Below are 115,343 nucleotides of genomic sequence, written 5' to 3'. Positions count from 1 at the left end.
TACAGGTGCCCAGTCATAGATAAACTTGGCGTGGGAAGTCGCGTTTCGTACACACATATGCGAACGCGGTGTCGTTCCCAACGACGGACTATATTCAATCTGCGTCTTGCGGGGAGCATTGACCGGTACTCCATGGATATAGGCCCCATCTGTGAAACGGCTGGCATAAGGCGCATAACCTCCCGTTTCTTTCGAACCGTCTTTTAAAAATACCATCTTTACTTTCTTTTCCTGTAAAACAAACATACCTAACGGAGTTTCCTGTGCATATGGCGGCAGATGACGTCCCGTAGTGGAAGGATTCATACTGCGAACCACCCATTGACCTTTTCCGCTACGTTCGAGAGAAGTGATGTTCTGATTGTGGCGGTCTATGAAAATAGCTTTGTTAAAAACAACCGTATCTCCGATTACTTTGACATACTTTTTAGGAATCATCCATTCATCTCCGGTAAACACCGGTTCTGCTTTAATGAATTTTTCTCCATTTTCGATGAAACGGGTCAGTTCTCCATCCTGCCCGTAACGTTCGGGTACCAATGTGTCAGTCAGCAAATAAAGTGGAACGGATTGATAACGTTCTATACCGAGTGTATCTGCCACTCGTCCATAAGCATTTCTTTTGAAACTTCTCACCAGTGGCGCTTCTCCATTCCTGTTTTTGTAATTCTGGAGAATTGCCCACGTGGAAGGCTGTAACTGTATATTTTCGAGCAAGGCCAGCTGTTCTTTGATTTTATCCCATTGAAACTGCCGGGTAGTGTCTTTATAAGGATAGATATCATCCAATGTATATTGGTCGTACAACAAATCTTTAGTGATTTGTATCTGCTCTGCTGTGAGTTTTTTATCAACTGGTTTAACTTCGGGTTGAACTATTGTATCTTGCAACAGCGAGTCTGTTTGTTGTCCGTGTACAGGAGGAATCTCTCCTGAACGCGAAGTGCAGGAGTAGAAAACGCAAGAGGCGATGATGAGGCCGGATGCTATTCTATTCATATTATTTATACAGTGCATTTGATGGTTCGTTTACGAATATACGTCATTATAAGGAATAATCCTTTTGTTTTGTTTAAAAAGTGGGAGACAAATATACTTTTTTGCCATACAATGCAAGTTGTCAGTCATTTTGTCAGTCAAATTCTGACAAAGAATCATTTATTTACTTTGGCACGCTTTTCGCAATAACTTTAGCGTTCCGCCTGAAAAATGGCGGATAACATCTACTATTAAATGTATAACTAAAATATAACAAGTAACTATGAACATTAAACCATTAGCAGACAGAGTGCTTATCCTCCCTGCACCTGCAGAAGAAAAAACAATTGGTGGTATCATTATCCCTGATACAGCAAAAGAAAAACCTTTGAAGGGTGAAGTTGTGGCAGTAGGTCACGGTACGAAAGACGAAGAAATGGTATTGAAAGTAGGCGATACAGTTCTTTATGGTAAATATGCCGGAACAGAACTTGACGTTGAAGGTACTAAATATCTGATCATGCGTCAGAGCGATGTTCTCGCTGTTTTGGGTTAATTAATAATAGTAAATAAATCTTTAAATAGTAAATAAAGAAATGGCAAAAGAAATATTATTCAATATCGATGCCCGTGACCAATTGAAAAAAGGTGTCGATGCTTTGGCAAATGCAGTAAAAGTAACTCTGGGCCCGAAAGGACGTAACGTTATCATCGAGAAGAAATTCGGTGCTCCGCACATCACAAAAGATGGTGTGACAGTGGCAAAGGAAATCGAATTGTCAGATGCTTACCAGAATACTGGTGCACAGTTAGTAAAAGAAGTTGCTTCTAAAACAGGTGACGATGCCGGTGACGGTACAACTACTGCAACTGTTCTTGCACAGGCTATCGTAGCTGAAGGTTTGAAAAACGTAACTGCCGGTGCTAGCCCGATGGATATCAAACGTGGTATCGACAAAGCCGTTGCCAAAGTGGTAGAATCAATCAAGGATCAGGCTGAAACTGTAGGTGACAACTATGACAAGATCGAACAGGTTGCCACTGTATCTGCAAATAACGACCCGGTAATCGGTAAATTGATTGCTGACGCTATGCGTAAGGTTTCTAAAGACGGTGTGATCACTATCGAAGAAGCAAAAGGAACAGATACTACTATCGGTGTAGTAGAAGGTATGCAGTTCGACCGTGGCTATTTGTCAGCTTACTTCGTGACAAATACGGAAAAGATGGAATGTGAGATGGAGAAACCTTACATCCTGATCTATGACAAGAAGATTTCTAACCTGAAAGATTTCTTGCCTATCCTCGAACCGGCTGTACAGACAGGTCGTCCGCTGTTGGTCATTGCAGAAGATGTAGATAGCGAAGCGTTGACTACATTGGTAGTAAACCGTCTGCGTTCTCAATTGAAGATTTGTGCTGTGAAAGCTCCGGGCTTCGGTGACCGTCGTAAAGAAATGCTGGAAGATATCGCTATCCTGACAGGTGGTGTTGTTATCAGCGAAGAAAAAGGTTTGAAACTGGAACAGGCTACCATCGAAATGTTGGGTACTGCTGACAAAGTTACAGTTACTAAAGACTATACAACTGTTGTAAACGGTGCAGGTAACAAAGACAGCATCAAGGAACGTTGCGAACAGATCAAAGCACAGATTGTAGCAACTAAGTCTGACTATGACCGTGAGAAATTGCAGGAACGTCTGGCTAAATTGTCAGGTGGTGTGGCTGTTCTCTATGTAGGTGCTGCTTCTGAAGTAGAAATGAAAGAAAAGAAAGACCGCGTGGACGATGCTTTGCGTGCAACTCGTGCTGCTATCGAAGAAGGTATCATCCCGGGTGGTGGCGTAGCTTATATTCGTGCAATCGACACTATCGAAAATATGAAGGGTGACAATGCTGACGAAACAACCGGTGTTGAAATCATCAAGCGTGCTATCGAAGAGCCACTTCGTCAGATCGTTGCTAACGCTGGTAAAGAAGGTGCGGTAGTTGTTCAGAAAGTACGTGAAGGCAAAGGTGATTTTGGTTACAATGCTCGTCTGGATATTTACGAAAACTTACACGCTGCCGGTGTAGTAGACCCTGCTAAGGTTGCTCGTGTAGCTTTGGAAAATGCAGCTTCTATCGCTGGTATGTTCCTGACTACTGAATGTGTAATCGTAGAAAAGAAGGAAGATAAGCCAGAAATGCCGATGGGTGCTCCCGGAATGGGAGGCATGGGCGGAATGATGTAATTCCGGCTTTCGCTTAGAAATATATAATTAAGGATAAGAACCACTTTTCCTGATAGGGGAGGTGGTTCTTTTTTTTGGTATTCCTGCAACATCTCTGCCTTCAATTTGTTCGATTGTTGAAATACTCCTATATTTATTGTCTAATTTATTAATAAATCGTGAGATATTGAAAGTAGTAACATTTATGAAGCAAGTAGCCCGTGGGCTACAGATGGGGGAAACTTTGGTACTGCTCATGTATACCGTAGCAGTCTCAATGCCATCATTGCTTATTGTGGGAAAGAGGATTTCACCTTTGATGAGGTGAATCCGGAGTGGTTAAAAGGGTTTGAAGTACATCTTCGTAGTCGTGGTTGTAGCTGGAATACCGTCTCCACTTATTTGCGCACGTTTCGTGCAGTTTATAACCGTGCCGTTGATCTTCGTAAGGCACCTTATATTCCTCACCTGTTCCGTTCTGTTTATACAGGCACTCGTGCCGATCATAAACGTGCGTTGGGTGATGAGGATATAAAGAGGGTATTTGTCAAGTTGTCACAGACTTTACCTTGTTCGCAGTCGCTGCGTAAGGCACAGGAATTCTTTATCCTAATGTTTTTATTGCGTGGTTTGCCATTTGTCGATCTCGCCTATTTGCGTAAAAGTGATTTACGTGATAATGTGATTACGTATCGCAGGCGTAAGACAGGACGCACCTTGTCTGTGACACTGACCGCGGAAGCGATGGTTTTGGTAAAGAGGTATATGAATCGTGACAGTTCTTCTCCTTATCTGTTTTCTTTGTTGAAAAGCCGTGAAGGTACTCGGGAAGCTTATCGTGAATACCAGTTGGCATTGCGCACATTCAATCGTCAGTTGATGTTGTTGGGCGAATTGTTGGGACTGGGTGATAGGTTGAGTTCCTATACTGCACGCCACACCTGGGCTACGACAGCTTATTATTGTGAGATTCATCCGGGTATTATTTCCGAAGCGATGGGGCACTCTTCTATCACTGTGACTGAAACGTATTTGAAGCCTTTCAGGAATAAGAAAATTGATGAAGCTAATAAGCAGGTAGTTGATTTTGTTAAGCGGTCTATTTGTGGATTAACCGCTTGATAAATAGTCTGTTACTTTATAGGTAACGGGAGTAATACCGATGCAAATATGAGCATATTTCTTAAAACAACCAAACGAAATCGCACATTTTTTCTAATAAAGCACTCAAAAGGAGAACACAAGCATATAAAACACGTGGATTCTTTGTATTAGGGCTTGTTAACCTCTAAATTTTGCACAAGATTTCCCTCCCCTCTACCGTTTCCTTGAGGTAGGGGTTAAAAAGTTTCATTGCATATTATATCCTTTTCTAGTATTGACTACTCTCAAAGAGCAGGCACAGAGGTTCTTCCGTTACCTATAAAGTAACGGGCATGCTATTATTGAAACTTAGTGTTTAATAATATATTATTAATGTAATTTTTAAGTAGTTATGAAAAGAAAATTTGTAAAAGTGATGTTCTTCGGGGCGTTGGCACTTTCTACTGTCACCTATGTAGGCTGTAAAGACTATGATGATGACATCGACAATCTGCAGACACAGATTGACGCAAACAAAGCTAGCATTGCCGAGTTACAGAATTTTGTGAAAGAAGGTAAATGGGTAACCGCTGTAGAACCAATTACTGATGGATTTAAAATAACTTTTAATGATGGTAAGAGTTATTCTATCGTAAGTGGTGCTGCAGGGGCAAGTGGTACAAAGATTGAGATTGATCCTACTACAAAGAATTGGATTATTGATGGGGAGGACACTGGTATTTGTTCTGAAGGACAGAAAGGTGATAAAGGAGATCAGGGCGACAAAGGTGACCAAGGAGATAAGGGTGACCAAGGTGACAAAGGAGAACAAGGAGATAAAGGGGAAGATGGAAAATCGCCACGTATATCTGCTGATGGCTTTTGGGAAGTTTGGGATGCAGAATCTGGAGAATATAAAAAGACAGAATATGAAGCAGCTTCTCACATCTATGTGACAGCTGATCCTGAAAATCCATTGGTTTGGATATTGAATGTTCTCAATAACGAAACTAAAGAATGGGAAAAGGTTTCTATGCCGAAAGCTGCTCGTATCACTAGTATACGTGCACTTGGCGAAAAAGATGGAAAGGTAGATTTGGGTTCTACTCAAGCTATAGCTACTTTACTCTATGGAGTCGTTGAAGAAGAAAAAGGAGTTACTTTTAATGAAATAACATATCCGAAGGGTACATTCCTTTCTGCCAGAGGTAGTGTAATTTATGCTATGATTAATCCGGTAAATCTGGAACTTAAAGATATACAATCTTATGAAATCGGCTTGACTGATTCTAAAGGTAATACAAATTTTGTTGTATCGGCTATTGATGCGAATATGAGTGAGACTGCTCTGACTCGTGCTGAAAGTACAGCAAATAAAGGCCTTTATAATTTGACAATAAAGTTTGCAGAAGGAGTGGATCCGGATAATTTGAAAGATGATATTGCTTATGCACTAACAACAAAAGATGCATGGGGCAATGAAATCATTTCTCAATATGATGTGAAAGTTACGACAGACGAAACGGAGAAAAAGATTGATAATAAAGAACTGACGAAGCCTTTCAAAACTGTTTATTATTTAGATGAATTGGTTGGTGAACAATTAAATGACGTAGTCGATTATAACTATAGCATCAAAGATGAAGATCTTAAAAAACTCGATGCTACATTCGATAAAGATAATAAAACAATTATCGCTAATAAGGAGGGATCATTGACTGTTATTATCAATTATCTTACTACTGCAGGAAAGAAATACGAGGAAGCTAATGGTGCTAGGTTGGATTTAACATTTGAATATAAGTCAGAAGAAGCTCAAATTGCAGATATGACTTGGGTTGTAAATGGTGATAACCTTACAGCAACTTCAGAGATTGTAGGTCCTTCAGTAGATATCATAAAGGAAAAGATCGCTCGTATTGGCTGGAAAATTGCTTATACTGACGGTAAAGTCGAAATCAATGGACAGAAAAACTTGGAATATGTAGACGACGATGAAAGTATTACTTTAGCTTTGGAAGGCTTGGATAAAGATGGAAATAAAACAGAAGAGGCTGATAAGATCGTTAAATATGTGATTAAAGCTACATTTAAGCCTACTAAGATTGCTGCAGTTTCTCATACCGCGACTGTTAAATTCATTAATAATGCCCCTGATGAAGGTTTGAATAACGATGTTTTGTATGAGACATCTTTCACTATTATGATAGATCAGCAAGATAGCAAATTGTTCAAATTTGAACGTGCAGAGTCTTACTTTAGCAATGATAATGCAACGGCTTATGGTAAAGCTGAAGATGGGGAAATTTCTTATGATCTTTATACTTTGTATAAGAATACAACAGCTCTTGCAAATGGTAAGCAGTATATAACATTTACTGAGGAAAGACCTTCCAAAGTCGAGAACAATCAAGAAAAGTATGCTCCTGCATGGTTGGATAAAGTTGATGAACCGACAGCAAATTCTGTTATTGCAGTTGAAACTTTTGGCAATTGGGGTGGTGCTTATGATAGTCGTTATATTACTGCATCTTATGCTCCGTTCGGTAACCCTCTATTGAATGCTATTAAGGATAGATTCAACTTAACAGTGAAATCTGAAATATTTGAAGGAATTTTCGAGTATATAGGAGAAGAGGGCACTAAGGATAAACCATTTGAAGTAGATGGAGGACATTCACAGGATTTGTTAGCGGAAAATTTCAAGAAAGAAGATGCTTACGGAAAGGAATATCTGTTTGACGATTCTAGAATTAAATCTGTAACACTTAAACTTGCAAATCAGAATGCAAAAGATTACTTGAAGTTAAGTACTACGGACTTTATTTCAGCTGAAGAGGGAATAGTTGTAATCTCTAAGAAAGATTCTGCAACTCCGATTGTTAATCCTCCTGTATGTGAAATCAATGTTGAGATTACTGACGAATGGGGTAAGACAACGATTGAGACGATCTTTGTGAAAGTAATTAAGTAAGACTATAAATAATACTTATATGTAAGGTCTTAACCTTTCAAAAAGATATATTATATACAAAAAGGTAGATAGAAAGTTGTGTTTGTGAAAGTACAACTTTCTAATAAACCTACCTTACCAAAAGGGATACCTCCCTTATTTCCCACAGGTATCCCTTTTTTTTGTCTCATTACATCTTCTTATTTGCACTAGAACCAATTTACTAGTCCCTTATTTCCCTATAGATTAAGGAGATGTTTTGAGAGTATAGAAAGCCCGGGCTTGCGAAAGTCCGGGCTTTTTGCACTCTTTTGTCTTTGGAACATCTTAGCCGTTTCCTTTGTTTGTTCATGCGAGGTATTTCCATTGATGGGATAATACTCGTATATTTATCGTCTAAATTATTAATAAATTATGAGATGTTGAAAGTACTAGCATTTATGAAGCAGGTAGCCACTGGGTTACAGATGGAGGGAAACTTTGGGACTGCACATGTTTATCGTAGTAGTCTGAATGCCATCATTGCTTATCGTGGGAAAAAAGATTTTGTTTTTAGTGAAGTGACTTCGGAGTGGTTGAAAGGGTTCGAAGTATATCTTCGCAGTCGTGGATGTAGTTGGAACACTGTTTCCACCTATTTACGGACCTTTCGTGCGGTTTACAATCGTGCGGTCGATCTTCAGAAGGCTCCTTATGTTCCTCATTTGTTTCGTTCGGTTTATACCGGGACGCGAGCTGACCATAAACGTGCGTTGGGTGATGAGGACATGAAGAAGGTATTTACTAAATTATCTCGTACATCGGGTGTACCATTAGCGGTATATCAGGCGCAGGAGCTATTCATCCTGATGTTTTCGCTTCGTGGTATGCCGTTTGTCGATCTTGCTTATTTGCGTAAGAGTGATTTGCGCGATAATGTAATAACGTATCGCAGGCGTAAAACAGGGCGGCCATTGTCGGTGACATTGACTCCGGAAGCAATGGCTTTGGTAAAGAAATACATGAATCGTGATTCTTCTTCTCCTTATTTATTTCCGTTGTTGAGAAGTCGTGAAGGGACCAAAGAGGCTTATCGCGAATATCAGCTTGCATTACGTAGCTTTAACCAGCAGCTGATGTTATTGGGTGAATTGCTCGGATTGGGAGATAAACTTAGTTCGTACACCGCCCGTCATACCTGGGCTACGACGGCTTATTATTGTGAAATTCATCCGGGTATTATTTCTGAAGCGATGGGACATTCGTCTATCACCGTCACTGAAACCTATCTGAAACCTTTCAGGAATAAGAAAATTGATGAAGCAAATAAGCAAGTTCTTGATTTTGTGAAGCGTTCAGTGACAGGTGTAAGTGCTTGAAAATTATTCCGTTACTCTGTAGGTAACGGGAATGAATATCGGTGCAAATATGAGCATATTTCTTAAAACAACCAAACGAAATCACACATTTTTTCTAATAAAGCATTCAAAAGTAGAACTAGAACAAATAAAACACACGGATTCTTTGTATTAGGGCTTTGTTAACTTCTAAATTTTGCAAAAGATTTCCTTCCCCTCTACTGCCTTTCAGAAGCAGGGGTAAAAAAGTTTCATCACATTTAGTATCATTTTTCAGTATTGACTACTCCAGAAGAGCAGGCACAAAGGTTTCTCTGTTACCTACAGAGTAACGGGTTGTGCTATTATTGAAACTTAGTGTTTAATAATATATTATTAATGTAATTTTTAAGTAGTTATGAAAAGAAAATTTGTAAAAGTGATGTTCTTCGGGGCGTTGGCACTTGCAGTTAGCACAGCAGTGACAAGTTGTAAGGACTACGATGATGATGTTAAAAATTTGCAGGAGCAAATTGATAAGATTACATCTACAAGTCCGGTCAGCTCGGAAGAATTGAAAGCGGCTGTTGATAAAGCTAAAAGTGAATTGACAGAACTGTTGAACAAGAAAGCTGATATTACAGCTTTGGAAAAAGAAATTCAAGATTTGAAAGATGCCTTAGCTAAAGGGGGAGATGAAGCTTTATTGGCAGATCTTGCAAAACAGTTGGCAGACAAGACTAATTTGTTAACATGGGAGAATCTTAAGACTGATGAAACCATTGCTAAATTAAAAACGGATATTGATGCTTTAAATAAAGTATCATCAACTTTGGATGCTTTGGTAAAAGCAGAGCAAAAATATAAAGAATCAGGTGATTTAAGTGGATTTGACAACACAAGCTTCGATGCATTAATCAATAATAGCATTAAAGAGGCAATAGAGAAAGAGGGTGATATTGCTGCATATGTTCAAGGTGTAGTACAGAAAGCTACTTTAGCTGATTTTAAAGCTATCAATAATGAAGTTTCTACTTTGACAGGTGGTGTTTGGAAATCCATGGAAGCATTTATTACAGATTGCTATACTCTTTTATATGATAAAGAAGATGGTATTCTGGCTAGATTGACAGAACTGGAAAAGTTGCAAGAAGCTGTAGATGCCTTCATTAAAGAGAATGATAATTACGAGAAGTATGCTGATATTCTAAACCAAATTGAAGCATCCAGACAGGCTTTGACTGCGTTGAGTCTTCCTGCAGGTAGTAAAAATCTAACAGAAGCAATTGAGGCTATAATAAAAGCACAATTAAAAGAAGAAGATTCGTCACTTGCTAGCTTAAAGAAAGAACTTCAAGATGAGATCAATGCTATCAAGAAGATGGTGCAAAGCGTATCATTTGTTCCTAAGACATCCGATAGAATAGTAAACTTTACTACGTTGTATGCTAAATCAAAAGCGGCAGATGCCAATTATGGAACAATTACTCTTGATGGTGCTTCTACTCAAGAAGTTATGTTCCGTATTTCTCCTGCTGATGCTGCTGAATCATTTGTAGACAATTATGATGTGACTTTTAGTGCAGATAGAGAAATGACGAGAGCTGTGCAGGTAGATCAGTTTGTGGTAGTTGATAAGCCAGTTGTAGATGGTGGCTTAGTAACTTATACAATTAAGTCTAATGCTACAAAGAGCTTTGCTGTGTGTATGCACGTAGTTACTAAAGAAGATAAAGTAGAAACATTAGGTAAAACAGATATTACTTCTGATTATTTCGCAGCTATTGTTGGAAAGAAGTATTTGGTAGATGCATATTATAAAGCAAATTCTGGTACTGATGTAGATATGGAACTTCCTTATGATGTTAAAGATGGCAAGGCAGAATATAACGATAAAGGTCGTGTTGTATTGTCTGTATCTAATAGTGCAGATGGAACTACTCCGTCAGAGGTTGAATTGTCTGAATATCCGGGCTTTGATCCAAAATCTTTGACTACAACATTTAGTGTAGTTAATGACACTTACTTCAAGGTTAGTGGTACTGCTGTAATGCTGAATGCCTATGAGACTCCAAGTTATATTGGCCAAGTTACAGATGTTAATGCGAAAGTGACTGCTGCAGGCTTCTATACTCCTGCTGCTGATAAGAAGATTGGTACAGTGACTGTTACTAAGACAACTAAAAAAGCTACTATTGATTATGGTAAGATTGAACCTGCAACTTGGAGTAATGACGCACAAACTGTTGCAGCTTCGAAATTCCCATTGAATAAGATTTATGATGCTGAAGACGTGAAGTTGACTCTTACTGAATTCCAAGCTTTGACAGGTGAAGTAGTGAAAGAAGCAAATGATAAAGTTTATTTTGCTATTTCTACAGATCCTTCTTCTAAAAATGAATTAACAGCTGTCATTGCAGCACAAACTCCTGCCGGTGTTTATCCTATTAAGGCTAAATTTACTTCTGATGGTAGAGAAATTATAGTTACTGCTACTATTACAGTACAAAACCCTGAAATTGCAGAGTTGGCAGTAGATAAATATCTTTGGGGTGGAACAGCAACAGCTGGTAAAGTTGGATTTACTCCAACACTGGATCAGGAAGAAAAACCATCTTCTATTACTTTGAGCTATGACTTATCTAAGCTGTTTACTAACTATTCTGCTGTGCAGGTAGCTGTTACTGGTGTTACAGGTGCTACTTTGAAAATTGATGTTCCTAATTGGGATAAGATTAAAGGTATTAGCTATAGTGAACCGACATTGACATTTAAGAAGGATGAATATACAGGTAAGACTACAGATGGAAAAGATGCGAAAGTACAAATCGTTGCTACAGTGTCTTTAGCGGGTACGACTACACCTCTTCAGAAATTAACAGCTGATGTAAATATCAATGATATTAGTGGTTCTTGGGTTGCTGGTAAGAAAGCAGTAGAACTGAACAGCAAGGCTGGTGTTTATCCTTTGGCCGATGGATTTAGTTGGAATGATATGAGAGGTAAAGCTATGTGGAAAGATGGTAGTCAGGTAGATGACCAAGTTGAGTTTGGCACAGCTACTCCACTCGCTATTTATGGTCTGACTGCTCCTTCATTCAAATTTGTAGATGCTAAAGGCAAAGATACAACTTGTCCATACTTAACAGTTGGTAATGATGGTAAGTTGTCATTTACAACTACTGGTAAAGGATATAATTTCCAAACTGATTATACCGCTTACGTAATGATTGTTGCTAGCTCACAATGGGGTACAATTACTAATTATGCAAATAATAATGTAATAACAGTAACTATACCTGCTAATGTGAAGTAAAACAGATAAAACCCTTCTTCACCTTGTGTGAAGAATACGCCGAGAAGAAACAGAGTGAAGGATTTGGCTTGTGAAAGTCAATCCTTCCAATTCTGTTCTTCTTATAGAAAGGGATACCTCCCTTATTTCCCACAGGTATCCCTTTTTTTATTTCATAACATCTCCTTATTTGCACTAGAACCAATTTGCTAGTCCCTTATTTCCCTATAGATTAAGGAGATGTTTTGAGAGTATAGAGAGCCCGGGCTTGTGAAAGTCCGGGTCTTCTCATTATTAATTTATTTATCGGATTGAATACGATGAAAGTCTTTATCATACAGTCCTACAAGTAAGTTTTGTCCTTTATCATTCACTTTCAGTCCGCCATACATGGCTTTTTGATAAAGAGTATCTTGTCCCTCTTCAAAGAAGAAAGATTCGGCACCGAGGAAGAGCCTGTGATGTACTATTTTATATTTGATGACCAGTTCACCGCTGTTTACCGGTTCTAAAGTGTTTTGCAGTCGCACTATTTCTCCTACCTGATTACTGTCAGTTCGAAGTACGGCATAACCGCGTGTGGCAGTTTGTTCGTCTACCAGAGCTGATGAGGCTTCCTGGTAGTTAAGTCTCATATAGTCTCCTTGCATGAGAGAGCGGGGATCGACAGGAACTAACTGTAACAAAACCAACTGTCCGTCTTTCAATATCTGCTCTTTCTTATAAACCGACCAGTTGAAATACCCTAGTAACAGTATCAGGTTTACGATAATCAATATTCGGCTATATTTTTTCATGTCTTGTTCTTTTTTGAGTGAAGAAATACCAGGCTGCAATACATGCAATTCCGATGAAGAAAAGCGTAATGGATTTGGTGAGCAGGCTCAAATTCAAATCATAATAGTATTTGGAAACGGCATAGATAAAGAGAAGAAGTGCAGCGGCACACTCTGCTCTATAACCATAATGAAAACATATTAAAATCAGTAACAAACTGCCGGATAAATAAGGAGCAAATACAGTAGGCAGACAGATGATAATACAAAGAACGTAGATACCAATCTGATTCACCGGATTGTCGACTTTCATGACTTGCATGATTTGTTGAATTATGATAAGAAGTCCTACCCATATACAAACGGACGATATGCCCGATACGAGCCAGCTATTTGTTTCCGATACCAGATAATTGATTGATAATCCTCCCAGTGAGACGATACTGGATATAAATAAACCGGCATGAAACGGTCTGTATTTAAAAAAGTAATTCCCCCTCTCTATCCACTCAAACAGCTTTACTTCGAAGATATTGATAAATAGAAATGCTCCAAGGATAGGGATTACTGCTATTTGCAGGGGATAAAACGAAGAAAAGACATAGGCAATTTCTCCAAATAAAGATATATTAAACAGAATGACTGAAAGAAAGGGGAGAATGAATCCTCTTGATAAAAAGAAAGTGAGTATACTGATTATTATAAGTATAAAGAAGAGGGCATGAATATTAGCACTCATGCCAAAGCCTGTCAATACGCATCCTGCTATATATAAAGTGATGTTCATTGCATCCAGAAAAGGCCGGATAACGACGCGGCTGATTATTAACGTAGTAATGATTAACAAAGTTCCTATAACCAGACTGGAAATCTCGGATTGAATGATTCTGGCAAGTGCCAGAAATCCCAGAAAGAAAATAGCCGTCAGGATTCCCCCGATAATGGATACGACTTGAATAGTGAGGTTATGCTTTTGTGCCATACCATTGCTTTTTTAGATGAAGAATGATGTAAATGAGTAAAGTTGTTCCGGTGATGACAATGATTCCTCCATAGAAAAATATCTGAACATGCCTAAGATCACTTTTAGATATGAATGTAGTCAATAAAATCATTAATGTGGCAAAAGGAATGATAGCCAGATAGAACAGACTCTTTTCTCTCCATCCGTACCAAAGTCCCGCTGCGAATAGAAGGACAGTAGTTATGAGAGGAACAGATAATATGGTATAATCATCACAGATGGCCGCCATTAACAGAAAGCTGGTGTGTAGAATGGTAGCCAACGAAAGAAGACTGACAAACCAACGATTGTTTCTGTTCAAATGACCTTTTGCACTCATCCATTCCGTAATAATAGTTGCCACGGCACATATCCAGGTTACTGCATTGCCCAATAGAGTTATTTCCCAAGAGCCATAGCCGGCAATTTGTATATTATACAGCCATATCGTAGTACAGAGTAATCCGATGAACGTCAGCCATAACGGAGCGAAGCGGATAGCAATCGCCCAGAGAATGGTGAAAAGAGTCCATCCCAGAAAGAGATCGTAAGCATCGGCCCCTGTTTGGTAAATTTGTCCGAAGACAGCGAAAAGCGTACCTATCAGAAATGTAGCTCCGGTGAGGTGAATTTGTTTGACGAGCTTACTCCAACGGGTAAATGTAGCGAGCAGGACAGAGACTACTAATAATACTTCTACCATTCCTAATTTGGCAAATTTAGGTAGTTCATCCCAGTTATAGGCAAAAAAGAAGACGATGCCTGCCACTGTAAAGCCAACGCCCACTGCCAATAAAAAAATAGAAAGGAATTGATTCCACTGTTTTTTATCTGCATGTAGAGCTTGTCGGGATAAAGGCGAAAGGTCGGGCTTTTCCATGTGTTTTTACTTTTTGATAATTGCAAACATAAGAAAATAAAATGATTTCCACTTCAAGATAGACTATAAAATAGACTATAAAAAGGTATGACTTACCTTATTGCGATTAGCAATAATAGTAAGTCATACTTTGGGAGAGGTATTGAAGATCCTAAAAAGAGAATAACTTAAAATACCTCCCGTATATGCTTAAAGTTAGAATTGATAGTATCAATAACTTCTTGTGAGCGACCGTTGATTAACAACTTGTACATTGACTGTGCAAAACCCACCATTTGTCCGAATTCGATTTTCGGAGGCATGGCCAGTGCATTCGGATCAGTCATGATATTGACAAGTACCGGACCATCCAGTTCGAATGCATTAAGTAAGGTAGTCAATACTTCTTCCGGATCGCTGACATTAAAGCCTGCCATTCCCATTGCTTCAGCCACTTGGGCAAAGTCCGGATTCAGCATATTTGTCTGCCAGTCCGGCAGTCCGTCCACTTCCATTTCCAACTTCACCATTCCTAGTGAGCGGTTGTTGAATACGATGATTTTGATCGGCAACTTATATTGGACAACAGTTTCCAAATCTCCTAGAGTCATAGACAGTCCGCCGTCTCCGCAAAGTGCCACTACCTGACGATCCGGATAAGCTAGTGCGGCGCCGATGGCTTGCGGCAAAGCATTTGCCATAGAACCGTGATTGAAAGAACCCAGCATGTGGCGTTTGCCTGTTGCTTGCAGATAACGCGCTCCCCACACACAAGTCATTCCCGTATCTACTGTGAACACAGCATCATCCGAACTTAGTTTGTCTATTTCGGACATCACATATTCGGGATGAATCTTATTTACATCACCTTTATCTTCCGTGTAAGCAGCCAGATCCTTCTTTACTCCTTCATATCTTTTGAGTTGTTTCAACAGGAACGAATCATCCGTCTTCGGATTCAGCATACGCAATAAACTTTGGATGCTAAGTTTAACATCACCGCAAAGTCCGATATCCACCTTTGCACGGCGTCCCAGACGTTCGGGCTTTATGTCAATCTGTGCTATCTTGATGTCATCCGGCAAGAAAGCGGAATATGGAAAGTCAGTGCCGAGCATGAGAAGCACTTCGGCTTCATGCATACTGTAATAGCCCGACGGCATTCCCAGCAATCCGGTCATACCCACTTCATACGGATTTTCATATTGCACCTCCATCTTTCCTTTGAAAGTATATACAACCGGAGCGTTCAGCTTCTCGGAAAGCGCAATCACTTCCTCGTGAGCTCCCCGGCAACCGATGCCGCAGAAAAGAGTGATGCGTGTATGTTTGTTTAACAACTCGGCTAATTGAGCCAGATCTTCTTCCGACGGACAAACTTCCGGTGGGGCAGGATAGTTGATAACCGACGAGTCGACAGCAACGGCAGAAGCCTTTGCCAAGTCACCCGGAAGCCCGATAACGGACACCCCTTTGCGGGTGACAGCCGTTTGTATGGCCGACTGGAGCATACGTGGAAATTGCTTGGGAGTAGTGGCTACTTCATTATAATAACTGCAATCGTTAAAAAGTTTGATGGTATTCGTCTCCTGAAAATATTCCGTGCCGAATTCACCGGTAGGAATTGTAGAGGCGATGGCGATTACCGGTGCGCCGGATCGGTGTGCGTCATACAAGCCGTTAATCAGATGAACATGCCCCGGTCCGCTACTTCCCGCACAGCATCCCGGACGACCGGTCAGTTGTGCTTCTGCAGCAGCGGCATATGCTCCTGTTTCTTCGTGGCGCACATGTATCCATTTTACTTGATCGTTTTTTCTGACTGCTTCGTTTACTTCATTCAGACTGTCGCCTGTTACGGCGTAGATGCGTTCAACTCCGGATTTTACCAGAGTATCTATCAGTTGTTCTGCTATTTTTTTTGCCATAGCTGTAATTGGTTTAGGATTGATTTTTATGTAATAACAGATGGCTGCAAAGAAAAGTTCTAATTTAACATATACTAATAACACCTTTGTGTCGGGACACATCACCGCTTTTATGTTAAAATTAATTCTGTAACAATCTTTTAGTAAAGACGCATAAACAATTGCAGTATCCTTTTGTTATCTTTATAGGCGAAATCTTAACCTAATGTATTAAACCTCTTAATTACTCTAGAAAAATGAACAGAAATGAAATCGGTGTGAATGCCGGTAAGGTTTGGCAACTGCTTAGTAATAATGAGAAGTGGAGCTATGGACTTTTGAAGAGAAAATCCGGGCTGAAAGATAAAGAGCTGGGTGCCGCTTTGGGCTGGTTGTCAAGAGAGAGCAAAATAGAGTTCGATCAGTGCGATGAAGAACTTTATGTATATCTCTGTGTGAATGTTTATATTGGCTAAAAGAGTTTGACACTTTAACGAGAACAGAAGAATCTCCGGAGGAATGACAGCATAATCAGCACTTCGGAGATTCTCGTTTTTTATCCTTTTTCTGCTTTATGTATCTTCCTTTCAATGGATTTCCGGAAATAATTCTGTTACTTTGCATCACGAATTAAAATGTAAGAAACAATGAGAAGTTTTGCCTCCGACAATAATTCCGGTGTGCATCCGTTGGTAATGGAAGCATTGAACCGGGCCAATATAGACCATTCTTTAGGATATGGCGATGATAAATGGACAGAAGAAGCCGTAGCGAAGATAAAGGATACCTTTACGCCCAACTGTGTCCCCTTGTTTGTATTTAACGGAACAGGTAGCAACGTGGTAGCATTGCAGTTGATGACCCGTCCGTATCATTCCATCTTTTGTGCGGAAACGGCTCATATCTATGTAGATGAATGCGGCTCTCCCGTGAAAATGACAGGTTGTCAGATTCGCCCGATCGCCACTCCTGACGGTAAACTTACCCCGGAATTGATGCAACCTTATCTGCATGGTTTCGGCGACCAGCACCATTCACAACCCAGAGCCCTCTACATCTCCCAATGTACCGAACTTGGCACCATTTATACTCCCGAAGAATTGAAACGTCTGACAGACTTTGCCCATCTGAATGGCATGTATGTACACATGGACGGAGCCAGAATAGCCAACGCCTGTGCTGCTTTGAATCTTACCTTAAAAGAACTGACAGTAGATTGCGGAGTCGATATTCTTAGTTTCGGCGGAACGAAGAACGGACTGATGATGGGAGAGTGCGTGATTGTATTTAATAAAGACTTGCAATCGGAAGCCCGCTTCATCCGTAAGCAATCCGCCCAATTAGCGTCGAAGATGCGTTACCTCTCTTGCCAGTTTACAGCATATCTCACAGATAACCTCTGGCTGAAGAATGCCAGTCATGCCAATGCAATGGCTGCTAAACTCTATGCTGAATTGAAGAAACTGCCCGAAGTAACTTTCACTCAAAAAGCCGAAAGTAACCAGTTATTCCTCACCATGCCCCGCCCGGTTATCGACCGGATGCTGGAGTCTTATTTCTTTTATTTCTGGAACGAAGAGAAGAATGAAATCCGTCTGGTAACTTCTTTTGATACCACAGAGGAGGATGTAGGCGAGTTTATAAGACTTTTAAAACGTTAAAAAGGAAATCCGGAACAACAAAAGCGCCTGAAACTCTGTTGTAATAAGAAGTTTGAAACTAACTTTGTCCGCAAAGTTTTCTACTTCTTATGATTATGAATACTAGACAGAACAGGCTAATCATATTCGCGATTTTGTTATTGACACAAACCCCATTGGGCGCGCAGCTGCATTCTACTAAAATTGAACTGCCGGAGGATTCTATACCTGTAACCATTGAAGATTCTGTTCCGGCGAAGCGCAGCTTCTTTAAGAAGTTTCTTGATTACTTCAATGATGCCAATAAGGAAAAAAAGAATAAAAAGTTTGATTTCAGTGTGATAGGCGGTCCTCACTATTCCAGTGATACCAAGTTCGGACTCGGACTGGTGGCAGCCGGATTATATCGCACCGATCGGATCGATTCGCTTCTTCCTCCCTCCAATGTTTCTCTTTACGGAGATGTGTCGACGGTTGGCTTCTATTTGTTGGGAGTCCGTGGAAACCATCTGTTCCCGCAAGATAAATACCGGTTGAATTACAATCTGTATTTCTATTCTTTCCCCAGCCTGTATTGGGGACGGGGATATGACAATGGAGCCAACTCTGATAATGAAAGCGACTATAAACGTTTTCAAGCACAGGTGAAAGTTGATTTTATGTTCCGGCTGGCAAAGAACTTCTACATCGGACCGATGGCCGTATTTGATTATATCGACGGGCGGGACTTTGATAAACCGGAACTATGGGAAGGAATGGCTGCACGGACTACCAATACCAGCCTGGGGCTTTCCCTCCTTTACGATTCACGTGATTTCCTGACAAATGCATATCATGGCTATTACTTGCGGATAGACCAACGGTTCAGTCCGGCTTTTCTCGGCAATAAATATGCGTTTAGCAGCACAGAACTCACTACCAGCTATTATCAACCGGTATGGAAGGGCGGAGTATTGGCGGGGCAATTCCACACATTGCTTACTTATGGAGATACCCCCTGGGGCTTGATGGCAACGCTGGGAAGTTCCTACTCGATGCGTGGATATTACGAAGGACGCTATCGGGACAAGTGTGCTATGGATGCACAGATAGAACTCCGTCAACACGTTTGGAAGCGGAATGGAGTGGCAGTATGGGCAGGAGCGGGAACGATTTTTCCGCGACTCTCCGAGTTCACCCCGAAACATATTCTGCCTAATTATGGTTTCGGTTATCGTTGGGAGTTTAAGAAGAGAGTAAATGTACGTTTGGATTTAGGGTTTGGCAAACACCAGACCGGATTTATTTTTAACATCAATGAAGCTTTTTAAGAATATAAAGAATTGGTTGGAGAATCAGGAACATCTGTTTTATCTGTTCCTGTTTATCTTGATAGTACCTAATATGGTACTCTGTTTTACAGAACCTTTACCATTTATGGCAAAAGTCGCCAATGTGTTGTTACCTTTCGGTTGCTATTACCTGTTGATGACTTTGTCGAGGAATTGCGGCAAGATGCTTTGGATTTTATTCCTGTTTCTGTTCTTCGGAGCCTTTCAGATCGTGCTGCTCTATTTGTTCGGCCAGTCCATTATCGCTGTCGATATGTTTCTGAATCTGGTTACCACCAATTCGAGTGAAGCCTTGGAACTGCTTGATAACCTCACACCTGCCATTATTGCCGTAATCATACTCTACGTGCCCGCTTTGATATTGGGAACCATTTCAATTGTACGCAAGCGGAAACTCACGGCAGAATTTATCCGCAGAGAACGGAAGAAAGCCTCCATAGTCTTTGGAATCTCTCTCCTTAGTCTTGTCGGAGCCTATATGCAAGACCCGGGATATGAGTTGAAGTCTGATTTATACCCGCTGAATGTATGCTACAACGTAGGTCTTGCCTTCCAGCGAACCGCTTTGACGCAGGATTATCACCGTACATCCAAGGACTTTACTTTTCATGCCCGCCCTACGCATCCGGAAGAAAAACGGGAAGTATACGTAATGGTTGTAGGAGAAACCTCCCGTGCCCTGAACTGGCAACTGTATGGTTACGAACGTGAAACAAACCCGCTTTTATCCCGGCAACCGGGTCTGATTGCTTTCCCGAAAGTACTGACAGAGTCGAATACGACACATAAAAGTGTCCCCATGCTGATGTCGGACGCTACTGCTTGCAACTACGACTCTATCTACCATCAGAAAGGAATCATCACTGCTTTCAAAGAGGCAGGTTTCCGGACGGCTTTTTTCTCCAACCAACGTTACAACCATTCGTTTATTGACTTCTTCGGAATGGAAGCCGATACATATGATTTTATAAAAGAAGATTCTGTCAGTTCTTCCTACAATCCTTCTGACGACGAACTTCTGAAATTGGTGGAGGAGGAACTGGCGAAAGGTGCGACGAAACAATTCATCGTACTTCACACTTACGGTTCCCACTTTAACTATCGTGAACGTTATCCGTCAGAAGATGCTTTCTTTACACCCGATTATCCGGTTGATGCGGAAAGGAAATACCGGGATAATCTGATAAATGCCTACGATAACTCTATCCGTTATACAGACCGTTTCTTGTCACGGCTTATCCGCATACTGGAAAATCAGCAGACAGATGCCGCCATGCTCTACACTTCCGATCATGGAGAGGACATTTTCGACGATTCCCGTCATCTGTTCCTTCACGCTTCTCCTGTACCTTCTTATTATCAGCTTCACGTTCCGTTCCTTATCTGGATGTCTGGCAACTACCGTGAAAGCTATCCCGAACACTGGAGTACCGCCATTGGTAATAAGGATAAGAATATTTCCTCCAGCAGTTCTTTCTTCCCGACCATGCTGTCTTTAGGTGGAATAGAAACCCCTTACCGGGATGATTCGCAGGCTGTAACAGCTTCGCACTACGTCCTAAAACCGAGAGTTTATCTGAACGATCACAATGAACCCCGTCCGTTGGATGATTTGGGCATGAAGAAGCAAGACTTCCAGATGCTGGAAAAGAAGGATATTAAGTATTAGGTATAATACTTAATACTTGATACTTAATACTTATTTATTTTAATTTTTGCATCCAAAAGCGGGATTGGCGTGTTATTTGCCTTATGATGTATGAACGATTAAATTCATAAAACATGGCCTATATAGATTATTACAAGATTCTTGGAGTAGACAAAAGTGCTTCGCAGAATGATATCAAAAAGGCTTTTCGTAAGTTGGCCCGGAAATATCATCCTGACTTGAATCCTAATGACCCGAGTGCAAAGGATAAGTTTCAGGAAATCAATGAAGCCAATGAGGTACTAAGTGATCCGGAGAAACGTAAAAAGTATGACGAGTACGGAGAACATTGGAAGCATGCCGATGAATTCGAAGCACAGAAACGTGCACAGCAACAAGCCGGAGGCTTTGGCGGTGCAGGAGGTTTCGGCGGATTCGGTGGTGCGGGGCAGGGTTTCTCCGACGGTAACGGAACCTATTGGTATAGTTCCGATGGAGAGGGATTCTCCGGTGGCAATGCCAGTGGATTTTCCGATTTCTTCGAATCCATGTTCGGACATCGGGGAGGAAGAGGACAAGGCTCTGCGGGATTCCGCGGACAGGACTTTAATGCCGAACTTCATCTTTCCCTTCGTGATGCTGCTCAAACGCATAAGCAGATATTGACCGTAAATGGTAAACAGGTACGTATCACTATCCCTGCCGGTGTAGCCGACGGACAGGTTATTAAACTGAAAGGCTACGGAGCCGAGGGTGTCAACGGAGGACCTGCGGGCGACTTGTACATTACGTTCGTGATAGCTGAAGATCCGGTGTTCAAACGCTTGGGCGACGATCTGTACGTAGATGTGGAAGTAGACCTTTACTCTGCCGTATTGGGAGGCGAGAAAGTAGTCGACACGCTGGACGGTAAAGTGAAACTGAAGATAAAACCGGAAACGCAGAACGGTACGAAAGTCCGTCTGAAAGGTAAAGGATTTCCGGTTTATAAGAAGGAAGGACAATTCGGTGACTTGATTGTGACCTATTCTGTCAAGATTCCTACGAACTTGACCGACAAACAAAAAGAGTTGTTCCGTCAATTACAGAGTATGAACTAAAATGAATGAGTACTATGCAGACCGAATTAATAATTGTCAGTGAATACTGTCACAAATGTCATATTGAGCCTTCATTCATCGAAATGTTGGAAGAGGGCGGTTTGATTAACGTGCATACCGAAGGCGGCGAACATTATCTGCTTTTGTCGGAACTCCCGAACGTGGAACGTTATAGCAGAATGTACTACGACTTATCCATCAATATGGAAGGTATCGATGCCATTCATCATTTGTTGGAAAGGATGGAAGATATGAGGCACGAAATGAGTTCGCTTCGCAAACAACTTTTGCTGTATCGGGAACGGGAAATAGAAGATATGGACTGGTAAAAAAACAGAGCCTCTGTTTGATTCGAACAGAGGTTCTATTTATAGTAAACGGAGGCTCTGATTCATTCAATCAAAGCCTCCATTTTTTCAGGACGTTTATACCGTTATTTTATAATACAATATACGTACAAATCTCTTCCAGATAGCGTGCGTCGATAGTGTCGAAGCTATCCAATGTATCACTGTCGATATCCAGCACCCCGACAACTTTGCCCTGCTTGAGGATCGGTACTACTATTTCCGATTTCGAGTCCAAACTACAGGCTATGTGTCCGGGAAACTGTTCTACATCAGGAACAATCAGTGTGCGGGCTTCTTTCCAGGCAGTTCCGCAAACTCCTCTGCCAAAGCGGATGCGAGTGCAGGCAATGGGGCCTTGAAACGGACCCAGTACGAGTTCTTCCCCTTTCACAAGGTAAAAGCCTACCCAGAAGAAACCGAAAGTCTGCTTTAAGGCTGCTGCCATATTGGCAAGATTGGCAATGAGATCCGCTTCCGTACTTACCAAAGAATGCAGTTGTGGAAGTAACTCCCGGTACTTTTCTTCCTTGCTTCCTGTGTGGATGATTAAATTTTCTGCCATCTCTTTACTATTTGATTTGGTTCAGGATGCTTGGATCTTTTATTTTATCGTCTTCTGCAAAGAAGATAATCTTAGTCAGTATCTCGGCAGTCTTCGGATCTTCATCTACGAAAGGCAGGAACAGGCGTCCGCGATTCTGTGAATGTACCGGAAGAACGGCTATCTGTGCACCACCTTCCTGATGGATCACACCGCTGCCCAGATGAATATTGTACTTACCCAGTTTGCCTTCGATGTGAGCAAAACTTCCTTTTATTGTCACGTTCTTGAAATGGAACAACGGTATCGTCAGTTCCACCAGTACGCTGCGCATCTCGATGGTAGAGTGGCTGGTTTCCGGGTCAACGCTTCCGGCATGGGCTACGCTCACTGCCAGATCTACATCTCTCATTACTTCGGAGAAGATGACAGGAGGAATCTCCGAGATTTTCATCAACTTGTAGTCTTTGCGGCTATGGAAGCAGACATATTCCAATGTCGGAGCTTCGATGTCGGCAGGGGAGAACCAGTCTGCCATGGCATAGATGGTGGCGATGATATTCTCTTTGTAATATATCTTTTGGAGACCATCCTCATAATCGGCTACCCAACGGCGTCCTTTCAGTACGGCAACCGTTTTCTGTGGTTGAATCTGATTTCCGGCATAACGGCGGGATTGAGTGGCTTCTACTTCTTCCGGAGTCGGAACGTAAAGTTCGCGGAACACCTGTTTGAAAGGTTGGCGGATTGATTTATCAAACAGGAATTTTTGGTAAGCATGCCAGTCTCCGCTTGTATACAGGTCTGTGGGGTGTGCGATGCGTAACTCGTCTTTCGGTTTTAACGGGAGGCAAACGGCATTCACTGTAACCAGCAATCCATCGGTGTAGAAGCCTGTCTGTCCGTTGCAGATGAAGACGAGATGTTTCAATAATGGCCAGATGACAGGATTCTGCATCAGCTTGCGCAATTCGTTTTCTTCAAAACGGGTGCAGTCTTCCATCGCCTGTTCCAGCATGATGCGCGAACGGGTGTACTGGTCTTTCAGCTTTTTGTGCACCGCTTTCAGTTCTTCTATATACGGATGCTTTTTCAGTTTGGCAGGCATGCTGTTGAGTTCTTTGCCGTCTTTGATTTGCTTAATCTCCGATTTGCCTTCCTCGTTGATTTGTACATACACTTCTACGCCGTCTATCTTTTGGGGAGACAGGTAGGGAAGAAGTTCTTTAATCAGTTCGGTTTCCATGCTCCAGGTCAGGCGGGTGACGTCTCCGTAACCAGAGTTGCGTGCCAGGTTTTGCAGGGCGATGTTTACCGCTTTCTTTTCGCTTTCCTGCCTTTGAGCACCGAATTCCTTGCTCTCTTTCAGGAATTTTTGCAGGTATTGATAACGAACCAGCAGTTCTTTATCCGGCTTCCGTCCCAATGGGATGAGGCCGTAGCTCATCAATAAGTCTTTGTTGCGCTTGGCTATTATTTCTTTCTTTATATCTGCCGCCTTCACTGCACCGTTGGTAGCATCGGCAAACTTACGGGCACGGGTATGGCTGTTGCTGCATGAAATATATTTAGCGGCATTGTAGACCACCTCGAAGCGTTGCTTGCCAATTGTCTTAAATGCATCTTTGAACCAGTCGATGTCAAAAGCACCTTCCTGCAGGTCATCCACGTCGATGGGGGTGTAGCGGGCGATAATCGCTTTCTTCTTGTCGTCACACGTTTCATTGGTGTGGGCGTGGAAATAATAGGCTGCACTTGTCAGTCCTTTCCAGCCTATTGCCTTTTCGGTCAGTTCAATCCATTGCGGGGCGAACATGGCGGCTTCTACCAGTCGCTCGTCGCTGATTTCGGCCTGCTTCGCCAGTTTCTTCAGCTTCTCGCTGGTGTCCGTAGGCAGGGGATGGCAAGCATGAAGCAAGCTGCTCAATACACCCCGTTTGGTGCTGCCCCAGTTGTAACTGTCACGTATGAAAGTATCTTTGCCGAATGCTTGCAGAATACGGATAAATGTTTCGGCTCCATAGACGTAGCTTAGTTCTTCTGCAAGGGAGGTGACTTGTGTCTCGGAGTCTCCGCGTTTTAATTCGATTTCAAGAATCCGGTCTACCACCTTTTGGGCGAGGGAACGGAAGAGGGAGAAGTCGATGTTTTTGATATCGGCGTATCTTTCTTTTTCCTTGTTGAAACGAACATTGTCGTTCAATACCATGGTGATTGCTTTAATCTGGCTGGGAGAGCTGATGCGTCCTATCATTTCACGGTATACTTCCTCTGTCGGGATGATTCCCAGCATCCAGGCACGGGCAAAGTCCGTGGCATGAAGATAAGAGTCCGTTTCCTCCAGTTCGGGGGTATGCTCCATGTAGTTGGTGAGCTTATAAAGCTGATAGCGCACCGTGAAGTAACGGATAAATAAATCATCACTCATGGGCTTTTGAGGCATTTCGAGCCAGAAGTTCACGAATTTGTTGTTATGTATTGGATAAACGACTTGTTTTTCTCCGTATTCCAGTTTGTCCTGGAGCCATGCATGCTTACTGGTGTACTGGCGGAAAATGTTTTTGGTATTCAGCAAAGGCAACAGTTGGAGTAGCATATTGACAGCCAGTCGTTGATAGACGGCTTCATCTTTGTACTCGTATGCCAGTGCTTCGATGATATCACTCATCTGTTCATAGTACGGCATCTTGCGGAGGTCTTTCTGCAATCCGCGGTAAGTGATGCCGGCATACATACGGTTGACAAGCGGCTCAAAAGTATTACTTGACTTCTGGGCTGCCTTGATGTCTTCTTCATCCTCTTCATCGTAGTCGTCCTTGTCTTTGGGAGCACCTGTCGATGCAAGCATGAAACTCATCATCAGCAATTTGTCATAGCTTCCTATTTCTTCTTCGTAGAAGGCTTTCCACAATTCCGGGAATCCGAGTCCGCTCAATCCTCCGTAGTTGCTCCAGTTTATCAGGACACTGTTACCTATCAGGCGTGCTTCTCCGTACCCATTCTTGAATTCTTCATTCTTGTAGGTTTCGATGTATTTGCTTAGTTTCTTGAAAACGAGTTTGGCCCTTCCGAAGCAAATGAATTCGAATGCTTTTTTAACGTTGAATCCTTTGTCCTGGGTAATTTCCGGCAGATTGACTTCAAGAGACGGATCGTACAGACCAAAACCGTTATCTTTGGTATAATGTTGTGTGACGCTCTCTTCTGTTCCATTGCCAATCAGAGATTCTATCAATACTTTTTCTTTTGCGTTCGGCTTCTGAATCTCTTTGACTGTCGGAATCAATTCCTGATAGATATCTTGCAGGAATTCTACGTTGTGTATGGTCTTCATCATGTCCAATCCTGCCAGGCGGCGTTCGGCAACCTTGTCTGTTAGCAAGCGGCGGATGCTGCCGGCTAGCTGTTCTTTGGGCTGTTTCATCAGCAGATTGATGGCATGGATACGCATTTCACTATATTTGAAGCGCAGCAACTCTTCTACTTTCTGGTTCTGTTCGGGCGATAAGGTCATCTCGGACAATGCTTTATATGCTTCTTCACGCACATCTTGCGAACGGTCGCCCAATGATTGCAGTACATATTCTTCCTGTAGCGGACTGGTCGGTGGAGCTAATACGACACCGATATAGCCTGCCCGCATATAAGTATCCAGAGAGGGCAGATAGCTGCAAAGGTCGTCTTTCAATGCAGAGTTATTGGTCATCCAGGTGATATATGCCATCTTGAGAACGATTTCCGAACGGGTGAGCTCTGCGCTTTCCCAAGGGAACACATAAGGAGAATAAATCTCTTTGGCGGAGATGGACTGATAGACTTGCTTCAGATATTCATAATGGCGGACCGCCTCTTCTTTGCTATCAAAATAGTCGTGGAGTGACGGGACATCTTTGTGTCCTCCGTACCGGCTAAGATAGAGACCGGACAGATACAACGGTAAGATAGCCGCTACCACCGACGGTTCCTTATGCCATCTTTCGAAGGCATTTTTGCTGATTCGGTGGTTCATGCCGGAATATTGTGTACAGCGCAAGAAATAAAGTAACGTCTGTACCTGATATTTAGCACCTTTCTTGATAATTTCCGGCACAAGCGTCTGAATCTCTTCCGTATTATAGAATCCGATGCTCCATAAAGCCAGATAGAGTTCGACTGTATCTTTGCTTTGAAGAGCAGCGTGTGCCTGTTTCCGGTCGTTCAGAAAACGATGGATCAGTTCTACATATTTATTGGTGATACGTTCGCTGCTGTCTTGTTCTCCAATCCCCGTACTGACTGCAATACCGCGTTTCACGGAAGCAAATCGTTCCAGACCGTTGTCGCAGATGACCGAAAAAAGATGGAGATAACTTTCGGGACATCCTTCGTCCATCGTTTCCACGATAGCTTGACGGAGCCCTTCCTGTAATTTGGCTGCCAGAAGTAACTTTCCTTCCAGTTCCAGTAAGGGGCGGTATCCGCTCATTGCAATAGCCTGAAAATGTCCCTGATTGAGGCGGTTGGCGTTATTTTCGCTGGTTAGCACGCTGTTGAGATGCTTAATGACAGTCTGGTTGCCTTCTGCTATTTGGGCGGCCATCCAGTTCTGGCAGTTCATCGAATCCTTGTATGCTTCTATTTCTTCCGGAGTGTTTCCTCCGTTCAGTACGGCTTGATCCGTAAATCCGGTGGCGCGCAGTTTCAGAAACTGGGTCAATGCATCTATAACGTGGCCGATATGCAGAAGAGGATTTGCCGACCGTTGCGACCGGCGCGAGTATCCGTGAGTGTACGGACACCGTGCTTTGAGCTCCAGATAGGTGTGGAATAGGTGGGCGTACTCGTCTCCCAATAGATAGCGGAGTAGCTTGTTCAACTTACCGTCGAAAAGATTGGCAACGCTTTTAATCTTTTCTTCTTGGATAATATAGATGATGCAAGGCTCTAATTTATCGCTGTATGCACCATATCGGGTATCCATGTTGAAGTATTGCATGAATACATCCAACAGTGTCATTGTCTCTTTGTCTAAACTGGTTCTCTTTTTTGTTAACCTTTCAAGGTATGGAGCAATCCGTTTATTTAATGCGTCATTATAAATCAGTCTCATGATTCTTTTCGTTTTCAATGTGTTTTATAGGATAATGATTACCACAATCTTCCCGACAGCATGGCGAGCCGGATGAAGGTCAGGGTCGATTCTTCTTTAAGTTGGATGGGAGAGGATAAGTCCCCGGCTTCCGCATCATCCATGAAGATACGAAAAATCCCGTCCTCGTAGGATTGCAGGGCATTGGTGATCGCTTCGACTTCTACAGCTGGTTTGCCGTTATAATTTACTGCAAACCCTACTTTGCCGGAAGCTGTTTTATTTTCCACTTCTTCCTGTGTGAGGTATTTCAGCACTTCGCTCTGTTGCAAGCGTTCATTGTATTCGCAGACTTGCCAACTGACGATGGCTTCGATCAACCCCTGTACATTGACAGGCGGAACAGGAAAATCGATAGGAATCTTTTCGATACTGCACTTTCGTTTTCCTAACTGTTTGACTTGGATATATACTCTCATATTCTCTTTATTGGGTGATCTGAATACTTGATGTAATGGCATTCAGATCGGTTTCAGCTTCTTCGTCATAGACAAGCATGACAATGGCAAAAGATCGTTTCTTGCTCTCTTGAAAATAATGCAACACTATTTGTTTTACATCCTCTCCCGGTTCATCAGGAGCCCCGATGTGCAGGGGATTCGTGATCTTTGTCATAGGGAGTCCGTTGATGTTGACATTGCTTAGTTGGTAATCTTCTGACGGTTCCCCTTGTGTATTTCGCGGGAGAGTGAGTGATAACTCTTTCATGTGTTCAAACTCCTTCTGCGTGTCGTAGGTGAGGGCGGTAATCGTTAATTGATTCCCTCCGTTGACCAGCATGAGTAATGGAGGTTCCGCACTGTCAATTATTCCTTTTGCTCCTGTTATTTTTGTCCAGTTGGTAGGATACTGGCAACTGAATTTGGTAGCTGCATCATAATAAGACAGCCACGTATCGTCATTGCCGACAGGCGTATATGCCGTAACTTTCCTGCTGGAAAGATTGTCTGTAGAATTCACAGCGGGATGGTTGCTGTTCTCGTTTTCCTCTTCCAGTTCACCATTCAGATAGGCTTCCACAATGCCGCTTTCCCATTCATTGCGTATTTCCGAGTAAAGAGGAGGAACGTTTTTGCAAAGAATCATAAAACTGAACAGGAATATACAGAATATACCAAGCTCCCCGATGATGGAGACAGTCCGCTGTGCATCGGGCTTCTCGAACTTGTAGCCGACCACGTATATAATTCCCAGAACAAACCCGCTTAACAACCCGCCAATATGGGCGGCATTATCAATGCCGGCTTTCATCCCGTAAACCAGATTATACCCCACAAAAATGAGGATGCTGGTTAACAATGCCTTTCGTTGTTCTTTGGCGATGCGATGAAAGAGGAGGAACGCAAGGAATATACCGTAAAGTCCGAAGATAGATCCGGAAGCTCCGGCGCTGATTGTCTCACCGTGCATATACAGGCTGAATGCAGCCGAACATAATCCGGTTAGCAGGTATGAAACGAACATACGGCGTCCTCCTATCAGTTCTTCCAACAGAAGTCCTACATACATGAAAGCATACATGTTCATCAGGAGATGGAAAGCTCCGATATGTATGAAGTTGCAAGTCACTGTGCGCCACCAGTCACCAGTGAGAGTTAGCGGTCCGAAGTCGGCTCCCCATTTCAGTAGTGACAGAGTGGAAGGGGACATAATACCCACTCCGGAAGCAATCATCACAATGAATACAAGAATGTTGATGTCTATCAGGATGGGGGTCGCTATGAATCCTTTGCGGGGAATGAAGAAAGACAGGAAGGAGTTTTTTTTCTTTTCTTCTTCTATATAAGCTTTTTCTTCTTCCGTGAGCGGTCGGTTGAACTCTTCTTCGAAATCTTCTGCTCTCCGGCTTAACTCTTCCAGAGTGAGTGAAGTCCTTATTTCTTCCATCGCCTCCCGTAATTTCTGTATATTTTTTCTGTTCTTTCCATAATCAACAAATTGTACGGAAGAAGACTGGCTGCGAACGGATACTTCTCCGTCACTTTCCTTTTCTATAGTAAAGGTTATTACCTCTCCGTGAGAGTACATATTGAACGGGACTTCAAACCGGACTCCTTCCGGAGTCACTTCTCTGATATTCCACTCAAGTTTTTGAGAAGCTTCGAGAGCCAATATAAGGATTTCCGTGTTGGATAAACCAGGCAGATGTAGTTTGTCATTATATGAAGGTTTGAGTGCCATATTTCTATCTTTATCTAGAGTCATCAATTAAAAAATAACTTATCTCACTGACAAATGTATAGAATAATAATGGAAAATAATAGAATATGACAAATAAAAAAAGCATCCATTTCGTAAGAAAGGATGCTTTTATGAGATTTAGTCGATTATTTGTTACTTTTTGTAGAAAGCCAAATCTTCTTTGTCGAAGTTTTCGATGAAGTTTGCGTGCTTTTCCACTTCCGCTTCTGCATAGTTCAAATATACGTGTGCAGATTTGGAGAACAGTTCGGAAGCTTTGCTGGCATCTTGAATCAACAGGTGACACATGATAATGTCAGCAGCCATTTCCATCAATTTGCGGGCAGTGAAGTCAAGTAATTCCTGATCTTGTGCTTCTTTTACAGCGTTGGTGCTTGCTTCAAATTTGTCAGCCATCTTCTTCAGGCGAGACATCAGCGGTTCCATTTCCGGTGAACAAGGAATGGCCTCAAACTCGCGGATAGTAGCGATATAAGAACCATTAGTCACGTAACGGATAGCGGCTACAGTCTGCAACTGGGTAGTTCCTTCGTAGATGCTGGTGATACGCGCGTCGCGATAGATGCGTTGGCAAGCATATTCCATCATGAATCCTGAACCACCGTGAATCTGGATGCAGTCGTAAGCGTTCTGGTTAGCATATTCAGAGTTCATCCCCTTGGCCAGCGGAGTAAAGCTGTCTGCCAGTTTGGCGTATTTCTTCTGTTCCTGACGTTCTTCCGGAGTCAGTTTGCGTTCGCGGGCGATGTCATCCAGAGCTTTGTAGATGTCTACATAGCGGGCTGTTTGATACAGCAAAGCACGTCCGGCGTCCAATTTACCTTTCATGATAGCCAGCATGTCATATACTGCCGGGAACTCGATGATCGCTTTGCCGAACTGCTTACGGTCTTTGGCATAAGCCAATCCTTCATTGTAAGCTGCCTGACTCAATCCTACGGACTGTGCGGCAATACCCAGACGGGCACCGTTCATCAAAGCCATTACATATTTAATCAAACCGAGTTTGCGGTCACCGCAAAGTTCAGCTTTTGCATTCTTGTATACCAATTCGCAAGTAGGGGAACCATGAATACCGAGTTTATTTTCGATACGGCGCACATTTACACCCCCTTGGCGTTTGTCATAGATGAACATAGACAAGCCACGACCGTCTCTTGTTCCTTCTTCCGAACGTGCCAGTACGAGGTGGATATCAGCGTCACCGTTTGTAATGAAACGTTTCACACCGTTCAGCAACCAGCATCCGTCTTTTTCGTTGTAAGTAGCTTTCAGCATAACAGATTGAAGGTCGGAACCTGCATCCGGTTCTGTCAAGTCCATGGACATTGTTTCGCCTTGGCATACACGAGGGATGAAGCGGCTGTGTTGGTCTGCATTACCGAATTCGTACAGCGTTTCGATACAGTCCTGCAAAGACCAGATATTTCCGAAACCGGCGTCGGCGGCAGCCACGATTTCCGCGCACATGGTGTACGGAGTGATCGGGAAATTCAAACCACCGAATTTGCGTGGCATGGTCATGCCGTTTAGTCCGGCTTTCACCATAGCATCCAGATTCTGTTTGGTTCCGGAAGCATATTCTACGCGACCGTTGGCACAGTGAGGACCTTCTTCGTCTACACCTTCTGCGTTAGCGGCAATGATTTCTCCTGTGATTTCTCCGGTAATCTCCAATACTTTGTCGTAAGAGTCTACAGCATCTTCGAAGTCCAGCGGAGCATAGTCGAATTCATCTTTATCTCTGTAATTGCGTTCTTTGAGTTCGCAAATACGTTTCATCATCGGATTGTTCAAGTGATACTTGAGTTCCGGTATGTCTGTATAATAATTAGCCATCTTTCCTTACTTGCTATTTTGTTTATAATACTTAATCATCTTCGGCACAACTTCTTCAATACTTCCGTTGATTACGTAATCGGCAATCGTATTGATCGGAGCGTCCGGATCGTTGTTGATGGAGATGATGATACCACTTTCCTGCATACCGGCGATATGCTGAATTTGTCCGGAGATACCGCAAGCGATGTAGAGTTTCGGACGAACGGTGACACCTGTTTGTCCGATCTGGCGATCATGGTCTGCGAAACCTGCGTCAACAGCTGCACGGCTGGCACCTACTTCTGCGTGAAGTTCTTTAGCGAGGTCGAACAGCAGGTCGAAGTTTTCTTTCGAACCTACACCGTAACCACCGGCTACGATAATCGGGGAACCTTTCAGGTTGTTCTTGGCCTTTTCTACGTGGCGTTCGATCACTTTCACTACGTAGTCTGTGTCAGCTACATATTTTTTCACGTCGTGACGGATCACTTCCCCCTGATAAGTCGGAGAGAGGATTTCTTTCTTCATCACACCTTCGCGAACGGTTGCCATCTGCGGACGGTGTTCCGGGTTCACAATCGTAGCAACGATGTTACCGCCGAATGCCGGACGGATTTGGTACAACAGGTTCTTATAAGTCTTACCTTCTTTTTTGTCTTCGTGGTCACCGATTTCAAGTGAAGTACAGTCGGCAGTCAATCCGCTGGTCAGGGCAGAAGAAACGCGCGGACCGAGGTCACGACCGATAACGGTAGCACCCATCAAACAGATTTGCGGTTGCTCTTCTTTGAAGAGGTTCACCAGGATAGCTGTGTGGGGAAGTGATGTATAAGGGTAAAGTCCTTCACCGTCGAAAACGTGAAGTTTATCTACTCCATAAGGAAGGATTTGTTTTTCAATATCTTTGAGGCCGCTGCCGGCAACTACAGCTTCGAGCTGACAGTTCAACTGGTTGGCTAACGAACGACCTTTGGTCAGAAGTTCGAGGCTAACGTCTGCAACGTTACCTTCTTCTATTTCGCAATATACAAATAAGTTATTCATGATTATCCGATGGTGTGGTTAGCTAATAGTTCAACAATCAGGTCTTCCACGTCACGGTCGCTGCCGCTGATGGTTTTGCTCTCTTTAGCCTGGAACACGATGTTCTGGATGGCTTTCACTTTGGTCGGCGAACCGGACAGACCGCATTGCGCAAGGTCACCGTTTACGTCGGCTACACTCCATTCTGGCAGATTCAGATAATCACGCTTGTCATACAAATCGGTATAATCAAGGTTGCCTTGCTGCTTTTCGGTTACAGTCTTGGCATGTTTGTATTTTTGAACCAATTTTGCATTGCGCGGACGGCAGGGAGCTGCAGAACCGTTTACGGTAATCACGATGGGCAGCGGACCTTCTACAGTTTCTACGCCACCGTCGATGTGACGTTTCACTTTGATTTTACCATCGCCCACTTCCAGAATTTCTTCTGCGTATGTGATCTGCGTCAATCCCAGTTTCTCTGCTACCTGCGGACCTACTTGCGCCGTATCACCGTCGATAGCCTGACGACCGCCGATAATAATGTCGCAATCACCGATTTTGCGGATGGCAGTAGCCAGTGCGTAAGACGTAGCCAGTGTGTCTGCACCAGCGAAAGCACGGTCGGTCAGCAAGTAACCGTTATCTGCACCACGGAAAAGTCCTTCACGAATAATGTCGGCTGCCCGTCCCGGTCCCATTGTCAGGATAGTTACGGTAGAGCCTGGATGAGCATCTTTCAGTCGAAGAGCTTGCTCGAGGGCATTCAGGTCTTCGGGGTTGAAGATAGCGGGAAGTGCCGCGCGGTTAATTGTCCCGTCGGCTTTCATGGCATCTTTCCCGACGTTACGTGTGTCGGGAACTTGTTTTGCCAATACAACAATTTTCAAACTCATGCTATAAATTTTAGTATTAGTATTTCTACAAGTTAGCAGCCAGTAGTCAAGTAGTAATCTCTTGCTATCTAAACTATCCGGTTAACTATCAGCTTGCAAATTTACTCAAACACTTGGTTCTGACAAGAAATCCGAGTAAAAAATGCACAGGTTTAAGATTTTTGAGCAAAAGAGGAAGGTTTTTATAGATTTCATTCAGGGTTGGCAAGGTGTTTATGGGCAGTCTGCCGGATTGTCCGGCAGACTGTTGATGAATTCCGGATTATTTGATAAGTTCGTAATAATGTGCGTTCGTGAAATTATCATTCTTGAAAATAGCTTTTTGCATAATTCCTACTTTCGTGAATCCCACTTTCTCTAATACACGCATGGATGGGGAGTTATGCTCAAATACGACTGCGAATACACGTACTTTATCAGTGTGTTCGAAATAATAGTTGATGGCTTCTTTCAAAGCATCAGTTACGATTCCCTGATTCCAGAAAGGTTCTCCAATCCAGTAGCCTGCTTCTGCACTAAAACGTTCTACATCCGTAGCGGGTACAAAACCGATACTTCCGACTGCTTCTCCATTTACTTCAATGCAGAAATCATGAATATTTTCTTTTGCTTGTATCATAGCGAGAAAAACTTTAGCATCTTCCTGACTATAAGGATAGGGGAGACCGTCACGGCAGTTATCCCAAATATTCTTGTTATTGAGATATTTGGCTAATGATGCTGCATCTTCGGTTTGCCAGGTACGGAGAGTATAGTTTTTCTTCTGCACGATAATTCCTGTTTTCTGTACCATATCATCTATTATTTTATCCCAATTTCAGCTAACCCCATCGGTTCACCGTCATGTATCATCCGTGTTGCTTTCAACTGAATATAGCGAGCCTTGACCGGAGTAAAGTAAACCGATTGCAAAATCGGATTGCTCTTTATATTGGAAAATTCATCTTTGGCTACTACCTGATTGACCGCATTGCTGTCCATGCCTACAGAGATTTCATAAGCCGCGATCAACCCTTTATTATATTCACTTTGGTCGGGGAGATAGTGGAATGAGGTAATCGTGCGTTCTTCTCCCAAGTCAATCAATAGTGTATTTCCATTGATGAAACAGGTGGTCTGGTCGTTCTTATCCATACCTTTCTGTGCTTCCTCCACGTCTACTCCAACAAGAGTGAACGGGTAGCTTTTCAGTTCTGTAGCTTTTGCTGTGTATGTATCCGAAGTCTCTCCTGCATAATATCCTTCAATGTTATTAATACAGAGACAAGCCCGTGAATCTGTGAAGCGGATACGAATCTTATCCGTAGTGATTGTTTCGAAACGAAGGAGCCGTTTATATCCGATAGTGGTAGTCTCCTCATTGAGCTTTACAGGGATCCATTCGCCTGCCTGGTTATATTCTACAACGAATGATTTGACACGTTGTCCGAGAGGAATATATTCCTGCAACATCATACGGTTGATCTTCTCTGCTTGAGGTAAATCGAATTCGATAGTGGCTGAAATGACATCGTCATTGGTAGCCCAATAAGTATCATAATCACCGTCGGTCACAGCTTTGGCGGAGAATGTTCTTCCGCGTTCGTCCGATGCTTTGGGAGAGAGGCCGGCCAGCAGATTGTGTGCCAGTTGTTTTTGTACATTCTGGTGGAAGTTTACGGCATTGGCAGAGTCAGTAGGATGAATCAATCCGTCACGGTCTACCGGGAAGTTTAATAATAGCGTTGCGTTATGTCCTACGCTGCGGTAATATAAATCGGTCAGTTCGTCTACTGTTTTCACACGGTCGTCTTCTTCCGGATGATAAAACCATCCCGGACGGATGGAAACATCACACTCGGCAGCTACCCATTGGTTACCGTCGGCATGACCATATTGCAGTTCACGATACTTGGGATAGCCCGGATAAACTTCTCCAGCACGGAGAAAAGACCAGTTGGTGGCTCCGGCAAATCCGTGTTCGTTGCCCACCCAACGACAGCCCGGACCTCCATCCGAAAAGATAACAGCTTGTGGCTGTAACTCATCAATCATCTTGTAAGCTCGCGGATAGTTATAATAAGTTTTGCGGTCGATCGTACGGCTGTCTTTTGCTCCGCCATACCAGCCGTCTCCACCGTTGGCACCATCAAACCAGATTTCAAATACATCACCGTAGTTGGTCAGCAATTCGTTGAGTTGTTTATAGAAGTATTCTACATATTCGGGGGAACCATAATTGGCCTGATGCCTGTCCCAGGGAGAGAGATAGACTGCGAATTTAATGCCATACTTTTTGCAGGCATCGGACAGTTCGCGAACAATATCTCCTTTTCCGTCTTTGTACGGAGTGTTGCGGATACAGTATTCTGTCAGTTGCGTGGGCCACAGGCAGAATCCATCGTGATGTTTCGCTGTCAGGATCACTCCTTTCATGCCGGATTTGACAAATGTCTGTACCCATTGTTCACAGTCCAGACGGGTAGGGTTGAATGTTTTAGGATCGGAGTCTCCATATCCCCATTCGCGGTCGTTGAATGTGTTAAGTCCGAAGTGTACAAACGCATACGTTTCCATTTTTTGCCATTCCACCTGTTTGGCTTCGGGAATGGGTAAGATAGCTTCCGGTGCTTTTACCGAATTACAGGCACTTAGTAGAAAGAGACCTGTTGCGAAGATAAGAAAGTGTTTTTTCATGGGGGTGTTTATTAGTTAATAATTGAATGTAAGAATCATCTACAATGTAATTCCAACTACAAAATAAAGTTGCTCTTCATAAGGGTTGGCTATTAGCTTTCCGAAGATGGGTAAAGAGAAGTTGGACGTTATTTTGATATCTTTTGTTGCAGATAATCCGATATTGACTACATTGAATTTGTCGGAGTACATACTTTCCCAAGGAGTGAAACCAGCTTCGATATTCATATTTACATCCTTCACGCTGAACGGGTAACTCAACTCGCAGTAACTGGACCAGGCACGTTTCCCGTTTTCCCGGTAATCGTTTCCGGCAAAGGTAGTGTACCAGCTTACTGACAATGGGAACTTTTCGCTAAGCATATAGCCGGCTCCTGCCTCGAAAGTGTGTCCGGTAGAGTGCGAACTGTAATTGAAGTATTTGAAAGGTTCTTCTTCTGTCTGGGTAAAATAGTTATTGGCGTAAAGAGTCAGGTTTTTGTATTCGTACTCTAGTGATAAATCTATTTCATTGTTCTTTTCGCGAAATTCGGTAGAGCCCCATGCGTAAACAGTCAGTCCTTTCCAGTTGAGGCCGAGTGAAGGCTGCACACTTGCATTACCGCTATCTATACCGCGCCAGATATAACTGCTTACAAAATCAGCAGTTACAAAAACTTCTTGTGCCTGTGCAAAGGCTGTACAAAACAGGATGACAATAAGTAGGATTCGTTTTTTCATTTTATCGGTTATTTCTTCTTGTTTTCGGGGGATAAAGATACACAATATATAGATAAATGATGACAGATGAGGAGAAAAAGAAAACGGCTGTATTGAGCAGCCGTTTCTTAAGTAATTGTGAATCTTGAAAGTTAGTTAGAAAGTGACGTCCATTTTCAGCACGAAAGTACGTGGGGCGGCAACTGCCATTGGGCGGTAGCTGTATTCTTTATTCAACAGGTTGTTCACCATAAACTGGAAAGCTACTTCTTTTGTGGCTTTTACTCCGAAGCGTACGTCGACAGTAGCATAGTCTGTATTATGTTTTTTCCAGTAAGTAGCCAGTGTTTCTCCTTTTGAATAACCGAAAAGGATGCCACGTACATAATCCATCAGGTCTTTCTGCTGTTTCTCGCGTTCGTCCAACATCAGATAGTCAACTGCCAGAATTTTGCTCTTCCATGCTACATTGGCACCGACATTGATACGTTTCCACTGGAAATCTACTGTAGCTTTAAAGCTGTGCTTCGGGCGATATTTAAGATACTTACCTGTGTTCGATTTCTCTTTCATCTGAAGAGGATCGGTATAAAGCCCCTCTACTGCATTACGTTCCTGATAGTCAGCATCGCGTGGCTCCGTGTATACATATCCTAAGTTATAGAACAACTTCGTATTCTTATTGAAATTATACACGCCGTTCGTTGAAATTTCTACTCCGTAAATCTGGGCTTTCGATACATTGTGGAACTGGGCTCCGATGCCGAAACCTTTGCCATCTGTCAGCATCTGGAATGCATCGCCTATGCTATTAATCATTGTGTAATTGGCATTGTTGAACAGTCCGAACTGGAATTCAACCATGTCTTTATACTGTGTATAGAATCCTGCAACATCCACAAAACCCTGGAAATTGCCGACCTTATATCCTTGCTTAATTCCTAATTCCGCATTAAATCCTTTCTCCGGTTTGATGTCCAGATTAGGATAGACGCCAACTCCACCAATATCCTTGCGCAGGTATTTTTCATTGATAGACGGATTACGGTAACCCTGTCCGAAGCTGGCACGGATAAAACTGTAATCAGCCAGCTGATAATTTAACCCTGCACGGAAGACCGGACGGAACGGAACCTTGGTTCCGAAAATTTTGGTTTCGGCTTCACGGTGATGATTATTCACCCGATAATATTCGGCACGTACACCGGCAGACACACTCAAACGATCCCAAAAGCGCTGATCGTACTGAAGGAAAGCAGCTACATTATCACTTTTGTATACCTCATCCATTACAGCGGAGTCATAGCGGATATGTTCCAGGGTTACTCCGGTAGTGATTTGTGCACCACCTTCCCATTTCTTATTGAACTGGTAGTCGAGATAGTAATCGAAGTTCTTATCAGTCTGTGTTTTGGGAGTGTTTCGTGACGGATTGATAACATTTGATAACCACGGAATCAGATCACTCGGTAACTGTCCGTTCGCAAGTCCTCCCAAGTCACTCGGCACTCCGTTGTCCATTACCCAGGAGATCAGATCGCAATAATCGGCAGTCGTCGCATTCGGGAAAATATTGCCTAATGAGGTGAACACTCCGTTCATGGCATCTTCCAGATTACCGTTGACAAGTCCGGAACCGATACCTACCAATGCAGGATAGAGTGAACTGTAATCGCCACCGGCTATATTCTGTATCGTTTTGGCATCAGTTCCCATATTTCCTAGAATATCAGTGATGGAAGTTCCTTGGGTAGGGCGTACGATATTGTCGGCGCTGTAATAGAAACGTCCTTTAATCTTATGTGACGTACCGTTTTCCGGATTCACATAGTTGATGAACGGATCGATATGGAAATTATTCTCTTCACGTCCCATGTTGGTGAAAGGAGACGGTTTGTACACTTCCGTTGGTGAACGCCAGATGAAGAAGTCGCCGTATTGATTGGAAAGGAAATCGACATTGAAACCATAGTTCAACAGTTTCATTCCCATATCGGGCTGATGATAAGTGAGGCTCCCTCCCATACGGAAACGTTTGTTGTATCCCTGTTGGCGGTATCCTTCATCAGTGAAAAGATTGATTCCTCCGCTGACATCGAAATTACCGATACGGCGGGAATGGGAGAGGTCGAATCCTTCGTAAATAGGATTCCGTATACCGCTAAGAAGACTTCCGCGCAGGATCGGTTTAACAGAATATTTATCATCTTTCCAGAAACTCTTGTCGCTCCATTGGTATTCGTCGTTTTCCGCATCACCATATACACCGATATAGGCGCTGAATCGTGTTTTCGGTGTCAGTCCCGGACGTGCGGTACGGATATTGATAATACCATTCAAAGCTGATGAGCCATATAGTACGGAAGATGCTCCTTTAATCACTTCCACCTGTTCTACGTTCTCTAAAGGAACAGTGTTCCAGTTGATTTCTCCTGTTTTCGGATTCAGTGTGCTCATTCCGTCCACAAGAATTTGGCTGCGTGCACCTACTCCGTAAGTCCATCCGCTACCTCCGCGCATAGAAGGTTGTTTGTCTACAATGTCTACACCGGGAAGTGTGCGGAGAGTGGAAGATATATCCGTGGGTGCCTGACGGGCAATATCTCCGGATTTAACAACGTCCATGGAGACAGTGACATCACTCAACTTCTGTTCAAAGCGTCCGGCACTGACTACGACTTCTTCCAGCAGCTTGGTGCTTTCTTTCATGTAAACGTCTTTGGTGACTACTTCACGCTTGTTGATAACGATGGGCATCAAGACATCATCATAGCCAACATAGCTGAATACAAGGTCAACTCCACCTTCGGGAAGTTTGATTTCATATTCTCCGTTAATGTTGGATACTACTCCCTGATTACCATGAAGTTTGTAGGTGACGGTGGCTCCGACCAATGGCTCATTGGTCTTGGCATCATATATATGTCCTTTCAGGGTTTGGGCAAAGATGCTTCCGAAACCGGTAAGGCATAACAGGATTGTTAGGATATATAATTTCTTCATTGTTTTTTGTTTTATTTATTTGGAACAATTTCCAAACCAAATTCTATTTTTTCAGGTGATAGAAAAGCGTCTGATATACCGTTCAAAAATATAGAGATGATTCCTCCCAGTGATTGCATATCTTCTGGAAGCAGACTGACTATTAGCGGACTAAGATCTGGTAGTAATTTGGCTATGGGAGTAAAACCTTCTTTGTCTAAGTAAATAAAAGTATGTCCATCTTTTGAAATAACTTGCATCGGGATTCCGGTAGTTAACCAATTGAAAATAGCTTTGAAAGAAGTGTCATTGACATTGAGCAGGAATCCAAGTGTTTCATTTTTTAGACTTTGATTGAGCGTGGTTAGCAATTCTTTCACTTTCATAGCATCCATTTGGGATATAGCTTCAATGATAGCATTGGTTATATTGACATCCATATATTGATTGCCGCTGGATATTGAGGCAATAATATTAGCTAAGTTTAATTTTAATATTAACTTACCGTCTTTTTGGAACCAATTAGCAAATCCTTTTGGAGATGGAATATAATTACGGTTAACAATGTTAGGAGTAATCATATCCTGTGTTAATGGATTTTCTAGAAATCCAAAAATGATATCCATGTCTACTCCTGTCAATGCTTCATTTGAATAAGAAGCCGTTACATTCCCGTCCGCTCCTAAAGTAATTTCTTGTAGAACTTGTGGCAAAATATAACTTAATATGTTTTGAATAGCACTACCCCATGTTTGAGTTGTGGCTCCACTTTCTGAAGCTTCTATGTCTGCATAAAAATAGCATGATGCATTTAGTACTTGTCCGTCAACATCTTGCCATGTATATTCTTCTCCCCACATGTCTCCAACTACAATCGTTTTGATGCCATTAATAACTGTGGGTAGTTTATAAGTATTTGCCCATAATTCTGCATTGCCCATTTTGATATTGGATATATTTAATGTTAACTGTCCTTTTATTACGCGTCCTTCGTATCTAAAAGAGCTTAAAGTCTCATTTCCCATACTATTTCCTGAAAAAGAATATCCTTGCCCATCTCCAGAAAGGGGGATAGACATAATTTTTACTTCTTTTTCTCCTGGTAAAATATCATATAAGTTAATAATAGCGGTTTCTCCTGTTACAGTGCTAAAGTCTACTGATTTTCCGATCATTGTTTCACCATTATAGGTAAGAATTAGATTCGGATTGGGGTTTGATAGTTTATTTGAATAATTGGCTGTTACATCTATAGGCTCTGGTCCGTAGTGATCATTATCACAAGAAGTTAAAAATGCAGACGCTACGGCAAGGCAGCTTATTAATAGGATAGATATTTTTTTCATTGTTCTTTTATATTAGATAATTAAAATGAATTATTTCTTAGCTGTGAGGTCAATACCGATTTCCATTTTATCGAAAAGGGCTGCAACTTCAATTAAATTTGTTTCCAGCAAACTACCGATGATGCTGATGAACGGCATGAGAGTTTCTTTGTTGAAATAGATATAAGTATGTTCTTTTGTTGAGTTGATGCCCATTGGTATTCCGTCTTTCATCCATGTGAGCAGAGTTGCAAAAGTATCATCATCCAATTGAAGAATATAGGTGATTATTTCATTGTTTAAAATCATATTGATGGCACTTAACGTTAATTTTAAACGTGCCGGGTCAGATTTTAGAAGTGCTTCACTGATTCCTGCGATAAGCTGATAGTCAATTTGCTTTCCGTTGTTTTGTGCTATGAGAGACACAATGGCAGGGATATTTAGTTGTACGACAAATGCTTTGTTGCCTGTTTGATTCCAGTAGGCCAATCCTTTGGGAGATGACTCATAAGTGCGTTTGTTGATCAGACTTTTGAATTCAGCGTCAGTTTTGCCCGAATTGGCAACTTCCATAATTTCATTCATGTCTACAGGGCTCGTAGTATAGCTGGCAGTGACAATTCCATTTTTCTCAAATGTAATATCCTTCAATACATAAGGAAAAATCACATCTAATATATTAGTTGCCATTTGCTGTATTTGTAAAATCACCGGCTGGAGAGATTCTCCTCCTGCTTTTGTAGTAATATTCACGTAGCTGGCTCCGCTATTACGGATGATACTTTCTCCATCTGTTGTGTGGGAGTATGCAGGAAATGTATATGTGTTTGCAATGGAGTTGGCATAAGCCATTGTTACGTTCAGTGATAGTTGCATGTTTTTCGGAGTTATTATTCCTTCATATTTCACCGTAGCTCCTCCCATTGTGATATTGGTCCCGCTGAAAGTATAATATCCTTTCTTTTCATTCTCATAAAGTTGGATGCGACTGATAGGAGTTTCCTTTTCTCCCGGGATTATATTATTCAGCGTCAGTGTTCCCGTTTCGCTATCTTCTGTCTTGAAGCTGACAGTTTTTCCAATTAATTTCTCTCCGCTGTAGGTTAGGTCTAGCGTATATGGTTTAATATACGAGCCATATTCCTGACTAATTTCTCCTGGCCAAAATAGCTTGTCATTGTAAGTTTCTTCGCATGATGTAAAGAAAAATACTGCGCAAGCTACATAAGATAGTTTTCGTAAGTTTCTCATTTTGCTTTTTGTTTTTATTGCGTATTTAATAAAACTTTGCAAAGTTCGACTAACAATTCTTTATTGTCAAGGTCTGTTTTTTTATTTTAATGTTCTATTTTTAATCGTATGCGGTGAAAGTACCTAAAATGAAAAAATAAATGTGTTCTATTTTTAATATCGATTGTTCTTCTTTTAAGAATGGCTGTAAAAAGAGAATGAAGAGGTCTCTAAAAAAGCAAATGGTTTTCCTCCTATTTTTCACAGGTGAGAAACCGTTCATTTTTTTTCTTCTCTATTTCTGACTCTTGCGGAAAGTTTAGAATGTAATATTCATCTTTACAACTTTCAATAAATACTTCCGTAAAAAAGTAAAGAGGACTCCGCTGGAATATTACAAGAAATAAATCTATGTTTGCTTAAAATAGGGTTATACATAAAAATAGGATGTTTTATACATTTTCTTTGCTTTAATTAGAACCTATATGAGGATAGCAAATAAATAGGAGCTTAAATGTCTTTTTGGATTCTCCCAAAAGACAGTGATTTGATAGTAAATCCTTGCTGTTTGTATTTGTTTGCTACCAGATTCGAAATAAATCAATATTTTTTTTCTGATGTTATAGCTATTTGTTATATTGAAAATTAACGAAGTTAGAAGTGACATAGCTTGGAAACGACTCTTATTTCAATCAACGCCTCCTTCCTCACCGATGAACGGTAGCTTGGTCGGTGAGCAAGGAGGCGTTCCTCACCGACCAAGGATACCTTGCATTTAAAGAACGGACGTTTTCATACAATGAAAAACGGTCTGTTTACCCTTTATTTATGCATAATAAGGGGCGCGATATGCATATTCTTGCATTAGATTATGCATTTTATTTTCTATTTGATTCGATTCATAGCCACTGTTGAATAATAGAATCTTAAAAATAGAACAGAACAGTTTGTTGCTGTAATACAGTCGATTCACCGATAAGAATCCCCCGTTCATTGATTTTTTTTCCTTTTTCTGCTTCTCTGTCATACATTTGTTACAGTATTGTAACACTTGCTACTCTAATCCCTTATGAATATGAACGAGGCATGTAATGTAACCACCGCACTTTCCGCTTTCTCCTCCATTTCTTTGGAAGAGATGAGTACCATCCGTTTGATGAACCGTACGGACACGAAGTATATCGTTTCGCTCTCTGCCCTGATGGACGTATTACAACGGGCAAGTAATTGTTATCGTGTGCAAGAGGTGCAGGGGGAGCGAAATATAGCTTATCACACTACCTATCTCGACACTCCCGATTACGCCATGTATCTGGCTCATCAAAACGGAAGAGTGATCCGTGAGAAGATCCGTGTAAGGACGTATGTATCTTCCGGTCTGACTTTTCTGGAAGTGAAGAATAAGAATAACAAGGGGCGGACAGATAAAAAGCGGATTCGGGTGCAAGGAGTAAACTCTTTGCGTCAGGATGGGGGAGAAGAGTTTCTTCGCAATTATGCTTGGTATGAGTTGTCCGCCTTGAAATTTCTACTGGAAAATCATTTTCATCGTATTACACTGGTGAATAAGGCAATGACAGAACGTCTGACCATCGATACTGGTGTGCATTTCCATCATCTCATAACTGGAACGGAAGCAAGATTGGAAAATCTTGCTATCATAGAACTGAAACGTGACGGGAGAACTTATTCACCCATCGGTGAAATACTGCGCGAACTGCATGTGCGGCCTTCGGGAATTAGTAAATATTGTGTGGGAACCGTACTCACAGCCGGGAACTTAAAATATAATCGGTTTAAGACCAAGTTGAGAATGGCACAGAAGATAGCAAAGAAGCAACTAATGAATATTTAATATAAAACCTGAATAATATGTTTGATGAACTAAGTGATATTACATTAATAGAAACACCATTGATGGATAGCGCAGGTTTCTTGGAATTGTTGTTGCGATTCTGCTTCAATTTACTGGTGGTATCCTGCATTATTCATCTGTTTTATTACCCTAAGAGCAAACGGCGTGATTATTACTTCACCTTTACGCTGATAAGTATCAGTATTTTCCTGATGATTTTCTTATTGGGAAGTGTCAAACTGAAAATAGGTTTTGCGCTCGGTTTATTTGCCATTTTCGGTATCATCCGTTATCGGACCGAGTCAATGCCCGTGCGTGAGATGACTTATCTTTTTGTCATCATTGCTATTTCGGTAATCAATGCCCTTGCCGTGGAAATCAGTTATGCTGAACTGGTATGTACCAACTTGCTTTTCATTGTCAGTATATGGCTTTGCGAAAGCAATCGCTGGCTGAAACATATCTCCTGTAAACTGATTCAATATGATAGAATAGAACTGATAAAACCCGAAAGGGAATTGGACTTATTACGCGATCTCCGCGAACGGACAGGACTTGACATTGTTCGTGTGGAAGTGGGACATATCGATTTTTTACGGGATACAGCCATGCTGAAAATCTATTATGAACCGCTGAAAGATGAGATAAATACGATTGATACGTTGACCCGCTTACCTAGAGAAAATGAATAAGAAAATGGAAGATAAGTCAGGCAGAGAAAGTCAGAAGAGATTCTGGGGGACAGGTAGATACCTGATTGGTTGCTTATTATTGTTGTGTATGGCAGGGAAGAGCCATGCGCAGGGAGATGACTTCGGCGTGTGGACCAGTGCGGAAGTGAAAAAAAGATATTCTCCGGTTTCGATGCTTCTCTGGAAGGTGAATTCCGTACAAGAGACGGATTGCAGACGGTGGAACGCTGGTCGGGTTCGGCAGGTGTTTCCTATAAGATGTTTCGTTGGCTGAAAGCGTCTGCAGGATATACGTTTATTCATTATTATCATCCGATGGAGGTTACTAAAAAAGGAAACTATATCCCCGAATATTGGCAGCCGAAGCATCGTGTAAACTTGTCATTGACAGGAAAGGTGGACTGGCGCCGCTTCACGTTTTCCCTTCGTGAACGGTGGCAATATACTTATCGTCCCAGTCAGTCGGTTCCCAAATTCGATGGTGATGACGGGAGTGTGAAGAATGATGAATATATCAGCGGAAAAGGAAAAAATGTGCTTCGTTCCCGCCTTCAGGTGGAATATAATATACGTAAATGTGCTTTTACTCCTTATACTTCATGCGAACTTTCACATTCGTTGAATGAGATTGGTGCTTTTGAAAAGTTGCGATGGACATTGGGGACGGAATGGAAACTAAGTAAGAAACATGCTCTCGATTTTTATTATCTGTATCAAAATAAGGCAGACGACGATGAGGCAAACGGGCATGTGATCGGTGCAGGATATTCATTTAAGTTTTAATAGATAAAACAAGAAATTATGAAAAGGATTGTGTTGTTTTGGATACCGCTTTTATTGCTGTTGTTGGTGAACTGTACGACGGAATCATTCGATTTCGGCGATCAGGAAGGAATATTGGTCGGAGGTTCGGGAGGTGGAGGAAGCAGTCAGCCCAACCCGACGATTCCCGAGGGATCGGAAGATTTATTGGGATTTACAATCACTTTTGATGAAAGTGATAAAACGGCGTATGGAAGCATGTCGGAAACGGTTACTTCCGATGATGATTTTATAGAGAACTCCCAATTCGCCTCTGTGGTGACGATTATCTATAATGGAACGACTGCTGCGGTAAGCAATGGTGTTTCAGGAGTGGAAGTGTCTTCCAATGGGGCGCATGTCGTGGTTAATTCTACAGTCAGCGGAGTAGAATATGTGTTGAGCGGGACTACTACGAATGGCTCGTTCAAGGTATATAGCGAAAAGAAATTCAAATTATCACTGGCAGGGGTGTCTATACTCAATCCGGTAGGTGCTGCCATTAATATCCAGTCTTCCAAACGTGTGTTCGTGGTATGTGCAGACGGAACAACGAATGTGTTGACAGATGGTTCTTCTTATACGGCAACTACTGATGGAGAGGATATGAAAGCCTGCCTGTTCAGTGAGGGACAGCTTATTTTTAGTGGTGGTGGTTCGCTCACAGTTACCGGAAATTATAAACATGCCATCACAAGCGATGATTATGTGCGTTTCCGTAGCGGGTGTAATATTACGGTAGCTTCGGCCAAAAAAGACGGAATCCATACTAATGAATCTGTGATTATCGGCGGCGGAATACTGAATATATCTTCTGACGGCGATGCTATTCAGTGTGAAGAGGGAGGAATTACGATGACCGGAGGATTTGCCAAACTCTCTACAACGGACAATAAAGCGCATGGGTTGAAATCTTGTCTGGATGTGGTAATCAGTGGCGGTGCTATTCAGGCACAAGTGGCGGGAGCAGCCTCCAAAGGAATATCCTGTGATGGTAACCTGACCATCTCCGGAGGAAAGCTGACTGCATTCACTTCTCAAACCGCACTTTATGAAGACAATGATTTGAGTTCGTGTGCAGGAATTAAATGTGACGGAAATATCCTGATTACAGGAGGGGAGATCGCCATACAGAGTACAGGTGGAGCCGGTAAAGGTATCAACTGTGACGGTTCGATTACCATCAATGACGGCACGGTGAAAGTGATAACTACCGGTACGCAGTGTGTGTATGGCAAGCTCGACTCGTCGGCAAAAGGAATCAAAGCGAACGGTGCGTTGACAATCAATGGAGGAACGGTGCTTGTGAAGGCTACCGGTGGGAAAGGCAGTGAAGGTATCGAGAGTAAAAGTGTGTTGACTGTCAATGAGGGTACGGTTGCCGCCCTTTGTTACGATGACTGTATGAATGCAAGCAACAGCATTGTTCTTAATGGTGGCAATATTTATTGTTATAGTTCCGGAAATGACGGCATTGATTCTAATGGTACGCTGACCATTACGGGGGGAGTGATCGTATCTTCGGGTACTACTTCTCCCGAAGACGGATTCGATTGCGATCAGAATACCTTTAAGATTACCGGGGGGATTGTTCTGGGTATTGGAGGAGGAACAAGTACACCTACATCAAGTGTATGTACGCAACGCAGTGTGATCTATGGTGGTTCGGGAAGTAACGGAGAAATACTGAATATCCAGTCAGCCGACGGAACCAATGTACTGACTTATCAGATTCCCCGTGCTTATTCTCAAATGACGGTATTGTTCAGCAGTCCGAATCTGACTTCGGGCGGTAGTTATATCATCTCAAAAGGAGGGGCGGTTTCCGGTGGTTCCGAGTTCTTCGGATTATATACGGGAGCCACTTATTCCGGTGGCACACAGGCAGCAACGTTTACCGCCAGTTCGATGGTGACACAAGTTGGCAGCACTTCCGGCGGTGGCCAGCCCGGTGGTGGAGGCGGCGGACATGGCCCTGGCGGATGGGGATGGTAAACAGCAGTTTACCGTCGAAATCCGTCCTTTGGTCGATTCTATTTGTGATAAAGTAGGTTCGGTTTTATCTTTGTTTCGATAATCAGAAGCAATAAGGCATGAAAAGACTGCGTAAACAACACATGCTGGAGCAGAGTATTTACGGAGCTATCTGGATCGTAATATTTCTTCTTCCGCTGATAGGCGGATACTTTGCCATGAGTGGAGGACTTGAGCGGGAGGAAACCCGTATGATAATCCGCGAATCATGGTTGAGTATCCTTCCTTTTTTCGTGCTTTTCCTGTTGAACAATTATGGCTTGGTTCCCTATTTCCTTTTTAAGAAAAGGTATTGGCAGTATACTGTTTCGTTGATTTTTGTAATAGGAATGATTTGTTGGCTTTCTCCGTCTCCTTCTGCCAATCATTTCCCCAAAGATTTCAAGCGAGGAGAGTTGCCTCTTCGTATGAAGGAGAACCGGAGAGATCAGATTATTAAGATGAGAGAAAAAGCGAGGAAGGAAGGGGATGTACATTGGAATGAGTCCAATCCCGAACAACATCCTAGGGGAATGGGAGCTCCAAATGGTCCCGGAGGATTTCCAAAACCGACTCCTTTTCCTTATCCTCCTTTTGTGCTCCGCTATCTTATTCATTTCATCATTGCCTTTTTGATGGTAGGATTCAATATCGCCATCAAACTTTTCTTTAAATCTTTCCGTGATGAAGAAATGCTGGAGGAGCTGGAACATCAACGCTTGCAATCGGAACTGCAATATTTGAAGTATCAGATTAATCCTCATTTTTTCATGAATACGCTTAATAATATTCATGCCTTGGTGGATATTGATACGGGGAAAGCGAAAAGTTCGATTGTGGAACTCTCTAAACTGATGCGTTATGTACTCTACGAAGCGAGTAATAAAACAATTCTGCTTTCACGTGAGGTTCAGTTTCTTAAGAATTACATTGCCCTGATGAGTTTGCGTTATACCAACAAAGTTTCTATTAAGATGGATTTTCCGGCCGAAGTGCCCGAAGTGCAGATTCCCCCTTTACTTTTTGTCTCTTTTGTGGAAAACGCCTTTAAGCATGGAGTCAGTTACCGTAGCGAGTCTTTTATTCATGTCTTGATGCAGTTGGATGAGGGCAACCGGCTTTCATTCCGTTGTTCCAACAGCAATAATGGTTCGGCTGACGAACAGCATCATGGCATCGGACTCGAAAATATCCGTAAGCGGTTGAGGCTTTTATTTGGCAATGATTATACGCTTTCCATTACCGAAGAGGAACATAAATTTGATGTCTTACTTATTATACCTTTATTAGAATGAAATGTATAGCAATAGATGATGAGCCGTTAGCATTGACGCAGTTGTCGGATTACATATCCCAAGTACCTTTTTTGTCTTTGGTAAAGTCATGTCAGGATGCGTTCGAGGCAATGAAGATATTGTCCGAAGAGGAGGTTGATCTGATTTTTGTGGATATTAATATGCCCGATTTGAACGGACTGGATTTCATACGTTCTTTGGTGAACCGTCCGTTGGTGATTTTCACTACTGCTTATTCTGAATATGCGGTAGAGGGCTTCAAACTGGATGCCGTGGATTATCTGCTGAAACCGTTTGAGTTCCAGGATTTATTGAAAGCGGCGGATAAAGCCCGCAGACAATTTGAATATCGTTTGTTGGAGCAACAGGGTGAAATAGGGAATGCTTCGCAGATAAAAGGAGATTCGTTATTCGTGAAGAGCGATTATAGAGTGGTCCGCATCGATGTGAAGAATATCCGCTATATTGAGGGGATGAGTGAGTATGTGCGTATCTTTGTGGAAGGAGAGGACAAGCCGGTAATAACGCTTGCCAGCCTCCAGAAAATGGAAGAACGGCTTCCCACGCATTTCATGCGGGTCCACCGTTCTTATATTGTCAATCTTCGCAAGATTACCGAAGTTTCCCGTCTTCGTATTATTTTTGATAAGAATACTTATATTCCTGTCAGCGATAATTATAAGGAGAAATTTACGGAATACATTGGGAAATTAAGCCTTTCTTAAATAATTATTTAATTCCCAGTTTCTTGGCAATTTCTTTAGGAAGTGCGTCTTTATGCACCAGGATATTCATTGTCTTGTAGGCAACGAATGCTTTGGATGCATACCAGATACCATTATATTTGCCTGATTTACCCCAAGAGTTTTTCACCATGAAGTATTCTTTTCCGTTCTGGTCTTTAGCGATACCGTAGATTACCATTCCGTGGTCGTCTGTTGTTTCCCAGTTGTCAAAAGCAACTTGGCGCATTTCCTGGGTAATGTCCTTTTCAGGGAAAGGTTTGGTGAATAGTTCTCTGCGTTTGTCGGCAGCAGTCAGTCCTGTCCAACGTGCCATGTCCGAACCGGACAGTTCGGATTCTTTGGCTGCATCCGGCATTACGGCGATACCGTCACGTGAGAATCCTTGTTCGCTGACATCGCTACCCCATGCAAAGGTATAGCCTTTCTTTACAGCATTGTCCATAACAGCCATCAGCTCTTCGATAGGCAGGTTGTAAGACAGGCCATTGCGCCAGTTATCCTGAATTTCGATGGCGAATTGAGAATAGAACGGATGGTGTGTATAAGAAGTCAGTGATACATAGTCGTTATAGTTCAATCCCAGTGATTCGGCAAAAGTCTTTGGAGTATATTCTTTGCCTTTGTAGGTGAACTTTTCCGGACATGCTCCCAGGTAAGTGTCATAAATGGCGCTTAGTCCGTTTTTCCATACCGGAGTCAGTTTGCTCAACTTACCTTTTGCAATCGCATTGATGTAACCGGAAGCAACAGCATCCAGTTCGTTATGTACCGGCAGCGTATCACCGTACATAATACCCGGCATCACTTCTTGCGGAACGATACCATAATTTTTGATACAGTACATTACATCATAAAAACTTCCGCCCGGTGAGAAAGAACTGTCACCATGGTAACGTACATAGTTTACTCCGCGGTCTTGCATTGTTTTGTGTACAACAAACATTTCAGACAGGTCGTACTCACCTTTACCTAAACGAAGTAGTTCTGATTCAACAAATCCGAGAGTTGAGAAACTCCAGCAAGTACTCGAACGATTTTGGTTCTTGATAGAAGTTATCGGATTTTCTTTCACTGTCGTGAAAACAAAACCTTCTTCAGGTTTTGCATCTTGTGCCATAACACTTAGGCTGAATAGGCCTAAAGCAGCAATAAGGATTGTCTTTTTCATTCCTATGAAATTAATATTAAATGTTTTGGCTACAAATATAGGAAAGTTTCACCACAGAGTACGCAGAGGACACAGAGTTTTTTTATTATACATTGTTCGTTCTGTTATTCTGCACCTGTCGAACGTGCTCTTCTCTACGTATATATCAGGAGAGTAGATGCTTCGACTACGTTCAGACTATACCTTGATAAGAATATCTGAAGATGTTTTGAGCGGAGATAATGGCAGATCGATTTATTTCTTAAGAAAAAACTCTGTGTCCTCTGCGTACTCTGTGGTGAGTCTTTATTGTATCTTGGCGCGGTAAGTTCGTTCGGAGAAAGTAATATTCAGGAACAGGGAAAAGCTATTTTCTTTCTGCATACCATTAGGTATTTTCATCCGACCTTTATATTTCAATCCGAGGGAGAGGACATTATTATTGCGTAATCCGAAGTTAAGTCCGGTGCTGACATAATATTCGGTTGCCTTTTTCTTTTGAATGACAATATAGGAATTGTTGATACCTGTTCCCAATAGGATGCTGACCGGATTGCGATAGACATTGCCCAATGTATATCTTCCACCGGCTGATAACCGGTGTTGATTCTCAAAACTGACGTTAGATTGGGAAGATTGCATCCGGCTCCAGTCCACATATTTGTAGTCGATGGTTGCCATCCATCGCAAAGTGTTGTAGGAAGCTCCTATCCCTAAGAATTGAGGAAGACATTGGCGATAGCGTTTCAGGCTTCTTTCAATATCACCCCCTCCCGAACTGCTACTAACGTATAAGTTATTATCTTGCTTAAAATCCTGCGAGTAACCATATACGGCACCGGCAACGAAAGAACGTTCGCGGTCTATAGCCCATTTATACTGTACACCAAAATCCGCATAAAAAGTATGTTTGTAGGAACTGGTTTCTTCTGTGGCAGTACCTTGCGTCTCCGTTTGTGTGATAGTCCCCGTCACATAAGAGAGATTGGTGCCGACAGAAAATCCTTTGCCGAAAAGGTAAGCCGTACTGATACCCATCTTGGAAAGCCCTCCTTCACCCTGAAAGAGAGAAGAGATGGTACCTCCATTGGTGCCTGCCACCTCTTCATCCAGCGTGATGGCATATCCTACACTGCTGACGGGAGCCATGAAAATAGCTCCATACCAGCGTGGAATAATCCGGCAGCCGATACTTAGGTTATTCAGATTTCCGGTGACGGAACGGTTGCTTGCTCCTCGTTGCGAATAAATCTGGTATGCTCCCATGATACCGGCATCGATCTGGAAGCGTTGTTCGGTCAACTCTGTGAGTGAAGCCGGATTGGCACTGTTCAGGAAATTATTTCCTCGCAATGCAATGCCTGCGCCGCCCAATCCGGCATATTGCCCGCCTTCTCCGGTTGAAAGCTCTCCCAGTCCGAACATGGAAGTAGGGGAGTTCGTTGTATTTTGTGCAATGATTATAGAGACAGGAGTATAGAATGCCAGAAGGCAAAACAAAATCTTTTTCATTGTTGATAAGTTTTGTAAAGTATGATAAGTTTGGTATTCTTTTTATTGGCAGTATGTTCCCCGTCGCCGAAGATAACGCCTTGGAGAGTGGTATAGAACAAGTTGTCCGGAAGAAATAATTGTAGTTTCTGACGGTCATATCCGGTAGTTCCCAGGTTTGTTTGCAGGAAAGAGGTGATGTCAAAGGAGTAATAAGTCTCCTCATAAGACATCTCATCGACTATCAGGTTCCCGCTTTGTACGGAACTCCCGGTGAGGTCGGTGATTACACTTTGCGTCACATTTTCATTGTTGGCGGTGTAGAGAGCCAGGCTTTTGGGCAACGGGTACATGCCGTCATAAGTTCCTTTCACCGGATATAGCTGTAACGTTGCGCTCTCGATGGTCACAAGCTCTCCTTTCTCGCAGAGATTATTTAAATGTGGGAAGTCGATGGTGACATACATGCCGGTCATTCCCTGCAAATAAGCCTGATGCTCGCTTTTTCCGGAAGAGTATTCATTACCGTCTCCACTTTGCAGGTTGACTATCGGGGTGTTTGAGCGGTCCTGTTCTATTTTGTTGTAAGTTAAGGTGCTGCTTGTGTTGAAAACCAATGTTTTTTCGTTCAGTGTTTCCGTAATCTGGTGATAGTAGACTGTGATGCACATACTGGAGTCGTTGACTTGAAATCCGCTGATACAAGCGTCATTTGCATCGGGTATGAAAGCAATTCCCTTGAAATAATCATGGAAGAAATTCTGGGATTGTACCCATCGGCCATCATTTAGCATCAAGTTGAACCATTCTTCTCCCCATGCGTCCGGCAATCGTATTTCCAGTTCCTCGCTCGGTGAGCCCGGAGTAGGACGAAAGTCGAAAGATGCCAGTGGAGTTTCGTTGTAGTAGGCAGTAGTAGTGTTGTATAGGTACCCTCTATCGTCCAGTTCTATATTCTTTGTCAGTTCATGCAGATAAATGCGTTGTTTTTTTAGTGTATCTCCCAGATAATTGCCCGAAGAATACAGGCGTATGGTGATCGAATCGAACTCATACTGGATGTTTTCATCAAAAGAATAGGAAGGTACTTCATACTCTGCATAAAAAGAGGCGGTAATTTTCCCCCATAAGTTGTCGTCACGATATCCTATCTGACAAACCGTATCTCCCGAAGTGGCTACGGAGTCGCTTAATACTGTACTAAGTAATACCGTACAGGTGTCCATCTGCGCGTTGAGAAATGAACTTTGTACCCATTTCGCTCCTATGGACGATGAATCGTCTACACAAGCAAAAAAAGAAAGAGAGATAAAGAATGAAAAAAGTTGTATGATTGACTTCATGTAGTAAAAATGAAATTGGTTTTGTAGCGGCAAAAGAAGAGGTTTTCAACAGTCCTCCAAAAAACTATCGACTAAATCTCTGTATTTGTCGACCTGAATTTTGTTGGTAGATAGAATGTCTTTATTTGTCGATAGTTTTTTTATGCGTGCCCGTTGCCGCCTACATTTGCGGTTGTAATCAACGACATATTTATGAATACGAAAATGAATAAATTACTTTGCATGATGGTGGTGCTGCTTTCATTGGCGGCATGTACGGATGATACTGAATATACGGCAGGTGTGTGGTATCGCCGTTCTGATTTTGATGGTGTGGCGCGTACGGACGCAGCTGGTTTTACGATTGGTAATGTAGGGTACCTCTGCACCGGATACCGGGGGAGTACCAAAGACCGTTTGAAAGATTGCTGGGCGTATGACATTGAGACTAATTCGTGGACACAGTGTACATCAATGCCCGATGCGGCTCCTGCCCGGAATGCGGCTACAGGTTTTGCAGTAGGTACCAAAGGATATATTGCTACCGGTTACGATGCGACGAAAAAGGATTATCTGAATGATTGCTGGCAGTATGATCCTGCCACGAATTCATGGAAGGAGATGGCTTCTATCCCGGATGGAACTGATGGAACTAATATCTATGGTAAACGGTATTATGCGCTTTCTTTCGGCATTGGTCAGTATGGGTATTTGGGTACAGGTTACAACGATAATTATCAAAAGGACTTTTGGAAGTTCGACCCGTCAGTGGGAGATAAAGGAGAGTGGACAGCCATGAGTGGATTTGGCGGGCAGAAGAGAATGGGCGGTATGGCTTTCGTCATAGATGATATCGCTTATATCTGTGGTGGTGAGAATAACGGTTCGGATGTGACGGATTTCTGGTGTTTTAATCCGGCAACGGGTACTTGGAAAGAATTGCGCGAACTTTACGATAAGAGTGATGATGATTATGACGACGATTACACTTCTATCGTCCGTTCTTATGCTTGTGCTTTCGTGATCGACGGTAAAGGATATATTGCTGTGGGGCAGACTGCAGGTGGTAGTTATCGTTCCAATTATTGGATTTACGACCCTCTTACAGACCTATGGGATGGAGAAGATTTGACAAATTTCGAAGGAAGTACACGTTCGAAAGCCGTATGCTTTTCTACCGGAAAACGAGGAATTATAGCTACGGGAGGGGCTTCTACTTATTATTACGATGATACTTGGGAGTTGAAACCTTATGAATATGAAGAGATATAAAAAAACAATAGGTATTAGTTGCTTTGTCTTGCTGCTTTTAGTGGGAATCATATATGGGTATATGCATCCGATAAATATATATCGGCTGGAAGTAACTCAAGTTGAAGGTAGTGGATACGGTTATAAAATTTATGAGAGAGGGCGTTTGATAATTGTTCAGCCTTTTATCCCGGTTGTATCCGGGAAAAGGTCTTTTCAATCAGTACAGGATGCCCAATGTATCGGAAACTTAGTGCTGGAACGGATTAAAGCCGGAAATGATTTTGCTATATCAAAGGCCGATCTGGATAACTTGGGAATTGTGTATTAATGCCATCTTGTTGGCACAGTCATGCCACCCTATTGGCACGACTGTGCCAACGCGGTGGCATGACTGTGCCAATACGATGGCACAAGATAAAGCGTTAAGTGCGAATTATTTCTTTTCTCCTTTGGGTGCTACTACATAATCTTCTTTGATAAACTCATCATACACACGCTTCGGATGGTCGAACGGTGCAATCCCATTCCTTTGTTCATTGAAGTTTTCCCGGCGGAATTGTTTCAGTTTCAGGTTATCTTCTGCATATTCCCTCAATTTCTTATGCTCATTTCCATAAAGCGAACTTTCAGTCACGTCAGAATTGAGCAGATTTTCTTTGGGAGTAATTGTTGGTAGGAGCACTTGTTCCAACAGACCACGATAGGCACCGTTATATTCGCACCATACGATATCGTTGGTTACAAATATACGATAGGAGTACTTAGACCAGGCAGTTTTGATTTCAATAGATGTAGCATAAATTTCAATGGTAGCTTCTGAACCATACGCTTGGTCACGGATCACAACGGTCGTCCGACCGCTAAGTTCTTCCTTCACGGAAGTTTGCCATTTATCAGAGTGTAAGATTTCTTCGATAATTTCCGGCAAATTTTCTTTAATCTCAAACTGTATTCTCATGGTGCTTGCCTGCGGGCAGGACTTTTTTGATTTTTTCCTCCTTAAACAATTAAGCTAGCCTAAAGTTACATAGATTAAAGCAAAAAAACAAGATTTTGTTTGAGAATTTATTCTTTTTGCCAAACTATCTGCCTTTTTCGTTTGTTTTTATAATAAATATGCACAAATCGTAAAAATAGAGTTTATGCGGAATAGGGCCCGGAAGAATTATGTCATTTATGTATTGATGTTGCTCCTGTTTGGAGGGTTGATTTATGTCGCTATTGAAGAGGGTGACCGGTTTTCGCACTATGCGATAAATGCGCATAACGTGGCACAGGGAGACCCTTTCAGCCTATTTCTTCAGTTTATACAGGACAATATTCATCATCCGCTCTCTACCTTATTGATTCAGATTATAGCTGTATTGGTGATGGTGCGTCTTTTTGGCTATTTATTTAGCCTGATCGGGCAACCGGGAGTGATTGGTGAGATTGTTGCCGGTATCGTGTTGGGACCTTCCGTGCTCGGCTTTTTCTTTCCGGATGCTTTTCATTTTCTTTTTCCGGCTCACTCGCTTACCAATCTTGAATTATTGAGTCAGGTGGGACTGATACTTTTCATGTTTGTCATCGGTATGGAGCTGGATTTCAGTGTGCTGAAAAATAAGATCAATGAAACGCTGGTGATTAGTCATGCCGGAATTTTGGTTCCTTTCTTTCTGGGTATTTTGTCTTCTTACTGGGTGTATGAAGAATATGCCGCCGACCAGACTCCATTCCTTCCATTTGCTCTGTTTATAGGTATTTCTATGAGTATCACCGCCTTTCCGGTATTAGCGCGTATCATTCAGGAACGGAATATGACTAAGACTCCTTTAGGCACGCTGACTATTGCTTCCGCGGCCAATGACGATGTGACGGCCTGGTGTCTGTTGGCAGTAGTTATCGCTATCTCCAAAGCGGGAAGTTTTGCCAGTGCACTATATTCAGTTGGACTGGCAGTTGTGTATATTGCAGTCATGTTTTTGGTCGTTCGTCCGTTTTTGAAGAAGGTAGGAGAGGTATATGCCAATCGGGAAGTTATTAATAAAACATTTGTAGCATTTATTCTGCTCATTCTTATTATTTCCTCCTGTCTGACGGAGATTGTCGGTATTCATGCCCTGTTCGGAGCTTTTATGGCAGGGGTGGTGATGCCGTCCAATTTGGGTTTCCGGAAGGTGATGATGGAAAAAGTGGAAGATATATCTTTAGTCTTCTTTTTACCTTTATTCTTTGCTTTCACCGGGTTACGTACGGAAATCGGTTTGATAAACAGTCCGGAGTTGTGGATGGTATGTCTGCTGTTGGTGACGGTTGCTGTTGCCGGCAAACTGGGTGGGTGTGCCATCGCTGCCCGTCTGGTGGGTGAATCGTGGAAGGATAGTTTGACGATAGGGACATTGATGAATACACGGGGATTGATGGAGCTTGTCGCTTTGAATATCGGTTATGAAATGGGAGTTCTTCCCCCGTCTATATTCGTAATTTTGGTCATTATGGCGTTAGTTACGACCTTTATGACTACTCCTTTGCTTCATTTGGTGGAACATATTTTCGTACGTCGCGAAGAAAAGTTATCTTTGAAGCATAAATTGATATTTTGTTTCGGACGTCCGGAATCCGGGCGTGTATTGCTTTCCATTTATAGTTTGTTATTTGGGAAGCAGTTGAGGAAAAATCATTTGATTGCGGCACACTATACGGTAGGCACGGATTTGAATCCGTTGAATGCCGAGCATTATGCCAGCGAGAGTTTTGCTTTGCTCAATCAACAGGCAGTGAAATTGAATATTCAGGTGGATAACCATTATCGGGTGACGGACAAACTTGTACAGGAAATCATTCATTTTGTCCGTAAAGAACATCCTGATATGCTGCTTTTGGGAGCCGGAAGCCATTACCGTACGGATATGCCGGGGACTCCGGGGGCTATTTTATGGTTAACGCTTTTCCGGGATAAGATTGATGATATTATGGAGCAGGTGAAGTGTCCGGTAGCTGTATTTGTCAATCGTCAGTATCGGGAAGGCGCAATGGTTAGTTTCGTACTTGGTGGAATGATTGATGCATTTCTTTTTTCGTATCTGGAGAAGATGTTGCAGAACGGGCATTCGATACGTCTTTTCCTCTTTGATACGGACGATGAGGAGTTTCGCGGATGTATTGATGATTTGCAGGCACGTTATCCGGGACAAATGATTATAGTATGGTTTGAAGGAGTTGAAGATTTAGTGACTAAAGAGAAAGACGGACTATTGATAATGAGTCATCTTTCTTATACGAAATTATCCGAGGATGAGGCTGTGATACGAGAATTGTCATCTCTGCTGGTGATCCGCCGGAATAAGAATGCGGGAGATAAAAATGAAGGACTTGAAAATTGACGAATCTACGGGATTAGTGTTGGAAGGCGGGGGAATGCGTGGAGTATTTACCTGCGGCGTACTTGATTACTTTATGGATCATGATATCCGGTTTCCCTATACGATAGGAGTGTCTGCCGGTGCGTGCAACGGATTGTCGTATGCATCGCGGCAACGGGGACGTGCCAAATACAGCAATATTGACCTGTTGGAGAAGTACAACTATATCGGTCTGAAACATTTGCTCAAAAAGCGTAATATTTTGGATTTCGATCTATTGTTCAAAGAATTTCCCGAACACATTCTTCCTTATGATTATGAAACATATTTTGCTTCACCGGAACGTTTCGTGATGGTGACTACTAATTGCATTACGGGAGAAGCCAATTATTTCGAAGAGAAAAAAGACAGTAGCAGGGTGATCGATATTGTTCGTGCATCCAGCAGTCTCCCTTTTGTGTGTCCTATCACTTATGTAGACGAGGTTCCTATGCTCGATGGAGGAATTGTAGATTCCATCCCTCTGCAAAGAGCTATTGCGGATGGCTGTAAGAGAAATGTCGTGGTACTTACCCGTAACCGGGGATATCGGAAAGATTCGAAAGACATTTGTATCCCTTCGTTTGTATACCGGAAATATCCGAAGTTGCGTGAAGCGTTAAGTCGCCGGTGCGCTGTTTATAATGAACAGCTGGAAATGGTGGAACGTATGGAAGATGAAGGGAAGATTGTCGTTATCCGTCCTTTGAAACCTGTAGCTGTAGACCGTATAGAAAAAGATGTGCAAAAGCTGACAGAGTTTTATCAGGAAGGGTACGAATGTGCGAAAGCTTTGTTTTCACTTTGACTTAGTATATTGCTTGGCAGCCTTTTCCAATTTCCGACTCATTAATTCTACCAATGTTTTGGGATAAAGAATTTCTATTCCGTCGACATATCCGAAGAATACCCGTTCTAACTCGTGGTTGATTACGACTTCAATTTCCAGTATGACGCTTCCGTCAGGTAGCCTTTCCACCAGTTGTTGACTGCGATGTATAGGCTTGGTTATGATGTAAGGTGCTTCGGCTGCCGCTACTTTGAAGCCAACTTTCTCCGCTACGCTTCCGGAGTTTTTGGTGACACCTACCAGGTCGTCGAAGAACGTATTCGGATCGAAGAATGTATTTTTGATATAGTGTTCTTGTGGCAGAACTTCCAATGATTGTATTCTGTCCAAAGCTAAATTCTGCAATATTCGTCCGTTTCCTCTGACCCCATAAACGAACCATCGGTTGCGATATTCTTTTAATAGATAAGGATAGAAAATAAAGCTGTTTGCCGAACGTGCTTTGAACGAACGATATTTGAGTTGTATCGGGTGCTCGTTGACAATCGCATGATAGATGGTGTCCAGATAATCCAGTCCTTTCAACGATTCATTCTTTTCAAAGTCAATGACAGGAGTGGTTTTCATCCGGGCAGAAGCAACATGGTCTTCCAGGCGATTGATAATCTCGCTCATTTCCGTGAAATAGGAGAAACCTTTAAATTGTCGCAGCACTTCCACTGCTTCCGACATCATTTTCAGGTCTTGTTCGTTCAGTGGGGTTTGTGTGATACTGTATTCCGGATCTTCATATTTATAGTATTTATTCTCGTACACCACAATCGGAGCATTATAGCCTAACTTCTCGCTACGCATCATCTGTATGTCCATTTGTACCGTCCGTTTGCTTATCCCTTTATCAATGCCTTCATATTCATAAAGAGCATCTGAACAGGCGTCTACCAAGTCTTCCAATGTCCAGCGTCGATACGGATTACGCAGACAGTTGTCAATCGTTTTATAACGGATTAGAGCATTTCTATTTGCTGGCATAAGTAGAAGAATAAAGATTTGCTTCAAAAGTAGAAAAATAAATTCAGGAAAACAAAAAGGTTACAGGGCTTTATTTCCATAATATTTTCCTAATTAGGTATCTATTTCTACTACTTTATCTTTTTTTTTCTCGATTAATTCGATTTTAAGTCATTATTAATTCACTTTTGTGGAATTTATTAAGGGATGCCTCTTTACTTTGCTGAAAATAGTTTTAAGGACTTAATGGTATAACATGAAAAACAAAGAAATAACATGGTAAAAAGGTTGAATTGGTTATTGGTCTATTTATTGTTTTCAATAGGGATAATGGCACAGTCCGGCGGCAGGAAACAGTATAATTCTTACAAAGGATTGGTTATGGCTGGTTATCAGGGGTGGTTCAACACCCCTGGTGACGGTTCCGGCCGTGGATGGCATCATTACAATGGTCGTGAAGGATTTCGTCCGGGATCGTGTTCCGTAGATCTTTGGCCGGAGGTATCGGAGTATAAGAAGCTCTATAAAACGGATTTTACTTTTGCGGATGGTAAGTCTGCATCCGTCTTTTCTTCTTATGACAAATCGACTGTCAATGTTCATTTCAGATGGATGAAAGAGTATGGACTGGATGGAGTGTTCATGCAGCGTTTTATCGCAGAAATCCGGAATGAAAGCGGATTGCAGCATTTTAATAAAGTATTGAACTCGGCAATGAAAGCTGCTAATAAATATGAACGGGCTATTTGTGTAATGTATGACTTGAGCGGGATGCAGCCTGGAGAAGAAAAACTGTTGCTCAAAGACATTGCGGAAATTGCGCAACGCCATTCTTTAAAAAATCATGCGAAAAACCCTTCTTATCTGTATCACAATGGCAAACCGTTGGTAACAGTATGGGGTGTGGGATTTAATGATAATCGCCGTTATGGATTGAAAGAAGCTGCACATATTATCGACGGCTTAAAATCACAGGGATTTAGTGTGATGCTTGGAGTACCTACCCAATGGCGGGAGCTGAAAGGGGATACGGAATCAGATCCCAGGTTGCATGAGCTTATCAGAAAATGCGATATTGTGATGCCTTGGTTCGTGGGACGTTACAATGAAACCACTTATCCGAAATATCAGAAGTTGGTGGAAGAAGATATCCAGTGGGCGAAAAAGAATCAGGTTGATTATGTACCGTTGGTTTTTCCGGGTTTCTCCTGGGGGAATATGAAAGGTAAAGATCATAATTCATTTATCCCCCGCAATAAAGGCTCTTTTCTTTGGAAACAGATGATGGGAGCTATCCGGGCGGGTGCCGAAATGATTTATGTAGCTATGTTTGACGAAATTGATGAGGGGACGGCTATCTTTAAATGTGCAAAGGAAGTTCCGACAGGGAAAAGTACATTCGTTCCTATCGAGGAGGGAGTGGAAAGTGACCATTATCTGAAACTGGTTGGTGAAGCCGCTAAGGTTCTGCGCAAAGAAAAGGCGATAGCTTTTAATACCAGTCTGAATCCGGCAACTCCGAATCCTTTCATCCGGCATATGTACACAGCAGACCCTTCGGCTCATGTTTGGGAAGACGGACGTCTGTACGTATATGCTTCCCATGATATTGCACCTCCGCGAGGTTGTGATTTGATGGATCGTTATCATGTGTTTTCAACCGATGATATGGTGACCTGGACGGATCATGGAGAGATATTAAGCTCCGATCAGGTGCCATGGGGACGCAAAGAAGGAGGATTTATGTGGGCTCCGGATTGTGCTTATAAAAACGGTACTTACTATTTTTATTTTCCTCATCCCAGTGAAACAGACTGGAACGACAGTTGGAAGATCGGAGTGGCTACCAGCAATAAACCGGCGGAAGGATTCAAAGTGCAGGGATATGTTGAAGGGATGGATCCGATGATTGACCCTTGTGTCTTTGTTGATGACGACGGGCAGGCGTATATTTATAATGGCGGTGGCGGCACCTGTAAAGGAGGTAAGTTGAAAGATAATATGATGGAGCTGGATGGTCCGATGCAACTCATGAAAGGACTGGAAGATTTCCATGAGGCAGCTTGGATTCACAAATATGATGGAAAGTATTATCTCTCTTATTCCGACAATCATGATGAAAACTGGAACGATGGAGTGAAGGGGGACAACCGGATGCGCTATGCGATCAGTGACTCTCCGTTGGGACCTTGGGAATCGAAAGGTATTTATATGGAACCGACTGACAGCTATACCAATCATGGATCTATTGTCAAGTTCAAAGGACAATGGTATGCCTTTTACCATAACAGTGCGTTGTCCGGACACGACTGGCTTCGTTCTATCTGTGTAGATAAACTGTATTACAATCCTGATGGTACGATAAAGTTAGTAAGGCAAACCAAATAAGTGATTGCCCCTTTTAAATTTTATTTCTGCAATTAATAAATCTGATAGTATGAAGTTGAATAAAATAGTCTGTTTAGCCGTTTTATGCAGTGTAGGTAGTCGGATGACGGCACAGGAAACGTATCCGTTCCGCAATCCGCAACTCTCTGTTGAACAGCGTGTCGACGATCTGGTTTCCCGTTTGACTTTGGAAGAAAAGGTGAAACAGATGTTGAATAGCACTCCTCCCATTGACCGTTTGGGTATTCCTGCTTATAACTGGTGGAACGAATGTCTGCATGGTATCGGTCGTACCAAATATCATGTCACCGTATTCCCACAAGCCATCGGCATGGCTGCTGCCTGGAATGATGCATTGATTAAAGAAGTTGCTTCCTCCATCGCTGACGAGGGTCGGGCTATCTATAACGATGCGCAGCGTAAAGAGGATTATAGCCAATATCACGCATTAACTTACTGGACTCCTAATATAAATATATTCCGTGATCCTCGCTGGGGACGCGGACAGGAAACCTATGGTGAAGATCCTTTTCTGACTTCTAAAATTGGAGAATCCTTTGTGTTGGGATTGCAAGGAGACAATCCCCGTTATTTAAAAGCCTCGGCTTGTGCCAAACACTATGCCGTGCATAGCGGGCCGGAGAAAAACCGTCATAGCTTCAACTCGGATGTAAGTACTTATGATTTGTGGGACACTTATCTGCCGGCTTTCCGTACATTGGTTGTTGATGCCAAGGTATCCGGCGTGATGTGTGCATACAATGCTTTTCAGGGGCAGCCTTGTTGCGGCAATGATTTGCTGATGCAATCTATTTTGCGTGATAAATGGAATTTTAAAGGATATGTCACTTCTGATTGTGGCGCTATCGATGATATATTCAATCACCATAAGACCCATCCGGACGCAGCAACGGCAGCAGCCGATGCCGTATTTCATGGAACCGACTTGGATTGTGGACAAAGTGCTTATCTGGCATTGGTCAAAGCGGTAAAAGACGGAATTATCACAGAAAAACAAATTGATGTATCTGTCAAACGTCTGTTTGAGATTCGTTTCCGCTTGGGATTGTTTGACCCGGTGGAAGAAGTGGATTATGCACGTATTCCTGTTTCTATTCTGGAATGTAGAAAACATCAGGATTTAGCCAAACAACTGGCACGTGAGTCAATGGTATTACTAAAGAACGACCAATTATTACCACTTCAAAAGAATAAACTGAAAAAGGTGGTAGTAATGGGATCGAACGCAGACTGCAGGGAATCGTTACTTGGAAACTATAATGGACAGCCTTCCCGTATGCTGACTCCTTTGCAGGCCATTCGTGAACGTTTGAATGGTTGGGCAGAAGTCATATATATAGAAGGTGTAGATCATGTAGATGCTGTTCCCGAAAATCAATTGAAAGAATACATGAGACAGTCCAAGGAAGCAGATGTCGCCATTTTTGTCGGCGGTATCAGCCCGAGACTGGAAGGTGAAGAAATGCCGGTCAGCAAAGATGGATTTGATGGCGGCGACCGTACGACAATTGCTTTACCGGCAGTTCAAACTCAAGTGATGAAAGCATTGGCTGCAGAGCATATTCCGACGGTTTTTGTGATGATGACAGGCAGCGCATTGGCTATTCCCTGGGAAGCCAAGAATGTTCCGGCTATACTGAATGCCTGGTATGGCGGACAATATGGAGGAGAAGCTATTGCTGATGTATTGTTGGGAGATTACAATCCTTCAGGAAAGCTTCCGGTCACTTTTTATGCACAGGATAGTGATTTGCCCGACTTCGAATCGTATGATATGCAGGGACGTACCTATCGCTATTTTAACGGAAAAGCTCTTTATCCTTTTGGCTATGGATTGAGCTATACGGATTTTACTTATTCTTCACTGAACCTGCCTAAAGTCTGTCACACCACAGACAAGGAAGTGCAGGTAACTGTAACGGTGAAGAATACCGGACGGTTGGAAGGTGAAGAAGTAGTTCAGCTTTATATATCCCATCCTGATAAAAAGATATTGGTTCCGTTGACCGCATTGAAAGGTTTTAAACGGGTGCACTTACGGTCTGGTGAAGCACAACGCCTGACATTTTCCCTGTCTCCGGAAGACTTGTCTTGTGTGGATGAAAATGGCATCCGGAAGGTCCTGCCGGGAACAGTAAGAATACAGGTTGGCGGTTCTTCACCTGTGCCGACGCTGGCTACTCCTTTGAAACTGGTAGAAAGTACATTGAAAATGATTGGAAATACACATATAATAGATAAATGAGATTCTGATAATATTAGAAAAACGAATATAACATGAAAAACAAAATGAAATGGATGTTGGCAATAGGATTATTGTCATGTTCGATGGCAATGGCGCAGCAACAAAGTGATATACTGTCGGTATCGGCTTCTGCCAATGCGGACAATGCTGCTTTAGCTTTTGATAAAAATGTAAAGACGATGTGGACATTACCTTCGCAGGCACTAAAGACCGAGCAATGGCTGATGTTTACCATCCAGCAACCGGGTGATGTTTGCGAACTGGATCTTCAGATGCAGGGAGTCAACAAAAATGAACTGAAAGAGGTATTGGATATCTTTGTCACTTATGACCCGATGAATCTGGGAACTCCCGTAAACTACCGGATAGAAGGCAATGACAAACAGATGAAAGTGAAATTCACTCCTAAATATGGTGCTCATGTCAAGTTGAATTTCAAGCCGGGAAAGCTGGATAAACCTTTCTCTCTAAAGGAGATTTCAGTATTGGTAGCAGAGAAGGTACTGACAGATAGTAAAGGGAAAGTGACTGACCGTCGTTATATGGATGCATCGCTTCCGGTAGAAGAACGGGTGGAAAGTCTGCTGGCAGTGATGACACCCGAAGATAAAATGGAATTGATTCGTGAAGGATGGGGGATTCCCGGTATTCCTCATTTATATGTACCGCCTATCACAAAAGTGGAAGCCGTACATGGTTTCTCGTATGGAAGCGGAGCGACTATTTTTCCGCAGGCTTTAGCAATGGGAGCCACCTGGAACCGGAAGCTGACGGAAGAAGTGGCGATGGTAATCGGAGACGAAACGGTAGCTGCCAATACAAAGCAGGCATGGTCACCGGTGCTGGACGTTGCGCAGGATGCACGTTGGGGACGTTGTGAAGAGACTTTTGGAGAAGACCCGGTATTGGTATCACAAATAGGTGGTGCATGGATCAAAGGATATCAGTCCAGAGGATTATTTACCACTCCCAAGCATTTTGGCGGACATGGTGCTCCATTGGGTGGGCGTGACTCGCATGACATCGGTTTGTCTGAACGTGAAATGCGTGAAGTTCACCTGGTGCCGTTCCGTCATGCTATCCGAAACTATGACTGTCAGTCTTTGATGATGGCTTACTCCGATTATATGGGTATTCCGGTTGCCAAGAGTATGGAACTGCTGCAACAGATTTTACGGCAGGAATGGGGCTTCAACGGATTTATTGTCAGTGACTGTGGTGCTATAGGTAATCTGACTGCCCGTAAACATTATACGGCACAAGACAAGATTGAAGCTGCTAACCAGGCATTGGCTGCCGGTATTGCAACTAATTGCGGTGATACTTATAATAATAAAGAAGTGATTCAGGCCGCCAAAGACGGCCGCATCAACATGGAAAATCTGGACAACGTATGTCGTACCATGCTTTCTACCATGTTCCGTAATGAACTCTTTGAAAAGAATCCCTGCAAACCGTTGGACTGGAAGAAGATTTATCCGGGATGGAACTCTGACAGCCATAAAGAGATGGCACGTCAGGCAGCCCGTGAATCTATCGTAATGTTGGAGAATAAAGAGAACCTTCTGCCTTTGACCAAGAACCTGCGTACAATAGCTGTACTGGGTCCCGGAGCAGACGATCTCCAACCGGGTGATTACACTCCGAAATTACTACCCGGACAGTTGAAGTCCGTATTGACAGGCATTAAAGAGGCTGTTGGTAAGCAAACGAAAGTTCTTTATGAACAGGGTTGTGACTTTACAAATCCAGATGAAACGAATATTCCCAAAGCAGTAAAAGCAGCTTCTCAATCCGATGTTGTAGTAATGGTATTGGGGGATTGTTCTACCAGCGAAGCCACCAATGATGTTCGCAAGACATGCGGCGAGAATAATGACTGGGCCACTCTGATTCTGCCGGGTAAACAACAGGAATTGCTGGAAGCGGTTTGTGCGACAGGTAAACCGGTGATTCTGATTCTTCAGGCAGGACGTCCTTATGATATTCTGAAAGCATCGGAAATGTGTAAAGCTATTCTCGTAAACTGGTTACCGGGACAGGAAGGCGGCCCGGCAATGGCAGATGTACTGTTTGGTGATTATAATCCCGGCGGTCGCTTGCCGATGACTTTTCCGCGTCACGTAGGACAACTTCCTTTATATTATAATTTCAAAACATCGGGGCGTCGTTACGAATATGTAGATATGGAATATTATCCTCTTTACCGTTTCGGATTCGGTCTTAGCTATACCTCTTTTGAATATTCGGATTTGAAGATACAGGAAAAACCGAATGGAAATGTGACGGTTCAGGCTACAGTGAAGAATACAGGAAGCTGTGCCGGTGATGAAGTAGTACAATTGTATGTGACGGATATGTATGCCAGCGTCAAGACCCGTGTTATGGAGTTAAAGGATTTCGACCGTATTTATTTGCAACCGGGAGAATCGAAAACCGTCTCTTTTGAACTGACACCATACGATATTTCATTGCTCAATGACCACATGGACAGAGTAGTGGAAAAAGGAGAATTCAAAATATGTGTCGGTGGCATGAGTCCTGACTATGTGGCCAAGAATGAGATTAAACATAGTGTGGGTTACAGCGATAAGAAAAAAGGGGTGACCGGTATGCTTAACTATACGCACGAATTCGGTGCCGACTTTATCCTTTCTATATCCAAAGTGGAAGAGAATCTGACGAAGAATCAAAAGACTGTATGGGTCAGCGTGAAAAACAATGGCACGCTGATGGATATTGGCAAGGTGGAAATGTTTGTTGACGGCAAAAAAGCAGGGGATGCCATTCATTATGAACTGGGAGCCGGAGAAGAAAAACTGATTCCGTTCAAACTGGATAAAGACAACAAGCAACCTGTTGCTTTTACTACTAAATATAAGATGGTGGTTCTGTAGAGCCATCACCTTCATCTAATTCCTGATAAAATGAAACAATTACTTTTGGTTTCGTGCTTGCTGTCACTGTCCGCTATCTTGGGATTGCCGGAAGTGAAAGCAGATGTAAGGATGCCTTTGATTTTCGGCAACCACATGGTTTTGCAGCAAGATACCCGGATTACGATTTGGGGATGGGCTGATGCCGGAGAAAACATTGAAGTACTCTTTGCCGGACAAAAAGTGAGAACCACTGCCAATGCCGACGGGACATGGCAGGTAAAATTGAAGCCGGTAAAAACGAAGAAAAAAGGAGAGACGCTGACTATTACCGGAAAAAATAAACTGGTTTATTCGGATGTACTGGTAGGTGATGTATGGGTTGCTTCCGGACAATCAAATATGGAGTGGGGGATCAAGGTCAGAAAAGAATATGCTGATGATATAGCTCATTCGGAAGATTCATTGTTACGTTTATTCTTTGTTCCTAAAAATACATCGCTACAGCCATTGTCGGAGATTGAAATTCCTCAAGGAACAGCCAGTCCCGAACGGGCTGCCAGGTGGGTGCTTTGTACTCCGGAGATGCTGGCAAAAATAAATGGGCAGGGTTTCTCTGCTACTGCCTATTACTTTGCACGTGATATGCGCGTTGCAAACGGACGTCCGTTAGGAGTGATACAGTCCGCCTGGGGTGGTACACGTGCAGAAGCTTGGACAAGCCTTTCCGGGCTAAAGCAGGAGCCAGCATTGGCTCATTATGTAGCTGCTTACGAGAAAAATGTGAAAGATAATCCGGAAATACTGGCTACTTATCCGCAAAAGCAGAAAGAGTTTGATACAGCAGTCAGAGAATGGGATCAAACAATAGGTAAAGAGTGGAATCAGGCACAGAAAGAATGGGCGGTAGCCGTACGGGCTGCACAAGCCGATGGGAAACCAGCGCCCGCCAAACCGGAACCCAGAGTACCTCGTCCACCCAATCCACGTAAACCGGACGGTGGAAATAACGGCCCGGCTAATCTGTTTAACGCCATGATTTCTCCTTTAATTCCGTTAAGTATCAAAGGTGTAATCTGGTATCAGGGTGAATTTAATTCCGGTGGCTCGGCAAAAGAATATGCGACACTTTTTTCCCGGATGATTACAGATTGGAGGGAGAAATGGGGAATAGGAGATTTTCCTTTTGTATATGTACAGCTTCCTAATTTTGAGCCTGTAGATCAGGAGCCTTCTGTTGAGGGGAACGGTTGGCGTTGGGTGCGCGAAGGTCAGTTGAAAGCACTGAGCCTGCCTAATACTGCGATGGCGGTAACGATTGATGTTGGCGACCCGTTCGATTTGCATCCGGTTGATAAATATGATGTAGGACATCGGTTAGCTCTTGTTGCCCGTAAATTGGCATATGGAGAGAAAGTTGTTGGTATGGGACCTCTTTATAAGAAAATGTCAGTGAAGGGCAATAAAATTATTTTGGAGTTTACCAATCAGGGTAAGAAGTTGATGATAGGGACTTCTCCCTATATCCCTGAAGGAGAACAGGCTCGTCCAAAGCCGACAAAGCTCACGGGATTTGGCATTGCCGGGGCCGACCGTAAATTTGTTTGGGCGGATGCCGTCATAGAAGGTAATAAGGTCATTGTATCGAGTCCTGAAGTTGCCGAACCCGTAGCTGTACGCTACGGATTTTCCAATAGCCCGCGTTGTAATCTGTATAATGAGGAAGGGTTGCCGGCATCGCCTTTTCGTACAGATCACTGGGAATGACACAAATACCGGAATAAATAAAAAGAAAAACACCATGAAGAGATCTACTCATCTATTAATTGCAAGCGTATTGGCAGGATGTATCACTTCCTGTTCATCAGGAAAGCGAATCGCCCAACATCGGATAGTAACTAATCCGATGAATCTGAACTACCGGTTTCAACCGAAAGACGAATCGCGTCGGGAAGCTGCTGATCCGGTATTGGAGTATTTTAAAGGCTATTATTATTTATTTGCGTCCAAGTCCGGTGGATATTGGCGCTCTGAAGATCTGGCCGACTGGGAATATGTTCCTTGTACGACTATCCCCACATTGGAAGATTATGCTCCTACCATTCTTCCAATAGGAGATACGCTCTATTTTACTACTTCCAGTGGGAAAACACAGATTTTCAAAAATGCCCATCCGGAAAAAGATACTTGGGAGGCTGTAGATACCAAACTGACCTACCGGCTTCACGACCCGGCTTTCTATAGTGATGAGGACGGTAAGGTGTATATGTATTGGGGGTGTTCGGATAAGGACCCGATTATGGGGGTGGAAGTAGATCCGAAAGACGGTTTTCGTGCGTTGGGTGAAGCCAAAGCACTGATCGCGCATCATGGAGACAAGTATGGCTGGGAAGTTCCCGGAAAGAATAATGAAGAACCGCGTCAGGGATGGAACGAAGGACCTTGTATGCTGAAATATGAAGGACGTTACTATTTGCAATATGCGGCTCCGGGTACTCAATATCGTATCTATGGCGATGGAATCTATGTAGGAGATACTCCTTTGGGGCCTTTTGAATATGTGGAAGACAATCCGTTCTCATTTAAACCGGGAGGCTTTATCGGTGGGGCAGGACACGGACATACTTTTCGGGATAAGTATGGAAACTACTGGCACGTAGCTTCCATGATCATTTCCGTTCGTCATATGTTTGAACGGCGGTTGGGACTTTTCCCGGTTGCTGTATCCAGTCGCAACGGTATATATGCTCACACAGTCTGGTCGGATTATCCTTTCTATATTCCTAACCGGAAAGTTGATTTTGATAAAACAGATTTGAGTATGGGATGGAATCTGCTTTCATACCGGAAACCGGTACAGGCTTCTTCGTCTCTTGCCGGCTATGAACCGGGCAATGCAAATGATGAACAGATTGAAACATGGTGGGCTGCTCAAACCGGAAAAAAGGGCGAATGGTTGCAGGTTGATTTGGAGACTCCAATGTTGGTAAATAGTATACACGTGAATTTTGCCGACCATCACTTCAAGGTTTTCGCACCACACCCTCCCGTTGTTTATCAATTTTTTATCGAAGGTTCGGCAGATGGGAAAAAATGGATGAATTTGTTTGATGAAACAGAGAATGGAAAAGATGAGCCTCATCGCCTGTTTACGTTGGATAAACCCGTGAAGGTCCGTTATTTGAGAATTTGTAACGCTAAAGAGATGGATGGGTGCTTCTCTTTATCCGGTTTCCGTGTATTTGGTAAAGGAGAAGGTGCTGCTCCTTCTAAGGTGACAGGCTTCCGGGCAATCCGGGATTCGGAGGATAAACGAATGTACCGTTTCACTTGGGATGCACAAGAAGGGGCTACCGGATACGTGTTACGGTGGGGAACACAGAAAGATAAGTTAACGCACGCAGTGACGGTATTTGACAATCAATATGAAGCCCGTTACTTTAACAGAGACTCGGAATATTATTTCTCGATAACGGCATTTAATGAGAATGGTAATTAGTGAAATGAAAGGTCGTTCTTCATGGAAAAAAGGTTCCGGGATAGCTCCGGAACTGATAGCTCCCCAACCCGGCAAATGGGAAAAAGTAAAGATTAAAATCCCTTCTGCAATCAATGTCAATGACTGGGGAAGAGGTAGCAAGGTTGGAGCAGGGACACCACGACCGTATACACCGAGTTCGGTCTATTTCCCTAGCTATCCGGAACATTGGGTATATACCCGCATGGGATGGTTGTGTCGTAACTTTCGTATTCCTGCCTCTCATGGCCTGAAACAGGAAGACCTTCCCAAAGATTTGAATAAACCGTTGATTGCTTCCTTTATATAAACCTTTGCCCATGTTCAATGCACTGAAAGCCGCACTCAAAGGCAGTGAATGGACTACATTCGAAGAAGTAAAACATCCGGTGAAACCGGAATATCCTTCTCCTGTTTATCCTGTTGCCTGTCTGATTGGACAGCCTCGTCTGGATTTAATAGATTTCATAACCAAAGCCGGTTTGGGGTTAACAGACCAGCCGAAAAAAGCAAACTTATGGATCATAGATGCCGAATCGGTGACAGCCGAAGATTTGCAGCGCATACAACCAGCTTTGAAAAAATGGAAAAAGAAAGGGGGAATGGTACTGGCATTGAGCATCGGACAGAAATTGAGTGATGACTTCTGTCACTGGTTGCCGGAGAAAGTAAAACTGACCGACCGCAGAGCTACGGCTTTAGAGATGAACAGAAATACTTCCTGGGGAAATTATTTTGAACTCCCCGATTTGTATTTTAGTGAGATGGAGGGTGACCGCTACATCTTAAAACAGGGATTATCCGGAGCATTGACCGAAAAGGGGAATATCGTATTAAAAGCCTCCCGTACAGACTGGAGCTTGTTCAATACGTCTCCCGAACATTGGAAGTGTGCGCAGGTCGTATTATGTGAAGCATTGCAGAAACCCGGGGGAGCAGCTTTAGTGACTTATCCTCTACAAGAGAATGTAAATCTGGTGTTGTCTGTGATTGACTATCGTTTACAGACGAAAGAAACGAATGTCTCCTGGAATTCCATGATGCGTGTAATGGGAATTGCAACATACGGAGCCGACTTCAATTCTCATGATGTAAAGAACAAGAAACATGGTTTGTTGATGGACGGCCCTGTAGATTAGAAAGTGGGAAAGTGATTCCGGAGCAAGTGCTACGAACAATTATAAAAGAAAATATGATAGAAAAATGGTGATAATGAACAGGTATAAAAAGATTTTGTTGGCAGGTACTTTATCTGTGATGTCTTGCTCATTGATACATGCGCAAGAGTTGTATAAGAATGAAAACGCTCCTGTGCACGAACGGGTGGCAGATTTACTTTCCCGCCTGACAGTGGAGGAAAAGATTAGTTTGCTGCGTGCTACTTCTCCCGGTATTCCTCGTTTGGGCATTGATAAATACTATCATGGCAATGAGGCATTGCATGGAGTAGTCCGTCCGGGACGTTTCACTGTATTTCCGCAAGCTATCGGACTGGCAGCTACCTGGAACCCTGAGTTACAAAAACGGGTGGCTACTGTGATTTCGGATGAGGCGCGTGCCCGTTGGAATGAACTCGATCAGGGGAGAGAGCAAAAAGAGCAGTTTAGTGATGTACTGACCTTTTGGTCACCTACGGTGAATATGGCACGTGATCCCCGTTGGGGACGTACCCCGGAAACGTATGGGGAAGATCCTTTTCTAAGCGGAGTGATGGGAACGGCTTTTGTGAAAGGCTTGCAAGGAGATGATCCGCGTTATTTGAAGATTGTTTCCACTCCCAAGCATTTTGCTGCCAATAACGAAGAACATAACCGTTTTGTCTGTAATCCGCAAATCTCGGAAAAGCAACTGCGCGAATATTATTTCCCGGCTTTCGAAATGTGTGTGAAGGAAGGAAAGGCAGCTTCTATCATGGCTGCTTACAATGCGTTGAACGATGTGCCTTGTACACTAAATGCCTGGCTGCTGAAAAAAGTGTTGCGTCAGGACTGGGGATTTCAGGGATATGTCGTTTCCGATTGTGGGGGACCTTCTTTATTGGTAAACGCCCATAAGTATGTAAAGACGAAAGAGGCGGCTGCCACTCTATCCATTCAGGCTGGATTGGATTTGGAATGTGGAGATGATGTCTATGACGAATATCTGTTGAATGCTTACAAACAATACATGGTATCGGATGCCGATATCGATTCGGCTGCCTGCCATGTGTTGACAGCGCGTATGAAACTGGGACTTTTTGATGGAACTGAACGAAATCCGTATACCAGAATCTCTCCGTCGGTGATTGGCTCGAAAGAGCATCAACAGATTGCTTTGGATGCAGCCCGGGAGTGCATTGTTTTATTGAAGAATAAGAATAATATACTTCCATTGAATGTTAATAAGGTGAAGTCAATAGCCGTGGTAGGTATCAATGCCGGTAAATGTGAGTTTGGTGATTATAGCGGTGCGCCGGTAGTAGATCCGGTTTCCATTTTGCAAGGTATAAAAGACAGGGCAAGCGATCAAGTGAAAGTAGTGTATGCACCCTGGAAATCTGCTGCCGACGGCTTGGAACTGATTCAAGGAGAAAACTTTCCGGAAGGATTGAAAGCAGAATATTTTGAAAACACTGCATTGGAGGGTACGCCTAAAGTACGTAAAGAAGGTTGGATTAATTTTGAGCCTGCCAATCAGGCGCCCGATCCTTTTCTTCCTAAATCTCCGCTTTCCGTTCGTTGGACGGGAAAATTGAGACCGACTATCTCCGGTCGTTATACTTTTAGTTTTACTTCCGACGATGGTTGTCGTTTGAGTATTGACAACCAGTTGTTGATTGACGCCTGGTCGGCTCATGCGGTATCTACAGACTCTGCTTCCATCTATCTTGAAGCGGGGAAAGATTATCAGTTAAAAGCGGAATACTATGATAACCGGGATTATGCTATCGCAAAATTACAATGGAAAGTGCCGCAGGTAGGAAAAGCGACCCGTCTCGATTTGTATGGGGAGGCCGGAAAAGCAGTCCGCGAATGTGAAACGGTCGTTGCTGTGATGGGAATCAATAAGTCAATAGAACGTGAAGGACAGGACCGGTACGATATTCAGCTTCCGGCAGACCAAAGAGAGTTCTTGCAGGAAATCTATAAAGTAAATCCGAATATAATCGTTGTATTGGTAGCAGGAAGCTCACTGGCTGTCAACTGGATGAACGAACATATTCCTGCCATCGTAAATGCCTGGTATCCGGGTGAACAGGGAGGAACAGCCGTTGCCGACGTATTATTTGGTGACTACAATCCAGCCGGGCGTTTGCCGCTCACTTATTATAAATCTCTGGATGAATTGCCTGCTTTCGATGATTACGATATAACCAAAGGGCGTACTTACAAATATTTTAAAGGAGACGTTCTTTATCCTTTTGGTTACGGACTTAGTTATTCTTCTTTCAAATACAGCGATTTGAAAGTAAAAGACGGTGCAAATACCGTCAGCGTTTCTTTCCGCTTGAAGAATACCGGCAAGAGGAAAGGGGATGAAGTGGCACAGGTTTATGTGCGGATTCCGGAAACCGGAGGTGTCGTTCCGATTAAAGAGTTGAAAGGTTTCCGGCGTATTCCTTTAAAATCAGGAGAGAGCCGTGTGGTGGAAATCGAACTCGATAAAGAGCAACTTCGTTATTGGGATGCAAGATTGGGACAATTCATCGTTCCCCAAGGTGCGTTCGACATTATGGTCGGTGCTTCCTCTAAAGATATTCGTCTGCAAACTGTCATTAATTTATAGATTGTATCATAGTTGTTGAGGCTGTGTAAAGGGTAATCGATGTATTAACTGTACCTTTTACACAGCCCGACTTTTAATTTATTGTATTATGAAAAACAAGTATTTGCGGTGTATAAACGCACTATTCTTATGCTGCCTGATGGCGGAAACAACAATGGCTGCCCGTTTCCAACAGCCACCCCTGAAAGCTACTTACAACAAACCCGCAAAAGTGTGGGAAAGCGAAGCATTGCCTATCGGTAACGGTTATATGGGCGCTATGATCTTCGGAGGTGTGGAAGTAGATGTTATTCAGACAAATGAACATACTTTGTGGTCAGGAGGTCCTGGCGAAGATCCGTCTTATAACGGAGGGCATTTGGGAACCCCGGAAACGAATAAAAGTTATCTTCATAAAACCCGTGTGCTGTTACAGCAGAAGATGAATGATTTTACTGCAAATCATTCCGCTTATATTGACGCAGACGGAAAATTGATTACCCATAATTATGAGGGGGATGGTAACGGTACGGAACTACGAAACCTCATAGATAAACTGGCGGGAACTAAAGAGCATTTCGGCTCTTTTCAAACATTGAGCAATATCATTGTAGAGGTTGTAAATCCGGCTACCTCCGAACCTGCCTATTCTGACTATACTCGGACGCTGGATATCGACAATGCCATTCATCGGGTAACTTATAAAGAGGGAGGAATAACCTTCAAACGGGAGTATTTTATGAGTTATCCGGACAATATCATGGTGATGCGTCTGACATCGGATTCGAAGAAAGGAAAGATTTCACGTATGATATCTTTGGAGTCATTGCATACCGACAAGGTCATCCGGGCTTTGAACAATACGATTACCCTGACAGGATATCCTACTCCGATGAGTGGTGACAAGCGTGTAGGAGATCATTGGAAGAATGGATTGAAATACGCCCAGCAACTATTAGTGAAACATACAGGCGGAAAGATTACGGTAGTAGACGGGAAGAAATTGAAGATAGAAGATGCCAAAGAAATCATCGTATTGATGTCGGCTGCAACGAACTATGTGCAATGCATGGACGATTCTTATCATTATTTCTCTGGAGAAGAACCGCTGGATAAAGTGAAGGCTACGCTGAAAAAGGCGACCAATAAAAAATACACCACTTTATTGGCTACCCACGAGAAAGATTACCATTCGTTGTATGACAGAATGAAACTGAATCTGGGCAATCCGCCGGGAATACCCGTTACAACTACGGACAGCCTGTTGAAGGGCATGGATGCCCATACCAACTCGGAATCCGAAAATCAATACTTGGAAATGTTGTATTTCCAATTTGGTCGTTATCTATTGATTTCTTCTTCAAGAGAAGGTTCTCTGCCTGCCAATTTGCAAGGTGTGTGGGGAGAAAGACTTTCCAATCCCCTGGAATTCCGACTATCACACCAATATCAATGTGCAGATGAATTATTGGCCTACGCAGCCTACTAATCTATCCCGTTGCCACCTGCCTATGGTAGAATATGTAAAGAGCCTCGTACCACGCGGAAAATATACGGCACAACAATATTATTGCAAGCCCGATGGCGGAAATGTACGTGGATGGGTGACGCATCATGAAAATAATATTTGGGGTAATACGGCTCCGGCCAAGAAAGACACTCCCCATCATTTTCCGGCAGGAGCTATTTGGATGTGCCAGGATATTTGGGAATATTACCAGTTTAATCTCGACAAGGACTTTTTAGAAGCGTATTATGATGTCATGCTCCAAGCGGCTCTTTTCTGGGTGGATAACCTTTGGACGGATGAGCGGGACGGTACTTTGGTGGCAAACCCCTCACATTCTCCCGAGCATGGTGAGTTTTCATTAGGTTGCTCCACCTCACAAGCTATGATAGCAGAGATGTTCGATATGATGATAAAAGCCAGCAAGGTGTTAGGTAAGGATAAAGAACCGGAGATTGCAGAAATAGAGACTGCAATGAACAAACTTTCCGGTCCGAATATAGGATTGGGCGGACAATTGATGGAGTGGAAGGACGAAGTGACGAAAGACGTTACCGGAGACGGTGGGCACAGACATACGAACCATCTTTTCTGGCTGCATCCGGGCTCGCAGATTGTGATCGGAAGGAGCGAAGAAGATGATAAATATGCAAATGCCATGAAAGTGACATTGAATACCCGTGGAGACGAGGGCACAGGCTGGAGTAAAGCGTGGAAACTAAATTTCTGGGCCCGTTTGCATGATGGTAACCGCTCTCATGCATTATTGCGGAGTGCAATGAAACTGACTGTTCCCCAAGGCCGTTTCGGTGGTGTATATACCAACCTTTTTGACGCGCATCCGCCTTTCCAGATTGATGGAAACTTTGGTTGTACAGCCGGGATTGCGGAAATGTTGATGCAGAGTCAGGGAGGATATATCGAGTTGCTTCCCGCTTTGCCCGATGTATGGAAAGACGGTGCGTTCAAAGGGATGAAAGCCAGGGGAAACTTTGAAGTGGATGTAACCTGGAAAGAAGGGAAAATCACTTCGATTGAAATACTTTCTAATGCAGGTGCAGAGTGTATGCTTAAATATCCGGATGCAAAGAGTCTGAAAGTTTCCGGTGCTAAGGTAAGAGTACTCGCTGACGACCGGATTGCTTTTGATACTGTTAAAGGTAAGAGATATACGATCAGATGAATATTGCACAATGCGATATTCGTTTTACAACGATTATTTCCTTTCTGAAATAAAAAAGAGAGGACGAAAGTCCGAAAGACTTTAAAACGAAAACTCCCCCTCACGGCAAAGTAAGAGGGAGTTTATTCATTCAAAACCTTTCGGACATTTGTCCTCTCTTTTATTTCTGTTTTCTACCTTATTCCTATTTGTTGGTAGTCAGGCAATTAATCATATTCACTACTAACTTACCAGCTACCGGATCTGTCGTTGCCTTTTCCGTACACATGGTAGAGATCATTGCTTCTCCCTTTCCGTCAGCTATTTGTAACATCGTCAGTCCACGCATAGATTCTATTCGTTCGATGCGGTCTTCCGGTTTTCCACCATCAATGTAAGCATGAATTTTCATCTGTCCTGCCAGTTCCGTCACGTTCTTGTGGCGATGGACTTTCAGAGTAGCGGTACATGCTTGCGGAATTTCCCGTTTATTGTTGTTGAAATAGCGTAATTCCAATACATCGATGTCATTGAACACCGGAGCATCATTGCGTTCCATAATTACGATATCGCCTTCTGTCGGGATAATCCAGCCCGTGATATATTCAGGATATATAGCTTTGACGGCTTCCTTACTGTTGAGGAAGAGTAGCTTTCCACCTTTTGACTGATAAGCACGGATCAGCTCCTTTTCTTCGTCAGTGCAGGCTGTCAGACCGGAGATAACGCAAAGGTCAGCTTTCAGTTTGCTGTTGAGCAATTCTTTTATGGAAGAAATCGGTTGATAATTGATGTTCAGGAAGTCAAATACCATTTTCGTGTTATCTTTATCCAATAATACAATCTTTTTGTTTGGGTCTACCTGACCTACATTCCACTCTTTATTAGTGAGCAACAACTCATATTCATTGGCAGAAATTGGCAGACCGTTCTCTGTGAGTTTTAATACCAGTTTGGCTTTTGTCTTGTCGGCAGGCAGATTGGCCGGCAACTGAATATCAGGTTCGGCATAGTATCGCGCATAATGTTTCACAGCCGGAATCTTTTCACTGCCGCTTGCCAGGCACTTTCCGCTTTCATCTTGTATTTCCCAGCGAAGCAGGGACGGTTGCAGATCCGTACCGTCTTCACGGTCATTGACCACATAGATGCGTGTAGGCAGTTTCTCACCTGCGTACAAGTTGCGTCCCCACAATTCTGCACTAACCAATACAGGTTGTAAAGCCCGTTTCAAAGCATAGTAGGTGGGGTACGGTTCAATGTTCTGATAATCGTATGTCTGACGGAACCATGTCATCAATGCAAAGTGCATAATACCCGAAGCCTGGTCGTTGGAGCGACGAAGCGTTTCGGCCAGTTCACCCGTGATGAATGCTTGTACTTTCAGGAAGGAAGCCGGGTCTGCCCAGTCATAAGATTCATAACCGATCAGTGTATAAGGATTTTGGTGGATGAGCTGATAGGAGCGGGTAGGATGCCCCGTTTCATTATTGGGATAACCTGTAGACATCTCCTGACTGATAAGCGGACGGTCGGTTACCTTGAACTGTTTTTGGAATTCTCCATTGAAGAAACGGAAAACCGAGTAGTCATACCAATTGTAATAACCGTGCATATCGTCAATGTCGCCATCATCGATGCTGCTCATAAAGTCAGCACCGAATTTCTTATCCTTGCCTTTGGCCTGATAGTTGGAGTCGAAGCAGATAGGACGGGTAGGGTCGATGCGACGCATCTCTTTCACTACATCCGAAATAATACGGTATTTCTCTTTGGCACGTTCCAGATTGCTGTCATTGTCGTAGAACTTCATTTCATTGTTCACTGTCCAGAAGAGCAGTGAAGGGTGATTGCGATATTTTTTCAGCAATCCTAAAAACTCGTTACGCCATATTTCAATCAGACGCTGGTCTGGAATTGGAGTGGAATGAATCATCAACCACGACCATGTGCCTTCGAATGAAACACCGATACCGTTACGGTCGGCAGCTGTCATCCAGCGTTTGTTCCACGGAGTGGTGTGTGTACGGGTTACGTCGATGTTTCCGGCTTTCATCAGTTGCATGAAAGTATTGGCCAGATTTTCATCATTAGGTGCCAGTGCGAAAGGAATGTGGTTTCCGCCGCGCAACCAGTATTTATTACCGTTCAGGTAGAAAAGTCCGTCTTTCACCTCAAAAGTACGGAATCCGGAAGTTTCTGTCAGACAGTCCAGTTCTGTTCCTTTATCTGCTACCAGGCGGAATTTGAAATCGTACAGGTTGGGATGCTGCGGTGTCCATAAGCGAGGTTTCAAATCGCTGATCGTATAGGTTTCCATGCGCTCTTCATCTGCATTGAGATTCAGTTTCCGTATGGATAATCCCGAATAGAGTACAGCACCGGTTTCTTTGTCGATGATATCCGTATAAAGGTCGAACTGTTTCTTTTTACTACCATGGTTCTTTAGGGTTACATCGAAGGTAGCGCCATTCAGGGTCGGTTTGATAAAGACATCTTCCACTTTTGCGGGGTCGGTAATCGTCAGCTTTACCGGTTGCCAGATTCCGGCAGGTTCGTCACCATAAAAACCATGAGGAATTTCTTTCAGCAGAGCATCTTTGTTCACTTCCACTTTGGCATCTTCCTGCTCACTTTCACGTACGGAAGAATAGAAGAAATCGATGGCATTTGCCGATTCCGATGCGCTTCCATCCATTTTGCGTGTCACTTTTACGGTAATCAGGTTCTTACCGGGTTTCAGCAAATGGCTGCCGTCTACCTGAATTTCACCGAACATGCCGAGATGTGAAGTGGCTAATGTTCCGTTGATATAGATTTCGGCAATTTTGGAGACCGCGTCGAAGGTCAGTGTCATATTTTTGCCTTCCACATTGGCAGGCAGTTCCAGCCATTGACGGTACCAGGCATATTTCACCCGGCGATAATCGAATGTATAGTTTTCACAGCGGTCGGTTTCCTGTTGGTAGTAGGTGTCCGACACACCTTTGGGTTGTGCACCGGTAGGAGAGGGCATCGTTTCGCCATGCAGCCAGATACGGATTGGTGTCCAGAAGTTAGGAACGGACATGATGTGCCAGTCCTGGTCGTTCGTTTGTACCGAAACAGCCTTATCCTTGTTGTCCAGTTGATAGTCGGGCATAAAGAGCCAGTTGCCATCCAGCGTGATGTCTGTGCGGCTGCCGGTGAGCGCTGCCAGTTTGGCGGAAGTATAGGAAGCCCGTTCCTGGCAGCGTTTGTTTTCTTTCTCCGCAGGAGTGGCCTTCTTTTGATATTCTGCCACTTTCACGTTTTTCAGTGCATCGTCTGCCATCGGAGTAACGGTGAGGTCATCAAATTCAGTTTCTATCCATCCTCCACCCAGAGCAACTTCACCTGATGGTACCAGGTCGGCATTCTTGTCTACAAGATCAATATGTGGTTGTTTCTCGTCGTTGAGGAATATGCGGATACGGTTGCCGCAAACTTCTACTTTTACACGATACCACTCTCCCGGTACAGGATGGAAACCTAACGGGCGGACTCCCATAAATTCGTCCGTACCCATATATCCGGTGCGCATCAGGTAAAGATCATCTTGCAGTCCGCCTTTGATACCTACCACATAACGGTCGAAACGGTTGTAATTGCGGAAGCTCGCCCATATCTGCACCTGTTCGGCATTTTTAGGGGCACGGGCTTTGAAAGAAAAGGAGTAGTTTTTCCATTCGGGATGACCGAATACGGCATAAGCGCCTTTCGAACGGAATACATTGTCGGCAATACTGCATGTTCCCCGACCCACCACTTTCAATGTTTCTCCGGCATTGGAGAAGTCGTTTGTCCATGTAGCATTGCTTTGTGCTTGTCCGTTCATGCAGAGGACGCTGCACGCACAAGCCAGAAATACTTTGCTGATTCTATTCATGATATTACAAGTTAATAATAATTTTGGTATAAAAGTACGGTTCGACAATAAATATTAGAATGAAGTACCGCTTAATGTACACTTAATATGTGCTTAATTGTCTTTGCTCTTGTTTTTCGTTGATTAATTTTATATCTTTATAGGTTTCTCTTTCTTTTTAAATTGCTGTTCACCTTATAAAGTGACAAATAGCACTTTATAAGGTGACATTTGTCTTACTATAAGATGACTATGGTCCCGTTGCAATATGACAACTATGCCGTTGCATAAACTCCTCTAGTTTTATGCATAGAAAATCCTAAATCTATGCACAGAAAAAACTAAATCTCTGCATTGAAAAACTAAATGTTGCAATGAATTTGACATAAATGCCATGTGAAAAATAAAAAGAACCATGCCAAAAAACGAAGATTACAAGCTTACGATTTAGTGGCATGGCTATTTATAGATTAGTTTTTGTTCAATATCATAACGATACTCTATTATGAATAGGTTCCGGAATTATCCTTCGATGATTCTGAAGAACATATTCTGACTGGAGTAGTCGCTGATAAAGGTAAACTTGAATTGGAAGTTAGTAGTGGTCGGAACAATTTTCAATGTGAAAGATTGTTCTTCGCTGTTTACGTCCAATGTGCTACTCGTTTCATTTCCTTGTGGCTCTAAAACCAAAGAATAGTTTTGTTTGCAGAAATATTTCTTGCAATAGTCAGTCATCACAATCTTGTTTCCGGCAGAGTCATATTTCAGCAATACAGGCAACTTGGTACCAGTAAGACCGGTCGGACCGCCATATACGTCCCAAGAACAACCATTCGTCCAGAAAGCATGATTCTTAAAATAGTTCCCCAAGTAGTATTTCTTGCCTACTTCCAAGTCTGCCATTTTTGTCTTCGTGTCATCACCGGTGATTTCAGAAACTTTAATTTCATAGTCTTTGCTTACAACTCCTGTTGCATTCGGTTGTTTATCACTACCCATGTAAATTGTATGCTCTCCCGGTTGGCGTACAGGGTCTTTGATGTACCACTGTTCATTACCTTCGGATTTCACCTCTCCCTTTCCGGCATTGAATGTCCACGAGAACTTGAGGCCGTTGTCAGCTTCATTCATTTCATTGATCTTCTTGTCATTGAAATTAAGCTGGAATAACTGCATGTGCGGGCTGTTACGAACCAGTGTGAGTGTGTAATTGGCAGCATCCCATATTACATTATTGGCATCCCATCTTTCTTTTACTTTTGTATTCTGATCGTTTTTGTTCAACGTGATGGTGAATTCTGCATCGGCAGGTTTGAAGTTATATAACGTTTTGCGCAGATCCACATTAGTAAAGTGATAACCTTCCGTTTCATCATATACACCCGGAATTGTATATCTTTCGCCCAAACGTATGGACGGTGTTTCATTGTTGATACCAGCCTTACCGTAAATCATGATATTCAATTCAGGTTTCTTTGTCGGAGCTTCTACTACGTACTTCGAAGTTACATTACCTATATACAATCCCACTTCTTTTTCATTGAGTGTGAAAGCTGCTTTGTCTGTCCCCTCGTCATTCATAGCGAACAGGTTAGCACCATCTATACCTTCAGTTTGAGGACCTACCAATAGATAATTAGCCTTTTGAGCCGCATCATAGTAAAGACATACTTCACCATTAGCCAACTCGGTTTCTTGTGTAATCGTTGCGAGATTTGTAGTCATAGGGATTGTTTCCCAGCTGCCACCGTTAAGTTGAGTACCCAGTTTCCATGCTTTAGATGCAGTAACACCCATATTTTCCAATGTGGTTTGAGCATTGTGCACTTTGATGACTTTGGTACCTTTATAAAGACTTTCGATATTGCTCAACAGTTCTGTTACACCTGTCAGTCCAATACCATTTTTAGCAGTCGATTCATCTTGTGAGTAAATCAATACTTCTTTAGAGAATTCTTCTTCGGCAACAGTATAAGTCACTTTCACTTTACCTGATTTGTTGGCAGCTTTAGCGGTTAACACACCTTTATCTGTTACTTCGAATGTGTTATTTGGGTTCTCTGTCAACTCATAAGTTGTTTCAATAGCCAATTCACCGAATCCCAGTTCGTCTACAAACTTCACTTCTCCGCTTTCGCCGAATCCCCAGCCTATTGTTTTAGCAAGGTCGAGACTTTCGGTGCTGATGAATTTCAGAGATTCCGAGTCCTGATAAAGCGTACGTGTTTCACGATAAGCAAACAGACCGTTGCTGGCGCTGTAAGAAGTCGGTTTCACTACGAAATAGTTGGAACTGGTAGTGGTCTTGTCTAATGTGATTTCCAACACTGCACCGTAGTATGGAGCTGTCATGTTGCTTGGAGTCAGTTCTACGGTCAGGAGGCCGTTTTCGTCCAGTTTCTTATTGGTATTTACCAACAGTTGAGGCACTTCCGCACGTGTCAGTTTCAATTCGTGGATATCCGCGCACTGGAAGTCTGCTTCGGACAAGTCGATGTCTTTAGGCAGAATCTTGAACTTGGCGGTAGCTGTATGGGCAGTAACCACTTTACCTAGTTTGTTAGTATAGCTGGCTGCTTCCAGGAACTCGTCTTCCTCAAAAACAAATTGTTTTTGGAAGAGGATAGAGCTGATACCGCTGAAACCACCGCCCTGTACGGGGAGGATATAGTTTTCACCGTAGATATAGACAGAGAGCGTCTTATTCTCTTTGTTCTCTGCCAGAATCGGAGTGTCTTTATCAGCTGTGATGGTGGTTTGCACCAGTCCTTCTGTTTTTTGGATGTAGATGTAACCGTTACTCTTGTCGTAGTATAACTGGTCTTTATCTGTTCCGGGGATTTCCTGTTCAGTGCCGAATGTCAACACCTTGTACCAGCCTGCACCTTTGTCTTTGGTGTATCTCCATGTACCTTCTTCCACCTTGAACTGGTAGAAAGGAGTCGCTTTATTGGAAGCCTGTACATATAATTCGTCTCCGTTGCTTAATACAATTGTGTATTGTGATTGGTCTTCACTGGGATACCAGCTCTGTACTGTCAGATTGGCGTTCAATGCAGCCTCAATCTTTTCTTTGAATCTATCCATGTCAGATTCAACCGTGCTGATACGGTTGTTCAGTCCTTCAATATCCGAGTCGTAATCCTTACAGGAAACAACTCCTGTTCCTAATGAAAACAACAGTGCTCCATAGAGAAAACTGTTTAATACTCTTTTGTTCATCATAGGTAAATTTTTAGTTTGATAAATATTTCATTTTTCTTGTTTCTTTATTTCTCTGCGATAATCTCTGCATAATTCAGGCTGATGTCACCTTCGGTCACTATCAGGTTGAAGTCGGCATATCCACGTGCATCGCGAGAATAAACTGCTATTTCGACTTCTTCCCATGTACTGCCTGTTGCGGGGAGGCTTACGCTTTTTGTCATTGTATCGCCAATCTGGCAACGTACGCTGGCAGCACCATTGCTGGAATAGCGGAAATGGATAGTTGATTTTCCGGTTCTGAAAGGGAGTTCTTTCCATTTCAGTGTGTTCAGACCACCGGAAGTGAGGTTGGTATGCCAACCACCGTTATACTTCGTGTCGTTGCAATATTTTACTACTCCCTGTTCGGGAGCATTGTTCATTTCCACTTCCGTCAGAGATGTTTCTATCTTGCTGCCGGAAACAGTGCCTTGGTAACAGTAGTCACAAGCTTCAGCTTCCAGTTTCTGTCTGGTCGGGAAAGGATGATTGCTATACTTACGGAGCAGGTTGATGCGCTGGTTGGGATAATCGTAATAGATCTTGTCCGAACTACGCCACCATGCAGCGTTTTCTGCAAGGTCGGTAAATCCTTCAAGGAATACCAGATCAGGCTTCTTGGATAGGAAAGATTCCATCATCTTGGTTGCATAACGGCCGTGGTCGGCATCTATAAATTGCCAGTTCGGACGAGCTAGATCACCTTGTACGAATCCCGGACATCCGCTGCCTACGCTGAAACCTTTGAAGTTGTAAGCGGAAATATAGGTGTTGTAGAGCAAGTTTTCGTTATATACGTCCTCTGCCATATCCATTGTAGGAACGGCAAACCAGTTGTGAATACCATCCAGATAGGGGCAGTCCACCAGTGAGTAGTCCCGGTCAGTCCATTCGCGTTGGATGATGAGGAACGGACGTACGCCAAATGTGGTGTTGAAGTCGTCGCTGATACACTTCAGAATATAACTCAACTTTCCATGATAGGCATCTGATTTCGTTTCGTCAAGTCCGGTCGTACTTTTGTACTTTACCGGGTCTTTCTTCATCAGTTCGCTAAGATAACTGTCCTGTAGGAATCCATTGGGGTTCCAGAATAGGATGACAGGGCGTCCGTCTATCTCAAACCAATAGTCACGCGGAACATTTTCGAACGATGGTTTCAGGTTGGCATCCCAGATGTAGTAATATATCTCTTTGCGGAAATCGTTGTTTGCACCTTTCATATCTTCTTTCTCAGGGTCGAGGAAGAGTAGCGGATAGTGTGAACCCTCTACGCGGCTACCATTTTTGAACGGTTTGTTGTCGTATCCGTATCCTTTATGTGCATTGCGTGCAGCCGACCATGAGGCAGGGGTATCATCAAAGATAGCGATCTTGAATTCATGTTCCACACCTTTGCGTTTGATAGCTGCCATCAAGTCATGGAGTTTGTCGGGGCGACCGTGGTCTATATCAGGATTTGCTTCACCACGACAGTTCATGGCAACATAATCCTGACCACTGTAAGCGATTTCTTCTACGAAGTTGTCCCACCAGTCGGCTTCGGTAATTGGACCGGGATATGCTTTGTCATCTTGTGCTTCGGGATAAGCAGAAGCTACGTAACGGCAGAATAATGAACGGTTGTGCATAGTAGAAACGTCAGTGAACGGCTTGTCCATCTTTTGGCGCAAGTTGCCTTCGAATCCAGCCAATGTACCTATTTTATAGGAACGTACAATTTCTTGTTCCGTTCCCTGTCCACCTTCAGAGCCGGGACCGTCGGGCCCGTCATTCGGATTGTCATCAGAGCATGTCCAGCAGAAAGCCCCCAAACCTAGCAGACATATGTATTTCCAATATTTATTTCTCATATTCTTTTTATCATTAAAGAGTTAACATTTTAGTTCTTCTTGAATTGCTGGCGGGTGATTTCCAGATATGTTCTTCCATATCCGTTGCCATAATTTTCTACTGTCGGCTCGATGAATGAGTCGAAATTATATTTGTTGTAAGAGTCAACCAGAATCAGACGGTTGCGTCCGGCATTCATCTTGGCTACGTTACACATGGTACGATATGTGGCAGGGTCTTTTTTTACAATCGGTGAGTTACCGATAGAACCGCGACCATCCTGCACCAGCTTGTTCCAAGCCGGACCAACAGTAGGAACGAACTCCATGCTTCCGTCGCCAAATGCTGGTAATGCAGTCTCACGGTTGTACTTCCAGTTCTGGTCTATCATTTGCGGATACATATAAGAGCGGCTCATTTCCGACTGGTCGTACATATTACGGCTGGCTACAGCGTCTACGCAGCCTTCCATGTAAAAGTATTGGTAACGCATCTGGTTGCACCATACATCGGCACTTTCCACCATGATGTAGATGTCGTAGCCGGTAGCTTCTTTCACAGCTTTCCGGATGCCATCGTACATGGCTTTGGATTCTTGTGCATAGATTTCACCAGTCTTATTTTTAATGTAAACCACCGGACGCGTGCCACCGATTTTGTAGTAGCGGTCGTCAGAGAAGTAACAGCCGATTTTGCTGAAGAAGTTGTTCAGCAGTTGTTGGCGGGTGTATGTGATACCATCATATACCTTTCCGGCTGCAGTCTCGATACAATTGGTTGAAGATAGTGTAGGAGGCAGGTCGACGATGTTGTTCCAGTTAACACTAACCACAATTTTCATCGTTTTCAAGTCGACGAAGTCTATACCCGGTTGTCCCATGTGTGGCATCGGAAGGCGTTTGCCGCCTCTGCCAGAGCGTCCCAACATCAAGGTGATGAACAGAGAGTCACCTTGATTAATTTCGGTACCGGGTCCTTTACCCAAATCTGCTCCTGCTTCGGGCAGAATGATAAAGTCTGCCCCAGCTTCGATGCAATCGTCCACGTGTTGTTGTATCATTGGAATCATACGGTAACTTTGACTTCCTGCATCCGGCTGTAAATAGCCGTCTTTTTGTGATTCGGGCATTACTTGCGGTGTCAGGTTATTATAGTCATTCTTTGCACTCAATTCCTTATCGGTCAGCGTCAGAAGCTCCCAGCGGGTGAAGTTGGGATCACCGTTCGGCCTGGTGGTAATATCATTCCCTTTGTAGTAGAAAATGCCAACCTGATAATCTTCGGTGACAGGAATTTCCGGAATTTCGTAGTTCAAGAAGTAGTCATCGATGTTCGGACCCTCTTCTTTGTTGCATCCCGCAAGAAGTAATAAAGCGGCAGAGCACCCCGTAATGTATTTCATTAGTTTCATAACTGTCTTTCTTTTTTATTTTATTATTTATTATCTTCTATGCGTACAAACTTGATACTTGCCGCTAAGCGTTCTTCTCCTTGTAGGGAAGCATACTCGGGATAGTCTTCCAATACGTTTTCGACAAATTCTTCAATGGTGTCTCCATACCAATGAGCTACCATTTCGTTATTATACATTAACTGACCGCCTTTCCAACGTTCGTATAGACCTTCTTGATTGTATGGTCCGCCGATACCCAATGGAGTAAAGAAATTATCATTATAGTTTCCGTCGGAACGAGGTACCAGTGAAGTGGATTGTAGCATACGGCAGGCTTCCCGGTAATAGTTCATGTTCCAGTTACGTTCGTCTGTAGGATATTGCAAACGTTCGGGAACCGGATCGAATTGATTGGCCCCGTAGGTCCCGTAATTGTTCGGAGTTCCGTTATAGAAAATAGGAGGATATTTCATCACACGTGTTCTGCGTTCCAGTGTCCAACCGGCAAATCCGTTGAAGTAGTCGGCGATGTAACGTTGTTTCCATACTTGTTCCAGATTGTTTTTATAACCGCCTTTTCCGTTGATATCGGCTTTGTAGAAGGCACGGTAGTCACGACATCCCAGTCCGTTGGTGTTCCATTTGACTCCGTTACGTTCTATGTATTCGGAGATTCCGGCAGTAACACTATATTCGTTCATGGAAGCAGTAATACCGTTGTAGTAATATTGTTCAGCACTCTGCGGCAATGCAACATTCACACCCCATTCATCTTTACGTAATTGGATTTCGGCAAGCATGAAGTTTACGTCCGCCCATGTCAACAGTTTCACCATAGCATCCTGTTTGATGAAATCGCGCTGAATCAGAGCATATGTGTAGCCTTCAATACTTACGGAAGCGGTTGAATAAAGGCTCTGAAGGTTGTTGTTGTGTTCATCCTTGCCGACAATCCATCCACTCGGTGTTTGTTTCAGCTCGAAGCGGGGTAGGAAAGGTATTCTGTATGAAACTTGTACGTATTTCTGTTCTGCTTCCGACCATAGGGAGTCTCTTACTACGGCACGGTAATCACCCGTTTCATTGATACGGGATGTTTGCGCATATCTGCTCAAACGGGGATCTTTGTAAGAGCGCATATAACAGAAGAAGTATTCGTTCATTGCCGGGTAAGTTAGCCCGCCTATTTCTGTCTCCAGCTTGGTGCCCAGATCGAATTCTTTCAGGATACGGTTGTAATATAAGGAAACGTCGGCATTGGGGTCAGTACCATAGCGTCCTGCTGCATTGTCATTGTTGGAGCTGAATAAGTAGTTGCGGTTGGTTTCGTTCAACGCTTTTTCAATTTGCTCACGTGCCATAGAGATAGCTTCAGGGCTTTTTTTCATGTTCATCATGCGGATAGCCACGTCCAGACGCAAGGAGTTGGCAAATTTACGCCATTTTTCAATGTCACTGTCACCACTGGCAGAAGGATAGAAAGGATCTTTCAGCATTTTGGGTCCGTTCGGGTCGAAAGTTTCTACTGCTTGATCCAGCCAACGGAGGATTTGCATATATGCTTCAGCTTCACTGTTATAGTAATATACGTTTCCATAAGTCTCTTTACAAGCTGCGTCCATAGGTATCGGTCCCCAAGTGCCTGTCAGTACGGAGTAGAGGTAGGCTTTCCAGGTAATCAGTATTGCCCAATAATTTCTATCGGTGTCCTGAGCGTATTTATCTTCCATAATAGCTACATCACCCAATACTTTCTTATAGAAGTTATAGAATCTGTCACCTACATTGTCTGAACTTTGCGGGCTGGTCCAGGAAACCACGTAGCGTGCCATATAGGCGTAATAGTTATAATTCATTTCGGATAATACGTCCAGAGACTTGTAGATAGTGCCTGGAAATATTTTCTGAATATCAATCTCATCCAGATATAGTTTGTTGGGGTTCTGGTTAGTTGCGTCGAAACTATCTACGCAAGATGTTGCCAATCCCAACAGAGCTGCGGTACATAATGTATATAAATACTTTTTCATTGTCATCGCTGTTAAAAAGTTATTTTAAAATCGAAACCGTAACTGGAAGTCGGTAAGTTGAAACCTCGTTCCAAACCTTGTTGGATTCCCATGGAAGAAGTTGCTTCCGGATCTATCCCCTTAGGTGTTTTCTGGTGGAGAATAGCTACATTTCTGCCTACGGCTGAAATTCTCATAGATTGTATGAAACCTATCTTTCTTAACCAATTCTTAGGAATATTATATCCTAAGGAAATCTCTTTCAGTTTTACATAAGAGGCGTCATACAGGTACAGCTCACCGTTTTTGCCACTATCATTAGTCCAATAGTCTATTGGTTTAATCCATGCCTGGCAAGGCTGTCCCGCTAGTCCCGGTACGGAACTGTCATAAACGGCTCCGGGGATATTCATGCCTTTCGGGCGGGAAGCATCCATATAAATATTGTTTTTGCCGGAAGGTACATATTTTGAATCCAGAATACCGAGATAGCCCGTCTGGTCACCTTCGTTGAGAATCATATCAGCAAATAAATGTTCTGTACGTCCGCCCAGTGACATGATAGATTGTGCATTTCGGGAAGATTGGAAGGCAGTCTCCGACCATACGTGTCCACCCATACGAATATCGAGCATGGCAGAAAAAGACAAGTCTTTCCAACGGAGAGAAGTACGGATACTACCCGTCCATTTCGGTTCTACGCTGGCGAGGAATTTGGCTTCACCTGACAGGGGACGACCGTTGGCTCCCACCAATACTTGTCCTTCATCATTGGTTTTCCATGGCTCACGGCAATAAAGACTTACCAACGGCTCACCTTTCACGATACGTAATTCTACACTGTTTTGAACGGTAGTCAGTGTCATGTAGTCCATTCCGTTTGCCAGTGAAACTACTTCTGAGTTGTTTTTCGCCCAGTTGATGTCTACTTTCCATTCCCAATCTTTATTTCTAAAAGGAACGACTCCCAATGTCACTTCATATCCCCAGTTCTTTACTTCACCGGCATTGAACAAGGCTTCTCCATATCCGCTTACACCGTTGATGGTGGAAGTCAAAATTTGGTTTTTGGTATTCTTATTATAATAAGTGAAACTAAAGGAAGCGCGGTCTTGCAGGAAGCGCAGATCTAATCCCGTTTCGAATGAAGTGGTACTTTCCGGTTTCAATGTGTTGGTTTTCCGTTTGTTTTCACTTTCGAACCACGCCATGTCCCCCAGATAAGAAGTGTTATAACTGAATCCATTTAGCAACTGGTCGAAACCGGTATCATTACCTACTTTGGCATAAGAACCACGGAACTTGGCATACGATAGCCAATCTTTTGGAATGCTTTTTACCAACTCCGTCAGTACGAAACTGACGCCGTAGGAGGAATAGAAATAAGAACGGTTGTCAGAAGGTAAGGCAGATGACCAGTCGTTACGTCCGGTAACATCCAGATAAATGAAATCTTTATAACCTACACTGACTGTTCCATAGATTGCTTGCTTTTTCTTTGCATTATATTCCGGCCATGATTTGATAGTGGCGCCATTATTGGTAAGAGAAATAAAGTCGGAGGTAGCCAATGTTCCGACTTCCGAGTTTTGTTTCTTAAACAGGAAATCCTGCGAATTGGCACCCACGCTGGCGGATATATTGAAGTCTTTCCAGGTCTTGTTGTAAGAAAGCATAGCCTCATAAGTATAGTTACGAGCTTTCTCTGTGAACTCTTTGTAAAATCCGTCGGCATCCCCCGGAGTGTACATATTGCGGAATTCATACCCCTCTTTCATATTCAGGTCGAGAGCGGCCTTCAAACGCAGCTTCAGATCTTTGGTCAGTTTGTAGTTTACTGTTACATCGGCCAGTAACCATTCTTTCTTGTCTTGGTTGGAAAGCTCGTTCAGCATCCATACCGGACTTTTAAATTGAAGGGCGGTCGGTTTTCCGTTTTCATCTTTCCAAGGATACATTTCCTGTATGGAAAGGTCACGGGGCATATCCATCAGTGTATAGATAGGGTTACGGTCTGAATTGTTACGATAAGAGCGGTTGTTGACATGCTCATGTGTATAGCGTCCATTCAGATCGACATCCAATGACTTTGTCAACTTCACATTGGAACGTACATTGAATGCGTTACGGGTAAGTTTGTTCAACCCTTCCAGTACGTCGTCGCTTCGCAGGTTGGTAAAGCCGATACGGGTAGAGACATGTTCGGTGGCCCGTTCTATAGAAACACTGTTTGTCCAGGAGTAAGCAGTCTGGTACATAGAGGTTGTATTTTCCGGAGTAGGAACATAGGCTTTGAGTTCTCCGTTGCGTCCTACTACCTGAAAGCCTAACATAGGCATACCCCATGAACGGGAATTATCATAACCTTCCATTCGTTGGATGCCATAAGGCATATTTGGATCATAAGGAACCTTTACGTCACCATTGAATGAGTTGGCTTTGTTATTTTCAAAACGGTTGATGTGCCCACCGCCATAGATATTCTGATAGATAGGGTATTGTGAAAATTCTGTGAATTGTACATTTGTAGAGTACGTAATCCCCAGACCACTTTTTTGACCGGCTTTTTTGGTCGTAATCAATATAGCACCATTAGCGGCATCCGAACCGTAGAGTGCGGATGCGTTGGCCCCTTTCAAAACTACGATATTTTCAATGTCGTCGGGATTGATACTGTTAGCAGGGTTACCGTAATCGATTTCACCACCAGTCACATCATTTATAATAGGTACACCGTCGATTACGTAGAGTGGTTGGTTGTTGCCGGAAATGGAATTGGCACCACGGATACGTACTGTGGCTGAACCGGCAGCACCATTTGATATCACTTGCAGACCAGCTACTTTACCAGCCAGCATATTTACAAATCCGGCATCCCGGTTTTCGGTCATGCCTTCTATGTCCATTTTCTGGAAGGCGGTAGACAGAGATTTTTCATCGCGACGTAAGTCCATAGCTGTTACTACTGTCTGTTCCAACATTACAGCATCTTCATCCAACGTCACATTCAATACATTCTTTCCTTTTACTATATTGAATGATTTGGTTTTAAAACCAATATAGGAGAATTTCAATACAGCACCGTTTTCAGGAACTTGAATAGAATACTTGCCATCAAGATCGGTTATTACACCTTTTGTTCCGCCCACTATCACTACATTGGCACCGATAATAGGCTCACCTTGTGTGTCGGTCACTGTTCCTTTTACTGTCCGGTTTTGTGCTTGCACTACCGAAACGCTGAACAGCATTAAAATAAAAATGAGACTTCTTTCATAGCATCTCATGTACTGAGAAAATCGTTGTTTCATGTTTTTCATGAATTTATTTATGAATAATCACTAAATTAAGAATTAATCGGATGAGAGAGCCTGAATTCGTTTTAAGGTTCGTCATTCGAATCAGATTAAGGTGTTCTTTCTTCTTTCATAATAATATTATATTTTTTAAGATTAATTTTCAGCAAAAGAACTATAAGACGATAAAAAAAGAGGGGTGTTCGCGATTAATTGGGAATTAAAAAACAATTAAATGTGAATTAAGTCTTTTTTTTCTTATAATCATTCACAAATAGGTGCTGTTTTTCTTGGTATTGGATGAAAACAATGTAACGGGCTATAAAATATTACTGGAATTATTCGCGTTTGTAATAAAGAAAGTATAGAATCTCCCCCTCTTTCCTCCATCTTGATATGTATCGGTGGTTTAAGGAGAGGGGGAGGTTTGTTTTATAGAATAATTAATTAAGAAGCAATTGTCGGCCGGACTTATAAGTCGGCAAATGGGATTTTGTAGCTTTCACCCATCGAGTCGTGATATTCTTTGCAGAAACGATCATATAGGTTTCGAGCTATACCTTTTTTCCCTTGTGCGGCCAGTACTGCACATTTAGCAGCCAGAGCCTCCTCATTGAGCGGGTCATGCAGGAACATGATGTCGGCAAGGCGGATAATCATATCCTGATGATTCCGGCTGATTTCAATATCCAGCAAATTTTTTAATAAGTCAATAGAATGACTGGAATAGGCATCTTTAAAATCGTCCAGCCAATCAACAATGGTATTGGGTAATAAAGGACCATATAGCAATAACTCTAAAATTCTATTGAGCAATTCTTCACTTTTCACTTGTTCGAATTGTTTGGTACATGCAAGTAATGTGTGGTAATCGCAAAAAACATTTGTTCCCCATTTTATACGCAAGAAATTGTTTTCTATCATTACTTCCATATCTCCGATACTTTCCAACAATACCCGTAGCTTGCGCAGATTTACATTACGGTTATTGCGGGCGGCTGTTTCTTCTTTTTCCGGCCATAGTATTTCCGTTGTTTTGGAAGTTAGGATGCCTTGGGCATTTTTTTCTGTATAAAGTATCAGCAGAATAAGCAAGTGTTTCAGACGGGGGGTAAAATTGGATGTGATGTCATTTCCATTTTTATCGCGTACATTGAAACAGCCCAACAAAGAAATAGATGCACGGCTACGGTCATAATAATTGATCGTTTTTGTGAAAACGGATTCCGTGTCTTGTATTCTTTCTTTTTTCGGTATGATTCTGGATTCAGACATTCCTGGTTGTTTGAGGCTGTCTTCAGTTGTTGCAGTGGGAGTTTCTTCTATAATCCTCCCGGCTGCAGATGCTTTTTTCTTTTTACTGCTGTATTTGAAACGGTAGAATACTAAACCGACCAATGCAAGTAGCAGTAAGACTCCGGCGGTATAGAAATGCCATCGGCTGTTAGCGCTTTCTTCAACTGTTGACTGCCGGATATCCATTTCATTTACGAGAGGCATATTGATGGCGTAAATAGCCACATCATGTGTGTGGTTACTTAGTATTTTATCTAATACTAAGAATAACTTTCCATGTGACGGAGAAGTATAAAGGCTGAAGTCACAATCCTGATAAGTTGATTCGTTATAAATGGGCTTGGAAACTTCCGTATAGACGGAATCTTTCATTGAAATCTTCCATAACACACCTCCTTTATTTGTCGAAACAGCATAAAAGGAACTATCCGATGGCTCGAAATACATGGAAGAGGCCATTATCGTACCATCTTCTTTGGGATTATTTTGTTGCCAGACTATACGTGACTGCTTATTTTTCAGATTGATGGAGCATAATCCCCAATAATAATGGCTACTCAACTCTTGTTTGCCATACTTGTTTCCTCTACCGCCGAAGATATATAATTCATCGCCCACTAGAGCCATAGCTGCCGAATAACGGGGGTAGAGGGGACGTTCGTATTCTATTTGTTCCACTTTGTTAGTACCGGATTTCATCCGGTAAAGATCGTTGCGGTATTGGTAGAAACCATAACCTCCGAAAAAGTAGAAACAAGAGTCTGCCGGATTAAAAGTTTTGGCATGATTATAATTGGTGGCTTCTTCTGTGTTGCGTATCTCATTACTCCATTTTTCTGTGTCAAATGAGAAACTGGAAATTATGCCTTTCTTGGGATAATAAGACACAAGCTTATTGCTTAAAGTATCATATAAGAGATGATTGGGGAATTCTACAGCCGGATAGCCTCCACGCACTATCACTTCGTTCTGCAAAACTCCATTCTCGTCTAAGATTTCGATTGATTGGGATTTGACTAAATAAAATAAGGCCTCACGGGCATTGAAGGCCACGTTCAGTTTTCCCGGAATTTTAGCCTGATGAACAAGTTTCCATTCGATATGATTGTCTATTAACCATAAGGGATGGACAGCACGTGCCACAGCTCTTTCTATTTCATCATAACAGACATTATCATTATGCTTCCACAACTTCCATTCACGTATCTGTTTTCCATCTTGTATGATGGTTATATTTCTAAGATTTATTGGAGCTACATCTGCCAGATAGTTTTGCATTTGTCCGAATAAAGCGGTAACACTTTTCACTCCTTGTAAGGGAGCCATAGCTGATATTTTCTTGTTATCGTAATCTATTTCTATGACATTATCCTTCAAACGCAAGTGCAAAGAAACATCCAGCCATTTTTCTCGTTCTATGGGGCTGTTAATGTTGACGATGCCTTCATTGAGAACCAACGCTGGAAAATGTCTTTCTTCACCTGCGACAAATGAAAAACGGATATATTGATTGGTGTTTGTATGCAGATGGAGAATAGAGCCGAAGTCATGCTCATTGACACGTACATACATTTGAAAAGAAATCGTGAAATCGTTTTTTATAGAGAAAGGTTGGTTATCATCCAAGTACAAGGTTGTTCTCTCAATTCCAGCTACTGCATGGGATTTGAGAGAAAGTCCATAATCATACAAAGAAGATGCGTCCACTTTACCTACCATGCAAAGCAGGACGAAGAGCAAAATTTGTAGTTGATATTTCATAGTACTTTATTTATAGTGCAAAAATACAAAAAACTGTATGATATCCCCAAGAATCAGAATTTATTTATAAGGCAATACTTTCAAACTACCGTTTGTTATTACGATCATACGTTTAATGAAATATGAAGATGTCCCAAAATAGAATGTAGGAAATGAAAATTCTATTTTGCGACATCTTCATATAAATCGGGCAGTACTTATTTGGCTTCTGCTGAAGGAGGAACGGCATTGTCTTCGCTGCCCCATGCTTTATTAGGTTTATTGCCCATTGTCAGTACTAATTTACCTCCGTTTTTCAAATCGTCATGGCTGAACCAGGGTTTTTCCCATTTTTGACCGTTCAGTGTAGCCGATTGGATGTACTTATTTTCGTCGGAAGCATTCTGGGCTTCGATTTCAAATACGGAACCGTTGCTGAGTATTATTTTTGTATTTGTGAAAAGTGGACTTCCGATATTGTAGATTGGTAAGCCCGGAGTGACAGGATAAAAACCCAATGAAGAGAAAACAACAAATGAAGTCATACCTCCGCCATCTTCGTCCCCAGGTATTCCCATGAGGTCATTACGGAACCATGTTTTCAGCATCTGACGGATACGCTTCTGCGTTTTCCAGGGTTGACCTGCATAATTGTAGAGATAAGGTATGTGTAATGATGGCTCATTTGCCATAGAAAACTGCCCGACATTACCCGTGTGGTCAGGTAGTTTTGAATAGAATTCATATTTACTGCGTCCCAGCGGTTCACTGAAAGTACGGTCGAGATTGGAGATGAACTGCTCTTTTCCTCCCATTAGGTTGATGAGGTCGGCCACATTGTGAGGTACATCCCAACGGTAAACCCAACCATTGTTCTCTCCATAATATTCGCGGGCGCCCATACCACCGGAATAACGGTAATCGAACGGTGTAATCCACTTGCCTTCCTTATCTTTCGGGTGGAAGAAACCGGTCTCTTTATTGAAGATATTCCGATAGTTGTAAGAGCATTGCAGATAGTGGGCGGCTTCGTCTTTCTTACCCAATAATTCTGCGATACGAGAAAGACACCATTGGTCGTAGCTGGTTCCTAATGTGACAGCGACAGGTTGACGCTTTTCGAAAGGGTGTACATTCGGATCTGTTTCCTTTTCATCCGGGCGAAGGGCGGGGATATATCCGTTTTCGCGGTAGAAGTTGTCCAACCATCCGGCAGCGGCTCCCGACCAGGGCGCAAGAGTTTTTTCTTCCATTCCTTTCCGGCACGCTTCATAGGCTTTCACCGCATTTATGTTCAGTCCTTTAGCCAGAGCGTCGGCTATGGTGGCAACGGCATGATTGGAGTTCATGCGGCGTGAGTCACCTGTAACTTCAGGGAAGGTAGGCATCCACATTGTTCCCATCTGTTCCGCCATTAACAGGAAAGAAGCAATGATGTCTTCTTCTTTTTTGGTGTCGATCAATATACGAAGTGGATGTGCCGCACGGTATGTGTCCCAAATCCAGTCATCGTTATAGAAAGGCGTACCGTTGTCATCATGTACCTTGCCGTCAAAAGCACTAAAGTAACGGCCACCGGCTTCACTCATGCAGATAGGGCGCTCGAAAGTACGGTAGAATGAAGAGTATAATACAGTCTTGTCATCTTCTGTTCCTCCTTCCACTTTGATACGTCCTAGAGTTTCGTTCCAGATTTGGCGTCCTGCTTTTGCCAGGTTTTTTATATTGTAGTCTTTCAGTTCATTACGCATATTCTTTTCTGCTTGTTCTTCACTGATGAAAGATATGCCGTAACGAAGACTGACTGTTGTTGTACCATCGGCAAAACGCCATGCTGCACAAGCATTGATGCCTTCCGCATTGTCTTTGCTGGCTTCGATGACTCCGTCTTTTAAGATGCCAGTGCTTACCGGTTTTTCCTGTGGTTCGATATATACGTACACATTGGTGTTGGCACTTAATTGCTGATGGCCGCTGATAAAGTTTTCGCCTACATGAATCGAACCATTACGGGAGTTTATAATGATATAGGCAGGTTTGTCTGCCTCAAATGTGATCCGGTAGAGAGCCGACTGATGGGAAAGGGCATATTCTGCTTTCATGCTGTTGTCGTTCAGGTCTACTTGATACGAGTAAGGCGTGATATGTTCGTTATCGTAGTTGTAGGTTATGATCGGACGAAGCTCTTTTCCCTGATAAGGACTAAGGTTGAACGCGGAACGTTCCCGGTGATTGGTGACAATCAACGGCAGCCCGTTTAACAATTCGGTGGTATAATCCGCACGTTCGGGATAGACACGAAGCATACTGTTTGGTAATTGAATGGTCGGAAACGTGGGAACTAGCAGATGGCTGATATTCCCTATGTATGGATTGACATAGTCGACCGGTGTCCGGTTAGTGGTTTGTGATTGCTCTCTATTACATCCGCTTAACATTGCAGCAACTGTGATCGTAGCAAAGAAATGTAAGATTCTCATGGTACTTTTATTTTTAATCGTTTTTAATCCTCTTTTATCTTCATTTTATCTGGCTTCCGGGTTTGTGAAGGCAGCTTTCAAAGTCGGAAGAAAATCCTTCTTGTTATCGCATTTAAAGAAACCGCTGAAATCATTCCGGTCCCCGTCTCCTATTTTAATAACCAGTTTATTCCATCCTTGCAATAGAGGGATTTCTTTATAGATTACCTCGTTACGTCCGTCGTGAGATATGCTTGTATAGGGGGTGTCATTAATGAATAATTCACGAGTTTTTGCTTTTAACATCAGAGAGAGTTTTGGCATATTAGGCTCTATCAGCAGGTCATCCAGAGGGCGCGGGCTGAATACGTAGAATTCCAGTGTCCATCCGTTATCTTTCTTTACGAATTTTTCTTTGGTTGCTACGGGGAAGTTTATCTGTTCATCACGCAGGAAGAATACTTCATTAATATTGGTTTCTGGCTTCTGATAGCTTATTCCTGCATTTTTTAAGATCATACTTAATGTGTTGTATCCTTTTTCTGAATTGGCGAATTCGGTCAATGTACTTAAATAAAAGGAGGAAGCACCTTGCTGGTATTTAACAAATACCGGAGTAGCGGACGTACATTCGTATTCACTGCGGATTGTTCCGGCAGTTTTGATTTCCTCCGGACGCTTGTTCCATTTGCGCCAGTCAGTCTTACAAGCGTTCAACAAGATATCCCCTTCTTCTACGAATGTGCCTTTTAATGAATAATTGGAAGCATCCGCTTTTTGAAGTTCGCAGAAATAGAAATCAGAATTGTTAAGTCCTTGCATCCATGCTTTCTGCACAGGTAGGAAAGAGGAACGTTTCAGTGGTTCCAGTGCGACAGGAAGTGGTAGAATATCATTGTATCTGCCTACTGTTTCCGGTGTAATTCCCCAAATCCATAAATCTGCACCTTTGGCGAGTTGTTTCTGTATTTCCTTTTGGGTAGTGTCATCTAACACTTGGCTGCCATCTATGATGTAAAGCAGTGAGGAGGGAGTGGTGATTTTAGAAGCGAATGCTACTCCTTGTGCATTTAACAGGTGTTTTACTTTGCTTTCTGGATTGCCGATAAATACTACCTCCTTATAATTTTTGTCCGGATTGGTAGTTTTGTGAGCTTTATATTGCTCTTTGTCGATGATGGCATAAGGAGACCATGCTGGTGCGCCCGGAGCATTGGCAGCACGTAAGGCACTATACATCGGCCATTCTTGATAGAGTGGCAAGGTGGGATCATAGCCAGGATTGAATGTAGTGCAATAAGGTCCCACACGTTCTGGTTGTACACCCGGAATCCCCTCTTTGTACTCACCGAAAAATACACCATCTTCTCTAACATCAGGTGCTTTGGTAATGTCTTTTTTACCGAGTGGGAGTGGTTTCAGCGCATACCATGCCATATTGAAAACCGTACTGTATGAAGCCCCCATCCGGCGTTGGTTGGCTATTAGGTTGTAACATTCGTTAGCTAACCCTTCCATACGTCCTTCTTGTGATTCGTAGGCACGTTCTCCGTTATATTTGGATACTTGCTCAGGTGTGCCGTAATATGCCATACTGTGTTCACCGATTCCCCAAGGCTTTCCGATATTAATCCAGTTTTTCATGGAGTTGATGTCTCCGTAATGTCCTACGGTCACGGGTAATATACCATTACCGTCGTCTTCGCCGTCAGATGAAATCCAAGGACGGGTAGGGTCGTACAGACGTACAATGTCACGCCATTCTTTCCATGCTTTTTGTTGGGCGGGGATTAATTCGGGACGGTTATATACATGCAGGATAACAGGTTTATTTTCATTGCTGATACTCCAACCGAAAACGGATGCATGATTGCGGTCACGCAGGACGAAACGCTTTAAATGTTCTTTCGATGCTTCCCAGAAGTGATCTGAATCTAGTTTCGGACCGCCGTCGCTAGCCCAGTTAGCGGTCTCATTCAGTACGCAGATTCCCATTTCATCCGCCATATCCATATAAAAACGAGGATAAACCTGTGCGTGCGGACGAACTGCGTTGCCGTTCATGCCTTTAATAGCGGTAAACCATGCCCATGCGTAGCGGCGTGTCATTTGCGGGATACCCATGAAGTGCCAGGAGTCTCCGTGTAGAGCATAAGGTTTGCCATTGAGGTATTGTGTGGTTCCCTGTAATGTCCATTCACGCCAACCAAAACGTTCGTATTTCGTGTCGATAGTTTGTTTCTTGTCCTTGATAGAAAGTAACAAGGCATACAGATTCGGTTGTTCGGGAGTCCAATATTGTAGTATATTCTCATTGACAGGTACTTGCAGTGTTATTATCTGTGATGCATTAGCTGCAATTGAAACTTTGCGTGGTGCGACCTGTAATGCTTCCGTACCCAGTGTCCATGCGGGAACGGGAGCGGAGTTTATGTCCGTTCCGGCGTAATTTATCCATTCTCTGACATTGCCTTGCAGTTGTATGTCAGCTTTCCGGTTGGTTTTGTTTTGTATGGTTACTTCGATTTCTAATGTATTCTTGGCAACCAATGGTTTCACATATACATCTTCTATATGTATTTGGGGTAAAGCTAACAGATATACATCTTGCCAGATACCGTTGATGTGATATCCCCACATAGAGCCTCCTGGGATAATACGGCGGCCGATAGTTGAATTATCTTCAAATAAGGATTGGCTGCGCACGCCTACAAGCACCTCTATTGTTTCACCGGGAGTGACTTTATCCGTGATGTCGAAGCTAAATGGCAGAAATAAATCGAAATTTTCACCTATTTTTTCCTTATTGACATAGACTTCTGAATATCCTGCGACGGCTTCAAAGTAAAGTTTGATTTGCCGGCCTGTCCAGTTGGAAGGAATTGTTATATTTTTTTTCATCCATGCCATTTTCACTTGTTCCCATTCTTTCGGATAAGACGGATAGTTACGGTGGTCGGGACCTTCGAGATCACGATAACCAAAAGCGTTGATATTCCATGGAGAAGGTATTTTGATGCGTGTCTTACTCCAGTTACTACCATCTTTCGGGAGTGGTAATTCGGGAGCTGCTCCTTTACCTTGTTTATAGTCTTTCGGTAAAGCAATGGGTTGGAAATCCCAATAGCCATTTAAACAAATTTCTTGGCGATGCTCTTTCTCGGTTTTATTCACCAGACCTTCACTGGGAGCGAAAGGATAGGGATAGAGTAATTTTTGACTGTTAGTCGCCGTTTGTGCATTTGTCTGTACGGGCTGTAAGGTAAAACTTGCCAGCAAACTGCACAATAGGATTAGATTTTTTTTCATATTTGTACATTAATAGTTTTTCTGATATTATTAGTTAACGGCAAAGTAAAAGGAAAAGTATTAAAAAGGAGGAATGAAATGGCTTAATCTGGGATTAAAAAGTGATTAATTGCATAAAAATATTTGTTTTTCCTTTAAGTAAAGGAGAAAAAAGACTTTTAATCATCTTTTGTAGGCTTGGATAATATTATGAATAAGGATGATTTTGTTTTACGCTTGACAGCTTATTTTTCAGGTGATTGATAAGAATCCCTATAGTCAAAGTTTGTACGACAGTGGAAGAAGATGGAAAGTTCGCCCTTTCTTTTGATGGAGGGATACAGTTGGACCATTGTCACAACTACAGGGAACTGGACTGTTTATGATGATTTTATAGTATCAAACATACAATTATCAGTCGGTATTCATATGATGAAAATTCATATACTCGGTCCTATGAATATTGATTGTTTTGAATTCTGGTAGAAAAATAGTAAGGTGATGTATCAAAATTGATACCCTTTGAAACAAAGTTTATAGACGAAGGTGAATATACCCCCTATCTTTGCCTTCATCTATTTTGATTAAAAGCTTGTGTAAATCAGGAATACTTTGTTGCCATGAAAACAACCCCTTGGATAAAACTATGTAAAGGTGCGGCACTTGCATTAGCAGTCTCTTACGGACTGACTTATTGCCATACAACTAAAAGCAAGTTGACTTTGGAACAGAAAGGTGATAGCCTGACTGTCATTCACATCACCTATCCGGCTAATTATATATTGCTTCCTATAGAAGAGGAAGCAATGGAAAGTCAGGTTCTTCTGGATACAGGAGAGGCTACAGATACCGATATGGATATTCGTCTGGCACAGACAAAAGTGGACTATTTTGTTCCGCTTGCCTTACCTGCCGGAGCAAAGACTGCTACCGTACGTGTGCGTAATAAATCAAAGGATGCACTTTGCTGGAAAGAAATCAAACTATCTGATACATTTGATACAGCCAATACAGATAAGTTTCGTCCAGTTTATCACCATACTCCTCTGTATGGTTGGATGAATGATGCCAACGGGTTGGTCTATAAAGATGGAGAATATCATTTGTACTTTCAATACAACCCTTACGGTTCCAAATGGGGAAATATGCATTGGGGACATTCCGTCAGCAGAGATCTTGTGCATTGGGAACACTTGCCTCCGGCTATTGCCCGTGATACATTGGGACATATCTTTTCCGGCAGTTCTGTTGTTGATAAGGAGAATGTGGCTGGCTATGGAGCGGGGAGTATTCTGGCTTTTTATACTTCTGCTAGTGACAAAAACGGGCAGATCCAATGTCTTGCTTTTAGCAAAGATAACGGACGGACATTTACGAAATACGAGAAGAATCCCATCCTTTGTCCTTCTGACGGTTTGAAAGATTTCCGCGATCCGAAAGTTTTCCGGTATGAACCGGAAGATAAGTGGGTTATGATTGTTTCTGCCGATAAGGAAATGCGTTTTTATGACTCGAAGAATCTGAAAGACTGGAATTATATGAGCAGTTTCGGAGAAGGGTACGGAGTGCAACCTTGTCAGTTTGAATGTCCGGATATGGTGGAACTTCCGATAGATGGAGACATAAATCGTAAGAAATGGGCGTTGATAGTAAACGTGAATCCGGGATGCTATTTCGGAGGGAGTGCAACCCAGTACTTTACAGGAAACTTTGACGGAACGAAATTTATTTGTGACAATCAGCCAAATGTCACGAAATGGCTGGATTGGGGAAAGGATCATTATGCTACGGTCTGTTTTTCGAACACAAGTGATCGGACGGTTGCCATACCTTGGATGAGTAACTGGCAATATTGCAATATTGTTCCGACAAAGCAATTCCGTAGTGCCAATGCTTTACCGCGTGAGTTGGGACTTTATACACAAGACGGTGAGCTTTATCTTTCAGCGGCTCCGGTGGCAGAGACGAAAACTTTGCGGAAAGAAAACAAGGAGATTCCTTCTTTCACCGTATCCAATGATTATCATATTGATTCTCTACTGACTGATAATAACGGAGCTTATGAATTAGCATTGGAGATTACTACCGGCAAAGCGGAGATTATGGGCTTCAGTCTCTTTAATGATAAAGGTGAAAAGGTAGATATCTATTTCAATCTTCCTGAAAAAAGACTGGTAATGGACCGGACGAAAAGTGGTATCGTAGATTTCGGAAAGAATAGCGTCCCTCATGAAATAGAAGCTCATGACCGTAGAAAGACGACTTCGATCAATTATATCGATGATTTCGCATTAGCTACCTGGGCGCCGATAAAAAAAGAAAATAAATACGCTTTGGATATCTTTATTGATAAGTGTTCTGTAGAAATATTCCTGAATGGAGGAAAAATAGCAATGACGAATCTGGTTTTTCCATCGGAACCATACAACCGTATGTGTTTTTATAGTAAAGGAGGAACGTTCAATGTTGATTCATTCAATGCGTATCGATTAGGTTTATAATATAAGGTAGAGGTTTACACAATAGATATTTTCATAGATTCAGTAAGAGCAATGGGTATTAGTTGCTTAAAGGTTCATAGGTTAGATTTATAAGTTAGGTTTTGTAGATTAGAATTAGGTGTTGGTAGCTGTCAGATGTGAAATCCGGCAGCTACTTTTTATTTGCTGGGTCTTGTTGGCTATTGTCGATTATTCTTCGATTTCAATTGTATATCCCCCTTGGAATATCTCATCCGGTTGCAGGTGCTGTATCCAGTCTTTATCTTTATATTCCCCTGTATAATGTGCGCGGTCGCAACGTCCATACCAAGGCTCGATGCAAACAAAAGGAGCATTCTTTGCAGGTGGCGACCAAAGGCCGACTACCGGAGCATTGAAGTGTAAACTTAAATAAGCCCGTTTCTCCTTATTAAATAAGGTGACTTTGCGAACCTGGCCGTTTTCCAAGATCAAAGCATCTTTATCAAAAGTATGAGTATCCAATGGTAACAATCCGTCTGCCAACTCTAAGGAATACTCAACAGAAGGATCAGCGCATCCCTTTTCAGAAATAAGAATATACTTCAAGCCATCTTTCCTGTCGAATCCGAAGAACCCTCTTTCTAAACTGTTCGCATCAAACTCCGGCCAGTAGAAAGCAGGATGTGCCCCAATCTGAAAATACATTTCTTTGTCGCCGGTATTCTTTACTTTCCATATCACCTCAATTTGCTTTCCTTGAATGCGATAACCTATTTCCAGACAGAATGGAAACGGATATTTTTGCAAAGTCTCTTCATTGCTGATAAGGCGGTAATGTACTTCATTTTCTTTTTCGGAAACAAGCGTAAATTCCATGTCGCGTGCAAATCCATGTTGGGTAAGTGTATAAGGAATCCCTTCATTGCGATATTCATTTTCCCATACGCTTCCGACAATAGGGAATAGGACAGGAGAGTGACGTTTCCAAAAAGCAGGATCCGCTTGCCACAGATATTCTTTTCCATTGGCGAAGATGCTGCAAAGTTCCGCTCCATGCGGAGATACTTGAATGGTAAGTTGTTCGTTGGAGATTGTTTTCATATCGTTCAATTTTCAGTTGGTTACAATCGGTAACTGACTTTTTTTATTAATCGTTTTAATTATAACTACTTTTTAAAAGCTTATATCACTACGCAAAGGTAATATTTTCCCACTGACAAGAGAATATCTTCTCCATAATTCTTGTGATGAGAAAAATAATGTATAAAACCCTATAAAATAGCGTTCTATGCAACAAATGTTACAGCCTTTGAAACATTTTTTTCAGTCGATTGACGTAAATCAACCGTAATTTGCATTATCGATAAAGATAAAATTCGTACTTTTAATTTAATAACATCAAACTAATGCTTAGTATTATGAAGAACAAAAAACTTCTTTGCAGCGTTTGTTTCCTGTTTACTTTCATGTCAGTCCTTTGGGGACAAAACATAACGGTGAAGGGAAACGTTACTTCTAAAACGGATGGACAGCCGGTCATCGGTGCCTCTGTTGTTGAAGCTTCAGCTACTACTAATGGAACAATTACTGATTTAGATGGTAATTTCACCCTTTCGGTTCCGGCTAACTCTACTTTAAAGATTACGTATATTGGTTATAAACCGGTGACCGTAAAATCGGCTACAATCGTTAATGTACTATTGGAAGAAGACACTCAAATGGTAGATGAAGTGGTCGTAACAGGCTATACTACCCAGCGAAAAGCAGACTTGACCGGTGCTGTTTCCGTAGTAAAAGTAGATGAAATCCAGAAACAAGGTGAAAATAATCCGGTAAAAGCCCTTCAAGGACGTGTTCCCGGCATGAACATTACTGCTGATGGTAATCCGAGCGGATCGGCTACCGTACGTATTCGTGGTATTGGTACGTTGAACAACAACGACCCGCTTTATATCATCGACGGTGTTCCTACCAAAGCTGGTATGCACGAATTGAATGGCAATGATATTGAATCCATTCAAGTGCTGAAAGATGCAGCTTCGGCCTCTATCTATGGTTCTCGTGCTGCAAATGGTGTTATCATCATTACTACCAAACAAGGCAAAAAAGGACAGATCAAAGTAAACTTTGATGCTTCGGTTTCTGCTTCCATGTACCAAAGCAAGATGGATGTGCTCAATACGGAACAGTACGGACGTGCCATGTGGCAGGCCTATGTAAACGATGGCGAGAATCCGAATGGTAATGCCTTGGGATATAACTACAACTGGGGATACAATGCCGATGGAAATCCGGTATTATATGGTATGAGTCTTTCCAAATATCTGGATTCGAAGAATACGATGCCTGTGGCAGATACCGACTGGTTTGATGAAATCACCCGTACAGGTGTTATCCAGCAATACAATCTGTCTGTCAGCAACGGTTCGGAAAAAGGTTCTTCCTTCTTCTCATTGGGCTACTATAAAAACTTGGGCGTTATTAAAGATACAGACTTCGACCGTTTCTCGGCCCGTATGAACAGCGATTATAAATTGATTGATGATATATTGACCATCGGTCAGCATTTCACATTAAACCGTACTTCGGAAGTGCAAGCTCCCGGCGGAATTATCGAAACTGCTTTGGATATTCCTTCCGCCATTCCCGTTTATGCTTCGGATGGTTCATGGGGAGGACCGGTAGGAGGATGGCCGGACCGTCGTAATCCTCGTGCCGTACTCGAATACAATAAAGACAATCGATACACGTACTGGCGTATGTTCGGTGATGCTTATGTGAATTTAAGCCTTTTCAAAGGATTGAATGTACGGTCTACTTTCGGTCTGGACTATGCTAACAAACAAGCCCGTTACTTCACTTATCCTTATCAGGAAGGAACACAGACCAACAACGGCAAGAGCGCAGTAGAAGCCAAACAGGAACACTGGACCAAATGGATGTGGAATGCCATTGCCACTTATCAGTTGGAGATAGGCAAACATCGTGGAGACGTGATGGCAGGTATGGAGTTGAACCGTGAAGATGACAGCCATTTCTCCGGATATAAAGAAGACTTTTCCATCCTTACCCCGGATTATATGTGGCCCGATGCAGGTAGCGGTACGGCACAGGCTTACGGTGCCGGTGAAGGTTATTCACTTGTCTCTTTCTTCGGTAAAATGAACTATTCTTATGCTGACAGATATCTGCTTTCATTGACTATTCGTCGTGACGGTTCTTCCCGCTTCGGTAAAAATCATCGTTACGCCACTTTCCCTTCCGTATCTTTGGGATGGCGCATCACGCAGGAAAACTTTATGAAAGAGTTGACTTGGCTGGACGATTTGAAACTGCGTGCTTCATGGGGACAGACCGGTAATCAGGAAATCTCCAACCTTGCCCGTTACACGATTTACGCGCCTAACTATGGTACAACAGATTCCTTCGGAGGTCAGAGCTACGGTACGGCATACGATATTACCGGTTCCAATGGAGGCAGCACTCTACCTTCCGGATTCAAACGTAACCAGATCGGAAATGATAATATCAAGTGGGAGACAACCACACAGACCAATGTCGGTATCGACTTCAGCCTGTTCAAACAATCCCTCTATGGTTCATTGGAATACTATTATAAGAAAACAACCGACATCCTGACCGAAATGGCCGGTGTAGGAGTATTGGGAGAAGGTGGCAGCCGTTGGATTAATTCGGGTGCGATGAAAAACCAAGGCTTTGAATTCAATCTGGGTTATCGTAACAAGACTGCTTTCGGACTGACTTACGACCTGAACGGAAACATCTCCACCTACCGGAATGAAATTCTTGAATTACCGGAGACGGTGGCTGCTAATGGAAAGTTTGGTGGTAATGGAGTAAAGAGTGTAGTCGGACATACTTACAATGCACAAGTGGGTTACATTGCCGATGGTATTTTCAAATCACAGGAAGAAGTTGACAATCATGCTACCCAGGAAGGAGCAGCTGTCGGCCGTATTCGCTATCGTGACATCGACCACAACGGTGTAATTGATGAAAAAGACCAGGAATGGATTTACGATCCTACTCCTTCTTTCAGCTACGGCTTGAATATCTATCTGGAATATAAGAACTTCGATCTGACTATGTTCTGGCAAGGTGTGCAGGGAGTGGATATCATTAGTGACGTAAAGAAGAAAAGCGATTTCTGGAGTGCAGCCAATGTCGGCTTCCTGAACAAAGGAACCCGTTTGCTCAATGCCTGGTCGCCTACCAATCCGAATTCCAATATCCCGGCATTGACTCGTAGCGATACAAACAATGAACAGCGCGTCTCCACTTATTTTGTAGAAAACGGTTCTTTCCTGAAACTGCGCAATATCCAGTTAGGATATACAGTTCCGGCAGTCATCTCCAAGAAGTTGAGAATGGAACGCTTGCGTTTCTATTGCAGTGCACAAAACCTGCTGACTATCAAAAGTAAGGACTTTACGGGAGAAGATCCGGAGAATCCGAACTTCTCTTATCCGATCCCTGTGAATATCACATTCGGACTTAACATCGGATTTTAATTCACCTCATTTATAAAACGAACGATTATGAAAAAGATATTATATATAGCAACCATCGGATTTACCTTGCTGACAAGCAGTTGTGACGATTTCTTGGATCGTCAGGTTCCGCAGGGCATTGTGACCGGAGATCAGATCGCTTCTCCCGAATACGTGGACAACCTCGTGATTTCAGCCTACGCCATTTGGGCGACAGGTGACGATATCAACTCTTCTTTCTCTCTTTGGAATTATGATGTACGTTCCGACGATTGTTATAAAGGTGGTTCCGGAACAGAAGACGGTGGTGTGTTCAACGCACTGGAGATTTCCAAAGGTATCAACACTACAGACTGGAACATCAACGATATATGGAAAAGACTGTATCAATGCATCACTCGTGCCAATACAGCCTTGCAGTCACTCGACCTGATGGATGAAAAAACTTATCCGCTGAAGAATCAGCGCATTGCTGAAATGAGATTCCTGCGCGGTCATGCTCACTTTATGTTGAAGCAACTGTTCAAGAAGATTGTTATCGTGAACGATGAAAACATGGATCCGGATGCTTACAACGAGCTTTCGAATACCACTTATACCAATAATGAACAATGGCAAAAGATAGCAGACGACTTCCAGTTTGCTTACGACAATCTGCCGGAGATACAAATGGAAAAAGGACGTCCTACCCAGGCTGCCGCTGCCGCTTATCTGGCAAAGACCTACCTGTATAAGGCTTACCGTCAAGACGGAGTGAACAACAACCTTACCGGCATCAACGAAGAAGACTTGAAACAGGTGGTGAAATATACCGATCCCCTTATCATGGCCAAAGCCGGTTACGGACTGGAAACTGATTATAGCATGAACTTCCTGCCGCAATACGAAAATGGTTCAGAATCTGTATGGGCCATTCAGTATTCTATCAACGACGGAACCTACAACGGTAACCTGAACTGGGGAATGGGATTGACAACTCCGCAGATACTCGGTTGCTGTGATTTCCACAAGCCGAGCCAGAATCTGGTGAATGCTTTCAAAACTGATTCGCAGGGAAAACCGCTGTTCAGCACTTATGATAATGAGAACTACGAGGTTACGTCAGACAATGTAGACCCCCGTTTATTCCACACGGTAGGTATGCCGGGCTTCCCTTATAAATACAACGAAGGCTACATGATTCAGAAGAATGATGACTGGAGCCGTAGCAAGGGACTTTACGGATATTATGTTTCTCTCAAAGAGAATGTAGACCCGGATTGTGACTGTTTGAAGAAAGGTTCTTATTGGGCAAGTTCTCTGAACCATATTGTCATCCGTTATGCAGACGTATTGCTGATGCGTGCCGAAGCCTTGATACAGTTGAACGATGGACGTATCGCTGACGCTATCTCACTTATCAATGATGTACGCAGCCGTGCATCCGGAAGTACCATGCTGATTTTCAATTACAAAGAAGAGTACGGAGTAAACTTCAAAGTAACCCCTTATGAACTGAAAGCCTATGCACAGGACGAAGCAATGAAAATGCTGAAATGGGAACGTCGTGTAGAGTTTGGAATGGAAAGCTCACGTTTCTTCGACCTCGTAAGATGGGGAGAAGCCAAAGACGTCATCAATGCTTATTATGTAACCGAAGCATCCCGTTGCTCTGTCTACAAGAATGCAGGTTTCACAGAAAATAAGAACGAATACCTCCCTGTTCCATTCGAACAGATCAGTGCTAGTAACGGAAATTATACACAGAATTTCGGTTGGTAACCATCAATCTTAAAACAAAGAATAACATGAAATCAATCATAAAACAACTTTATATAATCCTGTTGGTGACTGTAGCATGTCTGACAGCCACGGGATGTAGTGATGACTTCAAATCCAATCTTCGTCTGGACGGAGATGTATGGGTGAACGCTATCAAGCTGGATGCATACGCGGGAACGATCGATTATCAGAATAAAACAATCGTAGTAGGAGTTCCTTACGATTATGACGTAACCCGGATGGCAGTCACAGAAATGAATCTTTCCGAAGGAGCTACGGCTAGCATCGCTATCGGTGAGACCATCGACTTTTCTCTTCCCGTATCTTTGACAGTGAAGAATGGTGATGTACAAATGAGCTACACGATTACCGTGAAGAGAGATGAAGCGAAGATTCTGACCTTCAAGCTGAATGATACTTATGTGGGTAAAGTAGATCAGTTATCCAAAACGATATCCGTGGTTGTGCCGCTGACGGTGGACATCACCCAGTTGAAAGCTACATTTGCCGTATCAGATGGAGCCACTGTGACTCCGGCATCCGGAAGTATCCAGGACTTTACAAATCCTGTTACCTATACGGCAACTTACCGTTCGGCAGTTACTCCTTATGTAGTGACAGTCACTCAAGGAAATGTGATTCCGACTGCTTTTGTCGGTACAGCTTCTTCCGTGAGCCAGCTGACAAGTCCTGAAGAAAAAGCCGCTGCCCAATGGATGATGGATAATATATCAATGTCCGAATATATCTCGTTCAAAGATATAGTAGATGGAAAAGTTGATTTAGGTAAATATACCGCAATCTGGTGGCACTTCCACGCAGATAATGGCGACAATCCTCCTTTGCCGGACGATGCAAAAGCAGCCGTAGAGAAGTTTAAAGTCTATTACCAGAATGGTGGTAACCTTCTATTGACCCGCTACGCAACTTTCTATATTAAGGACCTTAGCATTGCAAAAGATGAATGTGTACCGAACAACAGTTGGGGAAGAAACGAAGACTCACCCGAAATCGTTGATGGACCATGGAGCTTCCCGATTACCGGCAACGAATCACATCCGTTATTCCAGAATTTAAGATGGAAAGATGGTGACCAAACAAGAGTCTATACCTTTGATGCAGGTTACGCGATTACCAATAGCACAGCCCAATGGCATATCGGAACAGACTGGGGAGGTTATGAGGATCTGGACGCATGGCGTAACCTAACAGGAGGAATCGATGTGGCATGCGGAGACGATGGTGCGGTAATCATTGCCGAATTCGAGCCGCGCTCCAATAGTGGACGTACGATCTGCATCGGTTCCGGTTGTTACGACTGGTATGGTAAAGGAGTAGACGCTTCTGCCGACTACTACCACTATAACGTAGAGCAAATGACTCTGAATGCAATCAACTACTTATGTAAATAAAAGAATAAGCGATAATTATGAAAAATATGATCTTACATATAGCATTAACCACGCTGTTGGCCTCAATGACCGCCTGCAGTGATGAGATGGACCCCGTATTGACCCAGAAAGACTGGGATGGTACAGCCACTTATTTCCAATCGACCGACGAACATGGCTTCTCCATGTATTACAAACCGCAGGTAGGCTTTATCGGTGACCCGATGCCATTTTATGATCCGGTTGCCAAGGATTTTAAAGTGATGTATCTGCAAGATTACCGTCCGAACCTTGAAGCTACTTACCACCCCATTTTCGGGGTGGCAACCAAAGACGGTGCCACTTATGAATCCCTTGGCGAACTGATTCCCTGCGGAGCCCGCGATGAACAGGATGCGGCAATCGGTACAGGAGGTACAATCTACAATCCGGCTGATAAACTCTATTACACATTCTATACCGGCAATAAGTTCAAACCCTCTTCCGACCAGAATGCACAAGTCGTGATGGTAGCTACTTCGCCTGACTTCAAAACATGGACTAAAAACCGTACTTTTTACCTGAAAGGAGATACTTACGGCTATGATAAGAATGACTTCCGCGACCCGTTCCTGTTTCAGACCGAAGACGGTGTTTATCACATGTTGATCGCTACCCGTAAAAACGGAAAAGGGCACATTGCCGAATTTACCTCTACCGACTTGAAAGAGTGGGAATCTGCCGGAACATTTATGACCATGATGTGGGATCGTTTCTACGAATGTCCGGACGTATTCAAGATGGGAGATTGGTGGTATTTGATTTACTCCGAACAGGCTTCTTTTATGCGCAAAGTGCAATACTTCAAAGGCAGAACGCTGGAAGAGTTAAAGGCAACTACTGCCAATGACGCCGGAATATGGCCGGACAGTCGCGAAGGTATGCTGGACAGTCGCGCATTCTACGCAGGCAAGACCGCTTCCGACGGAACGAACCGTTACATCTGGGGCTGGTGTCCCACACGTGCCGGCAATGATAACGGAAACGTAGGTGATGTAGAACCCGAATGGGCAGGCAATCTGGTGGCACAACGCTTGATTCAGCACGAAGACGGTACGTTGACGCTCGGAGTTCCCGATGCAATCGACCGTAAATACACTTCTGCCCAAGAAGTGAAAGTAATGGCTAAAGAAGGAAATGTAACAGAAAGCGGTAAGACATATACGTTGGCCGAAGGTGCTTCTGTCATTTTCAACCGACTGAAAGTACATAACAAGATTTCCTTTACCGTAAAGGCATCCTCGAATACAGATCGTTTTGGAATCTCTTTCGTTCGTGGAACGGACTCCAAATCATGGTACAGTATCCATGTCAACGCTGATGAAGGCAAAGCTAACTTCGAGAAAGACGGCGATGATGCCAAATATTTGTTTGATAACAAATTCAACATCCCGGTCGATAACGAATACCGTGTGACAATTTACAGTGACCAGTCGGTTTGTGTGACTTACATCAACGACCAGTTATCTTTCACAAACCGTATCTACCAGATGCAGAAGAATCCATGGTCACTCTGCTGTTATAAAGGTGAAATCACCGTATCAAACATTCAGGTGAGCACATATTAATAGAAAAGTAACATCTTTTACAGTGTTTGAAACAAAAGTGACAGGCGCTTCATTCCGGAGCGCCTATCTTTGCACTGTAACAACCTTAATACCATAAAGCATGAATTTAAAACTCTCTTCCAAACAAATTCAAACCTTCGCGGTTTTACTTTGCATGATTGTGATGAATATCTCCCTATCCGCTCGCGCGGATAACTCTCCTCTATTAATAAAAGATTTAGGAGAAGGACATTGCCTTGTACGTGTCAACACTAATCAGAAATATCTGTTGTTGCCCGTAGAAGATGCATCTCCCGACGTGCGTATCCGCATGATTGTCGATAATAAGGAAGTGGATAACTTTGATGTCCGCCTGGCCATCCATAAAGTCGATTACTTTGTCCCGGTAGACCTTTCGGCTTATTCCGGCAAACAAATCTCTTTCAAGTTTAAAATGAATTCGAACGACCCGATTCGTGTCAACCTTTCACCGGATAACACGGCTTGTTGCAAGGAAATGAAGTTGTCCGACACGTTCGACACCAGTAATCGAGAAAAGTTCCGTCCCACCTACCACTTCTCACCTCTCTACGGATGGATGAACGACCCCAACGGAATGGTATATAAAGACGGAGAATACCACCTGTTCTATCAATACAACCCATACGGTTCCAAATGGGGCAATATGAACTGGGGACATGCCATCAGCAAAGACCTCATCAACTGGGAACATCGTCCCGTAGCCATTGCGCCGGATGCATTCGGAACCATCTTCAGTGGTTCGGCTGTGGTAGATTCCAAAAACACTGCTGGCTTCGGTGCTGGCGCCATCATCGCTATTTATACCCAAAATGGCGACCGCCAAGTGCAGAGTATCGCTTACAGCACCGACAACGGACGCTCTTTTACTAAATATGAAAACAATCCCGTACTAGTATCCGAAGC

General features: G+C 42.9%; 67 protein-coding genes and 3 pseudogenes (2 of these 70 cut by a window edge). 37 read left to right on the top strand and 33 right to left on the bottom strand.

Features of this window, described 5'->3' with window-relative positions; translation table 11 throughout:
• On the bottom strand, positions 1-1,017 hold the 5' portion of the coding sequence (locus tag NXV01_RS23290; RefSeq protein ID WP_148364614.1) for a L,D-transpeptidase. Its footprint begins 30 nt before the window's first position; 1,017 of the gene's 1,047 nt are visible here — the first part of the coding sequence; the start codon lies at positions 1,015-1,017; its stop codon lies beyond the left edge, outside the window.
• A gap of 244 nt (positions 1,018-1,261) precedes the next feature.
• Here NXV01_RS23290 and NXV01_RS23285 point away from each other — a divergent pair, with 244 nt between their 5' ends.
• The 6 genes and pseudogenes from NXV01_RS23285 to NXV01_RS23260 all read left to right on the top strand — a co-directional run bounded on the left by NXV01_RS23285 (position 1,262) and on the right by NXV01_RS23260 (position 11,859).
• Positions 1,262-1,534 carry a co-chaperone GroES gene (locus NXV01_RS23285; RefSeq protein ID WP_004314007.1) on the top strand — a complete coding sequence of 91 codons (273 nt, stop codon included), beginning with the start codon at positions 1,262-1,264 and terminating at the stop codon, positions 1,532-1,534.
• Positions 1,535-1,574: 40 nt separating this feature from the next.
• Entirely contained in the window at positions 1,575-3,212 is a 1,638-nt protein-coding gene (gene groL, locus NXV01_RS23280) for a chaperonin GroEL (RefSeq protein WP_148364615.1), read from the top strand.
• 163 nt (positions 3,213-3,375) lie between these two features.
• A pseudogene (locus NXV01_RS23275) lies at positions 3,376-4,313 on the top strand (tyrosine-type recombinase/integrase).
• Between the two features lie 373 nt (positions 4,314-4,686).
• Positions 4,687-7,248: a DUF4988 domain-containing protein gene (locus tag NXV01_RS23270; RefSeq protein ID WP_259023298.1), complete on the top strand. Its 2,562-nt coding sequence runs from the start codon at positions 4,687-4,689 to the stop codon at positions 7,246-7,248.
• A gap of 398 nt (positions 7,249-7,646) precedes the next feature.
• Positions 7,647-8,585, top strand: a complete 939-nt coding sequence (locus NXV01_RS23265; RefSeq protein WP_217723089.1) for a site-specific integrase — start codon at positions 7,647-7,649, stop codon at positions 8,583-8,585.
• Between the two features lie 376 nt (positions 8,586-8,961).
• Positions 8,962-11,859 carry a hypothetical protein gene (locus tag NXV01_RS23260; RefSeq protein ID WP_259023297.1) on the top strand — a complete coding sequence of 966 codons (2,898 nt, stop codon included), beginning with the start codon at positions 8,962-8,964 and terminating at the stop codon, positions 11,857-11,859.
• Between the two features lie 278 nt (positions 11,860-12,137).
• Here the strand turns inward: NXV01_RS23260 and NXV01_RS23255 are convergent, their stop codons facing one another.
• From NXV01_RS23255 to NXV01_RS23240, 4 genes are all read right to left on the bottom strand, one after another.
• Positions 12,138-12,635 (bottom strand): GDYXXLXY domain-containing protein, encoded by a 498-nt coding sequence (locus NXV01_RS23255; protein ID WP_148364620.1) that lies wholly within the window; start codon positions 12,633-12,635, stop codon positions 12,138-12,140.
• Entirely contained in the window at positions 12,622-13,596 is a 975-nt protein-coding gene (locus tag NXV01_RS23250) for a DUF4401 domain-containing protein (RefSeq protein ID WP_259023296.1), read from the bottom strand. The genes NXV01_RS23255 and NXV01_RS23250 overlap by 14 nt, the downstream gene beginning before the upstream one ends.
• A complete protein-coding gene (locus tag NXV01_RS23245) occupies positions 13,580-14,497 on the bottom strand; it encodes a DUF2157 domain-containing protein (protein WP_259023295.1) in 918 nt (305 codons plus the stop codon). The genes NXV01_RS23250 and NXV01_RS23245 overlap by 17 nt, the downstream gene beginning before the upstream one ends.
• 167 nt (positions 14,498-14,664) lie before the next feature.
• On the bottom strand, positions 14,665-16,404 hold the full coding sequence (locus NXV01_RS23240; RefSeq protein WP_148364623.1) for a thiamine pyrophosphate-dependent enzyme: 1,740 nt from the start codon (positions 16,402-16,404) through the stop codon (positions 14,665-14,667).
• A gap of 236 nt (positions 16,405-16,640) precedes the next feature.
• Here NXV01_RS23240 and NXV01_RS23235 point away from each other — a divergent pair, with 236 nt between their 5' ends.
• The 6 genes from NXV01_RS23235 (at position 16,641) to NXV01_RS23210 (ending at position 22,431) form a co-directional block, all read left to right on the top strand.
• Positions 16,641-16,859: a winged helix-turn-helix domain-containing protein gene (locus tag NXV01_RS23235; protein ID WP_004301053.1), complete on the top strand. Its 219-nt coding sequence runs from the start codon at positions 16,641-16,643 to the stop codon at positions 16,857-16,859.
• 171 nt (positions 16,860-17,030) lie between these two features.
• Positions 17,031-18,044, top strand: coding sequence for a low specificity L-threonine aldolase (locus NXV01_RS23230; RefSeq protein WP_259023294.1), 1,014 nt, complete (start codon positions 17,031-17,033; stop codon positions 18,042-18,044).
• An 89-nt stretch (positions 18,045-18,133) separates the two neighbouring features.
• Positions 18,134-19,333 carry an outer membrane protein assembly factor gene (locus NXV01_RS23225; protein ID WP_259023293.1) on the top strand — a complete coding sequence of 400 codons (1,200 nt, stop codon included), beginning with the start codon at positions 18,134-18,136 and terminating at the stop codon, positions 19,331-19,333.
• Positions 19,320-21,023, top strand: coding sequence for a phosphoethanolamine transferase (locus NXV01_RS23220; protein ID WP_258981483.1), 1,704 nt, complete (start codon positions 19,320-19,322; stop codon positions 21,021-21,023). Before NXV01_RS23225 ends, NXV01_RS23220 begins: the two co-directional genes overlap by 14 nt.
• Before the next feature lie 113 nt (positions 21,024-21,136).
• Complete coding sequence (locus NXV01_RS23215; protein ID WP_122138235.1) at positions 21,137-22,102, top strand: DnaJ C-terminal domain-containing protein; 966 nt, start codon at positions 21,137-21,139, stop codon at positions 22,100-22,102.
• A gap of 14 nt (positions 22,103-22,116) precedes the next feature.
• Positions 22,117-22,431, top strand: coding sequence for a chaperone modulator CbpM (locus NXV01_RS23210; RefSeq protein ID WP_167511769.1), 315 nt, complete (start codon positions 22,117-22,119; stop codon positions 22,429-22,431).
• 109 nt (positions 22,432-22,540) lie between these two features.
• Here the strand turns inward: NXV01_RS23210 and NXV01_RS23205 are convergent, their stop codons facing one another.
• The 13 genes from NXV01_RS23205 to NXV01_RS23145 all read right to left on the bottom strand — a co-directional run bounded on the left by NXV01_RS23205 (position 22,541) and on the right by NXV01_RS23145 (position 42,999).
• On the bottom strand, positions 22,541-23,014 hold the full coding sequence (locus NXV01_RS23205; protein ID WP_259023292.1) for a GAF domain-containing protein: 474 nt from the start codon (positions 23,012-23,014) through the stop codon (positions 22,541-22,543).
• A 7-nt stretch (positions 23,015-23,021) separates the two neighbouring features.
• Positions 23,022-28,082, bottom strand: a complete 5,061-nt coding sequence (locus NXV01_RS23200; protein ID WP_259023291.1) for a DUF4132 domain-containing protein — start codon at positions 28,080-28,082, stop codon at positions 23,022-23,024.
• Positions 28,083-28,120: 38 nt separating this feature from the next.
• Positions 28,121-28,540: a hypothetical protein gene (locus tag NXV01_RS23195; RefSeq protein ID WP_074556967.1), complete on the bottom strand. Its 420-nt coding sequence runs from the start codon at positions 28,538-28,540 to the stop codon at positions 28,121-28,123.
• A gap of 7 nt (positions 28,541-28,547) precedes the next feature.
• Positions 28,548-30,302, bottom strand: a complete 1,755-nt coding sequence (locus NXV01_RS23190; protein WP_195650275.1) for a rhomboid family intramembrane serine protease — start codon at positions 30,300-30,302, stop codon at positions 28,548-28,550.
• A 153-nt stretch (positions 30,303-30,455) separates the two neighbouring features.
• Positions 30,456-32,162 (bottom strand): acyl-CoA dehydrogenase family protein, encoded by a 1,707-nt coding sequence (locus NXV01_RS23185; protein ID WP_259023290.1) that lies wholly within the window; start codon positions 32,160-32,162, stop codon positions 30,456-30,458.
• A 6-nt stretch (positions 32,163-32,168) separates the two neighbouring features.
• The gene (locus tag NXV01_RS23180; RefSeq protein ID WP_074556922.1) at positions 32,169-33,188 is read right to left on the bottom strand and encodes an electron transfer flavoprotein subunit alpha/FixB family protein; all 1,020 of its coding nucleotides are present in this window, start codon (positions 33,186-33,188) and stop codon (positions 32,169-32,171) included.
• A 2-nt stretch (positions 33,189-33,190) separates the two neighbouring features.
• Positions 33,191-34,063: an electron transfer flavoprotein subunit beta/FixA family protein gene (locus NXV01_RS23175; RefSeq protein WP_074556919.1), complete on the bottom strand. Its 873-nt coding sequence runs from the start codon at positions 34,061-34,063 to the stop codon at positions 33,191-33,193.
• A 262-nt stretch (positions 34,064-34,325) separates the two neighbouring features.
• Complete coding sequence (locus NXV01_RS23170; RefSeq protein ID WP_074556917.1) at positions 34,326-34,856, bottom strand: GNAT family N-acetyltransferase; 531 nt, start codon at positions 34,854-34,856, stop codon at positions 34,326-34,328.
• A gap of 8 nt (positions 34,857-34,864) precedes the next feature.
• Positions 34,865-36,739 (bottom strand): alpha-L-fucosidase, encoded by a 1,875-nt coding sequence (locus NXV01_RS23165; protein ID WP_259023289.1) that lies wholly within the window; start codon positions 36,737-36,739, stop codon positions 34,865-34,867.
• 39 nt (positions 36,740-36,778) lie between these two features.
• A complete protein-coding gene (locus NXV01_RS23160) occupies positions 36,779-37,459 on the bottom strand; it encodes a hypothetical protein (RefSeq protein ID WP_008651952.1) in 681 nt (226 codons plus the stop codon).
• A gap of 135 nt (positions 37,460-37,594) precedes the next feature.
• On the bottom strand, positions 37,595-40,441 hold the full coding sequence (locus NXV01_RS23155) for a TonB-dependent receptor (protein ID WP_074556912.1): 2,847 nt from the start codon (positions 40,439-40,441) through the stop codon (positions 37,595-37,597).
• An 11-nt stretch (positions 40,442-40,452) separates the two neighbouring features.
• Entirely contained in the window at positions 40,453-41,766 is a 1,314-nt protein-coding gene (locus NXV01_RS23150; RefSeq protein WP_259023288.1) for a DUF4925 domain-containing protein, read from the bottom strand.
• A gap of 30 nt (positions 41,767-41,796) precedes the next feature.
• On the bottom strand, positions 41,797-42,999 hold the full coding sequence (locus NXV01_RS23145; RefSeq protein WP_004311756.1) for a DUF4925 domain-containing protein: 1,203 nt from the start codon (positions 42,997-42,999) through the stop codon (positions 41,797-41,799).
• 1,054 nt (positions 43,000-44,053) lie between these two features.
• Here NXV01_RS23145 and NXV01_RS23140 point away from each other — a divergent pair.
• The 6 genes and pseudogenes from NXV01_RS23140 to NXV01_RS23115 all read left to right on the top strand — a co-directional run bounded on the left by NXV01_RS23140 (position 44,054) and on the right by NXV01_RS23115 (position 50,359).
• On the top strand, positions 44,054-44,833 hold the full coding sequence (locus tag NXV01_RS23140; RefSeq protein ID WP_074637840.1) for a polyphosphate polymerase domain-containing protein: 780 nt from the start codon (positions 44,054-44,056) through the stop codon (positions 44,831-44,833).
• Between the two features lie 17 nt (positions 44,834-44,850).
• A complete protein-coding gene (locus NXV01_RS23135) occupies positions 44,851-45,525 on the top strand; it encodes a DUF4956 domain-containing protein (RefSeq protein WP_074637827.1) in 675 nt (224 codons plus the stop codon).
• Positions 45,526-45,529: 4 nt separating this feature from the next.
• Positions 45,530-46,308: pseudogene (locus NXV01_RS23130) on the top strand (DUF2490 domain-containing protein).
• A gap of 18 nt (positions 46,309-46,326) precedes the next feature.
• On the top strand, positions 46,327-48,321 hold the full coding sequence (locus NXV01_RS23125) for a carbohydrate-binding domain-containing protein (protein WP_259023286.1): 1,995 nt from the start codon (positions 46,327-46,329) through the stop codon (positions 48,319-48,321).
• A 98-nt stretch (positions 48,322-48,419) separates the two neighbouring features.
• Positions 48,420-49,634: a sensor histidine kinase gene (locus NXV01_RS23120; protein WP_148364633.1), complete on the top strand. Its 1,215-nt coding sequence runs from the start codon at positions 48,420-48,422 to the stop codon at positions 49,632-49,634.
• Positions 49,631-50,359, top strand: coding sequence for a LytTR family DNA-binding domain-containing protein (locus NXV01_RS23115; RefSeq protein WP_148364634.1), 729 nt, complete (start codon positions 49,631-49,633; stop codon positions 50,357-50,359). Before NXV01_RS23120 ends, NXV01_RS23115 begins: the two co-directional genes overlap by 4 nt.
• Before the next feature lie 4 nt (positions 50,360-50,363).
• Here NXV01_RS23115 and NXV01_RS23110 read toward each other — a convergent pair whose 3' ends face one another.
• From NXV01_RS23110 to NXV01_RS23100, 3 genes are all read right to left on the bottom strand, one after another.
• Positions 50,364-51,548 (bottom strand): aminopeptidase C, encoded by a 1,185-nt coding sequence (locus NXV01_RS23110; protein ID WP_148364635.1) that lies wholly within the window; start codon positions 51,546-51,548, stop codon positions 50,364-50,366.
• Positions 51,549-51,833: 285 nt separating this feature from the next.
• Complete coding sequence (locus NXV01_RS23105; protein ID WP_217723063.1) at positions 51,834-53,039, bottom strand: hypothetical protein; 1,206 nt, start codon at positions 53,037-53,039, stop codon at positions 51,834-51,836.
• Complete coding sequence (locus NXV01_RS23100) at positions 53,036-54,361, bottom strand: DUF4270 domain-containing protein (RefSeq protein ID WP_259023285.1); 1,326 nt, start codon at positions 54,359-54,361, stop codon at positions 53,036-53,038. Before NXV01_RS23100 ends, NXV01_RS23105 begins: the two co-directional genes overlap by 4 nt.
• A 192-nt stretch (positions 54,362-54,553) precedes the next feature.
• Here NXV01_RS23100 and NXV01_RS23095 point away from each other — a divergent pair, with 192 nt between their 5' ends.
• A complete protein-coding gene (locus tag NXV01_RS23095; RefSeq protein WP_259023284.1) occupies positions 54,554-55,612 on the top strand; it encodes a kelch repeat-containing protein in 1,059 nt (352 codons plus the stop codon).
• A complete protein-coding gene (locus NXV01_RS23090) occupies positions 55,599-55,922 on the top strand; it encodes a DUF4907 domain-containing protein (protein ID WP_259023283.1) in 324 nt (107 codons plus the stop codon). The genes NXV01_RS23095 and NXV01_RS23090 overlap by 14 nt, the downstream gene beginning before the upstream one ends.
• 105 nt (positions 55,923-56,027) lie before the next feature.
• On the opposite strand, the gene NXV01_RS23085 is transcribed toward NXV01_RS23090, so the two are convergent.
• Positions 56,028-56,552, bottom strand: coding sequence for a hypothetical protein (locus NXV01_RS23085; protein WP_217723057.1), 525 nt, complete (start codon positions 56,550-56,552; stop codon positions 56,028-56,030).
• A gap of 184 nt (positions 56,553-56,736) precedes the next feature.
• On the opposite strand from NXV01_RS23085, the gene NXV01_RS23080 reads away from it, so the two are divergent.
• Both NXV01_RS23080 and NXV01_RS23075 read left to right on the top strand, forming a co-directional pair.
• A complete protein-coding gene (locus tag NXV01_RS23080) occupies positions 56,737-58,959 on the top strand; it encodes a cation:proton antiporter (RefSeq protein ID WP_259023282.1) in 2,223 nt (740 codons plus the stop codon).
• Complete coding sequence (locus NXV01_RS23075; protein WP_259023476.1) at positions 58,940-59,785, top strand: patatin family protein; 846 nt, start codon at positions 58,940-58,942, stop codon at positions 59,783-59,785. Before NXV01_RS23080 ends, NXV01_RS23075 begins: the two co-directional genes overlap by 20 nt.
• Here the strand turns inward: NXV01_RS23075 and NXV01_RS23070 are convergent.
• Positions 59,777-60,799: a YafY family protein gene (locus tag NXV01_RS23070; protein WP_117935904.1), complete on the bottom strand. Its 1,023-nt coding sequence runs from the start codon at positions 60,797-60,799 to the stop codon at positions 59,777-59,779. The two genes, NXV01_RS23075 and NXV01_RS23070, sit on opposite strands and share 9 nt — an antisense overlap.
• Positions 60,800-62,245: 1,446 nt before the next feature.
• Between NXV01_RS23070 and NXV01_RS26100 the strand changes: the two genes are divergently transcribed.
• From NXV01_RS26100 to NXV01_RS23025, 9 genes and pseudogenes are all read left to right on the top strand, one after another.
• Positions 62,246-63,166: a family 43 glycosylhydrolase gene (locus NXV01_RS26100; RefSeq protein WP_371826262.1), complete on the top strand. Its 921-nt coding sequence runs from the start codon at positions 62,246-62,248 to the stop codon at positions 63,164-63,166.
• Between the two features lie 49 nt (positions 63,167-63,215).
• The gene (locus tag NXV01_RS23060) at positions 63,216-65,432 is read left to right on the top strand and encodes a glycoside hydrolase family 3 C-terminal domain-containing protein (RefSeq protein WP_259023280.1); all 2,217 of its coding nucleotides are present in this window, start codon (positions 63,216-63,218) and stop codon (positions 65,430-65,432) included.
• Positions 65,433-65,464: 32 nt separating this feature from the next.
• A complete protein-coding gene (locus NXV01_RS23055) occupies positions 65,465-68,329 on the top strand; it encodes a glycoside hydrolase family 3 C-terminal domain-containing protein (RefSeq protein ID WP_259023279.1) in 2,865 nt (954 codons plus the stop codon).
• A gap of 30 nt (positions 68,330-68,359) precedes the next feature.
• Positions 68,360-70,075 carry a sialate O-acetylesterase gene (locus NXV01_RS23050; protein WP_259023278.1) on the top strand — a complete coding sequence of 572 codons (1,716 nt, stop codon included), beginning with the start codon at positions 68,360-68,362 and terminating at the stop codon, positions 70,073-70,075.
• A gap of 34 nt (positions 70,076-70,109) precedes the next feature.
• The gene (locus NXV01_RS23045; protein WP_148364640.1) at positions 70,110-71,807 is read left to right on the top strand and encodes a family 43 glycosylhydrolase; all 1,698 of its coding nucleotides are present in this window, start codon (positions 70,110-70,112) and stop codon (positions 71,805-71,807) included.
• On the top strand, positions 71,791-72,135 hold the full coding sequence (locus tag NXV01_RS23040) for a hypothetical protein (protein ID WP_259023277.1): 345 nt from the start codon (positions 71,791-71,793) through the stop codon (positions 72,133-72,135). The genes NXV01_RS23045 and NXV01_RS23040 overlap by 17 nt, the downstream gene beginning before the upstream one ends.
• A gap of 10 nt (positions 72,136-72,145) precedes the next feature.
• Entirely contained in the window at positions 72,146-72,964 is an 819-nt protein-coding gene (locus tag NXV01_RS23035) for a hypothetical protein (protein ID WP_259023276.1), read from the top strand.
• Between the two features lie 64 nt (positions 72,965-73,028).
• A complete protein-coding gene (locus tag NXV01_RS23030; protein ID WP_148364643.1) occupies positions 73,029-75,590 on the top strand; it encodes a glycoside hydrolase family 3 C-terminal domain-containing protein in 2,562 nt (853 codons plus the stop codon).
• Between the two features lie 88 nt (positions 75,591-75,678).
• Positions 75,679-78,259 (top strand): annotated as a pseudogene (locus NXV01_RS23025) (glycosyl hydrolase family 95 catalytic domain-containing protein).
• A gap of 184 nt (positions 78,260-78,443) precedes the next feature.
• Here the strand turns inward: NXV01_RS23025 and NXV01_RS23020 are convergent.
• The 9 genes from NXV01_RS23020 to NXV01_RS22980 all read right to left on the bottom strand — a co-directional run bounded on the left by NXV01_RS23020 (position 78,444) and on the right by NXV01_RS22980 (position 102,708).
• Positions 78,444-82,145: a glycoside hydrolase family 2 TIM barrel-domain containing protein gene (locus NXV01_RS23020; RefSeq protein ID WP_148364645.1), complete on the bottom strand. Its 3,702-nt coding sequence runs from the start codon at positions 82,143-82,145 to the stop codon at positions 78,444-78,446.
• A 501-nt stretch (positions 82,146-82,646) separates the two neighbouring features.
• A complete protein-coding gene (locus tag NXV01_RS23015; protein ID WP_195649710.1) occupies positions 82,647-85,352 on the bottom strand; it encodes a hypothetical protein in 2,706 nt (901 codons plus the stop codon).
• Between the two features lie 44 nt (positions 85,353-85,396).
• Entirely contained in the window at positions 85,397-87,226 is a 1,830-nt protein-coding gene (locus NXV01_RS23010) for a DUF5010 domain-containing protein (protein ID WP_217721211.1), read from the bottom strand.
• Positions 87,227-87,255: 29 nt separating this feature from the next.
• Positions 87,256-88,617, bottom strand: a complete 1,362-nt coding sequence (locus NXV01_RS23005) for a glycoside hydrolase family 99-like domain-containing protein (RefSeq protein ID WP_148364647.1) — start codon at positions 88,615-88,617, stop codon at positions 87,256-87,258.
• Positions 88,618-88,640: 23 nt separating this feature from the next.
• A complete protein-coding gene (locus NXV01_RS23000; protein WP_148364648.1) occupies positions 88,641-90,629 on the bottom strand; it encodes a SusD/RagB family nutrient-binding outer membrane lipoprotein in 1,989 nt (662 codons plus the stop codon).
• A gap of 11 nt (positions 90,630-90,640) precedes the next feature.
• Positions 90,641-93,919, bottom strand: coding sequence for a SusC/RagA family TonB-linked outer membrane protein (locus tag NXV01_RS22995; protein WP_148364649.1), 3,279 nt, complete (start codon positions 93,917-93,919; stop codon positions 90,641-90,643).
• Positions 93,920-94,375: 456 nt separating this feature from the next.
• The gene (locus NXV01_RS22990) at positions 94,376-96,961 is read right to left on the bottom strand and encodes a hypothetical protein (protein ID WP_195649709.1); all 2,586 of its coding nucleotides are present in this window, start codon (positions 96,959-96,961) and stop codon (positions 94,376-94,378) included.
• A gap of 197 nt (positions 96,962-97,158) precedes the next feature.
• Positions 97,159-99,420, bottom strand: a complete 2,262-nt coding sequence (locus NXV01_RS22985) for a GH92 family glycosyl hydrolase (protein ID WP_148364651.1) — start codon at positions 99,418-99,420, stop codon at positions 97,159-97,161.
• 45 nt (positions 99,421-99,465) lie between these two features.
• On the bottom strand, positions 99,466-102,708 hold the full coding sequence (locus NXV01_RS22980; protein ID WP_148364652.1) for a glycoside hydrolase family 2 protein: 3,243 nt from the start codon (positions 102,706-102,708) through the stop codon (positions 99,466-99,468).
• Positions 102,709-103,307: 599 nt separating this feature from the next.
• Here NXV01_RS22980 and NXV01_RS22975 point away from each other — a divergent pair.
• A complete protein-coding gene (locus NXV01_RS22975; protein WP_008774815.1) occupies positions 103,308-105,188 on the top strand; it encodes a DUF4980 domain-containing protein in 1,881 nt (626 codons plus the stop codon).
• 189 nt (positions 105,189-105,377) lie between these two features.
• Here the strand turns inward: NXV01_RS22975 and NXV01_RS22970 are convergent, their stop codons facing one another.
• The gene (locus NXV01_RS22970; protein ID WP_148364653.1) at positions 105,378-106,250 is read right to left on the bottom strand and encodes an aldose 1-epimerase family protein; all 873 of its coding nucleotides are present in this window, start codon (positions 106,248-106,250) and stop codon (positions 105,378-105,380) included.
• Between the two features lie 317 nt (positions 106,251-106,567).
• Between NXV01_RS22970 and NXV01_RS22965 the strand changes: the two genes are divergently transcribed.
• The 5 genes from NXV01_RS22965 to NXV01_RS22945 form a co-directional block, all read left to right on the top strand.
• On the top strand, positions 106,568-109,681 hold the full coding sequence (locus tag NXV01_RS22965) for a TonB-dependent receptor (RefSeq protein ID WP_195649706.1): 3,114 nt from the start codon (positions 106,568-106,570) through the stop codon (positions 109,679-109,681).
• A gap of 27 nt (positions 109,682-109,708) precedes the next feature.
• Positions 109,709-111,421 carry a RagB/SusD family nutrient uptake outer membrane protein gene (locus NXV01_RS22960; RefSeq protein WP_259023275.1) on the top strand — a complete coding sequence of 571 codons (1,713 nt, stop codon included), beginning with the start codon at positions 109,709-109,711 and terminating at the stop codon, positions 111,419-111,421.
• A 26-nt stretch (positions 111,422-111,447) separates the two neighbouring features.
• Positions 111,448-112,833: a DUF4960 domain-containing protein gene (locus tag NXV01_RS22955; protein WP_148364655.1), complete on the top strand. Its 1,386-nt coding sequence runs from the start codon at positions 111,448-111,450 to the stop codon at positions 112,831-112,833.
• Between the two features lie 17 nt (positions 112,834-112,850).
• The gene (locus tag NXV01_RS22950; protein WP_259023274.1) at positions 112,851-114,419 is read left to right on the top strand and encodes a glycoside hydrolase family 32 protein; all 1,569 of its coding nucleotides are present in this window, start codon (positions 112,851-112,853) and stop codon (positions 114,417-114,419) included.
• Positions 114,420-114,519: 100 nt separating this feature from the next.
• Positions 114,520-115,343 carry the start of a DUF4980 domain-containing protein gene (locus tag NXV01_RS22945; protein WP_259023273.1) on the top strand. Its footprint extends 1,012 nt past the window's final position, so 824 of the gene's 1,836 nt are visible here — the first part of the coding sequence; the start codon lies at positions 114,520-114,522; its stop codon lies off the right edge, out of view.

The sequence above is a fragment of the Bacteroides sp. BFG-606 genome (assembly GCF_024788145.1).
GTDB lineage: Bacteria > Bacteroidota > Bacteroidia > Bacteroidales > Bacteroidaceae > Bacteroides > Bacteroides vicugnae.
Note: the sequence above shows the minus strand (reverse complement) of the source record. Positions and strands in the feature narration are given on the sequence as shown.

What these genes read in the sequence shown, in the direction of transcription:
- NXV01_RS23285 (WP_004314007.1), top strand. Translation starts at nt 1,262, where the DNA reads ATGAACATTAAACCATTAGCAGACAGAGTGCTTATCCTCCCTGCACCT.
- groL (WP_148364615.1), top strand. Translation starts at nt 1,575, where the DNA reads ATGGCAAAAGAAATATTATTCAATATCGATGCCCGTGACCAATTGAAA.
- NXV01_RS23270 (WP_259023298.1), top strand. Translation starts at nt 4,687, where the DNA reads ATGAAAAGAAAATTTGTAAAAGTGATGTTCTTCGGGGCGTTGGCACTT.
- NXV01_RS23265 (WP_217723089.1), top strand. Translation starts at nt 7,647, where the DNA reads ATGTTGAAAGTACTAGCATTTATGAAGCAGGTAGCCACTGGGTTACAG.
- NXV01_RS23260 (WP_259023297.1), top strand. Translation starts at nt 8,962, where the DNA reads ATGAAAAGAAAATTTGTAAAAGTGATGTTCTTCGGGGCGTTGGCACTT.
- NXV01_RS23255 (WP_148364620.1), bottom strand. Translation starts at nt 12,635, where the DNA reads ATGAAAAAATATAGCCGAATATTGATTATCGTAAACCTGATACTGTTA.
- NXV01_RS23250 (WP_259023296.1), bottom strand. Translation starts at nt 13,596, where the DNA reads ATGGCACAAAAGCATAACCTCACTATTCAAGTCGTATCCATTATCGGG.
- NXV01_RS23245 (WP_259023295.1), bottom strand. Translation starts at nt 14,497, where the DNA reads ATGGAAAAGCCCGACCTTTCGCCTTTATCCCGACAAGCTCTACATGCA.
- NXV01_RS23240 (WP_148364623.1), bottom strand. Translation starts at nt 16,404, where the DNA reads ATGGCAAAAAAAATAGCAGAACAACTGATAGATACTCTGGTAAAATCC.
- NXV01_RS23235 (WP_004301053.1), top strand. Translation starts at nt 16,641, where the DNA reads ATGAACAGAAATGAAATCGGTGTGAATGCCGGTAAGGTTTGGCAACTG.
- NXV01_RS23230 (WP_259023294.1), top strand. Translation starts at nt 17,031, where the DNA reads ATGAGAAGTTTTGCCTCCGACAATAATTCCGGTGTGCATCCGTTGGTA.
- NXV01_RS23225 (WP_259023293.1), top strand. Translation starts at nt 18,134, where the DNA reads ATGATTATGAATACTAGACAGAACAGGCTAATCATATTCGCGATTTTG.
- NXV01_RS23220 (WP_258981483.1), top strand. Translation starts at nt 19,320, where the DNA reads ATGAAGCTTTTTAAGAATATAAAGAATTGGTTGGAGAATCAGGAACAT.
- NXV01_RS23215 (WP_122138235.1), top strand. Translation starts at nt 21,137, where the DNA reads ATGGCCTATATAGATTATTACAAGATTCTTGGAGTAGACAAAAGTGCT.
- NXV01_RS23210 (WP_167511769.1), top strand. Translation starts at nt 22,117, where the DNA reads ATGCAGACCGAATTAATAATTGTCAGTGAATACTGTCACAAATGTCAT.
- NXV01_RS23205 (WP_259023292.1), bottom strand. Translation starts at nt 23,014, where the DNA reads ATGGCAGAAAATTTAATCATCCACACAGGAAGCAAGGAAGAAAAGTAC.
- NXV01_RS23200 (WP_259023291.1), bottom strand. Translation starts at nt 28,082, where the DNA reads ATGAGACTGATTTATAATGACGCATTAAATAAACGGATTGCTCCATAC.
- NXV01_RS23195 (WP_074556967.1), bottom strand. Translation starts at nt 28,540, where the DNA reads ATGAGAGTATATATCCAAGTCAAACAGTTAGGAAAACGAAAGTGCAGT.
- NXV01_RS23190 (WP_195650275.1), bottom strand. Translation starts at nt 30,302, where the DNA reads ATGGCACTCAAACCTTCATATAATGACAAACTACATCTGCCTGGTTTA.
- NXV01_RS23185 (WP_259023290.1), bottom strand. Translation starts at nt 32,162, where the DNA reads ATGGCTAATTATTATACAGACATACCGGAACTCAAGTATCACTTGAAC.
- NXV01_RS23180 (WP_074556922.1), bottom strand. Translation starts at nt 33,188, where the DNA reads ATGAATAACTTATTTGTATATTGCGAAATAGAAGAAGGTAACGTTGCA.
- NXV01_RS23175 (WP_074556919.1), bottom strand. Translation starts at nt 34,063, where the DNA reads ATGAGTTTGAAAATTGTTGTATTGGCAAAACAAGTTCCCGACACACGT.
- NXV01_RS23170 (WP_074556917.1), bottom strand. Translation starts at nt 34,856, where the DNA reads ATGGTACAGAAAACAGGAATTATCGTGCAGAAGAAAAACTATACTCTC.
- NXV01_RS23165 (WP_259023289.1), bottom strand. Translation starts at nt 36,739, where the DNA reads ATGAAAAAACACTTTCTTATCTTCGCAACAGGTCTCTTTCTACTAAGT.
- NXV01_RS23160 (WP_008651952.1), bottom strand. Translation starts at nt 37,459, where the DNA reads ATGAAAAAACGAATCCTACTTATTGTCATCCTGTTTTGTACAGCCTTT.
- NXV01_RS23155 (WP_074556912.1), bottom strand. Translation starts at nt 40,441, where the DNA reads ATGAAGAAATTATATATCCTAACAATCCTGTTATGCCTTACCGGTTTC.
- NXV01_RS23150 (WP_259023288.1), bottom strand. Translation starts at nt 41,766, where the DNA reads ATGAAAAAAATATCTATCCTATTAATAAGCTGCCTTGCCGTAGCGTCT.
- NXV01_RS23145 (WP_004311756.1), bottom strand. Translation starts at nt 42,999, where the DNA reads ATGAGAAACTTACGAAAACTATCTTATGTAGCTTGCGCAGTATTTTTC.
- NXV01_RS23140 (WP_074637840.1), top strand. Translation starts at nt 44,054, where the DNA reads ATGAACGAGGCATGTAATGTAACCACCGCACTTTCCGCTTTCTCCTCC.
- NXV01_RS23135 (WP_074637827.1), top strand. Translation starts at nt 44,851, where the DNA reads ATGTTTGATGAACTAAGTGATATTACATTAATAGAAACACCATTGATG.
- NXV01_RS23125 (WP_259023286.1), top strand. Translation starts at nt 46,327, where the DNA reads ATGAAAAGGATTGTGTTGTTTTGGATACCGCTTTTATTGCTGTTGTTG.
- NXV01_RS23120 (WP_148364633.1), top strand. Translation starts at nt 48,420, where the DNA reads ATGAAAAGACTGCGTAAACAACACATGCTGGAGCAGAGTATTTACGGA.
- NXV01_RS23115 (WP_148364634.1), top strand. Translation starts at nt 49,631, where the DNA reads ATGAAATGTATAGCAATAGATGATGAGCCGTTAGCATTGACGCAGTTG.
- NXV01_RS23110 (WP_148364635.1), bottom strand. Translation starts at nt 51,548, where the DNA reads ATGAAAAAGACAATCCTTATTGCTGCTTTAGGCCTATTCAGCCTAAGT.
- NXV01_RS23105 (WP_217723063.1), bottom strand. Translation starts at nt 53,039, where the DNA reads ATGAAAAAGATTTTGTTTTGCCTTCTGGCATTCTATACTCCTGTCTCT.
- NXV01_RS23100 (WP_259023285.1), bottom strand. Translation starts at nt 54,361, where the DNA reads ATGAAGTCAATCATACAACTTTTTTCATTCTTTATCTCTCTTTCTTTT.
- NXV01_RS23095 (WP_259023284.1), top strand. Translation starts at nt 54,554, where the DNA reads ATGAATACGAAAATGAATAAATTACTTTGCATGATGGTGGTGCTGCTT.
- NXV01_RS23090 (WP_259023283.1), top strand. Translation starts at nt 55,599, where the DNA reads ATGAAGAGATATAAAAAAACAATAGGTATTAGTTGCTTTGTCTTGCTG.
- NXV01_RS23085 (WP_217723057.1), bottom strand. Translation starts at nt 56,552, where the DNA reads ATGAGAATACAGTTTGAGATTAAAGAAAATTTGCCGGAAATTATCGAA.
- NXV01_RS23080 (WP_259023282.1), top strand. Translation starts at nt 56,737, where the DNA reads ATGCGGAATAGGGCCCGGAAGAATTATGTCATTTATGTATTGATGTTG.
- NXV01_RS23075 (WP_259023476.1), top strand. Translation starts at nt 58,940, where the DNA reads ATGAAGGACTTGAAAATTGACGAATCTACGGGATTAGTGTTGGAAGGC.
- NXV01_RS23070 (WP_117935904.1), bottom strand. Translation starts at nt 60,799, where the DNA reads ATGCCAGCAAATAGAAATGCTCTAATCCGTTATAAAACGATTGACAAC.
- NXV01_RS23060 (WP_259023280.1), top strand. Translation starts at nt 63,216, where the DNA reads ATGAAGTTGAATAAAATAGTCTGTTTAGCCGTTTTATGCAGTGTAGGT.
- NXV01_RS23055 (WP_259023279.1), top strand. Translation starts at nt 65,465, where the DNA reads ATGAAAAACAAAATGAAATGGATGTTGGCAATAGGATTATTGTCATGT.
- NXV01_RS23050 (WP_259023278.1), top strand. Translation starts at nt 68,360, where the DNA reads ATGAAACAATTACTTTTGGTTTCGTGCTTGCTGTCACTGTCCGCTATC.
- NXV01_RS23045 (WP_148364640.1), top strand. Translation starts at nt 70,110, where the DNA reads ATGAAGAGATCTACTCATCTATTAATTGCAAGCGTATTGGCAGGATGT.
- NXV01_RS23040 (WP_259023277.1), top strand. Translation starts at nt 71,791, where the DNA reads ATGAGAATGGTAATTAGTGAAATGAAAGGTCGTTCTTCATGGAAAAAA.
- NXV01_RS23035 (WP_259023276.1), top strand. Translation starts at nt 72,146, where the DNA reads ATGTTCAATGCACTGAAAGCCGCACTCAAAGGCAGTGAATGGACTACA.
- NXV01_RS23030 (WP_148364643.1), top strand. Translation starts at nt 73,029, where the DNA reads ATGGTGATAATGAACAGGTATAAAAAGATTTTGTTGGCAGGTACTTTA.
- NXV01_RS23020 (WP_148364645.1), bottom strand. Translation starts at nt 82,145, where the DNA reads ATGAATAGAATCAGCAAAGTATTTCTGGCTTGTGCGTGCAGCGTCCTC.
- NXV01_RS23015 (WP_195649710.1), bottom strand. Translation starts at nt 85,352, where the DNA reads ATGATGAACAAAAGAGTATTAAACAGTTTTCTCTATGGAGCACTGTTG.
- NXV01_RS23010 (WP_217721211.1), bottom strand. Translation starts at nt 87,226, where the DNA reads ATGAGAAATAAATATTGGAAATACATATGTCTGCTAGGTTTGGGGGCT.
- NXV01_RS23005 (WP_148364647.1), bottom strand. Translation starts at nt 88,617, where the DNA reads ATGAAACTAATGAAATACATTACGGGGTGCTCTGCCGCTTTATTACTT.
- NXV01_RS23000 (WP_148364648.1), bottom strand. Translation starts at nt 90,629, where the DNA reads ATGAAAAAGTATTTATATACATTATGTACCGCAGCTCTGTTGGGATTG.
- NXV01_RS22995 (WP_148364649.1), bottom strand. Translation starts at nt 93,919, where the DNA reads ATGAAACAACGATTTTCTCAGTACATGAGATGCTATGAAAGAAGTCTC.
- NXV01_RS22990 (WP_195649709.1), bottom strand. Translation starts at nt 96,961, where the DNA reads ATGAAATATCAACTACAAATTTTGCTCTTCGTCCTGCTTTGCATGGTA.
- NXV01_RS22985 (WP_148364651.1), bottom strand. Translation starts at nt 99,420, where the DNA reads ATGAGAATCTTACATTTCTTTGCTACGATCACAGTTGCTGCAATGTTA.
- NXV01_RS22980 (WP_148364652.1), bottom strand. Translation starts at nt 102,708, where the DNA reads ATGAAAAAAAATCTAATCCTATTGTGCAGTTTGCTGGCAAGTTTTACC.
- NXV01_RS22975 (WP_008774815.1), top strand. Translation starts at nt 103,308, where the DNA reads ATGAAAACAACCCCTTGGATAAAACTATGTAAAGGTGCGGCACTTGCA.
- NXV01_RS22970 (WP_148364653.1), bottom strand. Translation starts at nt 106,250, where the DNA reads ATGAAAACAATCTCCAACGAACAACTTACCATTCAAGTATCTCCGCAT.
- NXV01_RS22965 (WP_195649706.1), top strand. Translation starts at nt 106,568, where the DNA reads ATGAAGAACAAAAAACTTCTTTGCAGCGTTTGTTTCCTGTTTACTTTC.
- NXV01_RS22960 (WP_259023275.1), top strand. Translation starts at nt 109,709, where the DNA reads ATGAAAAAGATATTATATATAGCAACCATCGGATTTACCTTGCTGACA.
- NXV01_RS22955 (WP_148364655.1), top strand. Translation starts at nt 111,448, where the DNA reads ATGAAATCAATCATAAAACAACTTTATATAATCCTGTTGGTGACTGTA.
- NXV01_RS22950 (WP_259023274.1), top strand. Translation starts at nt 112,851, where the DNA reads ATGAAAAATATGATCTTACATATAGCATTAACCACGCTGTTGGCCTCA.